This window comes from Ktedonobacter sp. SOSP1-85, assembly GCF_016587415.1.
Taxonomy (GTDB): domain Bacteria; phylum Chloroflexota; class Ktedonobacteria; order Ktedonobacterales; family Ktedonobacteraceae; genus Ktedonobacter.
The window spans coordinates 1-115,343 of the sequence record NZ_BNJI01000002.1; the positions used below are offsets into that span (position 1 = coordinate 1).

A 115,343-nucleotide genomic window follows, 5' to 3' on the forward strand; every position below is an offset into this window, starting at 1 on the left:
TGACCGGCGGGCACCATTTGAGGAATCTCTGCATAATAGCGCCAGGCATTAAGATCAGGAGAAGGGATATCCGGTGTGATGGTGGAACTTTCTTCGGTGATGAGAAAACGACTGGTCATCGCAAGCAAATCTGAGGTATCACTATTGCCTGGGTAGATATAATGAATAGTTCCATCCTTCGCTATAAGTTGTCCCAGGAGGATAGGCGCCCCTTCAGGCTGATTTTTATCAGGCAGTAACCAGGCATAATAGCTCTTCCCATTTTGAGCGGCTGGAATGGATTTGAGATCTAGTTCTAATTTACTGTTGTTTCCCCTGGCCGTATCCTGGTCCATATTTACGCTACTGAGAAAGAAAGCCTGCCCAACAGTGCTATTTGTGCTGGTGGTCGTGGTGGCCTTATGCGGCGTTTGCAGGAGAAAGAACACGCCTGACCCCGCACAATCAAGATACTAATGAATAGGGCCGCGATCACTATACGCATCCTCTGGTGCTTTTGCGCTCCTGGTGCATGTGACGGTAGGGGGGCTACCGGTGGCATCTTTGAAGGAGATGAGAATGTGGGCCTTACTGGTATTGCAACCGTCTGCCCTCCTGGCATCACTTTGAGCAGCTGCTTCGGATTGCTCATCATCATCAGGCACTTGTTGGCCCGGTTTGGAGAGAAGAGTTGCTCCGGAGTCAAGGATATCAGCAGTCGCTATTTTGTCACTGGTTGCGACTCCTGCCAATGGCGGTTCAGAATCTGGCAAATTCAGGGGGCCACTAGTGCCCTCCACCCTTTCTGCTGAGAGCAGATCGACTTTCGCTGCATCTTCATCAACAACCGCATTCAGCTTTTGCTGGCCCAGCATAGCCGCAGGGGGCGAAGTAATTACCGTCGCGGCTTCTTGATCAACTGGTTGTGCATCATTCGTTGATCCTTGCGCTTGATGTGTCGAGGCAAGTGCCAGCCGCACAGCTTCTGGCACTGGGAGATCGAGTGCCTCCGCCACCGCGGCGGTCATAGCAGCAGCGCTGGAGAAACGATCCTGTGGATCTCTGGCGATGCTTTTAAGGAGAACTTCTGATAACGCAGAGGAGAGGTCGGGATTAATGCTGCGTGGATCAGTGGGCTCTTCAAGAACGTGCTGGAGCATAATATGACTCGAACTCCCACCCGAAAAAGGTGGCTGCGAGGTAAACAGTTCATAGAGAACAATGCCCAGAGAATAAAGGTCGGTGCGGTTGCTTATTAATCCATTCTGCACCTGCTCAGGAGAAATATAGAGGGGAGTGCCAAATACCATTCCGGCTACTGTTCGGGAAGGAGCATCCATCACCTTGGCCAGACCAAAATCTGAGAGAATCGGCTCACCCATTGGATTATGCGTCCGATTCTTTTGGTCAAGCAAAATATTCGCCGGTTTAATATCACGGTGGATTGTGCCTTGCCGATGTGCATAATCTAAAGCCAGGCTAATAGGGGTAAAGAGCTGAATAATATCGTTAGCAGAAGGAAAATTCTTCTGCTGTGACGTAGTGCGGATATAATGAGCCAGGGTCTGACCCTGGATATACTCCATAACCATATAGGCTGGTGTATCTTCAGTCTCAGTTGATTCCGATATATGAAAGTCATAGATTTGTACAATGTTTGGGTGACGCAGGGCTGCAACCATCTGCGCTTCCTGAGTAAAACGAGAGATAAAATCCGGGTCTGCATGTAAATTTGCATGCAGTAATTTTATAGCGACATAGCGATGCAATTGAGTATCAAGAGCTTTCCATACCTCTGCCATCCCACCACTTCCCAAAAGCTCCTGCAATTCATATTTCCCAATGCGTCGGGGAATATGGCTCATGAACTGAATCTCCTTTATGCTTTTTCATATCGCTTAGCTCAATTTCACCATCATATACATTTATGCATTTACATATTAACATGGAATAGAGAAAAAGATTACTATGTGTTGTGCTCTTGTTGGCCTCGCCGTTCTTCCAGTTGGCGTTGCAGAAAGGCCAGCTTATCAGGATTCAAAATGCTGTACAATCCCACAATGACATTATCGAGGATATCGAGTGTCAATACCCAGTTGAGCTGTGAAGCGCTCCAGGACAGAAGCGCAGGCGTACCATTCACCTCCTCGATGAAAAGGGTATGGCTTGCTGGCACTTTGCGCATCAATGTGAGGAACAGCCTGGCAACCGTTTCTTAGCCAGAGACGGGAAGCAGACCTGCGTGGACCTTGCCGCCACTGAAGATCTCCTTGGGCTCCTTGACCCTGAAATATTTGTATTTACAAGAAAGTAATCTGATACACAGCATATCCTGGTATTGTGCGTTTAATTATCAACCATAACATTTTCTCTATGTTTTTGAAAGGATTTTATGCCAATGCCTAAAAAATTATTCTTGAGTATGTCATTCTTCGGTCTTGTATGTTTTCTTCTCTTTTTATCTGCTTGCGGGACAGCAGGTCAGGGATACCTGCCTCCTGCTGGTACCCAGACGGGAACAGCAGCTCCTACCACAGCCACTCCTACCACTATGCCGACAACAATGCCAACTCCTACCGTTAGCCAGGGAGATTTTGCGGCATTTGTGAGTCATAGTGGAGGTGCAATAACACAGGTGCAAGAGCAGGAGTATGGTAATAGCACAACCATTCACTCTGCTGTTGATCGCCCGGTTGCCTACATTACCCAGCCATACCTCTCTGTACCTCCTCGGGCAAGAGGACAGGTGTTTATTCAGAACGATTCAGCCAATCCCCAGACGCTCGTAAGCGATACACCAGATGGTTTTGCACCATTCACAATGGCGCCTTACACCACCACGACACTCGTTTTCACTCGCACAGGGAACTTCAGGTCTCATCTACAAGCTTATCCTGATGTAACCCTCACAATCTTTATCAGCATGCCTTATTCCTAAAATGCAAATCCCAACATTAAAACGGCTCTTGTCCACTTTGGATACTGGTGGCGAAGTCAAAAATGATGCTCATGTCAGCTTGAATTCATTGAATCCCAAGCGTGAACCTCGACTTCGCCACCAGTATCCAAAGTGGACAAGAGCCAAGATATGCGGCAGAAACTTGTATTTTTTTAATACTCTCAGGTACACTTCTTCTCGGAGGGACAAACCCACATAGTAGGCAAGAGAAACGGCGTTTGATCAGGGCCTTACTACGGTAAAGAAAAAAATATCTGTGCATCTGGAATGCAACGACGATGCACGTTCAATCGCGATCGAGTGTTCCGTCATGAGCAGGTCACTGAGGCTGCTCCTTGTTTGTCTGATAGACACGTTCTCCCCTGTCCATGCAGGCCTCTCCTCTATGGGAACTTCAGAGCTCTGGTGTACATCTCCTTCAGAGAAAAGAGCATTTTAGGAGGAATACAGCTATTTTTAGAAGTCCATTGCTGTTGCGACGTTTCTCATTACCCAAAATCTGGATCCCACTTTTGATTACTTTCGTCCTTATCGGTTCACTGACCGCTCTCTTCCTTCCTCGGCTCATGGCCAGCATGCAAGTACCATGTAGCAAGGAAAACCTGACAGGAATAGTCCAAACCATTTCCCCGGCATCAGAAACTGGCTCAACAACGATTGGCCTTATCACTCGAGGCAATACTCAAGGCAGGGTTGCTGACAGTTGCAACACATGTTGATTTTTCGTATACTTCAGGTATCGAGGTCAACGCATCGATGGCCCGGCAGCGAATTGTCTCGCGGGGTCAGAACCCAGGAGGAAGCCAGGAGGACGCAGGTGGTCAAAACGCACACGCTCTCGTTCCCCATCCGCGTGCCCGATGGCATGCAAGCTCAGGCCCTGCGGCTCCTCGATGCCAGCCGCCTCGCCATCAACCAGATCATCACCACGCTCTGGCCCCAACTCGATGCCTTTGCTGGCGAGAGGGCTGGTCCTGCCTGGAAGCAGGTCGAGCGCCACCTGCTCACCCGCTCTGGTCACGGCAGCCGGCAAGAGCGCTGCGAGATGGAGCAGGCGGGCCGCATCCTGCGCGCGCAGGCCAGCCGCAAGCGCGTCTTCGAGGCGATCGTGCCCCTGCTCTCCGAGGGCTTGATCATCCCCGCCCAAGGCAAGCGGCCCGCCAGAAAAGATCACCGGCAGATCACCGAGCAGGTCAGCACCCTGCGCGCACAGCTGCAGGATGCCGGGGAGGATGCTGAGGCGTTTGTGGCCATGACCAATCTCATGGCACAGGCCTGCAACTGGTACCTGCACACCGGAGCGTTCCCTCGCACCTATGAAGCCCTTCAACCCGTGCCCGTCCTGTCGGTTGGTCACCTGACCTTTGCCGGAGACGACGGCATGAAGGCCGGTCAGACCTATCGGGCACGCATCGAGCTGGCCCCGGGCTGCGATCTCGAGAGCCGGCAAGAGCGACAACTCGCATCGCTCTCGCTGCGACTGCGCACCCCCGATGACCAGGGGAAATGGAGCTGGGGTGCCTGGAGCCAGGCCATCGCGCTGCCCCCTGCCGTCTGCGCGCTCCTCGCGCAAGGGGCTCTCTCCCAGGCGCCGACCTTGAGAGAGATCCGGGGCGACGATGGCAGCCGTGTGGCCGTGCTCGATCTCACCCTGGAGGTATCGGCCAGGTACGTCTCTCCGCTCGAGCAGGAGACGCGCGTGCTGGGCTGGGACTGGGGGGTGCGCTCGCTGATCACGGTCTCGATCCTGCAACCGCCGGAGGAGGGCGACGAGGAGCGGTATCGGCAGGTGAGCCGTCCACTGTTCCTGGATACGGGCGGCATCGATGGCAGGCAGGCGCGCTTGCGAAGGGAGATTGATCGGCTCAAGGCCTGCCGCGATCGCTACGGGCAGCTCGTCAAGGAGGCCCAGGCCGCCCAGCAGGAGCATGGAGCCCCGCTCCCCGCGCATCTTGCGGGCTGGCAGCAGCGCGTCCGGGAGTACGATGCGCGCATCAGCCAGTGCTGGAAGAGCTACGAGCGGAGAAACCGCGAACTGGCGCACCTGGCCTCCAACCTGTTGATCCTACTGGCGCTGCTCTCCGACTGCCGGCTCATCTGCGGAGAAGACCTCAGGACGCTCAAGACGCAGGGGCGTGGCCGTGGGGTGCGGGGACGCTTCCGCAACTGGCGCAACAATAGCACTGTGCGAGGCGAGCTCTGGCGTGTCCTCAAGTACAAGTGCCACCTGTTGGGCATCCGGGCGCGGCAGGTGGAAGCGCGTGGCACGACCCACACCTGTCCTCGCTGTGGTGAGCCGGCCAGGACGTACGCCTCTGCTGCACCAGAGGACCGGAAGAAGGCCGTGGCGTGGGGGCCGATGCTCTGCTGCTCGAACGCCGAGTGCCTGTGGAACGGGGCGAGGGATTACGCGGCGTCGCTCAACATTGCTCGGCTGGGCATGGCCTTTCTCCTCACCTCTCAGCAAACCCGGCGGTACGAGTCGTACCGCATGACCTCTCCGGAGGTCAACTCCTGCTTGTATAGCGGGCAGGAGGCGACGCTGCTGTTGCCGTCGCAGGGGATCACACCCCGCTCGCCTGAGGGCAAACATGTTTACTATGCCGGATGGTCCTACGCCATCGCACTGCGCACCTCTCAGCCCAGAGGGGTGCTCGCCATCCTTTCGACGTCTCAGCTGAGGAAGGACGTGCTCTCGAGTGCGTGAACATCGCATAGTATCCTGTTTTTGCAACGGTAGATACACTTATCTTCGTGAATTCTTTTGTCCATGTGTATATGCAGCAAGGAACAGCATGTCATACAGCCCAACGAAGGTCATTGAGTGATCTGAAAGTTGGGCAAAAGGTCAAGGTATGGTCCAGCAGTGGCATAACGACTTTGAGTTATCCTGGGCAGCTTCAGGATGTGACTGATGTTGTCATTTTTGAAGGCCGGGCCGCCGCATTCCCCTCGCCTTCAGGCAGGGGTTAGGCGGCCCCTCTCGCTCTATTCTAGCATGGTATGGCATACCATGCTAGAATAGAGCGTATGAGAGAACAACATACGAAGCATGCCACATATAAAATAGCATACCATTTTGTATGGTGTCCCAAGTATCGCAAGACTATTCTGGTGGGGAATATCGCCACGTTTATTGAGGAAGAAATCAGGCGATTATGTGAGGCGAATACTTGGGAGATCGGCGCACTCAATGTACAGGAAGACCACGTTCACCTCTTTTTGAGTGCGCCACCCGCTATTGCGCCCTCTCTCATTGTTAATACCCTCAAAGGGATTACTGCGAGACAAGTCTTTAAGCAGCATCCCGAAGTCAAAAAACAACTGTGGGGTGGGAATTTCTGGTCTCGCAGTTACTACGTTGGCATCGTCGGAGACATGACCGAGGAAACCGTCAAAAAATATATCGAGTTGGGACAAGGGACATGAGAAAAACGTACAAGTACCGTTTAGCTCCCAATAAGACGGTGGAGAACAAACTCCATTGGGTTCTGGCACGTTGTCGAGAACTCTACAATGCGGGTCTTTCCGAGAGGAAGGATGCTTACCGTATGGTGGGCAAATCGATCACCTACTATGATCAACAAAATGTCCTTCCAGAGATCAAGGCAAAGATCAGAGAAGAGTATCAGGATATCGCTGCTCATGTCCTGCAAGATGTGTTAAAACGACTGGACAAGGCATTTCAACGGTTTTTTGATCGCTGTGCCAAAGGCCAGAAACCAGGATACCCGCGTTTTCAGGGTCGTAACCGCTATAACTCGTTTACCTACCCGGACGGCGCTGGCTGGAAATTGGATCAACAAACACGCCCGCCTGATAAGAAGGGCATGGTCAGAGTCAATCTGAAATTGACGAAGATTGGAACAGTGAAACTGCACCTGCATCGAGACATGATAGGCAAAGTCAAAACCTTGACCATCAAGCGCGAGGGAGAGCATTGGTATGCCTGTTTTAGCTGCGAAGTGGACAAGCCGGAAGCCTTGCCTAGCAGCTATGAGGATGTAGGGATAGACCTGGGTGTGACTCACTTTGCCGCCTTGTCCAATGGTGAATTCCTTGAGAACCCGCGCCATTATCGGAGAGCAGAGAACAAGCTCAAGAAGCTACAAGAGTCCTTGTCTCGCAAGAAGCGCGGCAGTCATCGCAGAGCGAAGGCAGTGAAGCGCGTGGCAAAGGCCCATCGTAAGGTCCGCAATCAGCGTGCCGACTTCGCTCACAAAGCCTCAAGAAAGCTCGTCAATCGCTATCAAGTGATCGTGCTTGAGGATCTCACCATGGCCAATCTGGTGAAACAGCCCAAGCCGAAGCAGGACGAAGAGACAGGACAGTATTTGCCTAATGGGGCGGCAGCCAAAGCGGGATTAAACAAATCAATAGCCGACGCTGGTTGGAGTCAATTTGTGGGAATGTGTACGTACAAGGCAGCATGGGCCGGGCGTACTCTCGTACAAGTTGATCCTAAGTACACCAGCCAGATTTGCCCGAATTGCGGGAATGTACGCAAGAAGACGTTAGAAGAGCGGTGGCATTCTTGTACGTGTGGGTGTGAACTGGATCGGGATACGGCCTCAGCGAAGGTCATCCTCGGTATCGGACGAAAACAGCTTTCGGTCGGGACGCGGCCAACGCGGGCAACTGCGTAGAAGCCTCTCCATTCTATGGGGAGGTACGTTCACTAAGCGTCGTCCGGTCCATCTGCATTCAAAGGCCCTGTTGCATTCTTCCTGCGCAGAGGCATCACAAAAAAGCGTGACTCTCTGCTAAACAGTTACACTAGTAACTGTGAGAATGAGACCCTATAGCAGAGTTCATGGAGACTAACAAGATTTTATGGCACGTCACCAGATCGCGATCAAACGCATTTATGAGACACCCGAAAAAGATGACGGCACGCGCGTTTTAGTTGAGCGTCTCTGGCCTCGCGGTTTCACGAAAGAACGCGCTCATATTGATCTCTGGCTCAAGGAGATCGCGCCCAGCAATGATCTTCGCCACTGGTTCAATCACGAGCCAGCCAAATTTGACGAATTCCGACACCGTTATGAAGAGGAGTTAAAAGCGCCAGAGAGGCAGGCCGCCCTCAAACGCCTCAACGACATGGCATTGCAGGGGCCGCTAACGCTCGTGTATTCCGCGCATGATAGCGAGCACAACAACGCTGTTGTGCTACGCGACCTGCTCAACCACTAGGGTCTTATTCCGAAACCCAACGTCACTTGCGTGTCTAGCGCTTTCCCCATTCGGGGACAGGCGCGCTCAGGGTTTTCGGAGAAGAAGTAGATCAAAAGGCTTGAAGAATTAAAATTCTTCGCTTTCCTCTTCTCGTTCTGCAGGTGTGCCGCGCTCGCCCTGCCCGTTGCCCCACTCTGCTTGCTCGATTGAGGCCAGTCCACGCAGAACGAGCGAGCGGGTGAGGGACTGAGCCAGCGAGGAGTCTCGCTCTTCGTAAGCCTGGATCAGGCGAGCGTGATCTTTGAGTGAGCGTTCCATGCGCCCTGGATAGGACAGCGTGTGATGACGCAAGTGAAGCGTGCGCAGGCCAAGGGAACTGAGCATTTGTTGCAGATAGAGGTTGCCGCAGATTTCGGCTTCAGTGGCGCGAAATGAGAGATTGCTCCAGAAATAAGCATCCAGGTCATTGTTTTTGACCGCTTCTTCTAAGCGCGCCTGGTGCTCCCAGAGTGTGTGAATTGCTTCGTCTGAGGCCTGGGTGACGATGAGTTCCGCGACCAGGATGTAGAGATGCGCTCGCACCTGGTAGATTTCGCGCACTTCGCGTAGACTGATGGGCGTCACATAGGGCCGCCGGCGCGGCGGAATCGTTACCAGGCCCTCTTTTTCCAGGAGCATCAAGGCCTCGCGCACCGGTGTACGGCTGGTCTTAAATTGCCTGGAAAGCGCGACCGAGTTCAGGTCGTCACCTGGCCGCAGGCGCCCATCGATGATGGCGAGTCCGACCCACTCAGCGATTGAGCCGACCAGCGAATCGAGGTTTGCCGAACGTTCCAGTGCGTTGGCGAAGATGCTGTGCATTGAGACTTCCACGACTATCCCCCTCTTTGTGTATTCTCTGAGAGAGAATTATATACTATTCTGCCCGGCTTTTATAAGTGTCTACACTTTTCCTTAAAATCGGGTTGACTAGTGCTATTTTAGCATGTTATTATTGATTTGCAAAACAAAGTGTCGACTCTTCTTCGGATGACAATAAGTGGCAAAAATAAAAAGCTTCAGGAAGAGTTGGCTATAGCAAGAAGACAGCGCTTATCAGGAGGAAACCTATGCTTGCTTTGCGTGCCCATTTACCTGGCACTGATCTGGAGTATTATTCGCTCCCAGCTCTCCAGGATCAGGGTCTGGGAGATCCAGGCCGTCTGCCAATGACGGTGAAAATCTTGTTGGAAATGCAGTTGCGTGATGAACACGCGGCGCCTGAGACCATCAGAGGCCTTGCGCAGTGGACAGGAGAGCCGCCCTCGGAGAAGTTTGAAGTTCCTTTCAGGCCCGCTCGCGTGCTTTTACACGATTATACCGGCATACCGGCAGTGGTCGACCTGGCCGCAATGCGCGCAGCTATGGCGCGAGCTGGCAAAGATCCGCGCCGCGTCAATCCGTTTGTGCCGGCCCATTTAGTGATTGATCATAGCGTTCAGGTCAGCCAGTCTGGCTCTCAACGAGCATATCAGGCCAATAGCGAGCGCGAATATGAGCAGAACAGTGAGCGCTTTGCCCTTTTGCGCTGGGCTCAGCAAAACTTTGACAATTTTGCGCTGGTGCCTCCTGGCATGGGTATCTGCCACCAGATTAACCTGGAACACTTGAGTCGCTGTGTTCAGGTCCAGTCGATAGGCGGACGCCAGGTTGTCATTCCTGACACCCTGGTTGGCACAGATTCCCATACGCCAATGGTCAATGGACTCGGCGTCCTGGGCTGGGGCGTGGGTGGTATTGAGGCGGAGGCGTGTATGCTGGGGCAGCCGATGTATCTACCGTTCCCAGTGGTTATCGGGGTACGTTTCTCCAACGCGCTGCCGCCTGGCACGACTGCTACCGACCTGGTGCTGACACTCACCCAGTTGCTGCGCAAGCACGGTGTTGTCAATACCTTCGTTGAGTTTTGTGGAGATGGACTCTCCAGTCTGAGTGTCGCGGACCGGGCCACACTCGCCAATATGTGCCCGGAGTATGGCGCGACCGCCGCCTTTTTCCCGGTTGATGCGCAAACGTTACGTTATTTGGAGACCAGCAATCGCGAGATCGAGCTTATTCAACTAGTTGAGCGCTATTGCAAAGAGCAGGGGCTCTTCCGCGTCGATGGCGCGCCACTGCCCATCTTCAGTGAACTGCTCGAACTCGATCTCGCGACGATCGAGCCGAGCCTGGCGGGGCCAAAGCGCCCTGAGGGTCGTGTGCCGCTCTCCGGAGTGCGGGAAAATTTCTCCGCCGCATTCCCTTCAAAGGAGCAAGAGACGCGCCCTGTTGACCTGGTTTCCGCTGTGCCCACACCAGCCCACTCGGACGAACAGTTGAGTGATGGCTCGGTCGTTATTGCGGCCCTGACCAGTTGCACAAACACCTCAAATCCCTCTGTAATGATCGCCGCGGGCCTGCTGGCAAAGCGCGCTGTTGAGGTTGGCTTGCGCGTTCCTGCTCACGTCAAGACAAGCCTGGCTCCTGGTTCGCGCGTTGTCACCGAGTATCTGCGCGAGGCCGGACTGCTGAGCTATCTGGAAGCGCTCGGCTTCTATCTCGTCGGCTATGGCTGCACCACCTGCATCGGGAACTCTGGTCCGCTGGTCAGCCCGGCGATAGAGGAGCAGGTTCAGCGCGAGCAACTCAATGTGGCCGCGGTGCTTTCGGGCAATCGCAACTTTGAGGCGCGAATCCACCCGTTAGTGAAGGCCGCCTATCTGGCCTCACCTCCACTGGTTGTCGCCTACGCCCTGGCTGGAACGGTGCGCAAGAATCTGACGAGTGAGCCGCTGGGCCACACGGACGCGGGCCAGCCAATTTTCCTCAGCGATCTCTGGCCCTCTTCAGAAGAGGTGGCGCATATTGTGCAGACTGCGCTGCGCAAAGATCAGTTCGCGCAAGAATATGGCCGGATCTACCAGGGAGATGAGCAATGGCAACAGGTACAGGCGCCTGCTGGCTCAACGTATGCCTGGGAGCCAAACTCAACCTATGTCCAGGAGCCGCCCTTTTTCGCAGATCTCACACCTGATCCGTCTCCATTACGTGATATCGAGGGCGCGCGCGTCCTGGTCGCACTCGGCAATGCCGTCACGACCGATCATATTACTCCCGCCGGAAGCATTGCCGCCGAGAGCCCGGCTGGTCATTTTTTACTTGAGCATGGCGTGCGCAAACCGGACTTTAACACCTATGGGACGCGGCGAGGCAACTATGAGATCGTGATGCGCAGCACCTGGGCGAATATTCGCCTACGCAACGAACTGGCTTCCGGCAAAGAGGGCAGTTGGACTACTCATCAGCCGAGCGGGGAGTTGATGACGATCTTTGATGCCGCCATGCGCTATCGGAAAGAGGGTGTACCGCTGATCGCTCTGGCTGGCAAGGAGTACGGAAACGGCTCTTCGCGCGATACTGCCGCGAAGGGACCATCTTTACTGGGGGTCAAAGCGGTCATTGCGGAGAGCTACGAGCGCATCCATCGCTCAAATCTGGTGAGCATGGGAATTCTGCCTTTGCAATATCAGCCGGGCGAGAACCGCCAGTCGCTGGGACTCACAGGGCAGGAAGAGTTTACGATTCGGGGCATCGCAGATGGTCTGGTACCGGGTCGGTTGCTCGAAGTAGAGGCCAGAGATGGTGAGCGCCTGCAACGCTTTACTGTGCTGGCTCGCGTGGACAACGCAGCCGAAATTGAGTACCTGCGCCATGGCGGTGTGCTCCACATGATCTTGCGCCAGTTGCTCGCGCAGGACTAATGATCTTTTAATAATTAACCTGAGAACAGAGACACTCAACATTCTCTGATTAATTATTAAAACTGCATAAGTAGTGTGCAGATGCATTGAGCGAGGCACGACGCTACTAAAGTACGCGTCTACATATCAAGGACGAGATGCTCCGTACCTGGATATGTAGACGCGTACTTTAGTAGCGTCGGTCGGAGCACAAGATCAACCTTTCTGCATACCGCTGTAAGTTATGAGAAACCCGGCTGAACAATATGTTCAGTCGGAAGCAACAACGCGTGTGCCATTTCAAGCACATAGCCCATCCAAGCATTACGATATCATAAGATGATATTGGTCCTCTTCGGTCATTAACGCGCTCAGTTTTGCCGCAGTGTCTTCCTGAGCCAGTGGAGTATAGATAATCATCTGCAAGTCAGGCTGTTCAGGCATAGGGAAAACTGTGGGATGCAAGGCAAGACGGCCAACGAGCGGATGATTAATTTCGTAGAGGCTGCCACAGTCCAGCACAATCTCATGCTCAGGCCACCAGGCGCGAAACTCTGGACTGGCTTGCTGCAACTCCGCAATCAACTCGCTCAACCATTGATCATCGGGGTATTGGTCATACCTGGCATGCAAGGCGGCGAGGCAGCGCCACGCCGCCCTTTCCCAATGAACCTCAAAAATTCGTGACGATGGATGCATGAAATGAAACCAGGGGGCATTGCGCTCTCGGTCAGTTCGACTGGGATAATCCCCAAAGACCCGATTGGCACTTTCATTCCATCCGACGACATTTAAACGTGGATCGAAGAGCCTGGCCGGGTACATGAAGCCATCAAGAATGGTTTGTGCGGCGGCATTGGGCGCATACTTTTGATCCTTCTGTTCACCCAGGAATGGGCCTGGACCTTGCGCCAGGAGAAACAAATGGCGGCGCTCCTCCTCATTGAGTTGCAAAATGGATGCGAGACGTTCCAGCACCTGATCGGAAACCTGAATATTCCGACCTTGCTCAAGCCAGGTATACCAGGAAACACCCACGCCAACCAGTTGAGCAAGCTCTTCTCGTCTGAGGCCAGGCGTTCGTCTCCTCTGAAATGCTGGGAAATCAAACTGTTCTGGATGCAGACGAGCACGACGGCTTTGTAAAAAATCGGCCAGTCCCGCACGACTCTTGATTCTTTCTCTCATAGGTTCCTCATGACCTCTCTGCACGTTCTCCGGAGGCTGTGTCTTTCTAGACATATGATACAACACACTCCTGGTTAATGCAGAGGAAGCGTTCCATACTATCGCCAGACAGACAAAGTGATTGTTCTGACACGCGCTACAAACGATGTTCGGGTCTGAGACGCGCCACGACTTCAGGCCAGGAATGATCCTGATGCCTGTCTGATGTTCCGTTTTCGCTGATAGAATAACACGAATATAGGAACACGTTGAAATTGGATGGAAAGAAGAAAGAAATGAAGCTGGTACGATATTACACCTCTGGAGCACCAGAAGTCTTACAAGTCGAGAATGCGGCTATTCCTCAGCCTGAGGCCGGTCAGGTCCTGGTCAAAGTCGAAGCCATTGATATTGGGTACGTTGATACGCAGATACGCAACGTGGACTCGCCGTGGGGAACACCCACGTTCCCGGTGGCACCAGGCGACTATGTGTACGGCACGGTGGCCCAGGTGGGGCCAGAGGTGGGCGAGGTTCAGGTGGGAGAGCGTATCCTCGGTTTTGCTCCAGTGGGAGCTTATGCCGAATACGCGCTGGTGCCTCTCGCGCTCCGTTTTCAGCCCTTGCCAGAGGCTTCGCTCTCGCCAGAGGAGCTGGTGACCCTCCCCGTTGCGGGCGAGACGGCGTATCATCTTCTGGCGACCTCGGCGCAGTTGCGCCCTGGTGAACGGGTGCTGATTCACGCAGCTGCCGGAGGCATTGGACATTTTGCGGTGCAATTGGCGCGCGCAATGGGGGCAGGGCAGATCATCGCCACCGCCAGTTCCGCGACTAAACTCGACGTGGCGCAGACCCTGGGAGCTGACACGCTGATCAACTACACCGAGCCGGGTTGGGCCGAGCAGGTTATGCAGGCAACCGGAGGGAAAGGCGTTGATGTCATCCTTGATGTCGTGGGCGGTCAGATCCTGCTTGAAAGCCTTCCACTCCTAGCTCCATTTGGCCGTCTCATTGTCTCCGGTGCAGCTAGTGGGCGCATTCCCGCCTTGCCATCGGAGAGCGTCTCCCAGCTCATGATGGGGATGAAACGGATCGAAGGTTTTTCGTCCTTCACCCTCATGCAGCAGCATCCTGATCTCATTGCACAGGGGAGGCAGGCCTTTAGACGCTACGTCGAGCAAGGAAACGTTCGTCCACGTATCATGCGCACCTTCGCGCTTGAAGAAGTTGCGGAAGCGCACCGCTTGCTGGAGTCGCGGGCCTCGTATGGCAAAATCGTGCTTCGTCCCTAAACTAGCGTATGGCATATGGAGCGCAGGGATCTTCTCTTTTTCCCTGCGCCTCTGCTCAGGAAAATGAATATCCGTTTTTACATGTGTATCGTGTCGGGCGCGACAGAAGGAAACCCCTCTTTCCTCTCCATGCCTCAAGACAGGGGTATCCAGAGGTGCAGGTCTGATGTATAATCGCATGAAGTCACTGACGCCTATATGATGAGTGAGTAGAACATGTACCCGGCATCATTTTTTCGTGGGTAGAAAAGGAGGCAAGGAGTGGAGCAGGTTCCTTTAGAAGGCGACAGACACGGCACTGTTTTCGATGTTCCGCCTGAACATATTGTGCAGTCGAGCAGCGGAAAGGGCTGGAATGGGCTTGATATTGCGGAGGTCATCCACCCACTCGATGATTTTGCCTTGCCTGCTCTTCCTCGCCATATCCTTATCCTCAATCTCAGTGCTCCTTCTACTATTCAAGAACGGCTCGCTGGACGTCAAGGACAACTTGGAACCGGCAACCTGGTCATTTTGCCTGCGGGAGCGCCGACCAACTGGCACCTGGAACGCGAGGGAGAGGTACGCCACCTGCATCTGTATCTCTCACCCACCTTCATCCAGGAGATCGCCGCCTCGGCAGACATTTATCCTGATACGGTTGAGTTCATTGGTACCCTCGGCATTTTCGATCCACAGATCGAGTCCATCGCGCTCTCGTTGTTCTCGGAGCTTCGCTCAGATGGTCTGGGTGGGAAGCTCTATGTAGAGTCATTAGCGAACATTCTGGGCATCCACCTGCTCAGACAACACTCGTCAGTAAAGCAGCCCTCCCTCCCAAGATCCGTTGGTCTTGACAAGGTGACGCTCAGACGCGTCAGCATGTACATTGAAGAACATCTCGCCGAGGGTCTCTCGCTTTCAGAAATCGCGGCTGTCGCGTCTCTCAGCCCCTACCACTTCACGCGTCTCTTCAAAGCGTCAACCGGCTTTTCTCCTCATCAGTATGTCATCCAGCGTCGAATTGAGCGAGCCAAACTGTTACTCTCCACAACTAACTGGTCCCTCACCACCGTTGCGCACGCAGTAGGATTTGCGAATGAAAGCCACCTGGCGCTACACTTCAAGCGTCTCACTGGAATCATCCCCAGTTCTTATCGTTAACCGCGCAAGAATATGGGCTCATCTCTCGTTGCTTCGTGTTGGAGTAAGGAGAGAACAGTTCCTTAAAGAGTGCCGCCTGTTAACTGTTAAATAGAAGGAAAGGCAAGAGGTAATGGGGGCTGAATGCAAGAAAGAAGATAAAGCAATTTATACTAATTGACATACAATGATTTGCATGTTACAATACGGGCACCTGTTGCTACGATTTTCTCATCACTTCAGGTCCTAGAGATGAATTTCTCAACCTAAAGTGAATGCAGCGCTTCTTACCGGTCCCGAGAGAAATCTCAATCCGGAACGAATGCAGCGCTTCTTTTAGGTTGTCCTGGAGCGATTGACAGAATTTCAAAGCGACTCCCGCCTCGAGCCTTCGGAAGGAGGTGTAGACACGATGAGTCTGGTCCGTGAGGCGGTGCTGGCGATTTTCACCAGGTGCCGCGAGTGCAAGAGGGGCAACCACTGCCGCCTCTGCTGGTGCTGCCGTCGCTAGCACGCGACCTCCCAGCCAGGTAACATCGATCTAGAGGAAGGAGTTCTCAAGAATGAGTGCGTGACCACACATGGTCACGCACTCATTCTCATTCTAGCCCCATCCGCTTTCTTAACGAGCTAGGATACGCACGAAAATATACAGTAAGAGCGGGGCCCCAGACCGCGACCAACCCAAGCAACCGATGCGATCCAGGAGGATCGCCGAACTCCATCCCCGTAGCACGCGAGAGCACGAAAGCAGCGCGGCTCCTGGCTGCTACCGATAGGGGTAGGAATGCTCTGTGCATTGCTCCTCGCCATAGGCAGGCAATTCCTGATGGAGTGGGAATGACGATCAAGGATGACATACAATACGGGCGGGCACGCACAACCAAGGTCGATCACTTCATCGTGCATGAACGGGATACATCGATTCTCACGCGCTTCACGGCGATCAATCTCAAAGAGCAAGTGTCTATCTTTAAGGTGCGGGGGTGGCAAGAATTTGTGCAAAACATCAAAGAGGTGAGGAGTAGCTTTTAGCTGACTGTGTGCTTGCCATGCTCGTGCGCTCATCATTTGCAAAATTCTTGTCGCACCCTTTTCATCCATCAAAGACGGTGAAATTGCCTCAACCTATTTTTACAAGTAAATGATGCCCTCCGCATGCTCTATATATGCATCATCCTCGCTTTGAACCATTGCCTCTTCCTTTACGGTGACACTCGTTTGATTTTGTGACCGACCACCCCTTCGTCCCCGTTTCCGCTTCCGTCCCTGTCCGGAAGATACATCCTCCTTAGCCTCAATTACTGTAGCACGCTCTGGCAGCTGGAAATGAAGCTGAGACCGCTCGACCAAAACCTGATTCTGATAATATGGGATACTCTGCACAAGCACTACAGGAAAACTACCCGATATCATGAGAATCGAACCTTCGCGCATAGTTCTCATCTCATCGGGTGTCATAAGATCTCTCTTAGTTTCTGCCTTGTTAAAACTCTGGCTATCAGCAAAGAGTATCGCATAGATGCTGATCCCACGTATACTCTTGCTCTGGCTCTTCGTTACAGTAGTTGTCTGCCCGGTCAATTTGCTAAAGTACTCGCACTCTTCCAGACCAGCGCCTGGTAGCAGCAATTTAGTACGTGAGTTGCTAATGATCGTTTCCTTGCCTGCCGGTTCGTACACTTCTTCAAGCTGAGAAAACGCCTGGATTGCCATCAGCAGTGCAACACGCTTACTTCTGAGAGTAGAAATATAGCTCTCGAAGTGAGGTATACGCCCCGCATTGGCAAACTCATCGAGGTAGCATCCGATAGCCCGGGGAAGTTGCCCGTTAGGGCTATGATCGGCACGCCGGATCCAGGTACGCATCATTTGCATTATCAAGGTTGCGGAGAGAGGGCGTAACCGTTCGGCGTCGCCGAACGGGATGGAGAGGTAGAGAGCAATAGACCGGTCACACATGGCGTTAAAGTCAATGTCATTCTCCGCGGTTGCAGCCTGGACCTCTGGTGAGAACAACATAAAAAAGCGATTAGCAATGTCCGTCATGACACTACCTATCAGCTTCCCATTTTTTTCCATATTGGACAGAAATGAAGTTGTTATCTTTCGCGTTGCCTGGTTATCGCTCTTTGTTAGCAGGGCCTTGAGATCTTCAAATGGCATACTAAAAATATCAGCAAGCCGGGAGAACGGTGCATCTGGTTCACAAGTGCGCAAGTGGAGTACGGCTGCTGTGATTAACAGTTCGGCCGCACGATCCCAAAACGGTTCCTTTGACTCACCCGTATTTTGGATCCAACTCATGGCAAAGTCACGGGCATCGTCGAGGTTTGTAATGTAGGCAAGGGGGTTATAGCTATGGCTCCTGGCCGCGTCATTGGGCGCAAAGATCCAGACTTCGTGATGTTTAGCAATGTACCCCGCACTCTTTTTCACAAGCTCTTGCTTGGGATCGATCACAAATAGGCTCCGGTGGCCCGCCTCCCTGAGCAGGCCAGGTAGAATGACACGGCTTGTTTTGCCTGCTCCTGTTGGTGCAACCATCAAAACATGATTCTCCAACACCTCCTCATTCAAAGCGATTGTCTTCCCCTTGTATCGGCCTAACAACAAACTGCTGGGAGCAGGCTCTCCTTCTGCTTGCTCAGGATCATCGAAGTTCTTTTTTGAGGAAAGTAACGGTTGAATGTCGCGGAGTTGCGCGAACTTTGCCGATCCATAAGAATCAGTCGTCTTGTTTCCACGTAGGACTCCCTCGAAGAGTAAAGCCAGAGCAAGTAATATCAATGCTAGCAAGATAATAAACCAGAAGGACCCATCCAAGCCCTCCCCCAATTGTAGCATCGTTTCCATACGCGTCGTACATCCTTTTCTTTCTCGCTTTGATCTGTAGTGAAGTAGTAGGCCGTCGTTTACAATTAATTCAATTTTAACAGAGTATTGACATTCACCTTCTAAATACAGCTATTTTAGCTTATTGACTAGGATTCCGAAACTAGTATAGCAAGAAGTGGGGCCCTAAAGCTATGAAATTCCTCATAGTTTTGGGGTCCCAACATTTTTCCCCAGCACAATCCCCTCTAAGGGCCACCTGGCGCTGTGGTTCAAGCGTCTCACTGGACTCATCCCCAGTCCCTATCATTAACCGCGCAAGAATATGTTGTGCTGACGCAAGAATATGGGCGCATCCCTCGTCGCTTCATATTAGAGTAAGGAGAGAACAAATCCTTCACGAGAACGACCAGGAGGTTGCAGCAAAGAGTGCTGTCTGCTTCCTGGGTATGTGACCACATTGTGGCACTCGTATTTTGCAGAATCTGTACAGGAGACGCGATAAGATATGTCAAGAGAACTCCAGATTCCATCTATCCCTTCAGAGAAAGAGTCGCTTCATGCCCTTGGGTTGACTGCCATCTGCTTCGGGTTCTTCATGGTTATTCTCGATACATCCGTTGTCAATGTGGCCCTTCCGGCTATGCAGCGCGATCTGCATGGCTCGCTTGAGGGATTGCAATGGGTAATCAACGGCTATACTTTGATCTTTGCGAGCTTGCTGCTCAGCGCGGGCACGCTCGGGGATCGACTCGGGCATAAGCGCACATTTCTTACGGGATACGTGCTGTTTACAGGAGCATCGCTCCTCTGTAGCCTTGCTCCCTCGCTCAATATCTTGATAGCGGCGCGGGTACTTCAAGGAGTGGGACCCGCACTCCTGGTTCCAAGTTCTCTCTCTTTGATCACTCACGGCTTTCAAGCCCCTGAGAAACGGGCAAGGGCAGTCGGCTTCTGGGCAGGTAGTTCGGGCATAGGGTTGGCAGGAGGTCCTGTTGTAGGTGGATTGCTTATTGAAACGCTGGGGTGGCGCAGCATCTTTCTACTGAACGTGCCTTTTGGTCTACTCGCGCTCGCTCTCACCGTGCGTTTTGTCAGCGAGACGCCACGTACAACAACGCAGAAACGTGACCTGTGGGGACAGGCATGCGTGATCGTTGCCCTTGCCACGCTGACCTACGCACTTATCGAAGGGCGAAGCCAGGGATGGATTTCTCCTCAGATCGTTGGCATGTTTCTGCTGTGCATAGGAGCGTCTTGCGGCTTCTTGCTCATCGAAACGAGGCACAGTACGCCTATGCTTCCCCTACAATTCTTCTCATCGACAGCCTTTAGTATGCCAATACTGGTAGGATGCATCCTCAACTTTGGTCTGTATGGTATCTTGTTTGTCCTTTCTCTATTCTTTCAGGATATCTATCATTACCCAGCGGCTCTGGCGGGTGTTGCGCTACTGCCAATCACGGTTGCGACAGGAAGCACAGCTCTGATCTCAGGGAGGATCACTGCACGTTTGGGCACGCGCCGACCAATGATCGGAGGGCTGGCAGCAAGCTGTCTTGGCACACTCTTGCTCCTGTTAGGCGAAATTGGCGCTTCCATCCTTTTGCTGACAGCCGGAGAAATCCTCATTGGTCTTGGCTGTGGTATGACGGTCCCTGCCATGACGACGGCTATCCTTAATACTGTTCCCAAGAGTCAAGTGGGTGTCGCTTCAGCACTGCTGAATGCGAGCCGTCAACTGGGTGGTGTGCTTGGCGTTGCGATTTTAGGCTCGATACTCGGTTCGTTAAGTGAGAGGAGCGCATTTCTTGCTGGCATGCATATCGCGCTGCTGCTTGTCGCGTTACTGTTCCTGCTGGGCAGCGTGCTGATCTCAATCACTTAGCTCACGACGAACGAGCAAAAAAGACTTATTCTTTCCACTTTTTTGTTCCCCATGCAGAATAGTAGAGTGTCTGCACTTGCAAAATACAAGTAAATTAATTGAGACGGCTTCGTTCTGGCGGTCTGCATTGCTTATGGTCGTCGCCAGAGTGAGCGCACAGGATAGGTTCTTTTTCGCAGTCCATATGGGGTCGTCATACGTTCATATACATGAACCATGACGCAATCACGAGCGCTCTACCCGGAAAGAAAAAGTAATTTCAGGTGTTGGAAAGGTGGGGAGTGCAGAGGGGCGTCAGCCCTCTGCGTCTAAATCCCCTCCCGCCGTAGGCGGCTTGAAACCTTTTCAATGAAGATTGACAGCGTAATAGTGTACAAAAAGAAAGGTTGCATACCATGCGAAACATTATCAAACCGCGCCAGAAGACCCCTGTTTTTGAAACATGGGGATGAATGGCGCGTTCCTTTTATGAGGTGGATAGGGTGGTGCACATTGTTGCATCTTTACATCTTATATGCTATAATGTAATGCATGAAACAGAAACGCGCGTTCAAGTACCGGGTGTACCCCACAGCACAACAACAGCAGATCCTTGCTCAGACCTTTGGGTGCTGTCGCTTCATCTATAACTGGGCATTGCGCAAGAAAACCGATGCCTATTACAACGAGCAGCGACGCCTCTATTACAAAGATCTGAGCCTCTTGCTGACTGAGCTGAAACAGCAAGAAGAGACCCACTGGTTGAATGAGGTTTCCAGTGTACCCTTGCAGCAAGCTCTTCGTCACCTGGACAAAGCGTTTCTCAATTTCTTTGAAGGGCGTGCCAAATATCCTGCCTTCCACAAGAAACGGAACACACAATCCGCGACCTATACCGCCAATGCCTTCACCTGGCGCAAGGGCTGTCTCACCCTTGCCAAGATGAGTGAGCCTCTCGATATTCGCTGGTCGCGTCCTCTGCCTGATAGGGCAACTCCTTCGAGTGTCACCATCTCCAAAGATGGCGCTGGTCGCTACTTCCTCTCCATCCTGGTGGAAGAAGAGATTGCCCATTTGCCCTCCAATGAGCAGGCGATCGGCGCTGACCTTGGCTTGACGTCCTTTGTCGTCCTCTCGACAGGTGAAGTGGTGGGTAATCCCAGGTTCTTCCACAAGGACGAGAAGACGTTGGCGAAAGCCCAACGCCGCCATGCCAGGAAGAAAAAAGGGTCCAAGAATCGGGACAAGGCGCGTCTGAAGGTGGCGCGCCTTCACGCCCGTATCGCTGATCGTCGCCGTGACTTCTTGCACAAGCTCTCGACCCGTCTGATCCGTGAAAACCAAACGATTTGCGTGGAGAGCTTGCAGGTCAAGAACATGGTCAAGCACCCGACCCTCAGCAAAGCCATCAGCGATGTGGGATGGAGCACGTTCGTGTCCCAACTCGAATACAAAGCCGACTGGTACGGTCGAACCCTGGTCAAGATCGACAAGTGGTATCCCTCCAGTAAGCGCTGTTTCGCGTGTGGCCATCTCCTCGACGCCTTAGCGCTTGATGTCCGTCAGTGGGACTGCCCAGGGTGTGGTGCCCACCATGACCGCGATCTCAACGCGGCAAAGAACATTGTGGCCGTGGGGCTCACGGTCCTCAACGCCTGTGGAGAGTCCGTAAGACCTGGACGAGTGTTGGCTCGTTTGGGCAAGACTCCGCGAAGCAGGAACCCCTCGAGGTGACTCGAGGAATCCCCTGGCTTTAGCCATGGGGAGGATGTCAATATGACCATGTGGGTGACACTTGATGGTTTTGTCGCTGGACCCGATGGGGAAATGAATTGGATGGGTGAGATCAACGATGAGGACAACGGACCATATCAGGACCAATTTGTCTCTGCTGCTGATACGCTCTTGCTAGGACGCACCACGTACGAGAGCTTTGCCGGTTCCTGGCCACATATCCCCAACTCCCCGGATGCTCCAGAGGGTCTGAAAGCATATGCCCGCAAATTGAACGAGATGCGCAAAATTGTCTTTTCCAAAACGCTGGAGAACGCCGAGTGGAACAACTCCGCTGTGCGCCGGGAAATCATCCCTGACGAGATTACGCAACTGAAGCAGGAGCCAGGGCGTAACATCATTATCTACGGGAGCGCCAGCCTGGTTCAGGCCCTCGCCAGTTACAACCTGATCGACCGATATCAGCTTCTTCTCTACCCTATCGCCCTTGGCAAGGGAAAACCCCTCTTCAAGGACTACACAAAGCTGAAACTTGTCAACACCATAACTCGTCCATCTGGCATCGTCGAACTCCACTACCAACCCAACGAGCAGGCAAACGCTCGATAATGAACACACCATATGCTTGAAAACCAGCCAGCAAAACCCTTCCATAATCGAACGGGTATGCTCAGGCAGACGACCTGCGGTCGTCTGCCTGAGCATACCCGTTCCTGTAATAAGGATAGAGGGATATCACTTTTTCTCAGTGGCAAGTATAGATGAAAAATCTGTATTTGCTCTGGTGGGATGGAACTCAATTACCTCATACTTGATAACGTTTGCTTTAAGCAGTGGGTCTTGCGCAATGATAGCCTGGATAGCTTCCTGGCTACTCGCTTTCGCGAGAATGATTCCTCCTGTCCATGGATCCTTGCGGCCAGAAAGCAGAAAATCACCTCGATCAAATGCAGACTGGAGATAATGTGAATGCTCATCAATTAAGAGCTCGACCTCAGCCAATGGGCGAGTATAGATCAGGTTCAAGATATAATAATGCGTTGTGCTTTGCATCACTTGTTCTTCCTCCTCTATCAAAGTATTCACCACACGAAGGTGCACATTACTACACAACAACTTCAAAGACTACATCCAGGACTACCGGGGTTCGAACGGGCAAGCTGTAAACCCCAGAGACCAGCCGAGTATGCCCCTGTTCCTTCCCAAAGATCTGTGCAAACAGATCTGAGGCACCGTCTGCAACTGCTGCATGCTGCGTAAATGCCTCGGTCGTCGCCAGAGCAATTCCTACTCGTACTACTTTCTGAATACGATCCACATCGCCCAGGAAATGACTCGCCGCTGCCAGAGCATTCAATGCTGCATATCTGGCCGCTTCTTGCCCCTGTTCCACCGTCAGATCAGCCCCCAAACGGCCTGTGAACAGGAGCTTGCCATCGACAAAGGGTAGGATGCCACTGGTAAAAAGCAGGGCCCCAACCAATGATGTTTCCACATAGTTCCCAAGTGGTGTCGGAGGCGTTGGAAGCTGGATGCCAAGCACATCCAGCCTCTCACTATGCTTTCGCGGACCGTTTCGATCACCATTTGCCTGCATGTGCTCCTCCATCCACATGAATGATCTCACCAGTGACAAAGGTTGCTGCGTTTAAGTACATGATCGCATCAACAATCTCAGATGCCTGACCCATACGTGCAATTGGATGCATACGGCTGAGGAACCCATGATCATCATTTTTGTGCAGAGGGGTTGCAATGTTGCCTGGCGCAACAGCATTGACGCGAATACCTTCACTTGCATACTCAATGGCCAGTGCTTTGGTCACCGCGTTTAATCCACCTTTGATTAAAAGAGCAATGGATGCCGAAACACCTGCAACAGGCTGATCTGCTAGCGTGGTGGTAATGTTTACAATATGCCCAACATGTTGTTTTCGCATCTGCTCCACGGCATACTGTGTCACAAAGAAGAAGCCTAGCAGGTTTGTCTTGACCAGGCGATCAATATCCTCAATGGTATAGTCAGTAAAGGGCTTCGCGATAAAGATCCCGGCGTTATTCACGAGCAGATCCACCCCGCCAAACCGTTGAACGGCTGTTTCTACCACTTTTTTTGCGGTTTCCTGATCGGCAATATCCCCGTCAATGAGGGCAAGGTGATCAGAAGCGGTCAGCGTTCCCGCACGGGTAATAGTGCGCGAGTTGGCGACGACCTGATATCCCTGAGCAAGTAAGGTCTTCGTAAGTTCAAGCCCAATCCCCGATGAAGCTCCAGTCACAAGAGCAGTTTTTTTCTCAGACACTGTAGTTTCCTTCTTTCAAGCTATATCGCGATGGCTGTCCATGGAAAGCGGTATGTCTTACTCACACCTGTTTCCATAGATCCATGGAGAGAGATCATGTACAGAGAAAGGAGCTAGCCGGGCCTTTCAAATGGCTCCTCTACACCTTTCTCTTACTCTAAGAGTACCTCAGAGGGAATGTACAATCGCCTATGTTCTTGCGCAGTTTGAATAGAATCTTGCGCCGTACACGCAGGAATATTTATTGAGATACTCACCTCCCCATGCTCACAATCACGATGTCGACTCCCGCTTACAGCTCCTGGGATAGTCTCGTCTTTTGAAGATAGGAGAAGAAACGATAAAAGATCTACTTAAACCGCTTGTTTTTTGAATTAAAGTATATTTTTGAAAAGGGTATATATAGTTTCGATGGCATCATTTAACTCAAATTTAGCATGAACTTTATATATACTTAATATCAAATTAACGCAAGAGGTTTATTCTAAGGAAGCTTGCTAATCAAGAAAGTGGCTATTATCCTAATAGAAGGAGTATCTGTGGTAAGTTGAAACAATCCTCTATACAACACCTGGATGTAGATGCCCCGTTACAAGCAGAGAAGCTACCTGCGAAATCTGAGCAACCGGGGGGAAAAAGAATAAATGTTCAGGTATATAGAAATCTGGGCGGGCGGGTACGCGAATTTAGCCTGGGATTGCTCTTCCTGGCTCCTGTACTTGCGGTATTCGCCATTTTTACATATTTCCCCTTCTTCCGTGCCATCTGGCTCAGTCTCAACATCACCAATGAGCTGGGTGATCCTGTAAAGTTCGTCGGCTTGCGCTACTATCAACAAATCCTGAATTTTAGCAACCCGGAAAATGATTACCTGAACAGCCTGTTGATAAGCTTTGAGTACGCATTGCTTGTAGTCTCACTACAAATCGTCTGTGGGCTGGGTCTTGCCTCGTTAGCGATGGCGAAGGTGCGCGGCATTGGCGTCTTCCGTTTGATATTTACCGTCAGTATTGCTATTTCGCTAGCAAGCTCCAGCGTCATCTGGGCGCTGATCTTTGATCCAACGACGAACATCACTACCTGGTTGGTCAACTTATTGAACTTGCCACAGCCGGGATTACTTAATAATGCCTCAACTGCGCTCATCTCCATAGCCGTGATGTCGGTTTGGTCGGGTCTGGGCTTCAATTTTGTTATCACGCTCGCTGGTATGCAGGCTATACCTGAGGACCTCTACGAGAGCGCCTCTCTGGACGGCGCGGGTCGCTGGAAGCGTTTCCTCCACATCACGCTGCCAATGTTAACGCCTATCCTGCTCTTTCTGTTGATTATTAACACCCTTTCGTGCTTTCAAGCATTTACACAGTTCAATGTATTGGTGAATGGACCAGGACCGGAAAGCTCTACCGATGTCTTTGTCTATGCGATCTATCAATCGTTCTGGGCTGATCATCGCTATGGCTTCGCGTCGGCAATGTCAATTATTCTGTTCATCATTTTGCTCATTCTTAGTGCGATGCAATTTCTCTTCCTGGGCAGGAGGGTACATTACCGATGAGTGCCGTTGTCAATACAATGCCCCAGGGAAAGATCAGTATTGGGAAACACCTGGGGACAATCGTCACCTATATCTTATTGGTACTGGTTTCGCTGATTATTCTCTTCCCCTTGCTTTTCGCGTTCTCTATCGCATTGCAGGGGCAGACTCTGACGCCACAACTCCTTCCGGATCTGGCCCAACTTGACTGGGGAGTCTTTGTGCGGGTTCTGGCTCAGCAGCCGGATTTGCCACGCTGGATTCTCAATTCTTTTGTTGTCTCGTTTCTGGTCACCGTCGGCATATTGGTGACATCATCGCTGGCCGCTTACGCGTTTGCGTTCCTCAATTTCTGGGGTAAACCGATCTTCTTTGCTATTGTCATGGGCACAATGATGATCCCCTTTGAAGCGACGCTGGTGCCGAATTTCCTGTTGATCTTACACCTGAACTGGACAGATAGTTATCAGGGACTGGTTCTGCCATTTCTTGCGGGAGGCTTTGGCATTTTCCTGCTACGCCAGTACTTCATGACCATTCCGCCCGAACTGCAAGAGGCGGCGAAGTTAGACGGATGCGGCCACTTCCGCTTCCTTTGGAGTTTCCTGCTTCCGCTGGCGCGCCCAGCCCTGGCGACGTTGGGTCTCTATACCTTTATTACGACCTGGAACCAGTTTTACTGGCCCCTTCTTGTCACTAACGAGTCGACGTGGCGTACTACGCAGATTGGTATTGCAATCTTTCACTCTAGTGAAGTTAATTTTCTGAACACCCAGATGGCGGCTACGCTCATCGTTGTGATTCCAACGCTTCTACCTTTAATATTTGGCCATCGTCAACTCGTGCGCGGGTTAACAGCTGGCATTATTAAATAACAATTGAAGTCCTGTGTAGATGCTAATACTTTTATTGGAGGATCATATTTCCCATGCGTTACGCAAAACAAATCATATTGGTGCTCCTCGCAACCATCCTGCTGGTTGGTTGTGGTGGGGGTAACACAAGCACTGCCAATACCGCGTCCACACCCGCCGCGCCCCCGGCGACCCCGGCGGTTAAACTCGATCCACAGAAACCAGGAACGCTCAAAATTTCCTTCTGGTATGGTCTGAGTGGCGTGAACGGTGACGTTCTGCGCACACTGATCAACAAATACAATGAGAGCCAGAATAAATACTATATTGATGGCATCTTCCAGTCATCCTATGATGACACCCTCAGCAAGTTCAATGCCTCGTTGAGCGGAAACCAGCTTCCCAATGTCGTGCAGGTCTATGATATCGGCACCCAGCGCATGATCGATACCAAGCAAATTATTCCAGTGCAGGATCTGATCAACCGTGATCATCTGCAGAGCGTCGTTAATGACCTGGAGCCAGCGATCCGCAACTACTACACCATTAACGGGACACTCTACTCCATGCCTTTCAACTCCTCGACGATGGTGATGTACTATGATAAGAACGTCTTCAAAGCAGCAGGCCTGGACCCCAATCAGAAACTCTGGAGCTATGATCAGGTGATTGCTGCCGCGAAGAAGCTAACTCAGAAGGACTCCAGCGGCAAGGTCACTCGTGCAGGCATTAGCTTCTATGACTATAGCTGGTTCTTTGAGCAGGCATTGGCCTCAAGCAACCAGTTCCTGGCGACCCCCAACAATGGTCGTTCGGGTCGCGCGACGCAGTACAGCTTCAACAACGATGCCGGCGTCAAATGGCTGGAGTTCGAGAAACAGTTGATTTCTGACGGTTCAGCAAAATACTTTGGTGCGAGCGGCTCAAGCTCTTCCTCGTCAGCCTTCCTCAAAGGCCAGTCCGCGATGACCTTTGAGTCTGTCGCTTCAATGCGCAACTTCGTCAATACGGCGGCAAAAAACGGTAATAAGCTGGATATCGGCGTCGCTTATATCCCTCGCCCGACCCTCCCTGCCCAGGGCCGCACCGCCATCGGTGGCGCTTCTCTCTGGATCACGAACAAGGGTACAAAAGAACAGCAGGAAGGAGCCTGGGACTTCACCAAGTTCCTGTCTCAGCCAGACACTCAGGCGTACTGGTCCTCCAACACTGGCTACATCCCGACCCGTCTCTCCGCCTATAATCAGCAGACGATGAAGGATACCCTGGCAAAGTACCCTCAGTTCCAGGTAGGTCTTGACCAGATTCGCTCCAGCCAGACTAACTACTACAATGCTGGCGCGGCTACCGGAAACATGCTTACGATGCGTAACAATGTTCAGACCGCAATGGATGCCTATCTCACTGGTCAAACCAGTAGTGCTAAGTCTGCATTGGATAGTGCCGTTCAGAAGTCGAATGACTCACTACAAGAGTACAACGACGCCAACCAGTAAATAAAAGCCAGAAAAGTGCATAACCATGGGGTCCATTTTCTGGGCCCCATTGGCAGTAAGTCTGGCTCACTACTATCATGGAAGCGCCGCCTTCATATAACTTGCATATGAAGGCGGCGCTTTGATCTGAACAGGCTATTGGCGGATTCAGGTGGATACTTTTTTAGCAGGGCTGGACCTTTGAGAGAACGACGTTCCAGACCTGCTGGTCGAAGTAGAAGCCCTTGGCAGAGGGCCCATCACTAGAGGGCGTTGTCTCGTTGACCAGGCGGCTCTGGGCAAGATAGTAGCCTTCATAGCCATGCTGTAGCTTGTAGAGGAGATCGCCAGAGCCGACGCTCTCCAACCGTATATCCTGCGTCTGGGTTGTGCCACAACCCCAGGCATTCAAGAGGGTGATATCCGTGCGCGAAGAGATGCTGTTCATCCAGCCCTCGTAGGCGTAAAGGGCATCACTGCGCGCGCCACCGGAGTCGGTCGAGTTAAACTCATGCTCCATGCCCTGCTGGCCCTGGTAGGGGCTGGTGGTGTTATCGGCGATATACGCATTGCCACCTGCACCCGTGCTGGTCACCGTATCCTGGTAGGTGAAGATAGCCAGCTGGTCAAAGATACCGGCGGGATTGGAGAGTGGAATGTTGTTGTAGGTAAAGGCGGTACGCACGCCCGAACCAGTACCACTACAATTGTCGCTGCCACCGCTCATGAAGGGCGTCTGGGCATTGGCCCAGGCAGCCTGGATGTTGGTAAAGCCAGCGGACTGCAACTGCTGATTAAAGCTGGTGTAGTCAAACGAGGTGAAGAAGGTATTTAGTGTACTGGGACCAAAGTAGAGGCTGGCCGCAATCATGATATTGAGATAGCCCTCGCGATAGTTCGGGTTGTAGGACTTGTTGAACTTACATTGATTCCCTTCAAGGTAGTAGTCAATGTCCTGGTTGAAGTTGTTGGTGTCGTTGAAATCGAAGTTGGCCGCGATAGCCAGCGCCTGCATCAGCAAATTGACCTTCGCCTGCTGAGTGGAGGATAACTGGTTCCAGACCGCTGGCTCATTACGCGCAAGCAGCAGTCCCTGCGCGGTATCATTATGGCCCCAGCCCTCCAGCCCACCATTGGCATCAGGCTCGTTGCCGCCCGCGACTAACTGGCCGATAGAGGCCACCAGGCGACTAGCTACCGAGGTACCATTCGTCGCGGTAGCATTGGGATTATACCAGTTCACCAGGGCCAGGAAGTAGAAGGCCTTCGCGTTATAAACCGCCGTTGGCGAGTCGCCAGGCCTGCCACTATTGGCCGTCGTAGGCGCCGGGAAGGCCAGGAGAGGCGTGGCTACCGCGGCATCGATCTGGCTCTGGTCGAAGCTCGTGGGTGGAGGCGTGGGCGTTGGGGTAGGTGTCGTAGTCTGGGTTGGTGTGGGCGTTGTCGTTTGGGTCTGGGTCGGTGTCGGTGTGGGCGTCGCAGAAGAGCCGGTCGGCTCGACTCCCCAGACTAGAATGCCGTTCTGGTAGAGCGTGACGTTCTGCCAGTCAGTAAAGGTTGTGAATGAGGCGTTGAACGAGTAGTCGTTGGTCTGGGTAAAGTTGCTGAAGTCGGCCTTACTGGCGCGAATCTTGATCTTGCCTGTGTTGGCGTTGGCATTCAGTGTACCAGATGTAAAGCCGACCTGGATGTAGTAATCGGCCGTCGCTACGGGTTGGGATACCGCTACCGCCGTCCCCGTCACGTTGCTACAACCAACGGCTGCATAATCACAGAACACCGAGATGGCCTGATTGGTATCGCGTGTAAACCAGTAGCGCATGGTAAGCCCACTGAGCGCGACGCTACTGCTTCCAGTATTGACAATTTGCAGCCCCGCCTGAAGCTTATTCGTCGTCGTGCTGGTGTTATCTGGTATGTACTGCACCTTCAGCGGAGAAGATGCGGCATGACTGGTCTTTGGCAACTGTGACAAAATGCCCATCATAATGACCAGGAGACAGACCGCTCCCAATCCAAGATAACGAGAGATGCGTTCCATAGAATCCCTTCTTTTGTTAGCACAAACACACAACCGAAAAGAGACATTCAAACAGCTGTTAGTGGATAAGCCTCACCTCCTTTCAGACCTGCCGCCAGAGGTCGCGCAGGTAGGGCAACGCCTGGGGCAGGGCGACCTCTGGCTCTTCAATCTCGGGATGCCACTTCTTCTCCCATTCCAGCGAGAGATAGCCATCATAGCCCCCTTGCTTGAGGAGAGTACATATCGTGCGCAGCGGCATATCACCCTCGTTGAGCAGGCAATATGTCCAGGCTCCCGGCTTGCCATTAAGCAAACGGCTATCCTTGAGATGGACATAGGCGATCTCATCTCCGAGTAGCGCCAGGCTCTGTGCGGGAGTCTCGCCCGCGCGATAGGTGTGATGGGCATCCCATAAAACCTTGACCGTGGGCAGGGCCACGGCCCGGGTGAGGTTTAGAACATCTTCGCTTTTGGTCCAGGCATCGTGAGTTTCTAGTAGGACGGTAACATCGCGCTCAGCTCCATAGGCGCCAAGCGTGTGTAGCACCTGGGCAGTGGGCGCAAGCATATCGGCGCGCGTCGTACCTGTAGGGAGAGCGCCGCCAAAGACGCGCAGAAAGGGCGCGCCCAGTTCAGCGGCCATATCGAGCATACGCTGACCGGCCTCGATCACCGCCGCCCGCTCCTCAGGTGTGCCTTGCGTCACCCGACACGAGCTATCCAGGCAGGCAATCTCGATCCCATAGGCGCTGGAGGCCTGGCGCAGGCGACGCCGTACCACGAGCGAGGCATCGGGCTCAAGCGTCTCGCCATCCGCCAGGCGCCATTCAATGGCCTGGTAGCCATAGCGTGCAGCCGCCTCAGCGGCCTCCTCAATCGTCCAGCCTGGACAGGCAAGGGAAGAATATGCAAGTTTCATATTTATCTATCTCCTGGCTCGATGGGAATAAGTATCTCTGGAAGTCGGTCGGACCTGACCAGCAGCGTAGTCGCTTCCTTAGCCAGCACGGTAATACTGGCGCGCCCATTGGCGAGCTCAATCACGCTGCTTCCACCGGCGATCCCCAGGCAGGCGAGCAACCTTCCAGCACCACTTAGTTCGAAGGAGACACGCCGGCGATCCTCGATAAAAGGATGCCCATCCGCGTCTACAAGCTGGATGGTGACCTGTTGCCCCTCCTCGCCACCACCCGTCTTTACTGGCTGAATCTGCCACTGAAAGGCGGATCCGGGACCCGTTGCGGCCTCGTGATACTCCACGTTAATCGTATGCTCTACGCGCTGTCCATCGGCAGCGAGGCCCACGGCGCGCAGCTCGTTTGCTCCCAGGCGCAGAGGGACATGCCAGACCAGGCCCGCGGCGGGAAAGGCGGTGCCGTCACGCCACCGCTCGCCACAATCCCGACCATTCACAAAGAGCGTGACCTGGGGGCAGTTGGAATAGATGCGCACACGCTGCAACGCGTCGCGCTGGCCTGTACGTATGCTCCATGTTGGCGCTTCAATAAAGCACATGGGCGTGGTCGCCAGGTAGCTCTGGAAGAGGTAGTAGAGCGCTTTGGGTCGACCGGCCCGGTCCAGCAGTCCCTTCTGGTTGACATAGGGGATGGGATTCTCGGGCCGCAGCGGCGTGCCAAAGTCCTTAAACGCCCACTGCGCGTTGCCTACAAGGCGCGGGGTACGGAGCTGGACTTGCAGGTGCCACTCCATCAGGTCGAGGATATAGCTCTCGCTCCAGTCGCTATCGCGGCTACCACGCGCTGGACCACCTACACCGGTCGCGATGCCTGGCCGCTCGGCGTGGTCGCTCTCCTGATTGATTTCCGCGCTGATATGTTCGCCAGCACTATAGCGGCCGTAATGACTATCGCCACCCCACTCGATATGCAGCATGCGCGGATAGCGCGCCAGGGCCTCATTGAGCGCCACCTCATAGTCTTCATAGCGCCCACGATACCAGCCGGACCAGATCGAGGGCGAATAGACATCCACGATGCTCGCCCCTGGCTCAAAGCGCCGCAGGGCGGTCAGGCGTTGAGGATCGCGGGCATGGGCAAAGTCGTGCAGGGTCTGCAAAAAGGCACAGACCTTCTCATCGCTGGAATCTGGATGCTCGCTCTCCCAATCCAGTTCGTTGCCCAGGCCCCACATGACGATGGAGGGGTGGTTATAGTGCTGCTCAATCATCTCCTCAAGCATCGCCTGAGTCTGAGCGCGGAAGTGTTCGCCGCCAATACCACCCCGGCACCAGGGCAGCTCATCCCAGACCAGCAAGCCCAATTCGTCACAGGCTTCCAGTACCGCCCGCGCCTGCGGATAGTGTCCCAGGCGCACGAAGTTAAAGCCCGCCTCCTTGATCAATCGTAACTCCTGGCGCGACAGGGTATCAGGGACGGCGCTGGCATAGCCCGCCCAATCCTCATGCCGGTGCGTACCATGCAGCCTGAGCGGCTCCCCGTTCAGGAGAAAGGGACCGCTCTCGGGAAAGTCGAAGAAGCGCAAGCCAATCCGCTCCGTAACCACGTCCCAGGCCTCCTCACCATCCAGCAGCGTCACCTCTACGGTATAGAGGACAGGTTGAGCTGGGGACCAGAGCTGCGGCTGTACAATGCGATGAGCAGGCAGTTCAAAGCCTGCTTCCGTAACACTCCTCTCGATGGTACTGAGCAGTTCGCCCTGGGGTGAGAGGAGCCGGGCGCTTAAGCGCAGCGCTCGCGGAGGCGGTGCATCCAGCTCGCCACGGATAGTGAGCGTGGCTGACTCCACACTCACCTCCGTCTCACAGCGCAGGCTCGCCAGGCGGCGCAAGCCGGTGGTATAGCACCAGGCGTTGCGCGTCAGACCGCCATAGAGGAAGAAGTCCGACATGTCAGAGGGAATGAGATCGGGATCGGGAAGGTTATCCACGCGCAGCGCCAGCGTCAGTGACTCTCCCGGCATGCTCTCTTGCGGCTGCCTGGGAAGCTCCACCGTAAAAGCCGTATAGCCCCCGGCATGCTCTCCCAGGCACACGCCATCGCACCAGGTACTGGTGTGCTGCGAGGCGGCCTCAAACTCCACCCAGAGGCGCTGTCCAGCGGCAGGCGGCTCAAACTCGCGCACATACCAGCCCACCTCGCGGGTATAGTGGTGCTCTTCCTCTAGCGCCATGGCGTCCAGAGCGTTCCAGCTATGAGGCAGCGTGACCCCGCTCCAGGTCTGCCCCTCAGCTCGCATCACGTCCGAGGGCGGAAGATCCCCCAGGTGAAAACGCCACGCTTCATTTATACATCTAGCAGCTTGATGGCGCATACGCCTATCTTTCTTTCTAGCAATTACTCTCTAAATCACTCTTTCACCGCGCCAGAGAGGCCACGTACAAAGTATCCCTGGAAGGCCAGGAAGACCAGCAGCACAGGCACAAATGAGATGACGGTACCAGCGGCAAAGCCGGTCCAGTCGAACGAGTTCTCGCCCTGGAAGGCGAACATTCCCACTGCAAGGTTGCGCAGATCCGGCGCGCTCAAGGTATAGATCAGCGGGATATTGAAATCGTTCCATGTGGCGATAAAGTTGAAAATTACCACCGTTGCGATCACCGGGCGCGCCAGCGGGAAGACAAGGCGGAAGAGCCGCACAAAGCCCGCGCCATCGACCTTTGCCGCGTCGAACAACTCTTCAGGAATGGCCTTGAAGAAGTTAACGAAGAGCAGCACATAGAGGGCGCCCGTGGCTCCAGAGAAGGCTAGGATTACCCCGGACTGGGTATTGAGCAGGCCCAGCAACTCCACCACCAGGAATTGCGGCAGGACAATCGAGGCCAGCGGCACAAAGAGCGTGGCGACAATTAGCGCATAGAGCAGGTTGCGTCCAGGGAAACGATAGCGCGCCAGGACATAGCCACAGAGCGCCGATTTGAACAGCTCAATCACCGTAGAGGCGGTAGAGTAGAGCAACGTATTGAAGAAGTACTGACCAAAGCCAGCCGTCACCCAGGCACGCTGGAAATTAGAGAAATCCCACTGGTTGGGCCACAGGCTGACACCTGAAGCAAACAGGCCGCTCTGCGTCTTAAACGCACCCGCGATCGCCCAGAGAAAGGGGTAGACCCAGAAAAAGCCCACCAGCAATAGCAGGGTAACCGTAATCAGGTTATAGCGGAGGAAGCGGCCTCCACTCCGTTGTGAGAGCAATTTCATGCGCGGCCTCCAGCAAGCTGGCGCGTGGTCTGCGTGTTATCACGCCCCAGCCACCACTGAATAATAACAAAGATCGCCGCCAGCAGGATAAACAGGACGGCCGTCGCCGAGGCATAGCCATAGCGGAAAGGCAGGTTCTGGAAGGCCGCCTCGTAGATATAATAGGAGAGTACGTAGCTGCTGGTACCAGGGCCGCCGCTGGTCATGGTCACGACAATGCCAAAGACATGCAGCGAATTAACGAGACCGAGCAGCGTAATCACAATCGCCATGGGCGCGATAGTGGGCAGCGTAATATGCACAAATTGCTGCCACGCGTTAGCCCGGTCGATCTGTGCGGACTCATAGAGCTCCTCCGGCACATTTTGTAACGCGGCCATCCAGTAGAGCATATATTGACCAAAAATCTGCCAGACGGAGATCAGAATAACGGTCCATAAGGCCGTGTTCCCATTTCCCAGCAGGTCGATAGGCTGCTTGATCAGCCCGGTCCCTAGCAGAAAGCTATCCAACGCCCCATTGGAGGGATTAAGCAGGAAGGTAAATATCTGTCCGGCAAGCGCAACAGGCAGAATGATCGGCACAAAGAAGAGCGTGCGGAAAAAGCGTTTAAACCAGAGCCACTTGCGTGTCAGGATAATGGCAAGAAAGAGCGAAAGTGGGAGCTTAATGGCAGTATTGGCCAGAGCAAAGAGCAGGGTATTCCAGAAAGACTGCCAGAACAAGGGATCATGCCAGAGTTCCAGGTAATTGCTCAGGCCGACAAAGTTTTGCGCGGAGAGAGCATCAATGCCATTCCAATCAAAGAACGAGTAGACTACGGTAGCCAGCAGCGGCCAGAGCGTAAAGGCGCCAAAGAACAGGAGAAATGGCAGTAGAAAAAGGAAGATCCAGAAGCCCGTTGTACCCTTGCCACGAACACGCGTCTGAACACGTTTTCCTCCACCTGCCGAGGCGGATGCAGCAAGTGAGCGAGAGGATTCTATAACTTTACCCATTGTGTACCTTCTCTTCAGATCGCGAGTAGGCGATGCTAACAACGTTGCGGTGATTTGGTCTTGCCTGCGGTTGCTCGGGCAATCACCCGAGCAGCCGCAGGTAGGACCCTGCTACAGGCTAGTACCCGCCTGTGTAATTCTCGTTATAGTTCCAATTGGAGAACGCGAAGCAGGACTGCGAGACTTTCAGGCCCGAGGCCGCCTCCTGCTGCAACGTATCGAGGAAGGTCTTCTGGCGCTGCGCCACCAGTTGATCGGCGCCTGGCTTCAGCGGCGTATTCTTGACAATGGCGTCAACCATGGTCTGCCATTCGCCGTTGGGCTTGGTCCCTGCGGCCTTGGAATAGGCCTGCGACTTCGCCAGGTCGGGGCATTTGAGCAGCGGCTCAGGATAGTTCACACGCAGGCCGCTGGCTGCAATCTGCTCCATGGTCTTCATGGCCGGATCGGTGATCAGCGATTTATTATCCGCGAAGGCCAGGGTGCCAAAGCCATCCTTCAGATAGTTCTTGGCGAAAAAGCCAGTCGGGTCAGTCATCCACTGGAGAAACTGCCAGGCCTGGTTGGCATGCTGCGTCTGACTGCTGACCCAGTAGACATTCTGCGTATTCAAGATCGCCTCGGCACCGCGAGGACCATTGTCAGGAGAAGGAGGCGCCGCGATACCATACTGGCTCTCGGAGAAACCAAGCTGCGTTAAGGTGCTGGGCAGCCAGGTACCATCAAAGTAAATGGCCACCTGCCCACTGGCTAGCTGCTGGCGCGAGAAGGTCTTGTCGTTCACACCAGGAGCCACTAGCCCCTTCTGGTAGAGGCTCTGAATAAAGCTGAAGGCCTGAAGCAACTGTGGATTGTTAAGATCGAAGGTCCCGGTTTTGTAGTCAAAGAACTGGTCGGTCATGATTGAACCAGCTATGGGATACCACATGCGCTGGAAATCGGTCCCCTTGAGCGATACACCCAGGCAATATTTCCCGGTCTTGGCTTTAATTGCCTGACAGGCAGAGGTAAACTGACTCCAGGTTGTGGGCGGATTGGCGGGATCGAGGCCGGCCTGCTGAAAGAGCGACTTATTGTAGAACATAAAGCCCGGACCCCAGATCACGTTGTCGGTGAAGGGAAAGCCGTAGACCTGGCCGTTGTGCTTGTTGATCCCTTCCTGGAACATGTCAGAGGACCAGCGGCTCAAGAAACTCTGATCTGGATTACCCGTGGGATCGAGCTGGCGAATCCACCCCTGCTTGAGCAGGAAAGACATGGAGAGCTCGGGAGAAAGCTGCGACTTGTAGAAGAAAATATCTGGAGCCTGGTGGCTCTGGAACGAGAGCGGCAACGATTGCAGGTACTGGGCCTGCGCCGTCGATTGCCACTGAATGGTCACGTCGGGATGCAGTCGATGATACTCGGCAGCAACCGCTTCATGAAACGCTTTCTGTTCAGGAGAGTAATCGGCGATCTTTAAGACAGTAGTTGCTTGAGCATTGCTCCCGCCACAGGCGGTAAGTAGCATACTCAGCAACATCAGGGTAACAAATGCCAGACGGCGCCATTGACGCATATGAAGAACCCTTCCTGTTGAACTGAACCAAACGACGCTGTAGATGGATACTTGCGTATGAGTACCAAACACGATCAGTTTGCTGAACGAAATAAAACGACATTGTACATGGGTTACGTTGCGTTGGGCAGAGCTATGGAGTTGCCATCAGCGAGAGCCGTTCCCGCGTGATCGCATAGCGCAGTGGTTCTCCCGCAACAAAGTGTTGCAATTCCTCCATCATCACCTGGCCCAGGCGGCGACGCTCTGAGCCAAGCGAACCAGAAATATGTGGCGTGAGCGTAACGTTGGGTAGTGTGTAGAGCGGAGAGTCCGGCTGCGGCGGCTCTGGATCGGTCACATCCAGAATCGCATGCAGGTCACTTCTCTGCTCGAGCACCGCGATCAACTCTTCATGCCGCACCAATCCTCCACGCGATGTATTGATAAACGTAGATCCTTTCCGCATAGAGGAGAGGTGAGTACCACGTATCAGGCCTGTGGTTTCGGACAGCAGTGGCGTGTGCAGAGACACGACCTGAGCCTCACGGAAGAGCTCCTCCAGAGAACAGAGGGAGACATTTAGCTCAGCTGCCTCAGCAGGAGAAACATAGGGATCATACACGAGCACATGCAGGTGAAATGGGCGCAAGAACTCGCGGACCTGTCGCCCAACCATGCCCAGAGAGATAATCCCCACCGTGGCCCCATACACGCCAGGTACCCCATCGCGTGGAGGGAAACGCTGCTGCTGGCGTGCCTGCCCGGCTAGGCGCCACCCATGTTTGAGTGAGAAGAGAATCGCGCTAAGTGTGTATTCCGCCACCGGGATAGCATTTACCTCCTGGGCGCTCGTTACAAGGATGCCACGCTTCCACAGGGCATCAGTGACAAAGCCGCGAATGGAGCCCGCGCCATAGAAAACGGCCCGCAGGCAAGGGGCATGCGCCAGAAAGGCTTCGTCTATGAGGGGCGCTCCCCAGCCAGAGAGAATTACCTCCACCTCGCGCAAGAGCTCGGGATGGGCGAGTATCTCCTCAGCCGTCTGGGGCGGCGCAACCACATCGATCATTTCGTCAATCGCTTTGCGCACCTCAGGCCCATATATCTCTTCGTATGCGCTAGAGTGTAAGATAAATATGCCTTTGAGACGCGGCATAGAGAAGAATCCTTTCGCTGAAATACATCACAGGAGGCAAACTGATAAAAGTAAGTATGAGATACTGTAGAGTAACGGGATAACCTCTCCTTTGATCTAGTGTGCTGCAACTTTGCAACACAAAGCAATCTATGACTTCAAGTATACCGAGGGACTTCGCACCTTTTCAAGCCATTACGTTGCGAAAACGTTGCGAAATTTCCTGTTTCTTTCCTCGATTTAACCACAATTCATTTCCTTAGTACGCATTTCAGGCGGATTTAGCGTAAAATCCAGAAACACTATTGCACATAATTTCACAATAGCGTAAGCTATATACACATACATAAATCTGATTTGGAAATTCCTCAAACTCTAAGATCTTATGCCGAAACCCAACGTCACTCACGTGCCTGGCGCTTCCCCCATTCGGGGGCAAGCGGTGGCACGGCAAGCGCGCTCAGATTTTCGGATAAGTAGTAAAGAGAGGACATATGAAGAACAACGCTTCCCCTCACCTCCTGGCAATGCGTCGTGTCTCACAACGGGCTATTGCCAAACATGCGGGTGTCTCTCCCAGTACCGTCTCTCGGGTGCTCAATAACGTGGAAGGCATTAGTGAGGAGCTTCGAGACCATGTCTTAAAAAGTGCGGCGGAGCTTGGACACCAGGACACGGCAACGCCCGGCAAGTTGCAGCAACTACATCTTTTTACACCGTCCTACGCTACGATGAAAGCCCCTCACACATTCCACGTCAATATCCTGGACGGTGTCGCGGCGGAGTGCCGTCAGCATGGCATTTTACTGAACTATTCCGTGGTTGAGCAGAGCGCAGCCGATAGAGCCAGTATACTGGCCCAGGCCCGAGGACGTCCAGAGGTTGGCATCTTACTGGTGAGTATTGATGATCGTGAGCTCATTGAGGAGCTCCTTAACCTTAAAACATCAGTGGTTCTAATTAATGCCGAGCAGCGCGACCTGGCGGTTGATACATTTCTTCCCAACAATTTCATCGGAGGTCTCCAGGCCACACGCCACCTGCTCCAGCATGGACATCGATGCATCCTACACATGACCGAGCCTGAGAGTAAGCGGAGGAGCACCTTGCAACGCCGCCTGGCTGGCTATCGTGCAGCCCTGGAGGAGGCCCATATTCCCTATGATCCCGCTTTCCTGCTTGAAAGCCAACTCAAGGTAGATGACGCGCACCACATGATGCAAACCTGGCTCTCCAGGCTGCATCCTCCCTTCAGCGCAGTCTTCTGTGCCAATGACGCGAGCGCGATTGGTGTCATGCGTGCTCTACAAGAGGCCGGGAAGCGTATACCCGAAGATATCTCTGTGATTGGTTATGATGATGTTCCCGCGGCCTCACTTCTGATCCCCGCGCTTACCACCCTGCACGCCAACAGCGAGGAGATGGGGAGACTGGCTGTACAGCGCATGATCTACCGCGCCCTTCAACCCGAGGCCGCTCCCATCCGCGTCGAAATAACCAGTCAACTCATCATTCGTCAATCAGTGAGCACCTGCACACCAGCGGTCCCATCTCAGCCTGATTAAGACCGCCGCAGGCCTATATTTTACTCAGGGGATATAAATGCAGCATCTTACCCGTTCATTCTTTGCAGTAGAACACGTAGGTGCTCATGGGTTTCCACCGTTTTCGGATGCTGTTGCCCCAGAACCTGCTTTTGGATGTCCAGCACACGTTGGTACAAAGACACAGCCTCGACGTTGTTCCCCTGAGTTTCCCTAAGGGTTGCCAGGTCGCGCAACATTTCTGCTGTATCAGGATGATCTAACCCCAGCGTTTGTTCTCGGATGTGTAAGACTCGTTGATACAACAGCTCGGCCTGCTCATATTTCTTCCGCTCACGATAGATGTTGGCTAATCCGTGGAGCGGGTGAGCAATGCCAGCAGAGTTTGGCCCCAGCGTTTGCTCAAAGATGCGCAGAGCTTGCTGGTACATCATCTCTGCTTGTGTATATTTCCCTTGCTCTACATAAAGACTGGCCAGGTTATTGAGTGGGCCAGTAGTATCGGGATGGTTTGCTCCCAGCGCTTGCTCTCGGATGTGCAAGGCTCGTTGAAAAAACAGTTCGGCCTGCTCATACTTCTTCTGCTCAAAATAGAGGACAGCCAGATTGTTGAGGGCACGAGCGATATCCGGATGTTCCATTCCCAATACTTGTTCCCGGATGCGCAGCGCTCGCTGGTAGAGCGTTTCTGCTTGCTCATACTCTCCCTGTTCGTGATAGATAAGGGCCAGATTGCTAAGAGCACGGGCGGTGTCGGGATGCTCCGGCCCCAGCGCTTGCTCTCGGATGTGTAAGGCTCGCTGATACAACGGCATCGCCTGCTCAAACTTCCCCTGATCATAAAAGAGCATGGCCAGATTGTTGAGTGAGCGAGCTACATCGGGATGCTCCGGCCCCAGCGCTTGCTCTTGGATACGAAAGGCTCGCTGATTCAGCAATTCCGCTTGCTCATATTCCCCCCACTCGCGATAGAGTAGGGCCAATCCGTTGAGCGAGTTAGCTACATCAGGATGCTCCGGCCCCAACGCTTGCTCTCGGATGTGTAAGGCTTGTTGGTATAACGGCTCGGCCTGCTTATACTTTCCCTGTACTTGATAGAGGTTGGCCAGGCTATTGAGTATGGCGGCTATTTCAAGACTATCTGGTTCTAATATCTGTTTGTAGATATTCAATGCCTGCTGATACGATGGCTCGGCCTGCTCATAGAGCGCATACATCTGTAAATAGATTGCTGTACGATAGAGAAGCGCTGCTGCCTCCGCGAAGGTGAACGCGTAGTCCTGGATCAACCCGCTGCATACCTGCGCCTGAGACAGATAACGTCGACAAAGGGGCCAGGTATCAATCTCAATGCGTTCTGGAAACACAGTATTAGTCGCTCGTACTACTTGCTCTCCCCATTGGCGCTGAGCATCCACCGCCATGGCATCCTTGAGGACAACTTGTACCAAACGATGAATACGCAACATTTGTGTCTCGGAATTGCGTTGTATGAGGGAGAACTTGCGTAGCTCCTCGATGGCTTCGTTTAACCGAAAAGCATTGGTCGCGATCCCCTGTAATGTCGAGCCGAATTGCGCCCCTCCTCCACTGATCAATTCCTCCGAGATGGTATCTGATTCCAGAAAGGCACAGAGACACAATAGGTCTGCAGCCCCGGGATTAGCCTGCTCAACTTTCAGAAAGTTGAGAGACCATGTTGTTGCTACTGGTTCAGGATGGTCGGTTGGAATGTGCCCCCGGCGTTGCAGAAGTTCCTTTCGATGTGTTCGGTAGAGTTCCAGATAGGTCGAAAGATTACATCCTACTTCTTCAATGTATGCTCCTGCTTGATCCAGTGCGAGCGGGAGAAAATCCATTTCCGTGACAATAGTTTCTGCCGCAGCGAGTGTTTCTTCCTCAACCTGATCGAGTAACATATCGGGAGGCACAATTTTGGCACGGCGTAACAAAAATAGTGTACCTTCTGCCATCCCCATAGTTGCAACGTCGATCCGTTGTGCCAGTGCCCCCAATGCTTGTGCACGGGTGGTGAGCAGCATATGTCCAGAACGTTTCGTCGGTACAAAATCAGACACAATCGTAATGTCATCCGCATTATCCAGAATCAGCAGCCATTCCTGATGAGAGGCAAACCACTGTTTGATGGCTGTAACAACTTTCTTCTGATCCTGTTCGTTTCGCTCAGGTAACTGCAATTGGTCCACAATGGTCACAATGTCAGCGAACAGGCTCTCCCGTGTCGCTGCGCTTACCCAGAAGATGTAGCGATAGTCCTGACGATACTGATAGGCATATTCGAGCGCGATCTGGGTCTTGCCGATGCCTCCGAGTCCACTGATGGCCCAGGACTGCGTAAGGGCCGTGGTATGTTCTCGATTGAGTAGCTCATGCAGGTGATGCAAGATCTCCTCACGACCAGTAAAGAAGGGGTTACGCGGATATGGCACACCCCAGAGGGATTTGAGGGGTATCGGTGCCTCATGGTCTCCAAAAAACTCTTTGGGATGGAGATTAAAGAAACGACTGAGTTGTAGCCGGACAGACGCCTGGGGAAGGGCCTGGTCTTGCTCCCAGCGAGCGATACTGCGGGGAGAGACGCCCAGCGCTTCCGCCAAAGCTTCCTGAGAGAGATGACGCTGTATCCGTTCCTGACGCAAACGTGCACCAAATTGCATGATATCTTCCTGCCCTTTCTCAGAGAGGGGGTTCTCTCGACACATCATAGTAAGATCTTATTCCGAAACCCAACGTCACTCGCGTGCCTAGCGCTTCCCCCATTCGGGGACACGCGCGCTCAGGTTTTCGGATAAGTAGTAAGAACAGTATAAAGGAAATAAATCGGCTGTGTAAAGCATTTGAAGCAAAGTGTCAGGGTAATGGCAGGTCAATGGCATGGTCAAATCTCGTTTCTTCTGATACTGTTGGAAGGCGCAAAGCTGCCGTGGCAAGAAAAGCGAAGGAAGAAAGGAGGTGTATTGATGGCAAAAATGCCAATTCAGACAACTAAAAGTAGCAAGCGCTCTCTGAACAAGTCCTTGTGGTTGTTTCTGGTTCTTCTCATCGTTGTGGCTATCCCAGGATATATTTTGTCGGCGCGTCAATTTGTAGAGAAGCATACTGCTATCACACAGAATCACCAGGACCTACACATTACTACAACACGCGGGGAAGCTCTCTCCATTGTTATCGATCTCGGGTTTTCAGGTTCAGCCGACGGATCGTGGGCGAGTCCCACAGGCGTGAGGTTGATACTGGCTGGATTAAGCACCCCCTTGCAGATTGTTGGATCAAGCCAGCCCGACTGGGGCGATACATATACCATCAGCAATCAACCTAAAAAGGTCGAAGTGCGAGGAGTTGTGACTCTTCCCACATCGCTAAGTGGCCCCATGGATCGTCAGCTTTCCGGGCGGATTACGGGGACTATCCTCACAAATGGCCCCATTGGAAATAGTTCGGAGGATCTCACTATTCCTGTCCAGATCCACCTGCTGCCACAGGAAAGCTATTTCTGGTCTGGTGGACGCGCGCTCTGGTACGGGTTTACCGCTCTCACCTATTTGCTGCTGATTGGATGGCTTGTCACTAATCTCTGGGTTTGGCGACATTCCCGGCGACAGAAAAGCAAACAGACAGAAGCAAAATTAGACAAGGGGAATAGAAACCTCTTAGTCGCCATGGTAGTTGTTCCTGTCCTTGTCGCCGGCCTGGTTATCTTTGGAACCATTGAAGGGGACCCACAGCTTCCCACTGATGGTTTTCCAGAAATCAGTACTAGTATCTGGATTTTCCTGGCCCTCCTGGCACTCTCGCTCTTTCTGCAAGGGATCGCGTCACTTTATAAAGGAAAAAACGCGCCTGCCAAATAATCCATGTATTTATAATTGAGATTACACCCCGGAAGGAGGATCACCGCTATCCATGTTTTATACGCTGATTCGAGGACTCATCAACTTAATTAATGGTACACCGCAAAGGCTACTATTACACTGTATCGTAGCATTCGCGCTGGGCACGAGTTGTGGTGTTGTCGGCTTGGGACCATCCGGCTTTCTCAATCCTCTCTCGATCATCTTTTATGGCTATGCGCTGTTGGTAGTAATTGGCGCGGCATTTAAGTATGTAGCGTGGCGGCAGCAGGGGCTGATGGATCCGCTCCCGAATAACCAGGTTTTGCTGCAATTAGACCATATTCTGAGCGTAGAGACACGCGACCGCGCATTGCTGGGAGCACGCGAAACAACCACCCAGTACACGAGCCAACCCGTCTTGTTCAGCCCGCCTCTCAGTGGGAACCGAGTGGTGCTGGTAAAATGTGCGGTTTGTCAGCAGGAGGTCAAATTTAGGGTAGACAGCGTGGAAGAGCGCAAGAAGAGACGGCTGCGTGCGACCCTTATATCGAGTATTGGCTTCCTCTTCTTCCTGGGTCTGGAAATCCTACTCAGTGACGCCTTTCAGCCCTCTCCTATTCCCGATTGGATAGGATGGATACGCCTCATCTCCCTGATCGCGCTGATTGGGTTTGCTTGCAGTTATGCCTATCTTGTGAACTATACAGGGGTGGTGTATATAGTTACTGGGCGCGGGCATCGGGCCCGGCATCCGAAGAAGGCAGAAATGGCCAATTCTCGCCAGAATCTGCATCTAACCCCTCAGGGATAAGTTATAAATCTGGTGACAAAAGCGCCACAATAACGTTCAAATACAACAGGGCTCCCACTTGTGGCGCATTTCCCAATTTACCAGCAGAATTACTAATCGGCATACCTTCTACATCTTCTCCGGTGGCAAGTCGCGATAGGCTCCCCGCTGCTCTGGCGGCAACAGGGTAGCGATATGCAGCATCATTTCCTGTGTGATACTGCGTAACCCCTCTTTACGCGTCAGTCCTGCGGGCAGAACGGGAACAAAGGGCTCACCAAACTGAACAGAGACATGAGGGCGCCACCCACCTCCAGGGCGGAGAATACGTCGTGAGCCATTCAACGCCACGGGGAGAACTGTCGCTCCGGTACGCACGACAAGCATCGCAACCCCCGTGTGGGCCTGAAGCATCTGCTCCTGGCGGGCAACAGTCCCCTCAGGAAAGATGAGCAAGGGTCGTTGCTCCTGTAAGTAGGCAAGCGCCTGTTCCAGAGCCGCGCGATCGCTCTCGCCACGATGCACAGGAATTTGCCCGGTACAGCGCACCAGCCAGCCCACAATGGGCCAGGAAAAAATCTCTTTCTTGGCAAAGAACCAGGTACGGCGAGGGAGAAGACCCGCTACCAGGATGGGATCGAACCAGCTCAGATGATTAGAGACGAGCAAAAGGGGGCCAGTCACGGACACATGCTCCGAACCACGCACCGAGACACGGCAGACCAGCAATATCAACAACCGAGCCACTGGACGCAACAGAGTGTAAATGATGCTGCCTGGCCGGCTACTTCCATATGTTGCGGCCTTTTTCATACACGTACCCACAGGGCCTTCGGCAAAATGGTGACATTGAAGCTGCTCGCGGACATAGTTTCGCCATCCATCTGCATATGCACAGGCTCGCGACTCTCAATCTGTACGGTTCTAGCACGGTAGAAGGTTACTTCTGGCAAATCGCTGTGTTCACCTTTCTGGACGCTTGGTAACAAGCGCAGGGCACGCAACAAGGGAGTGTAACGAATGGTACAGATATCGAAGCGGCCATCTGTATGATCGGCTTGAGGATTGATACGAAAGCCGGCACCATAGGTTGGCCCCGTGGTAATCGCCATAAGGATAAAGCGCTGTTCCTGCTCGCGCCTCTCTCCATTATCATCCAGACTGAACTTTAGCCAGGGACAACGGTGGTAGCCGAACAGCAACTGGCGCAGGGTTGAGGTGTAATAGAGAGGCATACCAGCCAGGCGCAAATATTTTTTCAGGCTCCCTGCTGCCACAGCGATATCAGCATCAAGCCCCACGCTAAACGAATTGGCGAAATAGTGTTCATTTACCCGGCCAGCATCCACATCAATCAATCTACCACTGAAAGCGCGCTCGACAGCGGCTTGAGGATCATGAGGCAAGTGGAGGGTATTCCAGGCGAAATCACAGCCTGAACCTGCTGGCACAATGCCCAGCGGAACACGCTGGCTCACGCTCAACAGGCCATTGACGACTTCATTTACCGAGCCATCCCCGCCAACAATAATCACGGGACGCTTCTGCATAGCAGCCTGCCGGGCACGCTCCCGCGCTTCTCCTGGTGCGTTTGTTTCGATATATTCGGCCTTTTCCTGTTCCGCGCGGCTGCGTACAAGTGCACGATAGAGGTCTACTTTGCCATGTCGAGCGGCAGGATTCAGGATGACAAGAGGTTGAGCAGACTCCATAAATGTCTCCTTCAGTGGTGGATCTTAGGCAAGATTGTACCATACCCCGAAGACCTCTACAATTCCTGAAGGGATGATGTCGACGAAACGGCGTGAGAACACTCAAGTTAGAAATCTAGAGGTCAGCCCCAAACAACCTCAACTCTTGAGCCTCAGGAGAGAACTTGATCATACGCTCAAAGCGCAGACCCAGCTTTTCAAGAAGTTTGGCTGATCGCAGATTGTCAGGAGAGGTTATAGCCACAATCCGTTTAAGGCCCAAAACCTGTTTCCCATATTGCATGACAGCCGAGGCCGATTCATAGGCATATCCCTTACCCCCAAATCCTGGAAGAAAGGCAAAGCCAATATCCACATCCTCTAATGCATCTCTTTTTATCAGGCCACAGATCCCGATCGGAACATTCCCCTCCTTTAACACCGTCAGGTATAGACCAAAGCCCAGGCGGCCATACATTTCAACTGGCCCTTGCAATATATAGTTATGTGCCTCTTCAAGCGTCCTTACCCCAAAATCACCGATGAATTGCAGCCACGATGGGTCATTTAAAAGCTCAAGAATAAAATTCGCATCTTCCGTTGAGAGACGACGGTGTATCAGCCGAGGAGTGTCAAGGAGCGCATGTACTAAAGACGTAGTTTGCGCGGATAGAGGAAAATGGCCTTGTTGTTCCATAAATTAATTGTCCTTAAATAAGATATGGCGCCTCAATGGGAGTCACGCTTATCTGGTAGTATATCATTTATATGAACGATTTCTTGTTCCTTTATATACGCTTCATACGCGCCACTTACTCGCTCATGCTGGGTGCGATAATAAAGCAGCGCTTCTGGGCTGGCAAGTGTTATTCTTGTCTCATCGGCTAGTTGCCCCCCGAGAGCGTCCCTTTCGGCCACGTCAGCACATACTTATCGCCAAAATACTTTGTGATATAACACTTATCGCTGTGCTCAAGCAAGAAAACCTCGACCAGCACCCCCTGGTAAATAAAGGCTCGCTTGTGATGAAAGCGCTTGCCCACAACAGGTTCAATCTCTCCCTGCTGGCTCGTCCACCCATCCAGCCGCTGAAAATCTGACGCGACATACAACAAATCAATATCACGATGCGCTCGTGGCGCACACAACTGCCAGACCTCCTCGGCCCAGCCGCCAAAGAGCCAGGTCCGTAAGCCCGCCCCCTCCAACTGCCGCATCAAAGCACACACAAACGGCAAAGTGTTATTCGGCGGATACATCCGATCATTCATGCTCAATACCTCTCGCTCCAGGGTAACACCTCCCAGCAATCCTTATAGGCGAACCCGCTCCACTCGACACCAACAAAACGCTCACGATCTTGGGGAAAGGGCAAAAACTCTTTGAGTACAGGATGGGGAATGAGCGCCATCTCAAAAGACCAGAACTTGCTGCTCGGACCACGTTTTTTAAGTGCCTCTGCCTGCTCCACATCCTGCGCCTCATTAGTGACATACATGCCAAACTCAGGAAAGGTGATGGTAAACTCGCGCAAGATTTGCCAACACAGTCGTCCCGCATTCCGGGAAAAAACGATATCACCTTTTAGCTGCATTGGCTCAGTTGGAAAAAGCAAAGACAGCTCTACCAGGTGATCGTACTCCCCCGGTTTTTCTGGTGCAGCATCAAAGGAAAAATGCACCCGCGCCTGGTACACTTGATCTCCTGACTTTGTAGTAACGGGAGATTCTGGCTCAAGGAACGCGTAAGGGAAGTCTGGATCAAACGAAGAGGGCCACTTGGCGCTCAATAGCCACTTTTCCACGGCATCATCCAGAACACCCATCCTTCCCAGTGTCTGCGCCACCTTCCCAGTGACAGATGAAAAAGAATGCTCATCACAACGCACCAGCGTTTGCAGAGATGTAAGTTCTGGCACTTCTTTCCTCTCTAATCAGTAACTGTTATCACCAGTTACTCAGCGCCATCGCTATTATTCAATGTTACTGTCTATTATGCACATGATCAGTCACACTCAACAAACACCTTTCTCATTCAAGCAAGGGGCGGATTGACTCTCAAGCCGCTTGAGGGTGTATCCTTTGATCAAAGGGCTGGACGGCAGCAAATTCCCTTGCCTTATGAAGAGAGGAAAGGTGGCGATCATGAAGCCCCCTGCTGGGAGCCCTCAAGGCTAGAAAACGGCCTGTTGGCGAATGAGAGAATCGGATCGTCAGTTTTGTTCTCTCGATCACGCCCCAACAAGGGGCATCGTGTGCAGGCTTTCCCCAAATCGTATCTGGGGAAATGGATGCTGTGTGGAGCAAAGGAGGCAAGCATGCTCAAAATCGGGGAATTCTCCAAATTCGTGCAGGTTCCCGTTCCCACCTTGCGCTATTATGATCAAGTCGGTCTGCTCAAACCAGTTGAGGTCGATGAAGTGACTGGCTATCGCTATTACTCTGCCAGTCAAGTTACTCACTTGAATCGCATCCTGGCGCTCAAGAGCCTTGGCTTCGAGCTTGCGCAAATTGGGGTGATGTTGATGGAAGGAGTCACGGCAGAGCAGATGCGTGGCATGCTGCGTTTACGACACGCCCAGCTCAGACAACAGCTCGATGAACTGCAAAGCCGCCTTGTCGAGGTGGAGGGACGTTTGCAACAGATCGAACAGGAGGAAACAGTATCTCCCTATGATGTCATCCTCAAGCATGTCGAATCGCAACTCGTCGCCTCCGTTCGGGCAACGCTTCCCACCCACGACGCAATCCGTTCGCTGTATGGAGAAGTGTACACCGCGCTTGAGGGGCGCGAGACCTGTATCGGGTACCCTTTCGTCATCTGGTACGACGAAGAGTACAAAGACCAGGACATTGATGGGGCTGCTGCGGTGACGTTGCGCCAGCGGATTCCAGAGAGCGGACGGGTGTGCGTCCACGAGGTACCTGCTGCTCTGATGGCAACCACGGTTCAGCAGGGGAATAAGACAACGCACCTGGAAGCCCAGCAGGCCATCCTCACCTGGGTCGAGACTAATGGCTACCAGATCGTCGGGCCAGCACGAGAAATCTTCTTGCATACCACCCTTCCCATCCCTCACGACGAGGCGTCCTCCGTGATGGAACTGCAATTCCCGGTGGAAAAGGCCGTTCCCTCGCACGACTTGCTCCACAGCAAGCAGCGCTCCCGCAGACATCCAGGTAGTCATGAGAAGGAGTAATGAATATGTCTCTCACACTGACACAGCGGCTTGGCCTGCCGAGCATGCGTGGGCAGGGGGCGCTTGTGGTAGCCACCTTGATCGACGCGCTCGGGACCGGGCTGTACCTACCCTTCTCGCTGTTGTATTTTCAGCGGGTGGCTGGTTTGGCTCTCCCGGTCATTGGGGGAGGACTCTCCCTTGCGACGGCTCTGATCTTACCGATGATCCCGTTCATGGGCGTTCTGGTTGATCGCTTTGGGGCCAGGCCTATGGTGGTGGTTGCTCAGGTACTCCAGGCACTAGGGTTCCTGGGCTATCTCTTCGTCCACTCTCTTGTCGTGCTGGGCGTTTCGGCCTTGCTCGTGATGGCCGGGGCACGCCTCTTCTACGTGTCCTTCAGTGTCCTGATCGCTCAAATCGCCAGTCCAGACGAGCGTGACCGCTGGTATGGCTTGAGCGGGGCGACACAGAATCTCGGCATTGGGATGGGTAGCCTCGTGGCTGGCTTCATCGTGGCATGGGGTGGGACCAACGGCTATCAAACACTCATTGTGGCCAATGTCCTGAGCTTCGGATTAGCGGCGCTTCTGCTGTTGTGGCGCACAGCGCCCGAACCCGTTCGCCCTGCGCGTGAGGCTTCCGCCTCTCTGGGCTCCCGTGCAGTTCTCGCCAACCGTCCCTTTCTCGTGCTTATAGCATGCAACGTTCTGTTTACCCTGGCCCTATCTCTGCTGTCTACTGGCTTGCCTCTCTACGTCACGGAGACCTTGAATCTCTCGACGGTGATGCTGGGGATCTTGTCTGCCTTTGGTGCTGGACTGTTGATCGGAACCCAGACCCTGGTAATGCGACTTCTCGAACCGTATCGCCGCACGCGCGCTCTGGCACTTGCCAGCCTGCTTCGTGCTCTGGGATATGCCTTGTTAGCATTAGCTCTGCTTCTTCCTCACGTTCTCCTTGTTCCCTATTTGTTTGGCGTGGTAGCGCTCAACACTCTGGCTTCTCTGATCACTGCTCCGACGGTGATCGCGCTGGCAGCAGCGAGCAGTCCTGCTCATCTGCAAGGGCGCTATCTAGCCATCTATCAGTTCTCCTGGGGGATCGCCTCGGCCCTCGCTCCCACCATGTTTACGCTGCTCTACGCCCTCGGCCCCGCCTGGCCCTGGGTCGCCCTCATCGGGCCGACGCTGATCGCTGGCTTCGTCATGGTCCGGCTTGAGTTGTACTTGCCAGGACAGGCAGTGTACGTCCGACCGAAAGAAGTTGCAAGAAACAAACGCTTTTGAAACTCCAGCATACGCTCTCCAGTTCATTCATCAGAACTATCTGCGATGGGGTGCAGCAAGTTTTTTTGCGTCGAACTCATCAGGATAATGGAGGGATGATAGAGGGACCCCCAAGATAGGGGTCCCCCCGTTTGGGATGTTTGGTAAAACCGCTGGCAACACAATCCAGCGCACGTATACTTCTTCCGGTGGATGTGGGCAAACGTTTCATGAGATTATACTATCTCTACGCGCCTGGAGCCTACCCAGGCACAACTTCTTCCTATCAGGAGTGTACCCATGAAACAGTTCTCTCTCGGACAAACCAGCATGGATGTCAGTGCCTTCTGCCTGGGCTGTATGTTCTTTGGCACATTGACTACCCAGGAAATGGCCTATCAACTGGCAGACCGCTATTTTGAGGCTGGAGGACGCTTTTTCGATACCGCGAACAATTATGCCTTCTGGATCGACGGTGCGACTGGTGATGAAGGCGAAACGATCCTGGGGCGCTGGCTCAAGAGTCGTAAGAACCGTGACCAGATCATTCTGGCAAGCAAAGTCGGAGCCCGGCCTACCCGGCCTGGCGGAGGTTTCGAAAGTTGGGAAGGACTTTCTGCTCGCGCCATTGAGCGAGCCGTCGAAGGTAGTTTAACGCGCCTGGGGACTGACTACCTCGATCTCTATTACGCTCACATCGATGATCGGCAGGCCCCTTTGGAGGAAACGCTCGCCGCCTTTGACCGTCTCGTCACTGCCGGAAAAGTTCGTGCCATTGGCTGTAGCAATCTGATGGCCTGGCGCATTGAGCAGGCCCGCAGCATCAGCCACCAGCATGGCTGGGCCGCGTATTGTTGTGTGCAACAGCGCTATAGCTACCTACAGCCCAGAGCGGGAGCGACCTTTGGGGTCCAGATCGCAGCCTCCCAGGAATTGCTGGATTACTGCCAGGAGCATGAGGATTTTTCGCTGCTTGCCTACTCCCCACTCCTCTCTGGCGCATACACTCGCCAGGATGTCGCTTTGATACCACAATATCACTCAAGTGAAACTGAGGCCCGTCTGGGCGCACTGGCAACCGTGGCAGCCGAAACCGGTGCCACGCCTAATCAGGTCGTCTTAGCCTGGCTTCTCCAAAGTAAGCCCGCTGTCATCCCCGTGATTGCCGCCAGCAATACGGCACAACTGGACGAGAACCTCGGGGCATTGCACGTTCATCTGACAGAAGAACACATGCGCAGATTGAATAGCCCTGATTTGTAGGCCTGGCACTGCGTGAGCACATGTCCTTTTCTCGTTGTTTTCTTTCTTTCCATAGGGATAGGCGCTTGTTTCATGGGAACCTGGGTGAGAGCGGCAGAGAACCATTGCTCCCATCCTCTTCGGCATCACTGTGCCCTCTTGCTTCACTTATGTTTCAGGAGTGAAGCAAGAGGCGACCTGTTTGTGACACAAGAAAAATCTTTCGCAATGATCAAGGGTTCCTTGTTCGCAAAAGTCGTTCTAAGTCTTCGCTAACCACGAATCGTTCAAGCTCCGGTTGATCATCGCGCCACGCTTGACCCGCTTGATGGATAGCCCATATCACCGTCCACTGGTGAGCTCGAAGAACATTTTCACCATTGCGTCTAGCTATGGCTTCTGCTCGTTTCAACATGTTGCCTGCTGGTAGATGACAGGCTGCAAATACTCCAATATCAGAGCAGGGATCACCAATCATGGGTATAGGGTCTATGGCAACGTATGTTGACCCTTTCAGCAGTAAATTTTTGTCGAGGAAGTCTCCATGAAGGAGGACTTTCTTGCCAGCAGAATTACACAAATGCTCAAACAGCCTATAAGCTGCTGGCAAACGATCTAGCGCTGGCTTTCCCCTGTTAGGCTCACCCCGAGATTCTTGCTCATAATACGCATCAATTTTAACTTGTTGCTCAAAAAGCTCGTAATTATCTTCAATTGATACAAATTTTTCTTTGGGAGCTGGGATTGCATGAATAGATTTTAGGATATTGGCCGCTACAGTAACCGCAAAGGATTCATTTTCTGAAGAAAGGTGTGTTGCAGGATGCACGCGCTCTAATAGTAGTGCGGCATTATCTAAATCTGTATCTACAACTCCTATGGTTACGCTGGTATCAGCCCAGGCCGTTAATGCCAGCGCTTCCATTTCAGCCTCTTTACGAGTAGACATCAATTTGAGTACAACAGGACTATCATCCGCCATGGTACAATCAAAGACTTCAGACCGGAAGCCACCAGCTAACTTCGGGCCAAGCGTTAGCTGCCATTTCTTTTCGCACTGTCTTAGGCGTGCTGTTATGGCTCTATTCATTACTTCTATGCCTCTATTCATTACTTCATGATTGTAACGATAGATAGGATCTCTCGGTCTTTCTCCCATACGCATTAAGTGAAGAGTTTTCGATTGTGTCGGAAAGCCTTTTGAGCGCCATGTGGCAGCCCTGCCGTTCATGCATGAGCGCAAGGAAAATGCTTGTAAATCTCCATTCTGGGACGCAACCGCACAATCTACCTTTGGTACCTACTGAACGGCTGCGACCTGGAGCAGTAGCCGCGTACGCTAGTAGCAGGTTACTTACGCTGATTAAACTCCACTATGGCATCGGCAGCGGCGTGGTAGCCACCGCCCTCGCGCAGAGCGCGCTGCATGCGCTTGGTGTTGACACGGAAGCTAGAGTCGCTGGCGATGCGATTCACTGTTTGCTTGAGAACATCAGCATGCAGTTCGCCTGTGTCCAGCGAAAGGCCCAGGCCCAGCGCCTCGACGCGGCGCGCGGTGATCGCCTCCTCGGAGGTCTGAGGTACTACGATAAGCGGCACACCATAATACAGCGACTCCATGATGCTACCCAGCTCGCCATGCGTAATAAAGATGTCGGTATACTGCAAGACCTCCAACTGCGGCACAAAGGGATAGACCATAAAGTTGCCGGGAATCTCTTTCAGTTGTGCGCGGTTGATGCGCTGGCCAATGGCCTGCACGACCTGCCATGCGCTCCCACCAAAGGCCTCAAAACAGGTGTTGAAAAAGTCAACGCGGTTATTAAAGACTGTTCCCAGGGAAATATAGAGCGCAGGCTGGCTATTGATGCGCTCCAGGGGAAACTCCGAGGTCGTGAGCCGCGAGACAATGGAGGGTCCGACAAAGCGAAAGCGCTCATCGAAGGTCTCGCCCGCTGGCTGGAAGGCCTTGGGAATAGAAATAACGTTTAGCGCTTCCGCTTGGGCATACAACTCCTGTAAGGGAAACCCATTCACGCTATAGACGCGGCAGAGCGCCTCAAAATCCTTGTTCGCCTGCTCGAAAGGGTGGGGATGAATCGATTCCGCGGCCCCCTCCCACAGCTCGCTCGCGAACTGAAAATGTTCGTTGAAGACATAGCCAGGCCGGAACTGGATCGCTGGTACACCCAGCATTTGAGCCAGCACATAGCCCCAGAGGCTGGCCGGGTCATAAATCACGCAGTCCGGCTTCTCCATACGCACTACATCGCGCAGTTGCGAGAGGACATAGCGGCTCTCCTCCACTAAACGCGCGGGCGTGCTTGAGGAATAGGGGCCCCTCGGCGCGCTCGGCGAGCTGAAGCCAAACATCGTCGATCTATAGGGCTGTAAGCGCGCGCCGGTAGCCTCCACCGCGCGCCGGAAATCCTCGGTTAAGCAGTACACCACCTGCTCTCCCCGCACAACTAGCTCCTGCACCACCGCCAGCGTGGGATTGACCTGTCCATAGCGTGGCACGTTACAAAAAAGAAACTTAGCCATATATCCTTGCTCACCCTTTTCCAAATTTTTTGTTTATTGCGCACAGATACCCGGCGCACCTGTTTCAACGAGGCTATGAAGAGACCTTCCGGCTGTTGGGATAATAGGGATGAGTATCGATGCCCCACGAGATAATATGTGTGGGCGTGATACGAATAAACTCGGCATCCACATTCTCATTCTGCAAGATCTCTTTTCCACCTTGCTGGATGGCTTCAGCACGCCCACGGATCTCTATGCCACGTGGCTGCCAGGGCGGCAAGACATCATCGATAACAAAGGCTGCGCGCCCTTGACGGCCCGCGTCGCGGAACTTCTTGCTCTTACCCATATTGTAACCACCCACGTCGATGGTATCCAACTCGCTATTATAGCGGAAGCCTACTGGCACCACGTGCGGATTACCCTTGGCATCCACCGTCGCCAGCCGCCCCAGCTTCTGCTCCTGCATATATGTGATCTCAGTCTCAGTGAAATGGCTCATAGCTCGCGCCTCCTTATTAATTATATCAAGGATTTTCGTGCGTGCTCAATCATAACTTCAGCTTCTAAGAAATGATGTCAAAGATTGACATGTACTGGCATTTATAGTACAATACAGTAAAATAAATGTGAAAGAGGTGCTAGAGGTGCAACTCGTCGAGCGGCATATCATCTGCAAAGGTGATTCTCGGTATACTGCCATAGATGCAGCCTCCTTCGCATCCAAAAACCTCTATAACCTCGCGAACTATCACATGCGCCAATCCTTCATCCATATGGGAAAGTACCTGAGCTCTGCCGATGTCTATCATCTGGTGAAGGACACTGATGCTTACAAAGCCTTACCGCGTAAAGTGAGCAATGATGTCCTTCGACTTCTTGAAAAGAACTGGAAGGCATTTCGTAAAGGGCTTGCAGCATGGTTTGAAGACCCCTCCAAGTTTGAAGATCGTCCCAAGGTGCCTAAATACAAAGACAAGCAAAAAGGGCGGAATATCCTCATATACGATATCCAAGCCATCTCGAAAAAAGCCCTCAAGAAGCGAGGAATGATTGCTCCATCCCTCCTAGGAATCGAGATACCTACGAAGCAGACTCACATCAAACAAGCCCGTATCATCCCTCGCAGCGGGTTCTATGTGGTAGAAGTGGTCTATGAGCAAGAACCCAAACAGGCAGCAGGAGATCCCTTGCTCGTCGCTGGTATCGACATTGGATTGAACAACTTAGCAACGCTAACATCAAACAAAGCAGGCTTTACGCCTTGGCTGGTTAACGGGCGTCCGCTTAAGCACATCAACCAATGGTATAACAAAGAACGTGCAAGGTTGCAGAGCCATCTCAGTAAGCACAAGCGTCATACCTCCGCTCGTTTAGAACGCCTTACCAATAAGCGCACACGCAAAATTGATCATTACTTGCACACCCACAGCCATCGCATCATCGAGCATCTGAGGGAGGAAGGCATAGGAACAGTGGTGATCGGGAAGAACGACGGCTGGAAGCAAGAAATCAACATAGGGAATCGCAACAATCAACAGTTTGTGCAAATTCCCTTTGCTCGCTTCATTGAGATGCTCACCTACAAAGCCGAGCTGGTCGGGATACGCATCGTTCTGCAAGAGGAAAGCTACACCAGCAAATGCAGCTTTCTTGATCTTGAGCCAATTTGCCATCATGAGCACTACCTGGGCAAACGCATCAAACGTGGCTTGTTTCGTACCAGTACTGGCAGGCGTATCAATGCCGATGTCAACGGCAGTTTGAACATTATTCGAAAAGCAATCCCTGAATCCTTCGAGCAAGGGATCGAGGGCGTGGCAGTCCGTCCAGTGGGACCCCCACATACTGAGCAATGCTTGTCATTGTTTAGATGAACTGTAAGACACAATAGCAACTCTTCCCCAGTCGCCTGGCTTCTTTATGAATATACGCCTGTAGACCGGGTATATATGCTACAAGCATATACATCTTCTTCCCCATATGGCCTGTCTTTGCTATGCTTTGCATAGAGACATAGAAATGAAAGAGGAGTGAACATATGAAGATAGCGGCCCTCTATGATATTCATGGAAACCTGCCCGCTCTAGAGGCGGTCCTCAATGAGCTTGAGGAGATAGAGCCCGACCTGGTGGTGCTGGGCGGCGATATTGTTTCGGGTCCCTTCCCGCGTCAGACGCTGGAACGCCTGCAACAGCTCGATCTGCGCATGCGCGCCATTCGTGGTAATGGAGACCGCGAGGCCGTCCTGGCCTTCGACGGCCTTCCCCTGCCCTCACACATGTCAGAAGAGGCTCAGGCGGCAACCAACTGGGTTGGGCGACAACTGGAGCAGATTCAGCGCGATTACCTGGCCAGCCTACCCGAGAGCCTGACCCTCCCTCTCGAAGAACAGGGCGAAATTTTCTTCTGCCATGCCACGCCCCACAACGACGAGGATATGTTCACTCCCCTGACGCCCCAGGAGCGTCTCGACACGCTCTTCGCCAATACCGCTCACCCCATCGTCATTTGCGGCCATACCCACATACAATTCGAGCGCCAGACAGGCAACACGCGCATCATTAATGCAGGTAGTGTGGGCATGCCCTACGCCGAGCGCCCAGGCGCATACTGGCTGCTTCTCACCCCCGAAGGCCACGAGTTCCGCCGGACAGAATACGACCTGGAGGCCGCCGCCCAACTAGTACGCGAGAGCGGCTATCCCCAGGCCCAGGACTTCGCCAACGAAAACATTCTCAAAATACCCACAGCTACAGAAGCAGCCGAATTCTTTGAGCAACTGGCTACAAATCGCTAGAGTTCCTGACCGACGCTGCTAAATGGTGAATTCACAACATCTGTAGGGTCCATGCTGGCATGGACTGCCGAGGCCCGCAGGCCGATATCCCGCCGTTGCGGAGGTCGCTTCGCTCGCAGTCCATGCCAGCATGGACCCTACATCTACAAATTACATAAATCTACCATTTAGCAGCGTCGTCCCACACGCAGCTTAGCGTTCCTGCTCGGTTGGACGGATCAGGATCTCATTGACGTTGACGCGCTCTGGTTGGGTCACCACGTAGACGATGGCGTTGGCAATGTCTTCGCTCTCCAAGGGGGTGATGCCTTGCAACCATTCGGCCTGCTTTTTCTTAGCCTCTTCATCGGTAATATGCTCGGTCAACTCGGTCGCGACCGCGCCAGGCTCGATGACGGAGACGCGAATATGGTCTTTATAGACTTCCTGCCGTAGCGCCTCTGAAAGCGCCACAACGCCCCACTTGGTGACATTATAGACGCCGCTCCCCGCACGCGCCGTACGGCCCGCCACCGAAGAGATATTGATAATATGCCCGCTCTTCTGCTCCTTCATGATTGGTAGCACACTATGCGTCGTGTAGAGCAAACCCATAATATTGACATCTACCATGCGCCGCCAGTCCTCGGTATTCGCACCATCGATCATGCCCAGCAGCATCAGGCCAGCGTTATTGACCAGGATATCGATGCGCCCCAGTTTCCCCTTCACATGGTTGACCACGTTCTGCACCTGTTTCTCGTCGGCCACATCCGCCACCACGGGCACCGCCGTGCCATCCTGCTCATGAATGCGCTTGACCAGCTCCTGCAAACGGTCGGCCCGACGCGCCACTACCGCTACCTGCGCCCCCTCAGCCGCCAGTGCCAGCGCCGTCGCCTCTCCAATTCCAGACGATGCGCCCGTAATCAACGCAACCTTACCCTCTAAGCGCTTTGCCATCTCTCTTGTTCCCCTTCGCTAACATTAATTCAGGCAGAAAATATGGTTGCGCCGTAGCACGCAACCATGCATCCTTCAGCTATATCACGTATCATTCTTGGCGAAGGGAGACGTCTACCCTGGCTCTCTTCCACAAAGAAACAGATATGAAAGCTTCATGGATTTTACATACGGCAGACATGGTCTGTTAATGGTATACTGAAGATGCTTTTGTTGCACAACAACCTTAAACTTCAGATATAGATTTATACATGAAATACAAACTAAGCTTCTATTTGTGACGAGAAGCGCTAAAATAATGGAGATAACACTATGGGCCTCATAAGCGATGCCTTTATTGCGACTAAAACTGAGCTAGAAGAGACACAATTCATGAGTCAGGGCAATCCGGGCCAGTTCTTTCCAACCATACAGGGCAAGAATATCGACCCTCTCATGCTGGCTCAGTTGGAACTCATCGTGACGAATCTGGAAAAGAATAGCCTACCAGCTATCTTGTCCAGCCTTGATGAGCGCATGCTCGGCGAGGCCGAATCCACCGAGCAATGGATCTACCAGTTCCCCGATCCCCTGGTTGACAGATTAGCTACGCTACAAGACACTGAGATCAGCCGCTATGGAGCGCAGTGGGGAGCGACCAAGGAATGGCAAAGCAAGAAAGGCCTGCCCCCTACCGAGGCGGCCACACAATTTCTCCAACTGCTCTGCCAGCTCGCCGTCCGCGCCCACGCCGAGACAAAAAACATGTATATGTGGATCAGCCTCTGATATGCGCATTGACATTACACACATACACTCAACCACATCCATTCCGCTCATTGATTTCGCCACTGCTTACGGCACTGGGCGTATTAGCCATCTCCAAATAAATTTCTTGTGTTATGATAAAGCTAATCAATATGCAAGAAAGCGAACTACAAAAAGACTTATGCTAACCTATGATACTTTGCTCTTCGATCTCGATGGCACGCTGACCGATCCCAAGCCAGGCATTACGAAGTCCGTGCAATACGCCCTGGCACACTTTAACATAGATGTTCCTGATCTTGATATACTCGCCCCCTTTATTGGCCCGCCCCTGGCCGAGTCTTTCCACCATTACTATGGCTTTACGTCGGAGCAGGCCCAACAGGCCATTGCTTACTACCGCGAGTATTTCGCTGAAACTGGACTATACGAAAACTCGGTCTACCCCGGCATTCATGCTCTGCTCGCCGATCTGCGTGTCAGCCATAAGCGCTTGCTGGTCGCGACCTCCAAGCCTACGGTTTTCGCCGAGCGCATTCTGGCCCATTTCGATCTAGCACACTATTTTGAGCTTATCGCAGGCAGCGAACTGGATGGCACGCGCATTGCCAAGGCCGAGGTCATTGCTTACGCTCTAGCATCGCTTCCAGCTCCAGCTTACCAGAATGCGATCATGATTGGTGACCGCAAACACGACATCATCGGCGCCCAGAAAAATGGCCTTCCCTCCATCGCCGTCACCTATGGCTATGGCTCCTACGAGGAACTCCAGGACCAGCAACCTACACACCTGGTAGACAGCGTAAGCAACCTTGCCACATTGCTTGGGCACGAAATGAAAGCGGAGAGTTCCTCCGTTTAGCCGCCATTCCACATTTGATAAGAGATGCCAGCCAGGTTATAAATTTGGCTGGCACTATACTATTTCGCTCCCAATCCACCGCACACCTATAGTATTTAAAATTTTTCCCTCTTTTCTGCTTGCGCCTCCGGACAGAAGGTGTTATAGTATTTAACATTCTCTTAACAATCCATTAATATTCTCTTAACATTAAAGGTTTGATTTTCACGCCCAAGCTGCCGGTTGCCGGGTTATACACAAAGTCGGAATCTCTCGATTGAGAGCTACCAGCGAGAAAGGAAACCCACTAGCAGAAGAGGTAGAGGCATTTCCCGACAAGGATGAGAGGAGGCCCCTTTATGCATTTGCCAACATCGCCCACCACAGTGGTGAGTTTTCTAATTGCAGGCGTCCTGCTGCTCCTCTATGGAGTACAGCAAATTTCTGATATCTTTCAGAAGACAATGAGCGCCCGTTTGCGTAGCGCCCTGGCGACATTGTCACGTCGCCCCTGGATGGCGCTACTGCTCGGACTGATCACCACTGCGATTACACAGAGTTCTAGCGCCACATCCAGCCTGCTTGTTGGTCTCGTCAATACGCAATTTATTACCCTGACGACGGCTTTTTTTATGTTGCTGGGAGCCAACATTGGCTCTACCCTGGTTGTCCAGTTGCTAGCCTTACATATTACGGATCACGCCCTGGAAATCCTGGGCCTGGGCACCGCCATAGCATTCTTCACCCGCCGTTCTAAGCTACATCCGCTTGGGAAGGCTTTTTTTGCCTTTGGCTTGATCACGGTTGGATTAGCGGCACTCGAAGCTGGGAGCCGTCCCGTCGCGGCCAGTCCTCTCACGGCAGATGTGCTACAAGCTATGGTCAACGCTCCTATTGTTCTGGCTCTTATTGGCGCCATCCTCTCAATCGCCTTTACCTCAAGCGCAGCCTCTATCGGCCTGGTCATCGTTCTGGCAGGCAATGGAGCGCTACCGCCTATCGCAGCCCTGGCAATCATGCTGGGTACAAACGTTGGCAATACCTTTACAGCACTTTTATCTGCCCTGAGTGGCTCATCACGCGTCGGGCGTCGCCTGGCCTACCTGCATACCGGGACCAAACTCATAGGTGTGACCGTGGCGTTCCTCCTGCTTCAGCCGCTAGCTCAGTTACTCTCCCATCTGGGGAATGGTGGGACGCAGGTCGCAATCGCGCATATGGGGCTGAATATCGCCCTGGCACTGGTCTTCGCTCCCCTGGCAACACCACTGGTACGCCTGGTAACGGCCCTGGTACCCGATCAGGAGAGTCAGAGCGTAGATGGACCACGCCATCTTGATCCAGAAGCCCTGGCAACACCAGCCGTTGCCCTCGGCCAGGCTATGCGCGAGATTGTGCGCATGACTGACCTGGTCACAGTTATGCTTAAACGTGGTATTCTGGCCTTTGATGAAGAAAGTGATAACGTTCCCAGGCATATCGACCAGCTTGATGACCAGCTCGATGATTTAGAAGAAGCTGTGAAAAGCTACCTGACCCGGCTTGATGAAGAACAGATGACAGAGCAACAGTCGCGGCGTGAACTAGCTCTACTATATATTGTAACAGATCTAGAGGCGATTGGCGATATTATTGATAAACAGATCGTCCGGCTCGCACAACGCAAACAGCATGAACAGGTCGTCTTCTCAGAGGAGGGCTGGCAGGATCTTATTACCTATTATCAGGAAGTGCAGCTCGCGGTACAGCAGGTGCTGGCAGCGCTGGCGTCGCAAGATCCAACCCTTGCCACGGAATGCCTCACTCGCAAAGCAATTCTCGCCCAAACCAAGCGCACACTCCACCTGCGTCATGTACGCCGCCTGCAACAGAGGGTCGCGCCTAGCCTCTCTTCCAGCGCCATTCACCTCGACCTGCTCAACGCCATGAGCCGCGTGCTATCCCACGCCTTTAATATCGCGACCATCGTTCAAGGCGAGATGTAGAGCAGCATCCCAGATCCTCACTTTTATTTCGCGCCACATAGCCGGAGAATGCTTATTGCACTCTCCGACTTTCTCATCTTGAATAGAGCACAGCATAGATATATGCCATAATACAGTGTGAGTTCGGTGAAGATAGAGCATTAGCGTGCTCCGACAAACCACTATTGCAGAATGCGATGGTGCATCTCTTCAGGGAGGGCGAGATGAAATTAACTCAGCATCCCGAGTATCAGCGGGTCTATATAGCCAATGAGGAAGCCTTTCACCGCTGTCAAAATGCCATGGCGCAATGGCAAGAACGAAATGATGCTATTTCAGTGCCAGCCTATGGGCTTACCTGGACCTACGAATCAGCACGGGAGTTTGTGCGCGAGCTCTCCGCCTTATTTCAAGAGTATAACCATATCCTCTGGAACGGCTTCCATTACTGCCGTCAGTGCGGTGGGCAATGCTGCGTCGCGGATGCCTCGAACGTCCAGCCTTTTGATCTAATCGCGATAACGCTCCTCGACCAGTCTGCACCTGTGCTTGCAGAAAACATTAGTGCCAGCCAGCGCCAATGCATCTATCTCGTCAACCGGCGATGTTCCTGGCCCGCTGAGTGGCGAACCATCAAATGCTGGTCCTTTTACTGCCTGGGTCCTGGTCCCTGGCGGCCCGGAGCCTCGATCAGCGAGTTACGCGGCGAGATTACACGTGAACTCCAACAACTCGTCCGCACGCGCCTCCCTTTGCCTCTTCAGCATTACGAAAACATTCAGGGATTTGCGCTGGCGGACGCCCTCGACGATCCTATCGTCTTCTCTGAGGCCATCCACAATGCCCTCTTTGAGATTTTTGTTGATCCTCTCAACGAAGTATATCCCATCATTGATCTCCAATTGGGAAATAACAGTAGTAACACTCCTCCTGAACCGAGAGGCACACTCACAACAAGCCTGTTACTAGATGACCAGGTTGCCACCTTCATCGCAGAGGCGGTCGAGGAAGCCTGCGAGACACCTCCGGTGGTGCCGGCAGAGCTTACCATCTCAGTTGAGCAACTCTTGCAAGACCTGGAGGCCCTGCAATGGATCATCGAGGGCCATCCCTCCCATGAATCCCAACTGCTCCATGAGCTGTACCTCCACTACGCCAACGCGCCAGCTCCCGCGCCTGGCGATCCCCCCAGCATCTGGTATCGCATGTGTGACTATTTGAGCAAGCTGTAAGTAAAAGTGCGCGCGATGGCGTAGCGCCCATCGAGCGGCCAACTCAGATGGCGTACGAGAAACGAGAGGTCGAAGCTGGTACATTTTTGCGCATAAGAAGATAAATTGGTCTACTGACACCCAATATTGCCCAAAAATAATTCCTGAATGGCATATACATGGAGGCAAGGTGTCAGCGCGCAAACTCATGCCGAAACGTTTGGCGCTCGCTTATCGTGCAGCCTGCGTGAGTAACTCTCACCTGGCTGCTACTCAACGATAGAAAGCCATGAACAACAACACGGAAAGGATAGAACAAGATGCAAGAGCCGCAAAGCACCTCTACACAAAACGATGTATACAATGTAGTTAGCGTGCTATACCACTCCTTACGGGAAGCACAGACCTGTGAGTGCTACAAGCAAGACGCCCAGAGCCAGGGGCAGCAAGAGATTGCTCAATTCTTTAATGATGAGCAGCAGGCTGCCAATAGACACGCCGAACAGGCCAAAAATTTGCTCAGCCAGATAAGAGGTGATCGCTAGCTCGAATTTAGGGTAAGAGATGACGGCGTGGGTGGCGGGTACGTACCCGCCACCCACGCCCTTATCATTTCTCATCAAATCTTTGAAAATCTGCTTATTCGGCAACCACCAGAGACATTACACTACGATCAGTGCTAAACTGCCATGCCAATGTGCCGTCGGCCTTGTAGCCATACACCCTGGTTCCCAATGGCTGCTTGGAATCGAAGGCGTTGCAATCGGCGACGTAAACCAGGCCATTAGCCGCGACTGGATTGAGCGCGAGACCCAGGGTGATCGGCTTCTGCCATTTGATCGTCCCGGTGCTGGCATCCAAAGCGGTCGTCGTATGCCCATTACCATCCGTGCCTCCATAGGTTGGCGCGTAGACGACACCATTGACGACCACAGGCGCACTCTCTACCGCGCCAGCCACGGAGGTCTCCCAGTTTCTCTGCCCATTCTGGAGATTGTAGGAGTAGACCGTCCCCAGGAATACATTCAAACCGCTTGAGCTATGCCGCAGGATACCCAGGTACACAGCCTTCTTATCCAGAGCGATATCAAAGACCTGACCAGGGATGTCTTGAGTATGCCATAGCTGCTTGCCACTCAGCGTATCGTATGCCTCGATGTCTGAATGGCTGCCACCCACCTCGCTCGTGTAGTCAAAGGAGGCATAGACAACGCCATTCACGACATATGGGCGCGTCACATAGAACTGCTCATGTGATACTTCCTGCTTCCAAACGACGGTACCATCCGTTGCTTTGGTAACATACAGACCGTGATCGGTGCCCAGGTAGAGTTTGCCCGCGTTCCATGTCATAGAAGTAATAGCCATCTGGAAAGAGTAGCTGCGCTTCTCAACGCCTGTGCTCGCGCTAAAAACGTGGATATCGGTTTTAGGAGAGGCTTTATCAGCATAGGCAACCGTATCGACGTAGAGCAGGCCATCGCCGACCGCCATATCTGTTACTCTCCCCTGGTCTATACTCTTGTTCCAGAAGATCGAGCCATCCTGGGCATTGAGCGCAATGACGCCCTGTTGCCCATCTGTACTAATGCTCAGAGAATTACCAACCAGCGCGAAGAGGGTATTTCCGCTCAGTATGATACGATTGATGCCGATACCGACCATATCCCGCGAAGGCTTTTTAAATGTTACAGTATAACTCCAGATCGCCTTTCCCGTCTTAGGGTCGAGTTTGGTCACACCGCCATCACCGCCAATATACACGCCAAAAGGCGTTTTCACCTGGAGGTTGGGCACATTCGTAATGTGTGCATTCCCTGAAGAGGCTGGGCCATTGTGTTGCCCGCGGGCAACATTCAGAAGGGCGACCAGGCTCCCCACCAAAAGCGCCGCGAAGAGCACCGCAGCGATCAGGCCAAAGCGGCGCATAAACGTCGAAGATGATTTGGCTTTATCTCGTTGAGTATGCTGTCCTTGCATATATCGAAACCTTTCAGATTCTAATGGTTTGTTGTTGTGAGAAATTCTCTTTGTCCAGGGATTTTTCCTAAAGCCTGTGTCTGTACCCAGGTCCAGGCGCTCCCACACTCGTTCCAGCGAGCGCAGATCGCTCCTGTAGAGGCTTTGTAGATCATGTACAGTGCGCGTCTCTTCATTGGGATGGCTCCCAGTTTGCAGTAACGCATCGATCTGCTCATCTACAATCCCCGGGTTAAAGTACTCTTTATCGTCCATCATGTGTCTCCTCACCATCCATGTTGTAGATTCCCCGCAAACTGTTGAGCGCGCGGGAGAGCATGACACGCACCGCCGCCTCGCTCTTATTGACCAATGTTGCGATTTCAGGGCTACGCAGGCCGTGGGCGAAGCGTAAGCGCACCACTTCCTGCTGCACCTCTGAAAGCGAGAGCAAACGCTCGCGTACCTGGGCATGCGCCTCATTGCGTAAAGCGATAAACTCTGGCGCATCCATCTCATCCTCCAGCAGATCCTCTACCACATCCTCCAGATTCGTGTGAGTGCGATGTTTGGCGCGCCGATGATAATCCATCACCTTGTTGTGCGCCACACTCCAGAGCCAGCCTTTTCGCTTATATTCATTCAACTGACCAAGCACTTTGCTCTCTAGCGCGACTGTAAACACCTCTAATAAGATATCTTCCGCATCCTCCTGAGAAAGTACTTGCCGACGTATATACATCATTATGGCCGGCGCATAACGTGTATATAATTCGGCCACCAGGGTCTTATGGTCCGGGTTTGTTTGCTGCTTAAACAACTGCATCCATGTCCTCAGCAATTTTTCTAGTTTTGAGATCTCATTTGTTCCGTCGCATGAGCAATGAAAAGTGTTACGCCAAAAATAAAAAGAGGCCACATACACTGTTATTACCGTTATGGCATGTGACCTCTCAAAGAAGGAAGTGTTTTCAGGCTACCGCGCCTCCAGGTACCACTTCAAGCGTTGAAGAATGCGTTCGTTCTCCTTACGAATGGCGCGTACAAGAACCGGCTGCAAAAGGGTCACCAGACCCTTAGTACGCAACTTTAGCTCCCTGACAACCTGAGTACCGCCCTCCTTTGGCTGAAGCGTATAGCGTACATGTATATCGAGCACACCCGTGCGCGCCGCCTGATGAAAAGCAATACGTGAATGTGGCTCAAGCGCTGTGACCTCGCCCTGCATCTCCGAAGAGGGACCCTTATCCACATAGGCCGTGCCTACCTGTACCGGGCCATCAGTCGTAATAGTAGTCTCCCTAAACAGGTTCGACGCCGGTAGCCAGGACTTATAGCCGCGCAGGTCGGCAAGCACCTTGTACACTGTCTCCGGTGGGCGTTGAATGAATATGGTGAAGCGCAATTTAGCCATAATTTTTTTGTTACTCCTTCATTCTTTTCCCTTACATTATCATGCCAAAGAGAAAGTCTTGTAAAGTTCACTAATCTGCTTACTATGTAAGCTTTCGCGCCTTTGGCACCCATAGGTTTAAAAGTATATAGGTAGAGGCGTACTACTGGCTGGCGATCGCCAGCCAGTAGTACGCCTCTCCATACGCCTTATGTAAGACGATATTATTGTTGATCAATTGCTTACCAGCAAAAGACGAAAAGGCAAGAGAGCGCTGCCCTGTGGTCAGTGCAAGCCCCCTCTTGTCCATAAGAAGCAGCTAGTTTTTATCCTGCTGCCATTGTCGACTGATAGGCAGGATGTGCCAATCGGTCTCGAAGATACGCTCATGTAACTCCATCTCGACGATAGCGGCCAGGATAGTGCGTTGGCGCTCAGCGTCCTCAGCGTTGAGAATCTGTAAGGGCCAGTTGCCGCCACTAGAGCCAGAGAGATGTGGATGCAGAAAGCCGCGCCCATAGTGCGCCTTGATGATTATAGGTCGCAGTGGAGCGCGAGGGCCACGCATGACCTGGGCCGTCCGCTGTTTCGGCCAGGTCAGCTCAAAGCGTGTCTCCAGGCCACCCTGACCATCATTCTTTGGTCCAATAACACGCACCTGGCCTGTACCATCTAGAAATAGACAGTTGGCCTCCTCCAGGATCGACTGTACCACTGGAGTTAATAGCTCGACGGCCTTACGATAGATCTCTTCTTTCTCCGCACGACTTACCTGGCCTTCATAGGTTCCGGTACTGAGGTCGCGCAGGTGGCGCAGCAGGTCCTCTCGCCGTACGACCTCACTCATACTAACACCTCCTGAATGCAAACTTATCTGCGCGCAACTCCCTGATCCTGTTCGCGTGGCAACTGGAACCAGGTCTCGTTGCACACATTGAGTTCCTCTTCATCCAGTATCAGCTCGACGCCTTTTAGGCTATCGGTGAGTTGCTCAGGCCTGCTTGCCCCCAGTATGGCGCTGGTAATTCCAGGCTGCTGAAGCACCCAGGCCAGGGCAACATGGGTAAGGCTCTTATTACGTGGCGTGAAGAAATCATGGAGTTGTTCGACAGCCTCGAACATAGCCTCCTTCCAATAGCGACGCTGATAGAGCTGACCACTACCTCTAAGACTGAAGCGTGTCCCTTGCTGCACCTCTGGGGTTTGCCGGTAACGACCCGTCAGGACACCAGCGGCGAGGGGATTGTAAACGATGACGCCCAGGCCATGCGCGCGACAGAGAGGCAGAATCTCGTCTTCAATCATGCGAAACAGCATGTTATAACGCGGCTGATCGCTCACAAAGCTGGACAAACCATGCATTTTGCTGGTCCAGAGCGCATCTGCCAATTGCCAGGCAGGGAAATTTGAACAGCCAATATAGCGTACCTTACCCTCACGTACAAGCTGATCCAGGGCGCTCAGCGTCTCCTCTATGGGCGTCTGGGGATCGGGCCAATGCACCTGGTAGAGATCGAGATAGTCAGTTTGCAGACGATGCAGGCTGGCCTCGAAGGCTGCCAGGATATGCTTACGGCTCAGGCCCGACTGATTTGGCCCCTCGCCCATCGGGCCGCCGCACTTCGTCGCCAACACAATACGCTCGCGCGCCTTACGTACCCGCAGCCAGTTTCCCACAATCTCCTCGGTACGTCCCTGCAAGCCGGCCTCGGTATCAGGATAAATATTGGCTGTATCAAAGAAGTTGACGCCCGCCCTCTCCGCAATATCCATCATCTGAAAGGCCACCTCCTGGTTCGCCTGGTGGCCAAAGGTCATTGTCCCTAGCGCGACCTCGCTCACCTGCAAACCAGTATTACCCAGCCGTTTGAGCTTCATACATGCCCTCCTGCACAAAGTTGAAATAGATGGTGCTCCTTACACGTTACCACACAAACCATTACACAGGAATACAGTTGGCGGGCTAGAAGCAAAAATAAAGAGCGTGAGAGAACGCCATATTGGTCAAAAGCGCTCTCCCACGCTCTTAAACTTCATTTACTCAGCGATTGCAATCTCTTCTTGTGGTGAGGATGGTTTCTCGTCGAGACGGATGTGGTGCAGGTTGATCAGGGCGTAGAGGCCGCCCAGGATGATAAGAATGGCTGAGACGCTGAAGATGGTATCGATGGTGCCAAAGGTGACGCCAAATGCAGTTGCATGGAAACCCAGGAGCAGGTTACTGGCCAGAAAACCCGCCAGAACGGTTGAGAGCAGCGAGGCCAGGGTCAGAGACGGAGTAAGCACGGCAACGACCCGGCCCAGCAGTTCTCTCGGCGCGGCATGCAATAAGAGAGGAAACATGGCGGCATTCAAAGCGGCAATTGGAATGCCAACAAAGCTAATCACAATGAACGCGGGTACGAAGCTATTCATGCGCGAGTACAACAACATTAGCAAACCAGCCAAGACCAGGCAACCCCAATAGGTACGCACAACGCCCAGGCGCTGAGTGAAGAAGGCAGAGAGCAGCGCGCCCAGAATTGAACCCACACCAAGGCCCATGCCAATAACTCCATATAGGTTGGGATCGGTATGGAGATTTTGCGTGACAAAGAAGACATCGAGGGCATTCAAGGCTCCTGTACCAAGGGTAACAATGATGATGCTGATACTAAATTTCACGTGGAAGACTATCAAAAATAAATTTTCTCTCCATAAGGCTTTGGCTGGTTCTTACTATTTCCAGGTTATGCGCAAGACACAATCAGCCTGCTTACTTAGGTTGGCTCATGCAAAAAGAGCATTGAAACCGATCATTGAAGATATAGCGAATCCTTGACAATCACTGAGAATCATGGTACACTTTTCCTATGAAACTCAGTGATTACGCAAAACAACAAGGGGTCCGCTATGAGACGGCCTGGCGCTGGTTCCGAGACGGCAAGATTCAGGGTCGACGCGTGGGAGCGCACACTATCCTGATCGATGAACCTGCAAGATCCGCCAGCCCGGTGAAAGCTGTGACGGTGGTGTACACCCGCGTCTCCTCAGCCGAGAACAAGGCGAACCTGGACAGTCAGGCGGAGCGGCTCGTGGCGTACTGTGCGGCTCGTGGCTATCAGGTGAGCAAGGTGGTCAAAGAAATTGGTTCGGGGGTCAACGACAATCGGCCCAAGTTTCTGGCGCTCCTGGCTGATCCCAACGTCGGGCGGATTGTCATTGAACACAAAGACCGGGGGACGCGCTTTGGCTTTCGCTATATTGAGACGCTCCTCACCGCTTGCGGGCGGGAAATCGAGGTGGTCAATCAGGCCGAAAATGAGACCGAAGATCTGCTCACCGACCTGACGAGCATCATTTATAGCTTCTGTGCCAGACGCTATGGGCAGCGTCGAGCGAAACGAAAGACCGAGCGCATTGTCCAGGAATTGGAGGCGCAAGATGCACCTGGTTGAAAAGCATGTGATTGCGCAGACCGATCCGCGCTTTGCCTGCGTGGATGCAGCCTGTTTTGCCTCCAAGAATCTCTACAATGCCGCCCTCTATGAGTTGCGTCAAACGTTCTTTTTGACCAACACCAGCCTCTCCTATCCTGCGCTGGATAAGCGGATGCAAGAGCACGAAGCATACCGGGCGTTGCCTGCCAAAGTCGCGCAACAGGTGCTCAAGCAGGTCAGCACCGCCTGGTCGAGTTTCTGGGCGGCGCTTCTGGTGTATCGAGAGATCCCGGCAAAGTTCGTGGGGCGTCCTCAACTCCCAAAGTACTTGCCCAAGGCGAAGGGGCGTAACCTGCTCGTCTATACCATGCAAGCGGTGAGCCGAGGCAAACGGACCCTGGATCGGGGGATCATCCAGCCCTCGCAACTGGGCATCCAGGTGAAAACCCGGCAAGACCCCAAAGCCATCGCGCAGGTGCGCATGGTTCCCAAAGTGGGCTATGTCGTGGTCGCGCGTCATCTCTGAACACGAACCCACCGTCACGGCGGTTGATCCTGATCTGCTCGCCGGACTCGATCCGGGTATGGATAATCTGGCCACGCTAACTTCAAACAAACCAGGCTTTGTACCGGTGATTGTTAACGGGCGCGGCATCAAGTCCTGTAACCAGTATTATAACAAACAACGAGCAGTGCTCCAGAAATCCCTCGGACATCTTGGCCGAAGTCGGCGCGTGGAACAGTTGACGACTCGACGCAACCGGCGGATCGAGCACGACCTGCATACGGCCAGCCGCTTCCTGATTGATCTTTTGGTCGCCGAGGGGATCGGGACGTTGATCATCGGCAAGAATCCGTTGCAAAAACAAGCGATCCGCTTAGGGAAGCGCACCAATCAGCACTTTGTGCAGATCCCGCATGCGCGCTTCATTCAGATGCTGCAGTATAAAGCGGAATTGGTCGGCGTTCGCGTGATCCTCACCGAAGAGTCGTACACGAGCAAAGCCAGCTTGCTTGATCTCGACCCCCTGCCCGTGTATCGCAAAGGCGAGCAGGTGGCCTACCAGTTTAGCGGCAAGCGCATCGAGCGGGGACTGTATCGAGCAGCCGATGGGCGAGTCATCCATGCTGATGTCAATGGCGCAGGGAATATTATCCGCAAAGTAGCTCCTGGAGCTTTCGAGCGCAAGGGAGTAGAGGATGGGGAGTGCAGGGTCCATCTGCCGGTAGTCCATCCGGTGAGGAAGTCATTCCCTCACAAACCCGCTCGCGAGAAAATCCTGGCTCCTGTCAGGATTCGCTAGTCGCGACGGAACTATAACTGGCCTTCAATATAAAAACAATCCAGTAGACTGAGGACTTGTAGAGATGGCTTCTAGAGGCACCCTATGCGCTTTTTCCATTTTAACGTCCACTGGTGAATAAGAGAGAGTTCCTTCTGTGTGAGCTTTGTTGCCAGGTCTCTCTCCATCACAACACTAGCCCAGGCGTAAAAGAGATTCATGTCTCCTAAGGCTCCTCTCTTTTGTTCATAGCCCCTACGCCAGCCAGCTTCAAAGATCCTCAGCACGAGCAATTCTAAAATAGATCGTCTTCCAAGACTAGCATAACGAAGGATAGAGACTGTGCGGGCCGCATCAGCGCGAGGGTCGCCAGAGAGAGCATTCCTCCAATCAAGCACTGCAGTTATCTTGTTTCCGTCAGTCAGCACATTGAGAGGGTGATAATCCAGGTGAAGCAGCGTAAGAGCTTGCTGCTTCGCTCGGTGCAGGCACTCTTGCAGTGGCTTCTCGTCCGGGCCAGACCATTTGATCCACGCCTCGGGTTGCTGGCAGAGCACTTCAGGTGCAGCAAGGGTATGAATAGTGGCCTGCATCTGACCAAACAGCAACCCCTGAGACCAGGCTCGCCAGGGATGCGCAAGCAGTTCCTCAGCAATAGGCCTTCCTGGGAGCCAGGATAAAAGAAGTGCAGGATAATCGTGCCATTTCCCCATTGCATGAACCTGCGGCACAGGCAAACTTGCCGCCAGTGCGGCCTGCATTACCACTTGCTCGCGTTGGCAGTCATCATCCTCTCCCTTCTGGAAAACACGTAAGGCGTAGACCGTTCCAGCTTTTTCAACACGCCAGATAGCAGTATCTGTTCCTCCATGCACAGGGGCTACGGCAGTAACATCAAGCAAACCAAGTGTTTCAAGAATAGCATGTGGATCAAGGTGTTCATGTGACATACCCCGTTATTGCTCCTCAAATATCTTTGTTGGACATCTTTATCTCAACGGTTATTTTACCTCTTGCTTGCTGCATGTGAAAAGAGCATTTTAGAAGAGGCCTGGGGTTGCTATTGGAGCAAGTGGCTATATCCATGATGAGAGCGACGATCATTATCATGTGTCGCCATCAAGCTTCACGCGATTTTATTCGCTGCAACTCGCCTTTGTTGCCCTTCATGAGCGCAAACGAGGAAAGAGGAGCAGGGCATTCTCGCGCTCGACCAGGTGGATCTCCTGGCGGTCGAAGCCATCGTAGTTGCGCAGTTCTTTGATGTCGCGGGCGATGGCGTCGACTGGAACGAAGGGATAGTCACTGCCATAGAGAATGTGAGAGGGGTCGGCCAGGGCCTGGAGCGAGGGGAGCGAGTAGGGCGAGATTGACATGGCGACATCATAATAGAAACGCTTGAGCAGGGCTAGCATATGCTCGGGAGTACGATCACTGAGCTTGGCAAGCATTGCACCAGTCATCAGGCGCTTGGCCAGAAAGGGGACTGTACCTCCTGCGTGGGAGAGAATCAGGCGCAGCATGGGATAGCGCTCCATGGTGCCGCTGTATAATAGATTCGCGACCGCGCGCGTGGTATCGAAGGGGAATTCGTAGAGTGGCGCAGGAAGCCCGAAATGCGGCTGATCCTTGGATGGAGGAGTGGAGGGATGGATAAAGACTGGGATTCGTCTGCGGTTCAGCTCGGCGAAGAGTGGGTCAAAGATTGGAGAGCCAAGATAGGTTCCGCGATAGTTGGTGAGCAAGCCAATACCATCTAGCTTGAGCGTATCGAGCGCGTACTCTATCTCTTTGAGCGCTGCATCAGTGTCGGGCAAGGGAAGAATGGCGAAGGCGCCCAGGCGTGTGTGATGGCTCTGCACTAGCTCAGCCAGGAATGTATTGGCGCGGTGCGCCAGGGCCTGAGCTTTGACCTTCTCCCCAAAGTAGATGCCTGGCTCCGAGATCGAGACAATGGCAGCTGCAATGCCCTGCTGGTCCAGCATGGTGATCATGTCGTCGATATTCCAGTTGGGGAAGGACACACCCGGCACCGCCTCAGTAATACCCTCCTGGCGCAAAACCTCGACATAAAAGGGCGGAATAACATGATGATGCACATCTATACGATAGGGTATAAGCTCTGTGCTGCTCATAAGGCGCCACTCCTCAAGGCCCTTCTCCACACACTACGGGCCACGCTGAAAATGCTTATGCTGCCAATAATAGATTGACCAGCTTACACAAATAAACTGTACGCTTGAGTTGGTCTCTCTGACAGCATACTCTTCTCAGCCAAGAAGGAGATGAATACCAGATATTGACAAAGTGTGCAAAAGTGAGCTAAAATCATTACATGTACTCAGTTGCACAGTTTGCCAAGCAAATAGGTGTCAGTGTAAAAACCTTGCAGCGCTGGGATCGGGAAGGCCGCCTCAAAGCGAAACGAACCATTTCCGGGCGTCGCTACTATGATGAGGCCGATCTGGCTACGGCGCTTAACCTTCCTCAACGGCCAGCCATACGCCGAACGGTGGCCTATTGCCGGGTGTCAAGCCCCGCTCAACGACCGGATTTACACAACCAACGGGCCGCCTTAGAAAGCTACGCAGCCTCCAAGTCACTGGTGGTGGATGAGTGGATCATGGAAATCGGGGGCGGCCTCAATTTTGAGCGCAAGCGGTTTCTTCGGCTCGTCGATGCCATTATCGAAGGGCAGGTTTCGCGCCTGCTCATTGCCCATGAGGATCGGCTGGCTCGCTGTGGCTTTGCCCTGATCAAGCATCTGTGCGAGACTCATCACACGGAATTGGTTGTGATGAACACGGAGACACTTTCGCCCGAACAAGAGGTCGTGCAGGACTTGATGAGTATTGTCCACGATTTTAGTTCACGCTTGTACGGTCTCAGGAATTACCGCAAAGCCTTAGAGAAAGCGCTCAAGGATGAAAACCGCGCACAAAATACGGATCAACCCGACGCCTGAACAGGTGGAGTATCTCAAACGTGCCTGTGGTACGAGAAGGTTCATGTACAACTGGGGGAGAGAACAGTGGGAGAAACAGTATCAAGCGTACAAAGTGGAACGAGAAACGGTCCCCGAGGCCGAGCGCACGCTCACGTCCCCCAACGCGATGTCCCTGAAAAAGCAGTTCAACAAGATCCGGGAGCAGGAGTATCCGTGGACCTACGACGTGACGAAATGTGTGGTGGAAGGAGCTTTTGATGACCTGAAGAAAGCCTACGATAACTTCTTCGCAGGCCGAGCCGAGTATCCCAGGTACAAGAAAAAAGGAAAATCGCACGAATCCTTTTACCTTTCCAATGACAAATTCACCCTCGGCAGTCATTGGATGTCAATCCCAGGACTTGGCCGCTTCCTTCTGGATCAGCGCAAGATCGGGAAAGGACGAGGGAAACTGCTTCGCAAACTTGGGACCGTCAATCTCGCCGAAAAGCTGCGCTTTGTGGAGGAGGGAAAAGCGCCACAGCCGACGAAGAAGCGCAACCAGCGCAAGCAGGTCATCTGTGAGTCGGCCAAAATGTTGGGGGCAACGGTCTCCTGTGAAGCAGGTCATTGGTATGTGAGTATTCAGGTCGAGATCAAGAAACAGCGCTCTCCCACTCCCACGGCTGTCGTGGGGGTGGATGTAGGCATCAAGCAGGCTGCTGTGGTTTCCGATGGGCGACGACTTGAGAACCAAAAGCCGCTCGAACACCATCTGGGGAAGCTCGGCAAGCTGCAACGAACCCTTGCACGGAAGCAGAAAACGAAAGACCCGGAGACGGGCCGAACCGTTTTCGGCAAAAATTATGAGAAACAACGGGTGAAGGTGGCCCGCGAGCACCAGAAGATCGCCAATATTCGCCGGGATGTCCAGCACAAGTTTACCAGCGAACTGGCACGGACCGCTGGAGTGATCGGCATCGAAGACCTCCATCTGTTGGGGATGATGGCCAATCGCAAACTGGCGAGAGCTGTGGCTGATGCGGCGATGGGACAACTCTTGCAGTTCCTCAAGACCAAGGTCGCCACCGCAGGAGGAGACGTGTTCATTGCCTCGCGCTGGTTTCCTTCCACCAAACGGTGTTCGTGTTGTGGGCATGTCAAAAAGCGCATGCCACTCAAACATCGTACCTATCAATGCCTGATTTGTAAACGCATCCTGGACCGCGACCTGAATGCCGCGTTGAATCTCGCGTGGTTCGCCACCGACATGCTTCGCCAGCTTCACGCCTAAAGCTGGCCGTCCTGGGTAGTGGCTACGACCGATGACGTAAAAGCGCCTGTGGAGTCAATGTGAGACCGAAACGGGAGGGCTGATCCAAAGGTTCCCGTGCGCTGGCAACTGACGATGAAGCAGGAACAACTGACCGCTTAAGGGTGGGTTCGCTCACCTTTGAGTATGAGAAAGGTAGCAGAATGACTGCAAGTATAACATAGAATATTGCAAATTTCTGTTATAGAGCGTACAGCGGTGCGTTCGGCTTCGTGGTAGAATGCGCATGCTGGAATATTTTCGTGCTCTAGAGAGGGAGAATGCTGATGCCTGCGATCTATCATGCATGTCCAGTGGAGATGCAGGAGAACATGTTATATCCGCTGAATGGGCTTAAAGCGCTTTATCCAGAGCTTTATCAGCGCGAGATCGCTAAGTACCGGGATCATCCCAGTCGCTATGATTTGCCGCAACTCTTTGTGCCTAAGCTGAATTGTCGCTGGAGCGATGTGGTTTTCTGCTCACCGATCCATCCCTATCTTATCTATAAGGAGCTCCAGGCCCGAGGATTCACGCTCTCGCCGGACAAGACCTTCTTCCAAATACCTATTGAGGCCATTCGCGGTCTGCCTACCGCCATATATTATGATTCAAATGCTCATGGAGTTGCTGAGGCGCTACCCGAGGAGGCGGTAGCATGGCTCAAGCCTGAGAGCTACCAGGAACTAGAGCGGGTTCCGGAGGAGACGCTGGCGTGGTACGACCATTTGAAAAGCGTGGGGAGAAATGGGGCATACTTTGTGGGTGTGCCACATGTTCTGGTAAAGGGAGCTATTTCGATAAAAGAAGCAAGGATTGTGCGTTGGAGCGAGAAGATTTAAGGAGAAGAAGATATGACCAGTACGAAGCAAGGCTACTCGGGCTTCGCTGATGTGAATGGCATACGTATTTATTATGAGGTTGCGGGCAAGGTACAGTTTTAGAATGGCAACAAAAAAAGGGTTCGCAGCATCATTCTTCCACTGCGAACCCTTTTTCGTTCTGATGTCACCTGCCAAAGAAGTATTCCCTCAATTTTGCTGAGCCACGCTGGCCTGCTCCTGCTCCCCGTGCCGCTCGCCCTCTTGCTCGTGCTCAGGTCCGATCACAGACCGATCACTCACACCACAAGGACTCACCACACATGCGAAGAAACACTTGGGAAACAAGCCGTACGATCATTAGTACTGCTCCGCTCCACCTGTTACCAGGCGTCCACGCGCAGCCTATCCACCAGGTCTTCTTCCTGGGATCTTGACTCTTCCAAGAGAGTGGGAAAAGTTATCTTCGGGTCGGCTTCGCGCTTAGATGCTTTCAGCGCTTATCCCTTCTTGACGTAGCTACCCAGCTCTGGAGGAGGCCCCCCAACTGGCGCACTAGCGGTCAAGCCATCTCGGTCCTCTCGTACTGAAGATGACTCCCCTCACTTTTCCGACGCCCACGACGGATAGAGACCGAACTGTCTCGCGACGTTCTGAACCCAGCTCGCGTGCCGCTTTCATGGGCGAACAGCCCAACCCTTGGGACCTACTCCAGCCCCAGGATGCGACGAGCCGACATCGAGGTGCCAAACCTTGCCGTCGATGTGAACTCTTGGGCAAGATAAGCCTGTTATCCCCGGGGTAGCTTTTATCCGTTGAGCCACACTCCTTCCACACGGGAATGTGGGATCACTAAGCCCGACTTTCGTCCCTGCTCGGCTTGTCTGCCTTACAGTCAAGCTCCCTTGTGCCTTTACACTCTACAGAGGGTGATGTCCATCCACCCTGAGGGAACCTTTGGGCGCCTCCGTTACTCTTTGGGAGGCGACCGCCCCAGTCAAACTACCCATCTGGCCCTGTTCACGTCCCGGATCACGGTGACGTGTGAGACACAAACCATGGTGAGAGTGGTATTTCACTGCTGCCTCCCTCACCCCCACAAGGATGAGTTCTTAAGCTCCCACCTATGCTACGCACACCATACTTCGTTTCCAGGCCAAACTGTAGTAAAGCTCCACGGGGTCTTTTTGTCCTGTCGTGGGTAACCCGTATCTTCACGGGTACTTCAATTTCGCCGAGTCCTCTGTCGAGACAGCGCTCAAGTCGTTACTCCTTTCGTGCGGGTCGGAACTTACCCGACAAGGAATTTCGCTACCTTAGGACCGTTATAGTTACGGCCGCCGTTCACCGGGGCTTAGATTCGTGGCTACGCACACCACTCCTCGTAACCTTCCGGCACTGGGCAGGAGTCAGCCCCTATACTTCCGCTTTCGCGTTCGCAGAGACCTGTGTTTTTGGTAAACAGTCGCTTGAGCCGATTTCTTGCAACCTTCTCACCACCGCTCCGAAGAGCGACAGCTACGCAGGCACCCCTTCTTCCAAAGGTACGGGGTTAATTTGCCGAGTTCCTTAACAGAGGGTCGCTCGATCACCTGGGGAGATTTCCCCCTGCCTACCAGTGTCGGTTTGCGGTACGGGCGGAACAATTTCTGGCGAGAGGCTTTTCTTGACGGCCTGGGGACCAATGACTTCCGCACCCTCGCGGGCGCTCGGCCTCAGTGTTACGCATAATGCAACCGGGATTTTCCTCGGTCACGCGCTTCAACAGAGGCACCGATCCTGTCCATTCGATCGGCTCACCTTCCCTACCGCGTCCCCCCATTGCTCATAACGAAATGTTCCGGTGCAGGATTCTCTGACCTGCTTTCCATCGCCTACGGCATGACGCCCTCGGCTTAGGGCCCGACTCACCCTGGGACGATTGACGTTGCCCAGGAACCCTCAGGCATTCGGTGTGTCTGGTTCTCGCAGACATTGCGCTACTCATTCCGGCATTCTCACTTCTCTTACCTCCACCAGTCCTTGCGGTCTGGCTTCTCAGGCGTCGAGAACGCTCCCCTACCAATACAGCGAAAAGCTGTATTCCACGGCTTCGGTACGATGCTTAAGCCTCGATACGTTGTCGGTGCCATTGCACTCGACCAGTGAGCTATTACGCACTCTTTAAATGATGGCTGCTTCTAAGCCAACATCCTGGCTGTTTGGGCGCATTGACCCCCTTTGACACTGAGCATCGATTTGGAGACCTTAGCCGATGGTCTGGGCTGTTTCCCTTTTGACGACGAAGCTTAGCCCCCGCCGTCTCACTCGCGATAAACACGTAGTGGCATTCGGAGTTTGAGTAGGGTTGGTAACCCGCACAGGGCCCCTAGCCTATCCAGTGCTCTACCTCCACCACGCTCTTGGTCGCGGCTGTACCTCAATACATTTCGGGGAGAACCAGCTATCTCCGTGTTCGATTAGCATTTCACCCCTACCCACAAGTCATCCCCCAGTTTTGCAACACTGGTGGGTTCGAGCCTCGACGGACTGTTACATCCGCTTCACTCTGCTCATGGGTAGCTCACACGGTTTCGGGTCGCATCGCCGCTACATACACGCCTGTTTGAGACTCGGTTGCCCTCTGGCTCCCCAGCTTTAGCGCTGGTTAACCTGCAACGTGCGATGCACTCGCCGGATCATTCTACAAAAGGCACGCCATCAGCCCTTAGTCTCTCATGAGACAGTGGCCTCTGACTGCTTGTGAGTACGTGGTTTCAGGGACTCTTTCATCCCCCTCTCGGGGTACTTTTCACCTTTCCCTCACGGTACTTGTTCGCTATCGGTCGCTGAAGTTCTTTAGCCTTGGAGGGTGGTCCCCCCAGCTTCCCACAAGATTGCACGTGTCTCGTGGTACTCAGGATCCTCCCCACACCCTTCTCCTCGTCCTCTACGGGACTCTCACCCCCTCTGGTGGCACGTTCCAATGCCTTCGAGTAAGGAAAAGTGTGCTGATGGAAGTCCTACAACCCCGCCTATTCCAAGGAATAGATGGTTTGGGCTCTTCCCGGTTCGCTCGCCACTACTACGGGAATCTCGGTTGATTTCTCTTACGCAGGCTACTGAGATGTTTCAGTTCACCCACGATCCTCCATATCGCCTATGTGTTCAGCGATAGGTCTCCAGACATGACTCTGGAGGGGTTGCCCCATTCGGACTCTCAGGGCTCATCGCTTGGATGCAGCTCCCCCTGAATGTTTCGCCGGTCTCCGCGTCCTTCATCGGTCTTCAGCGCCAAGGCATCCACCTCGTACTCTGTTTCGCTTGTTCTGCCTTGTCTGCTTCTTCTTGTTGGTTAGTTACCCTTGTTGTATGGGATCTCGGTCTTCTTTCTTCACTGTCACGAGCGTGACATGACTCACGTCACGGTTGGGCATTCGCATGCCAACGTGCTCGCTCAGCAAAATTGAAGGATACTTCTTTGGTTGTTCAGGTACAATGCGGGCTTCGGATCTGGAAAAAACCAGCGGCCGAACCGCTCAAGAGTGGAAGCAGGGTAGCAACGGACAGGTCGTTCCTGTTCGACCTGAGAGTGCAGTATCACGAGGATACTGATGACTCCCTAGAAAGGAGGTGATCCAGCCGCACCTTCCGGTACAGCTACCTTGTTACGACTTCACCCCAATCACCGACCCCACCCTCGACGCCTGCCTCTCCGAAGAGTTAGCCTGGCGGCTTCAGGTGTTGCCGACTTTCGTGGTGTGACGGGCGGTGTGTACAAGACCCGGGAACGTATTCACCGTAGTGTGCTGACCTACGGTTACTAGCAACTCCACCTTCATGCAGGCGAGTTTCAGCCTGCAATCTGAACTGAGACCAGGTTTTTGAGCTTGGCTCCCCCTCGCGGGTTGGCATCCCTTTGTTTCTGGCCATTGTAGCGTGTGTGTCGCCCAAGTCGTAAGGGCCGTGCTGACTTGACGTCATCCCCGCCTTCCTCCCGTGAGGGCAGTTCCGCCTAGAAGATGTAATAGGCAGTAGGGGTTGCGCTCGTTGCGGGACTTAACCCAACATCTCACGACACGAGCTGACGACAGCCATGCAGCACCTGTGCAAACGCCCCGAAGGGACAGCGCATTACCGCTGGTGCATCTGCATGTCAAGACTTGGTAAGGTTCTTCGCGTTGCATCGAATTAAACCACACGCTCCGCTGCTTGTGCGGGTCCCCGTCAATTCCTTTGAGTTTTAATCTTGCGACCGTACTCCCCAGGCGGACCACTTATTGCGTTTGCGACGGCACGGAAGGGGTCGATACCTCCCACACCTAGTGGTCATCGTTTACGGCTAGGACTACCAGGGTATCTAATCCTGTTCGCTCCCCTAGCTTTCGCACCTGAGCGTCAGATGCTTCCCAGGACACTGCCTTCGCCATTGGTGTTCCTCCGGATCTCTACGCATTTCACCACTCCACCCGGAATTCCGTGTCCCTCTGAAGCCCTCAAGTCTCGCCGTTTCCGAAGACCTTTCCCAGTTGAGCCGGGAACTGTCACTCCAGACGTACGAAACCGCCTGCGTGCGCTTTACGCCCAGTAACTCCGGACAACGCTCGCCCCCTACGTATTACCGCGGCTGCTGGCACGTAGTTAGCCGGGGCTTATTCCTTGGGTACCGTCCGTTCTCGTCCCCAAGAAAAGCAGTTTACACTCCGAAAAGCGTCCTCCTGCACGCGGCGTTGCTCGTTCAGGGTTGCCCCCATTGACGAAAATTCCTCACTGCTGCCCCCCGTAGGAGTCTGGGCCGTTCTCAATCCCAGTGTGGCTGACCATCCTCTCAGACCAGCTACCGATCGTGGCCTTGGTGAGCTCTTACCTCACCAACAAGCTAATCGGCCACAGGCCCATCCCAAGGCGCCCTTACGAGCTTTGTTCCCGGAGGAACATATGCGGTATTGTCGGCGATTTCTCGCCGGTATTCCTCACCTCGGGGCAGGTACCCATGTGTTACTCACCCGTCCGCCACTCCCTCTCTTGCGAGAGGGCGTTCGACTTGCATGTGTTAGGCACGCCGCCAGCGTTTATCCTGAGCCAGGATCAAACTCGCCATTCAAGTGATGAATGTATCTCACAGATACCAACAGGCATCTGTAATGATCATGTAGTTTGCGTCCAGGCTAGAAGCACGTTGTCGTTACTTCATTGCTTTGTTCGCAGAATTGACAGGAACGGTGTTCTTCGCGATTGAAAGATGCTCAATCAACGAAGTTCCGTTGTACTTCTGCATTCCACTCTTCAGTTGTTCAGGGTGCTCTGGTTCGTTCTTCTTTTGCGTGATGAACCGCAACCCGGCAAGCCCATGAGCTTGCGCTTGTGTGTCGCTCCGGCGTTCGCGGTGTTCGTGTTCGCCGTTGACTGTGTCAGTATCGCATACTCTTTGCGCTTTGTCAAGTACTTTTCTGACTTCTTTTTGCGATCGCGGAAAACTCGTTTTCAGTCGTGCAAAATCTGGTCAGGAACCCTCTCTGCATCCTGTCAGAGACAGCACAAAGTCACGTCCACTCTTCTCTGGAGAGAACGTGTCATGCAGCGGGGGAAGTACCCGTGGCGAGCCACCTTAGCGTGGCGCCTGGGCATCTGCGATCCTGCGCTTCAAAAGCGAGGTACAGACGCCGGGTAAATCGGACAGGAGCACCGATCAGGCCGGTGATTGTCGCTGTTTACCGTGTGTTTGGAGTGAGGGCATTATCCCACAGCCTTCCGACACTGTCAAGCTGTGCAAATAGACCCACCCATATGGGTAATGCCCCCAGCCCAGTAGCCGCTACTTGCGTACGCGGCTACTGGGCTGGGGGCGTTAGTCCATGCAAGCATGGACCCTACATGGGGTTTGTTCGCGTGCCATCATCAATGCATGCCACTCTTTTCAAAAAGGGATAGCTTGTTCCTCTTTCACGGTGACAAACCAGTCATTGAGCAGTGAGTTATGGTGGGCAATAATTTGAGGAGCTGTAAGTTCGCCTCTTTGCCAGGTACTATGGCCGTCTTTGACCAGGGTGACATCATAATCCCGGCTACAAGCCTCCCGGCAAATTGTGTCAACACATAGTTCCGTTTGAATGCCAGTGATAACGAGCTTTTGGATCTGGTGGTTGACCAGATACTCTTCAAGTGAAGTCTGATAAAAAGAGGAGGACATATGCTTCTGGATAATGGCGTCTTGTGAATAAGGCGCAAGAGCGGGATGGATCTGCCAGCCTGCGCTCCCCACTTCCATAGGATGTCCCTGGCGCTGACTACCATGCTGGATGTAGATAATGGGTATCTGGGCTGAGCGCGCCCTCGCGATGAGGCGCACAATCGTTGTAAGCAGTTGTTCACCCTGATACACCGGGTTCTCAGGCGAGAACATGTTGACCTGGACATCAACAATGATAAGCGCGGTATCAGTAATTTCCATAAAGCATCCTTCCATAGATATTTAAAGCATACATATCATAATTTCGAAAATACGACAACGTTAGATGAAGTACGTATGCTGATAGCATTGTAACCTTGCAAACATATGCTATCAGCATGCATTTGCTCTTTTCACTCAGAAAGAATCTCGTGTATCATTTTGTTCAGTGCATTCCGGGGAAGGAAAAAGAAAAACATGAGAATTCTTATTTTTGGCGGGACTGGTTTTCTGGGTCGCCATCTTGTTCAGGCAGCGTTAGAGCGCCAGCATACAGTAACACTCTTTAATCGTGGACTCTCGCATCCCGAATTGTTTCCGCAGGTGGAGCAGATCCATGGTGACCGCGAGAGCGATCTCCAGTTGCTTCATGGGCGCATCTGGGATGCAGTGATTGATTCCAACGGACAAATTCCGCGCCAGGTACACGAAAGTGCTAGCTTGTTAGCAGAGAGCACTGACCATTATACCTTTATCTCTACTACTTCGGTCTACGCAGACTTTAGCGTTGCGCCAATCAATGAGCTCTCACCACTCTCAAAACTCGAAGACACCGCCATTGAGACCCAAACACGGGAGACTTACGGAGCACGTAAAGCACTCTGTGAGCACTATGCGGAGCAGGCGCTACCCAACCGCGTGCTGGTTATTCGCCCAGGCCTCATCGTGGGACCACATGACCCCACTGATCGCTTTATCTACTGGCCTCATCGTATCGCTCAAGGTGGCCAGGTTTTAGCACCCGGTAATCCAGAGCAGCCAGTTCAGTTTATCGATGTGCGTGACCTGGCGGCGTGGTGCATTGCTATGGCCGAAGCGCGCCAAACTGGTATTTATAACGCGAAGGGACCTGGTAGTCCATTAACGATGCGTCAACTCTTGGAATGTTGCCGCCAGGTGAGTGGCGGCAACGCACAATTTGAGTGGGTAGATGAGCAGTTTCTCCTGGAGCAAGAGGTCACGCCCTATCTTCAATTACCCCTCTGGGTACCCAGTGAGATGGTCGGCTTTGCACGGGTTGATTGTAGCAAGGCAATTGCTGCGGGCCTGCGCTTTCATCCGCTTACCGAAACAATCCAGGATACTCTTGATTGGGACGCTACCCGCCCAGCAAACAACGTATTGCATGCTGGCCTCGCGCCTGAACGTGAGCAACAGCTTTTACGTGCCTGGCACTTGAAATTGAAGGAATAGTGAGTTATGGAGCGGCTGTGGGGTCGGGTTCGTATTTGACTGTGGCCTCGCCGGTCAGGACCCTGGCTCCATCCTGGTTGATGCAGTCAGTTTGGAGGAAGACCAGGCCTTTGTCAGCACGGACTTTGGTGACCTCGACGCTCACGGTTATGGTATCGCCGATGTAGACGGGGGCGGAGAACTTCAGGGTTTGCCCCAGGTAGATGCTGCCTGGTCCCGGCAGTTCAGTACCGATAAGCGCGGAGATCATGGAGCCTGTGAGGAAGCCGTGCGCGATGCGGCGACCAAAGCGCGATTGGGCGGCGTAGGCCTCATTTAAGTGAACGGGATTCGTGTCGCCACTCACCTCGGCGAAGCGCACAATGTCCTGGTCAGTAATGGTGCGGGTGCGGGTGACCCTGGCTCCGACGGATGGCAGGTTGGGCTCAAGCTCTGCGGTCATATACAGATCTCCTTATGAAAATAAGCTAGTACGGTTTGGTTGCGTTTTTTATTTCGGAGTGTCTTTGTGGGCTGGCTGGGCCAGGCCTTGCTCGATAAAGCTCATGAGGGGTTCGAAGACTTCGGGTGGTAGGTCATGGATCTGGGCAGACTCCTCCTGGCTATCCGCAGGCCAGATGAGATAGCGCAGGGCGACGAAATGACCTATTCCCATCAGGGCATATGCCAGGGGTTCGGGTTCCATGTCTCTTACCGTTCCCTCAGACATAGCCGAGCGGAGACCGCGAATGTAGCCCTGGCTGATGCCCTGGTAATACTCCTGCGCGGCCTCAGGGGCTACACGCTCCGCCTCCTGGACGATGCGATAGAGACCCCGGTGCGAGGCGACAAAGCTAAAGAAGGCCTTAAAGCCACGCCTTTCCGTCTCCAGGCGACCTGAGGAACCAGCCGTGGCCTGGCGCAGTGCTCCACGCAATTGCTGGCTAAGGTCACGCACCAGCTCGGCGAAGATGTCACGTTTAGTTGGGAAATAAATATAGAACGTGCCCTGCGCCACCTTCGCACGCCGCGTGATCTCTGAGACACTGGCCTCGTAGTAACCTATTTCGCCAAAGACTTCCTCGGCTACATCCAGGATACGGCGACGCGTGGCCTCGCCCCTGGCGGTGAGTGGGGTGTTTCCTTTGGCCTGCTTCTCCGCGCCTTCCTCCGGCTGCGAAGTCGTTGAGGTGTGTTCTTGCATCTATCCAACTCCCCTTTATGATCTAGAACTCGTCACTGTCCATAATCGCATATTCATTATCGGCTGTCTATTTTTTATTTGCCCGCTTGACTTTCCTGGAGATGGTTGAGTACCATATATGAAAGGTGACTCAACTGTCATATTATAACACAAGGGGGTAATGGCGTGAGCCTGGAACAGAATGCGTCACAGGAGCAGAGCGGCTTCAGAGCGATAGAGGGCGAGGATGGAGGGCTGGCGGCGCCGATTGGGCTGGTGGCATTCGCGACCTATTTACCGGAGCAGGTACAGGATGCGGCCTATATTGCTGAACAGAGTGGGATTCCCGAGGAGATCGTGCGCGGGAAGCTTGGGATTGAGCAGAAGCGGCGGGCGAGCTATGAAGATCAGACCTCGGTTATGGCGGTAAGGGCGGCGCAGAGGGTGTTGGAACTGGCGGAGCTTGAGCCGGGAGAGATTGACCTAGTGCTCTACTCGGGAAGCATGCACAAGGATTTCTATGTCTGGTCGGCGGCAAATCGCATTCAGCACCTGCTGGGGGCCAAAAACGCCTACGCCTTTGAGTTGGCGGCTCTCTGCACAACAAATGTGCTGGCGCTCAAGGTCGCGCGCGACTTGATGCGTTCGGATACGCGGCTGCGCACGGTCTTGATCTGTGGTGGGCATCGGACGGCGGACCTGATTGATTTTCGCGAGGCCTCCAGTCGCTTCCTCTTCAATCTCTCAGATGGAGGGAGCGCGATGCTGCTGAAGCGCGATTACGCGCTGAACCAGGTGCTGGGCTCGGCCTTTATCACGGATGGCTCGCTGGCAGAGGATGTGATTATTCCTGCGGGCGGGACGAGGCACCCAACCTCGCGCGAGACATTGGAGCAGGGACTGCATACCTTTCATGTTCCAGATACTGAGCACCTGCGCCAGGGGCTGGACCTTATTTCAGAACAGCGTTTTGTGCAGGTGGTAAGCGACGCTGTAGAGCGCAGTGGGTACCACGTGGAGGATATTGATCTGCTCGCGATCAATCACATGAAGCCCTCGATGCATCGCCGCATCCTCTCCATGCTTCATCTCAGTGAAGAGCAGTCAATCTATCTCTCGGATTATGGCCATATTGGCGCGCCCGACCAGGTTTTGGCCCTGGAACTGGCACAACAACGCGATATGCTTCGCCCAGGGCAACTGGTCGTCCTGGCAAGCGCGGGCCTGGGCTTTACCTGGGGCGCGACGGCGTTGCGTTGGGGCTAACCTGAGCACAGAAAGTAGGTGGCACAACGCTGCTAAAGCACGCGTTTACATATAATAGCGCGACACGCCTCGTAACATAATATGTAAACCGTACTTTAGCAGCGTCAATCACACTCTTTCATTCTGGTTGTGTTTCAATCGATTTTCATGCATACTTGTTAGCAGAGAACGCAGAGAGGCGATGTGCAACATGACATTCATCAACGTTGGCGAATGGCTTGAGCGCCGTGAACAACTGACGCCAGACAAAGTTGGTCTGGTAGATGGCGAGACGACCTCCAAACATAGGCAACTGACATATCGTATGCTCAACCAGCGCGCACGCGCCCTGGCGGCTGTGTTTCAGGAAGAATACGCCGTGCAGCAGGGCGAACGCGTAGCGATCCTGGCGCAGAACGCGCCAGAATACCTGGATGCCTTTTTCGCGTGCGCCCTCATCGGCGCGATCCTCGTTCCCCTAAACGTACGCCTGACAATTAACGAACTGACAACGATCCTCATAGACTGCGAGCCACGCTTGCTGCTACATGACGCGACCTTTCAGCAGCAGTCCCAGACTATCGCGACAGTCCTGGGACAGCAGAACTCACACACACCCCAGTTACGCGCACTCGCAAGCTTTCCCGGTGCTGATGCCCAACTCGCGGAGCGTGCCAGGCCCTTCCAGAGCCAGGATGGTGAGGAGATAGCCCTGATTCTCTATACCTCGGGGACCACGGGTACACCCAAGGGGGCCATGCTCTCGCACCGCATGCTGACCTGGAACGCGATCAACACGCAGATTAGCTGGGGCGTACGTGAGAACGACATTACGCCAACCTTCGCCCCCTTCTTTCACGCGGGCGGTCTGAACGTGCTAACCACGCCACTTTACCACTGCGGCGGCACGGTCGTGCTCCTGCGCAACTCAACGCCTGAAGCCATTCTGGAAACCATTGAGCGGGAGCGCTGCACGATTGTCTTTGCCGTGCCGACCGTCTTCCAGATGATGCAACATCACAAGGCCTTCGCCACAAGTGATCTCTCTTCGCTCCGCTTCTGCGTCACGGGTGGCTCCTCGTGTCCACTCCCAGTGATTGAGGGCTATGCCGCGCGGGGCCTGGTTTTTCGCCAGGGCTATGGCCTGACAGAGGTCGGTGTCAATTGCTTTAGCCTGGCACCCAAGGATGCTCTGCGCAAGGCGGGCTCGGTAGGGCAGCCTGTTTTTCACTCACGAGCACGCATCGTGGATGAAGAGGGACACGATGTTCCCACGGGGCGCGAGGGCGAACTGCTACTGGCGGGTCCTCATGTCTGCTCAGGCTATTGGCGGCGTTCCGAGGCCACGGCGGAGGCGCGTTTAGGCGAGTGGTGGCGCACCGGAGACCTCGTACGCCGGGACGAGGAGGGCTATTACTACATCGTGGGGCGCAAGAAGGATATGCTTATCTCGGGCGGCGAAAACGTGTATTTAGCCGAGGTCGAACAGGTCCTGGCGCGGCATCCCGCTATCTACGAGGTCGCGGTCATTCCCCGACCAGATCTCAAGTGGGGCGAGGTTGGCCTGGCCGTGATCGTACCCCGCGAGCAGGCGGAGCTTACGCCAGAAGAGATCATAGCCTACTGCGCCGACAAACTGGCACGCTATAAGATTCCGCGCACATTTATGTTTACTGATGCTTTACCACGCAACGCCATGGGCAAGGTCATGAAGGCACAGTTGCGTACACAATTCGTAACGGAGGGATAACCACATGACGACATCGCTTTTGCTGGACGGAATTAGCCAGCACACGCTTCAAACAAGTCGGCTCACAACGGCATACTTGGCCACAGGGCAGGGGACGACGCCCGTGGTCCTGGTGCATGGTAACTGTTCATCCTCACTCTTCTTTCAGGACTTCATGCTGGCCCTGGCGGCCACCGGAAGCTACACAGTCTACGCGCCAGATATGCGCGGCTATGGTGAGAGCGAGACGCTACCCGTCGACGCCACGCGTGGAGTACGCGACTACTCCGATGACCTCGCCGCCTTTGTCCAGGCGCTCAACCTGCCGCCCTTCCATCTCCTGGGCTGGTCGCTGGGCGGAAATATCATCATGCAGTACGCCATCGACTACCCAGGCACGGCGCGCACGCTCCTACTGGAGTCCAGCGGCTCGCCCTATGGCTTTGGAGGCACTAAAGATGCTGCAGGCACGCCAACCTGGCTGGATAGTGCGGGCAGCGGCGGAGGGACCGTCAACGCCGATTTCGTCAAGAGCCTGCAGAGTGGCGATCGTGGCAACGGCCCCACCTCGCCGCGCTCGACGATGAACGCCTTCTATTTTAAGCCACCCTTCCAGGTGCCACCCGAGCGCGAGGAGATCTATGTAAGCGCGATCCTCTCAACGAAAGTCACGCCCGTCAACTATCCCGGCGACACGCTCCCCTCCGAGAACTGGCCCGGCCTCGCCCCCGGCAAACTGGGTGTCAACAACGCCCTGGCGCCCAAATACCTGAATCAGAGCGCCCTGGTCGATATCGCAGACAAACCGCCTATCCTCTGGTTTCATGGCGCGGATGACCAGATCGTCTCCGATACCTCAATGTTTGATATCGGCTTTCTGGGACAACTGGGCGTGATTCCTGGCTGGCCCGGCGCGCAGGTCTATCCGCCCCAGCCAATGAAGACGCAGATCCGCACACTGCTAGAGAGCTACCAGGCCAACGGCGGCAGCTACCAGGAGCACGTACTACCCGAGTGCGGCCACTCGCCCCACATCGAGAAGCAAGACGAGGTACTCAAGTTCTGTACTGAGTTTATGGATGCGCATTAATGCTAAGTAGCCGCGTACGCCAGTAGCGGGCCGTAATAACCCGCTACTGGCGTACGCGGCTACTTCAGGTTGGGGAGAAGTGTTTTGGTTTCCAGGCGGCGTAGCGTCAGGGATATACCAATACTCTACTTCTAAACGCCAACTATTCGAGAACGGGATCTTTTTACCAGGAACTGTCGGCCACTATGGAGAAACCATTGGATAAGGAGTTAGTAGAACTGCTGTTCGGATTCTGATAGTTCCAGACGACATTCCCACTTTGATCGACTGCCCAGACATGTTTTGCGGTAGCGACGAAAAGCTGCTTGCCACCTAACATGATGTTGCCTGTGCTCCAGTCATCTAAAGTAGTGCTCCATCGCCTGATCTGACCATCGCTGGCGTCATAAACCTGGATGATCGTTTTCTGGTGCAATAGCGGTATACTCTTGACCTTTCCTTGCACAATCTGGGTAGCTGTGCCTACCGGAGTGGTCTGGGTAGAGCAGACATGTAAAGCGCCGTTGGCAACCATGTAAGAAGCAGAACAAGAAAAAGACTCAGTCGTATTCAATGTAAATGAGTGACACCATACCTGCTGTCCATCCTCTACGCGCCAGGAGCAGATTTGCTGCCCATTGTTATGGTATTCAAGGAGGAAAAGTTTGCCCTGATCAATCTGGATCTGATCGATTCCATTCGAACTGACCGGAGTGGTCCAGCGAGGTTGTCCATTTTGCACGTTCAAAGCAGTAATGACTTTCTCATCTTTGTGCATACCCTTGAGGTCTTGCCGAATGGTGGAAGCCATCGCAAAAAGATACACGCTTGTATCGTCAGCTATGACAGAGAATGCTTCCCCACCAGGATATGCCCAAAGCTGTGTGCCATCGCTACCGCGCAACGCGCGTAACTGGTTGCTATTCACGCTATTAAAGCCAGTTGCCAGGTACACAATACCATTGTGAGTAGCGAGCAAGGTTGCGTCTCCGCTCTGATATGTGCGCTGCCAGGCGATTGAGCCATCTGTGGGGCGCAGGGCAACCAGGCGGTTGACAAATGGCAGATTGCCGCCGGATCCTGCACCGATATAGAGCATCTTACCATCAGATAGGAGCTTATAGTTCTCCTGTGGGCTATTCGCATTAAAAAGGTTTGCGTGCCAGAGCAATTTGCCATTGGTAGCTTGTAGCGCGTAGACCTGGCTCTTATACAGCACGTAAACACTTTGCTCCTGTACAATCAGATTCTTGCCATTGCTTTGCCCTTCCGCAACCTTTGGCACCACAAAATCCCAGACCTGCTTGCCGTTATCAGAGCGTAAGCCATATATATGGGGACTAGTGGTGGGGGGCTGGGCCATTTCTCCGGCCATAGCAACGACGATACCATGAAGCGGTTGCCCGCTCACTGATGTAGCTGTGGACGTATGTCCTGCCTGCCCTGTCTGCACACGTGTATTGATGAATAGCGCACCCACGCCGAGCAGGACGCAGGCTACCAGAAGGGCTGCGAATAATTGTAGCCCGTGACCGCGTTTGCGCTTTGGCGGTTGGAGATGATTTTGTGTTCTGGGAGGCGGTAATGTTGCTTGTTCTTCCATGAGTGTTCCCTTATTGCCATACTGAATATGCTGTAAGAATGTTGCTTGCTGATCCCGTGCCAGGTAACCATTCTGGTCGAGTGTGAGGACACTATGTAAGGCTCGTCGCGCTTCCAGTTCAGAGACGGTGGTGCCGTCGATTGCTTGATAGACGGCATCTACTTCCTCCAGCAACGCGCTTAAGGCAGAATCATGGCTTGCTTCATTTAAGATGGCAACCAGGGTATCGAGATCGCCCTGCTCCAGTGCGCTGATATAGCGATAGAGAGCTGGAAAACGTTGCCCAGATGGTTTGCAGTGCTCAGACATTGCGATCCCCCTTTTGTCTTTTCTCCTGCTGTTCCTGCCACGCGACGCGCAGGCGGCTCAGGGTGCGGTGTAGGCGCACACGGGCTGCGCCTGGCGTGGTGCCCAGTTCTTGTGCCAGGGATGTATGCTGGTGACCTTCTAGTACAGCCAGGCGCAAGATATGCTGATCCTCCGGCGAGACCAGCGCAAGTAGGGCAGCGGCCTGCTCGTCGGCCTCGACAATCTGAGATGGGTCAGTCGTCACTGAGGGCATCAGATAATCGAGTACGGCATTTTCATCAGGCAGATTAGGGTGGCGGCGAGCGAGATTGCTCAGTAATTCTTCGCGCTGGAAACGTTTGGCCTGTACCACTTTCCGACGCTTCATAATGTTCACGGCAATGCCCAGAAGCCACGCCCTTGGCGGTGCCTGCAGATCAAAGCGTTCAGCAGAAGCCAGAGCCTCGGCGACACACTCCTGGAAAATTTCTAACGCGACCTCCTGAACCTCCGCTCCCACTGCCAAACCCATGCGCAAGACATAGCCCCGCAACGTTCCAAGTAACGAGGCCGTGTTTTCCTGAAGGTAATCGCGCAGGAGCTTCTGAGCGCCGGCAGGAGTTTCTACCTGGTCTATTGGGCCGGTCTTTTGCCTTGCAAAGTGTCCTAAGTTCAAAGACCTGCCTCCTCTCAATTAATGTAAAATAGATTTGCTGCTTGTTATTTCAACGAAGGGAGGCAATGTGTTACGGAGCAGAGAAATATGGACTTTTGGGTTACGAGTGGACCAAATTTGATAGCGCATCGAAGAAGGATTTCAGGTGATTTGGGAGGCGATACATATACCATGCCCAGGTTGCTCATACAATATGGCAGCAGAAGAAGTCGAATACCTTTATCAACTCGTTCGTGCACACATCTCACCTGAGCGTAAGGTGAGATGTGCGTGGATCATCTTGCAATCGCACATTTCCTCATAGAAGGAAATGTTTGTGCTACTCCGGTAGGTGGGCGATGGCTTCGATTTCGAGCAGGAATTCCTCGCGGGCCAGCCTGCGAACCTCGACCAGGGTCATGGCGGGCGGGTTCTGGGTATTGATGTAGCGGTCGCGTACTTCGCGGAGAGTGAGAATTTGAGACATGTCCACAACGTACATGTTCAGTTTGACGACGCTGGTGAAGTCGGCATCAACGGCAGCAAGCGCGGCCTTAAGGTTTTCAAAGACCTGCTGCGCCTGGGCATGAAAGTCATTCAGGCCCACGATCTCGCCGGATGGGTTAAGGGCAATCTGGCCCGAAATAAAGACAGTCCTTCCACGCGTGACCTCGACAATCTGGGTGTAGCCTGGCGTCGGCGGGAGCGTTGAGGGTTGAATGAAGCGAATGTTTGTGGGCTGGTTATCCACGGTTTTTCCTTTCTGCCTTGGTTTGTTGCGCGAACTATATTATTCCTGACAGGTATTGACAGGTTTCAATGATATATTAAACAACGTAGCAAGCGAGAGAAAGTCCAAGTTAGCTTGGACCTTACAATTTTCTAGTTGCACCGTTTGTACAAGGAGAAGAACGGAATGTCTGTAAATAGCAAGTCAGGGAGTGATATGGGCAATAAGAGCAGCGTACGCATCGAGGCATGGGGAGAGGGTGACCTGCCGCTGCTGAAGAAGACGCTGGGTGACCCGGCGATGACGAGACATCTCGGTGGCCCCGAGAGTGATGAGCAGTTGGTCAAGCGCCAGACCCTCTTCGAGCGGCTCGCGGAGGAGGGCAAGGGCCGAATGTTCAAGATTATTCACGTGGACACGGGCGAGGCGGTCGGCTCGGTTGGTTACTGGGATAGCACTCATAATGGCAAAGAGATCTATGAGACCGGGTGGTTTGTGATCCCTGCTTTCCAGGGAATGGGCATCGCGAGCATGGCAACTACTCTAGCCATCGCCATGGCGAGATCGGACGGCAAGCACCGCTTTCTGCACGCCTTCCCCTCTGTGGAAAACCCGCCATCGAACGCGGTCTGCCGCAAGCTGGGCTTTACCCTGGTCGAGGAATGTGAGTTTGAGTACCCAAAGGGCCACTTCATGCGCTGCAATGATTGGCGATTAGATCTCTTGGGGTAACAATGATAAGGGCGGGAATTTGAGAGGCAAAGTCTTGCAATTTCTGTTCAGAGGAGGTATATTGCTTGCATGAGCAAACAATATACCTCCTCTGAACCGTCAGAGGAACAGCACAAGACGAGAGAACGCATCATCGCCGCAGCCTCTAAGGTGCTGGCAGAGAAGGGATATGATGCGACAACGCTGAGGGAAATCTCACGCGAAGCCCAGGCTGGACCAGGACTGGTGCATTATTACTTCGGTGGCAAGGATGCATTGCTCGTTGAGGTACTGCAAGCTGCTGGTCAGCAATTCCATCAAAGAATGGAGCACCTTATCCAACAGGTCCCTGCAGATCAGTCTCTCGAAACGTTTTTGACGCAACTCTCTGAACGGGTCGGGCAGGAAGCTGAGGTGTATCGCCTGCGCTACGAATCATTCTCGCTTGGCTTACACAACCCCGTCATTGCACCTGCGGTGCGAGAACGGCTTGCACAGCGACGGGAGGAAATTGGCTCAGTCATGGCAAAGGTAATGGAGAACACGGAGAGAACAGAAGGTATAAAGGGGCCATCGGTCGATCCAAAGATCCTGGCGGCTCTTCTGCTCTCTCTTTTCGATGGATTGGCATTGCAAAAGATTCTCGACCCGACGTTCGATCTTGATGCTTCGTATCAATTACTCGAGCGCATGTTGCGTTGTTTGTTCTCTGGTCATGAATGATAACCCTTTCGCGAAGAAGAAGCGTTTTTTGTTCCATCAGGAGTATGCTTCTCCCGTGTCGCATGAGAGACCTCATCACGATGACGGCTTTGACCAATTCGCCAGGTTCTGGAAATGTTTTTGCACTGTTGCTTGCTTGAGCAAGTCGTAAAGCGAGAAAGGATTTTTATGGATGTTGTAATACTGAAGGCGGGAGAAGGGCGCAAGCTTTCTCTCGGCCCTATTCAGATGGTGGTGCAAGAGGATGGAACACATACGCGAGGAACGCTGGGGGTTGCTGAATTTGAAGTACCTCCTCATGCTCCCACACCACCACCACATATTCATCATGCACATGAAGAGGTCTTTTATGTCCTCGAAGGTGAATTGGAGTTTCTGACAGGTACGGAGAGAGTGCGGGCTTGTCAGGGCACGTTTGTGATGGTGCCGATAGGAGCCGTGCATACATTTAGCAACCCGACTGATAAGACGGCACGTTTTCTCAACACGTTTACGCCTCCGCTGTATGTTAGCTACTTTGAAGAAATGAGCAAACCCATGCAGGCAGATGTTGCTCCTACGCCGCAACAACTGGCCGCATTGATGGCACGCTACGACACCGAGGTTGTTTCTTAACCGTTTTTTGAAATAAATTGCTTGCTTGAGCAATTCACTAATCATGGCGATATTGCAGATAAAAACAATAATTATGATATCCTGAAAGGACGAATTACATGAGCACTGTACCATCTTTCACAACACGAAGAGAGTCTTTCGCTGATGGCTTGACCGTGCGCTTTGATGAGCGAGAGAACAGCGGTCGTCCCATTCTCATCTTGCATGGTGGTGGTGGCCCGCAGACCGTACTAAGCATTGCTGCAGGGCTGTCCAAGGCGCACGTCCTGATGCCAACTCACCCTGGCTTTGCAGGTGAGCCACGTCCTGAGTGGTTCAATAGCATTGATGATCTCGCCTTTGCCTATCTTGAACTGCTGGAACGGCTCAACCTGCGTGATGTCCTGGTCATTGGGTCCTCGGTAGGTGGCTGGATCGCGTCTACGATGGCCTTGCGCGATACCACGCAACTGATAAGCGGTCTCGTTCTAGTCAATGGCGTGGGTATTCAGGTTGATGGGCATCCAGTTCCTGATGTATCCACTTTGACTCCCGATAAGCTAGCGGCCCTCAGCTTCCACAATCCAGCAGCCTTCCGTATCGACCCGTCGACCATAACACCTGAGCAGATTGCAGCCAGGAAAGCGAATACGGAGACGCTCTATGTGTATGATAGCGAGAGGCTGGGCGGTGATCCAAAGCTACAGCGTCGCCTCAGGCATGTGAAAATCCCCGTTCTCGTTGCCTGGGGAGAGAGTGATCGCGTGGCAGACCTTGAATATGGTCATGTCTATGCCCAATCGTTCCCCAACGCTCGCTTCGAACCGATCCCCGAAGCTGGCCACCTGCCGCAGATCGAGCAGCCTGGACGCCTGCTCAACCTCGTGCGGAAGTTCGCGATCAGCATCAGGACGACGCCGCAGACCACAGGATCGTTCGAGGAACTTTAACCCGCACGGCGAAAAGGAGGAAAGCAGTGTGTTCTGAGGAGCAACCGAACTGTTGTTCCTCAGAATGGGCGGGAAATTTCCGCAAAGGGGATCTGTATAGTATGAAGTGTAAGCAGAGATAATAGCAACGACATCTTGAGGCAAGTAAGGAGTTCGCATGCCCATATTTATCCCAGGAGTTGAGTTGAGCCGTCGCTTCTATGAGGAGATCGTGCGACCCTTGCTCGTAGAGGTTTATCCCGAGCTGGCGTATGCCGCCGCCCTGATTGGGCCGGGGAGTGAGGTGCTGGGTTTTGATAGCGAGATGTCTATGGATCACGATTGGGGGCCGCGCCTCCTTCTCTTTGTACGCGAGGAAGATGCCGGGCTGAGCGAAGCCATTGACGATATGCTAAGCCAGCGGCTGCCAGCCACCTTTGCGGGTTTCCCGGTCGCGTTACCGCTGGATGCCAGCGGATCGCCCCTGCGTGGCATGAAGCGCCCCCTGGCAGGCCCAATTCAGCACCGCGTGCTCACGATGACGCTACGCGATTTTGGACGTGTTCAGCTTGGTTATGATCTCGCGCAACCCTTGCAGGCCGCCGACTGGCTAACTTTTCCGGCGCACTCCCTGGGAGAAATCGTCGCTGGAGCGGTGTATCACGATGACATAGGCGAGCTTACCGCCCTGCGCGAGCAGTTTGCCTGGTATCCTCACGATGTGTGGCTCTATCTCCTGGCCTGCGGTTGGCAGCGTATTGGACAGGAGGAGCACCTGATGCCCCGCGCCGGATTTATGGGTGACGAGCTGGGTTCGGCGCTCATCGCCTCGCGCCTCGTCCGCGATGTGATGAACCTGTGCTTCTTGATGGAGAGGCAGTACGCCCCCTATGCCAAGTGGTTTGGCACAGGCTTTCAACGGCTGCGCTGTGCCGGAGAGATCTACCCTCTGCTCTGGCGGGCGCAACAGGCCGCGAGCTGGCAGGAACGCATGGACGCCCTCGCCGACGCCTATGAGGTCCTGGCACGCATGCAGAACGCGCTCGGTGTAAGCAAGATCCTGCCCGAAGTCGCCTCCAGCTTCTATGATCGCCCCTTCCGGGTCATCCACGGCGAGCTATTCGCCCAGGCACTACGAGAAGAGATTACCGAGCCCGATGTGCAGCGTATCGCCGGGCGACGCTTGATAGGAAGCCTGAGCCAGTGGAGCGATAGCACAGATATCGAAGGTATAGAACACGAGCGGTTACTAAGGCTCTATGAATAGAGGGTGAATACAAAGGGATGACGCTACTAAAGTACGCGTCTACATATGCGCGTAATATGTAGACGCGTACTTTAGTAGCGTCGTCCTATATCTATGCCGCTCTAGTGGGCGGTCCAGCCGCAGTCGATGGTCTGGGCGCTACCGGTGATGCCGCTGGCGGCGTCGCTACAGAGGAAGAGAGCGAGCTGGGCGACCTCGCTGGGTTCGAGCAGGCGTTTGATCGCGCCCTCAGCGGCCATGACCTTCTCGACGACCTCCTCTTCGGGGATGTTGTGGATGCGGGCCTGGTCGGCGATCTGCTTCTCGACGAGGGGCGTGCGCACATAGGAGGGACAGATGGCGTTGCAAGTCACACCATGCTCAGCCGCCTCCAGGGCGGTGACGCGCGTCAGGCCCAGAAGGCCGTGCTTGGCGCTTACATAGGCAGACTTGTATGCAGAAGCCCTGAGCGAATGCACGGAGCCAATATTGAGGATACGGCCCCATTTGTGCTCATACATGGAGGGCAGCACGGCCTTGGTGAGGAGGAAGGGCGAGGTGAGCATGATATCGATGATCAGGCGCCACTTCTCCTCCGAGAACTCGGTGATGGGCGAGACATGCTGAATGCCCGCGTTATTGACCAGGATATCGATGTGCTCCTCGGTCTTCAAAATCTCGTCGACGAGGCGCTCAATCTCGATGCCCTTCGACATATCAGCGGCCAGGAAACGAGCGCCGGAAATTTCCGCGGCTGCGGCCTCGCCACGCTCTATATCAATATCAGTCAATGTAACACGCGCGCCCTGTTCGGCGAACGCACGGGCAATTGCCAGGCCGATCCCTGATGCGGCACCGGTAACCAGGGCAACCTTTCCTTCTAAGCCTGTCATAGCATGATTCTCCTTTGAAAATTAATGTGTAGGGTCCCAGCTGGCTTGGACTCCGAGGCCCACAGGCCGCCGCGTCCTCGAATGGGGAATACCCAACCGCTGGGGCGTCGCTTCGCTCGGGAGTCCATGCTAGCATGGACCCTACAATCTATTTAGCCTCCAAGATAGAGTTGCTGGATGGCGGCACTGGAGACTAGTTCTCGCGTTGTGCCTTCCATGGCGATGGTCCCTCCGCGAAGGACGTAGGCCTTGCAGGCGATACGCAGGGCGCGGCGAGCGTTCTGCTCTACCAGTATGATAGTCAATCCTTCGTCGACATTCAAGCGGGCGATGACGTCGAAGACGGTATCCACGACGACTGGGGCCAGACCAAGCGAAGGCTCGTCGAGCAGGAGCACACGCGGATGGGCCATGAGAGCACGTCCGATGGCGACCATCTGACCCTCGCCGCCACTGAGGCTGGCGGCATAGGCATGCAGGCGCTCTTTCAGGCGCGGAAAGTACTTGAGCACGCGCTCCAGGGTCTCCTCGCGCTCCTGGCGCGATGCACGTGTGAAGGCTCCCATCAAAAGATTCTCGTACACGGTAAGCGAGGGGAAGAGCTCACGTCCCTCGGGAACAAGGGCCAGGCCTTTTTTCACACGTCGCTCAGGACTCCAGCTTTCGATCTGCTGTCCCTGCAATGTAATTGACCCCTGGCGCGTCTTGATCAGCCCAGTGAGCGCACGCATGAGCGTGGTCTTGCCCGCGCCATTGGCGCCGAGGATGGTCACAATCTCGCGCTCGGGAACCACGAAAGAGACGTCATGTAGGACATCCACCGCGCCATAGCCAGCGCTTACATGCTCTACTTTTAACACGTTGAATCCTCCCTTCGCGCCTCTTGCTCCTCAGAGATACTGGTTGCTTCATGCACAGCGCTGCGCACAACTTCTGGCTCCTCAAGCGCCTCGCGGCCCAGGTAGGCCTCCAGCACGGCAGGATCGGAGAGGACTGTGCGCGCCGCGCCCTCAGCCAGCTTGCGCCCATAATCAAGAACGCAGACGCGATCAGCCACGGCCTGCACCAGGCTCATGTTATGCTCGATCAGGAGCAGGGTAGTGCCAAGCTCTTTGCGCCAGGTACGCAGATTTTGCGCCATGGCCTCAACATCCTGATGCGTGATGCCTGCGGCTGGCTCGTCGAGCAAGACCAGGCGTGGACGGAGCACCAGCGCCCGCGCTACCCCTACAAGCTTCTGAATGCCATGTGGAAGAACGCTTACCCTGGTGTCGGCGTATTCCTCCAGCCCGAGCAGAATCAGAGTATCACGAGCACGCGTACGGGCCTTGCGATCCTCACGCGGAGCGCGACCAAAGGGCAGTATTCCCTCAAAAAGACCAGAGCGCATGGCGGAGTGCTGCGCGACCAGCAAGTTCTCCAGAACCGTCATGCTGGCGAAGAGTTGTAGCTGCTGAAAGGTGCGTCCGATGCCCAGGCGGATGCGGCGGTCTCGTCCCAGCGGCAAGAGCGAGGTGCCCGCGAAGGTGATCGAGCCAGCCACGGGGCGGACAAAGCCGCTGATACAATTCAGCACGGTCGTCTTGCCCGCGCCATTGGGTCCGACCAGGGCATAGATCTCTCCCTGCTCGACCGTTAGCGAAAACTCGGAGAGGGCGAGCAGGCCGCCAAAGCGCACGCTCAGGTCGCGAATCTCCAGTAGAGGCGTGTTCTGCGCAGTCGTCATGCCTGCCCTCCTCTCGTATCACGTTTCCCCTGGAAACGCTCTACCAGGCCGCTCAAGCCGTGGGGGAAGAAGATCAGGGCCAGTAGCAGGAGCAAGCCGTAGATGCCCGTCGTCAAGGTCGCAACCTGGATCTGCATACTGCCCATGACCAGGGGATTGGGCAACTGGCCCAGGAGCAGGGGTAGGAAGCCCACGAAGAGCGCGCCCAGTACCGAACCAACAATCGAGCCCAGACCGCCTACTACAATCATCGCCAGGAAGGCAATCGTCTGATCAGAACTGGACATCGAAGAACTGGCGGTCGTGGCCCAGGTGGCATAGAGTGCGCCCGCCAGCCCGGTCAGTACGGCGCTCACGACAAAGGCCAGGAGTTTATAGCGCGTGATATTAACGCCAAAGGCCTCGGCGGCGGCCTCGTCGTCGCGAATGGCGATCCAGGCCCGCCCCACCCGCGAGCGCAACAGGTAGAAACTCAGGAAGAGCAGTAGCGCAACCACGGCCATAATCAGGAAATAGAGTGCGCGGTCATCGCTTAGCCAGAGAGGGATCGTATTGAGATCGTAGTTCTGGCGGCCCGCGGCCTTGTCCCATAGATCGAGGAGTGAGCCTGTGATTAGCACCAGTCCCAGGGTCGCCACGGCGAGGTGCGCACCCGAGATACGCAGTGCGGGCCCCCCAATGATTACCCCCAGAATAGCCGACGCGGCCATGGCTATAAGAATTCCCAGCCAGAAGGGCCAGTTGAGATCGTTCGTCGTCCAAGCCAGCATGTAGGCGCCAACACCAAAGAAGGCCGCGTTACCCAGCGAGGGCTGGGCGGCATAGCCTGTCAGCACATTCTGGGCCAGGGCCGCAATGACGAAGATACCAATCAGACTCACGCGATGCAGCTCAAAGTTGGCACTGCCGCCGAAGAGCCCATCATAGAGTGTGGGGAGCAGCAGGAGAATTAGCAAGAGACAGGCGCTGGCTATCCAGCCGCGCATGCGCCCCGAGAAGCGCCCGGCTGTCTCTGTCGGGACGGGTGAGAGCACGGGAGACCGACCCTCAGCACGCTTTTTCATTGCCATAGCAAAATCTTCCTTGATTGGAACGGCTATACCCTGCGCAACAATGCGCGCCCAAGTAGCCCTTGAGGCCGTAGCAAGAGAACCAGCACAAAAGCCACGAAAATGAGCATCTCAACGATACTCCGGTCGCCAATATTCAGCGCGCCCAGCGTGTGGCCCGCGAGCAGTAGCGTTAGCAGGTTATCGACGACGCCCACCAGGATACCACCCAGCAGGGCGCCCGGCAGGCTTTCCAGGCCTCCCAGGACCGCGCCCACAAAGGCCAGCAACAGGATGGGGTCCATAAAACGTACCTCGATCAACTGCTGGCGGCTGGCCAGTAATATGCCAGCCAGGGCCGCGATAAGCGCCGCGAGCGACCAGACCAACAAGAAGATCAGGCCCACGGGGATGCCCATCAGGCGCGCCGTAGGGAGATTATCTGAGGTCGCGCGCATAGCAATGCCCAGGCTGGTGCGGGTAAGAAAGAGGTTTAGCGCGAGCACGAGCACAACAGTTACCCCCACCACAAGCAGATCGATGAGCGAGAGGTAGAGGCCACCCGGATGGAGTGCCAGGCCCTCGAAAGGCGTAGAGAAGCGCACCGGAGAGGTAAGCTGAGGCCAGATAAGCTGCGCCACGGTCTCCAGCACCAGGGCCAGGGCCAGCGTCGCGATGGCCTTGGTAAAAATGGGAGCGCGCAACACAGGACGGGCAAAACCTCGCTCCAGAAGCGCGCCAAAGAGCAGCGAGCCGAATAGGGTCAGCAGGGCCGCCAGCCAGAAGTTCAGGTGCGCCAGTGACATAAGCGCATACATAAAGCAGGTGCAGAACGAGGCGATGGCTCCATAGGCGAAGTTGAGCACGCCCGTTGTGCGATAAATAAGCACGATGCCCAGGGCCAGCAGACCATACAGACAGCCCGTGACCAGCCCGGAGATGAGAACCTGGACCAACGCAAGCATGGATGGTGTTCTCCTTTTACGGTAATCTCAAATCAATCCCTTTATACCCACTTCATCCCTTGACACAATTATCATTTATCTGTTATATGATACATGACTCAAGTGTCATGTTTATAGTAATGTATCTTTTTCTCTGGCTGACGTCAAGTGTATTGAGGCGCATCCCACAAAGAGTGTGGGGGAGATCAAAGAGGAGGAACCAGGCGACATGGGCAAATTATTTTTAAAAAGAGCATCATACCTGGGTAGGCGCAGATGGCATGCCACTCTGGGGCTGGCGAGCATGCTTCTATTGATTTTGTCCGCGTGCGGCGGTAGTAGCGCGGCGGCAGGTGATAGCAGCAACGTTCCCGGAGTGACGAACGACACGATTACGATTGGCGGAGTACTCGATACCACGGGCGCTATTAAGGTCATCTGTCAACCTATTTTGCAGGGCGACCAGCTCTATTTCGACAAGATCAATAAGGCTGGCGGCATCAATGGGCGCAAGATCAAGTTCGTGCAGGTCAGCGATAACGGCGACACGACAAAAACACGCGATGCGGTACGCCAACTGGTTGAGCAGGACAATGTCTTTGGCGTCTTCCAGGTCTGCGGCTCAGGTGCCGCCAATGTCGCCTCGGCCTATCTTGGCCCCAAGGGCATTCCCATGGTGGACCCGGTTGGCGGCGGTTCCAAGTTTACCGATGCTCAGGGCAAGACGCTGCCCTGGATGTGGATGACGCAACCCAACTACGGCGACGAGGGTCATGTCCTGGGCTACTACCTCACCAAGACGCTTAAGGCCCAGAAGGTGGCCCTGCTCTACGAAGATGATGTGCTGGGTCTACAACAGAAGACAACCCTGGGCGAATCCTTGCAGAAGTATGGTGGTCAGCTCGTGGCCTCCACCGGCTACAAGGCGACCGACACCGACTTCTCAGCGGCGATCCAGACCCTGAAGTCCGCCAACCCTGATATCATCGTACTAAACGGCCTGCCAGGGCCTACCGCCAAGTTTGTTGCCGCCGCCGCGCAGCAGGGCTACCGCCCACCCCTGGGCTATCTCGCCAACTATCCCATGGCCGATAACTCCTGGGCGAAGGTGCTGGGCAAGGCGGGTGAAGGCATCTACGTCAGCGGGTACACCAGCACAAACACCCCGATTGGGCAGGAATACTTGCAGGCCACCAGCGGGGATAGTGTCTTCAGCGCCTACAAGTTCTACGGCTACATCAACGCCAAGATCTTTGTAGACGCGCTACAAAAGGCCGGCAAAGACCTGACCCGCGATAGCCTGCGCAAGGCACTCGATAGCCAGTTCAGCGGCTATGACACCGGCTTTGGTCCCTCGCTGACCTGGAGCGCCGATCACCACAGCGGCGTCAGTGACTTTATGTTCTTGCAGATCAAGAATGGCCAGCTCGCGCCCGTCAGCGACTTCATCAAGGCCTCCTCCATCTGGCCCTGATCGCTCATACAACCATCGTCTGACGGTCCTGGATTAAGGGAGGGTAGGAGTTGCGGATTGTACATCCGCAACTCCTACCCTCCCTTTTTGCCTGATAGAATGGTCATAAGGCAACAAGATTTCCGCTTTTTCCATGTGGAGGGAGAAGAGATTAGCACAACCCGAGAAAATCCCGTGTAGGGGTCATAATAGAAAGAGGAAATTCAATGGGAAAGATCGTTGCGACAGAGTATGTAACCCTGGATGGCGTCATGGAGGCGCCCAATGAGTGGTCCTTCCAGTTCTGGAGTGATGAGGCAGCGAAGTTTAAGCTCGATGAATTATTTGCCAGCGACGCGCTACTCCTGGGCCGTGTGACCTACGAGGGTTTCGCCGCAGCATGGCCCACCATGAAGGATGATGCAGGCTTCGCCGACCGCATGAACAGCCTCCCCAAGTATGTTATCTCCACAACCCTCAAGGAGGCCACCTGGAATAATTCAACCGTGATCAGCGAGAACATTGCCGAAGAGGTAGCCAAAATCAAAGAGCAGACGAGCCAGGACATCCTGCTCTCAGGCAGCGCCGACCTTGTCAACGCGCTCGCGCACCATAACCTCATTGATGAGTACCGGATCATGCTCTACCCTGTCGTAGTGGGCAAAGGTAAGCGCCTCTTCCAGGAGGGTATCGACAAGAAGACGCTGCGCCTGGGTGAGGTCAAGACGTTTAGCTCCGGTGTCACAATTCTCTCCTACTATCCCGCCTAAAAGAGAGTACCATAGCAGCAATACGACATACAAAAAGGTCCGGGCATTTGCCTAAGGCCTCTTTTTGTATGTCGTAGGATTTTGTTTATTTGTTCAGGGTGGCAATGGCATAGCCAGGAGAGCCAACTGATACACCCCAGTCCAGGCCAGTAACAGTTCTAGAGGTATCGCGAGCGCAGTCTGGCACGTTCAAAGCGGGGTCAGGGAGAGTTATCCATTCAAGGATTCGATGGATCGAGCTACCATCGCCATACTGGCATTCGCCAAACGCTTGATAATACAGGTGTGCTCGCGCCGGGGAGGGTGCGCTAACAAAGATGTGCGAGCCAGAGAGCCGTAAGGATAACCTCCGCTCAGCAGGTATCTGCGGGCTGACGTTAAGTGCCAGGGTGGGAGTATGATGGATAAAGGCATCGTTTGTGCTTACAATATCCCCACTTCTACTAGCTAACGATGCGCTCGCCTGGAGCGTTACAGCGCCGCTCGCGGTCATGGGCAGAAAATAATGGGCCGTCACAGTCTGATGAGGCTGAACCGTGACCTCACCAAAGGCACCACAGCCATGAGTAACGCCATTTTGTTCATGGGGAAGCTGAAAGTGTGGCTCGCCACCACCTTTTATAGAAAGTTTTAGAGCTGCCTTACAGAACAATGTGGAGTTGATGTCACCCATGAATGTGACAGGTTGTGAGTTCTCATTAGTGAGGGACACATCGACAGGTAGTAATTCACTTAAGAAGATCGGTTCATTGGGGACATGTAAAGCTAGCTCGACCCCATTTGACCTGATGCTCGCGACGCGCTCCTGCGCGGGTGAGGCCGCCACAACCGTGGCGGATGTGGCAAAGATGCTTAATAGAACAAGCCAGAAGAGGATCTTTTTCGGTAAATAGAATTTTCCAATGTGCATATGAGTTCCTTCTCTTCTCTATACGCTTCAGAATATGCTTCAGAAATTACGCCTGGCGGCCAGCATAGAATACTCAAGGCATATATAAATCTTTTGATAATGTATAGATTATACATTATATATCAGTGCAAAATGCACAAAGTTGGCTCAAACGCGGAGAAAGAGTGTACGACACTTCCACCTGATGCATATTGGACGCCGAGGATAGGCTTCTTGATTGACATACATTGCTATAATTTAAATATCTGGATGCGTTATTACCATTCTCACCCCCGCTATAGCCGCTATACACTTCTACATTATTGCCCGCTAGCTTAGTGCCACGAAAGGAACTTATATTTTATGGAATTTTCCGATGTCGTACGCAAACGCCGCATGGTACGCCACTTTACCTCTGAGCCAGTCGCGCCCGAAACTGTTGAGCGCCTGCTGGCCCTGGCTCAACGTGCTCCCAGCGCGGGCTTTACTCAGGGGCAGTCCTTTATCGTCGTGACGCGCGAGGAGATGAAGAATGCCATCGCCGAGTTGTGCGACGAGCAGGAATATGTCTCCTCTGGCTTCCATTCTTTTATTTCCGAGGCACCCGTGCTGGTCATTCCTTGCACGAGCGAGGCGGCCTATCATAGTCGTTACCAGGAGAACGACAAGGTCGACGAGGATGGCGCGGAGATCGCCTGGCCCGTCCCCTACTGGCATAAGGGACTCTCAATTGCGCCATCTCCCTCCGCTTCCTGAGCCTCCTCGTCCTCCTCGTGGAGAATCTCAAGATACTTCATAATGCTCTTTGGGTTGACCGTCACATCAAAACGCCGCTCACTGCCGTGCTTATAGACGAGCACCTGCACACCCATAAACCGCAAGCAGTCACGCTTCCTCTGGTACGATGCATCGGGATTCGCATCACCAGAGAGCACAAAGTCCCTGGCCCACTCCCGAAACGTTTTGTAGTCCTGCATCACACGATCCTGGGACGCCTGCATGGTCCTGATCTCGTCCAGCTCTTCCTGCAACTTCTCCATCACTTTTGTCTGGGTGTTTAAGTCCTCAAGAACGATGGCGCGTGTGCCAGGAGCCAGCCTGGGATTCCTGAGATCATTGCGGTATTGATCGAGAAGAAGCTTCTGGTCCTCTATCGCTTGGAGAGTAGACTTGACAGCAGAATTAAGCCCACCACGGCTCAGCAACTTCGACAGGCGCTTCTCCACATCCTGCATGTCGTGTAGCTTCTTACAGACGTAAGCCCACACAGCAGCATCCAGGGTACTGGCAAGCATCTCCACACCAGGGCACTTGACGCCAGGACGGTTGTGGCTATTGCAGCGATAGCGTGCTTTTTCTTCGCGCCGATGGTCGTGGTAAACCGTCATAGCGTTGCCACAGATACCGCAGTAGACGAAGCCAGCTCGCAGGAGTGCAGTCACCTCGTGCTTATTATTGCGGCTCGCCTCCTGCACCATGACATCGTTCACCTCTGTAATCTTTGCTGCCAACTCATCAGAGATCATGCGCTCCACAGTGCCCTCCGGCAAAGGTAGCTGCTGCTCCAGTGGTACTCTCTTGCGAACGGCCACCCATCGGTCCTCTCGGAACTCTTTAGTATTCTCAAACTTATAGGCATAGGCGATGCCACGGTAGAGTGTCTGCGAGCGCTCGATGACGGTGCGTACTGTGCGGGAACTCCAGTCTGATTTGCCATTGGGGCTTGGAATCTTGTTGTCTACGAGGTACTTGGTGATAGCAAGGATACCATGCCGAGCTGCACGCATCTCAAGGATCTTGCGCACGATCTTTGCTTCTGGCTCATAAATAACAAGCTTGTTCTTCTTCACAGGATCATCGAAACGATAGCCAAAGGGTGGCTTGTACCCGCCCAGATAGCGCTTCTGCTCGGTCACACGTGCGCGCTTCCCTAGCTGCACACGTGTAACAATCGTCTCACGTTCCTTCTGTGCAAAGCTCATCTTCAGCGTTATCATGGCCTCGGCCAGTGTGGGATCTTCGGGTAGCGTTTCCTTCGCACGGCTCCCTCAGAGAGGGGTAACGAGCCTATCCAGAATCCCTGCATCCTTCCCACATGCTGATTCCGCGTGGTCAGTAGCACATGACCAGTACTGCCAGCAGGCAAGAGAGGCCACACCAGGGGCAGATCATCAGCGTTATCGACAATAAGGAGCCAATCCTCATGGGTCGCTAACCAGTGCCGTACAGCTGCAACAATCAGCTCTTCCTCTTGCTCTACACGCTGAGGTAACTGTAAATGCTGTGCAATAGAGAGAAAGTCAGCGGTGAGTGTTGACAGTGATGCTGCATTCACCCAAAGCACAAAGCGGTAGTCCTCCCTGTGCCGGTAGGCATACTCCACGACAATCTGCGTCTTGCCAATGCCTCCTAGGCCACTGATGGCCTGTCCCTGGGTGAGTACTGCTGCTCGGTCAGTAAGAAAGCTATTGTACAACTGCTGAAGAATTTGCTCACGCCCTGTAAAAAGGGGGTTACGACGATAAGGAACCATCCACACGTGCTCTGGCAGCTCAGAGGAAATAGGCGCTTGATAATAATGAACACTGGGATTGCCGTATATTGAGGTGGCATTAAAATCCCCAGAAATCTCTTGCTTCACTGAAGGCTGGTGTTCGTCCACCATTTATGCGTCCTTTGGAAAGTGAACATTCACACTGGGATCGCCATACATCGAGATAGCATTGTAACTACCGCTGATTATCTGTTGGATAGAAGGATTTCCCCGGGCCTGCTCTCCAAGGATCTTTTGTACACGCTCGGCCAGCTGGCATAATTCTGCATTCTGATCGATATGCGCTTCAGTAATTTCCTCTACCAGTGTTGCCTGCCGTCCCTGGGATGTGGGTTTGGCTTCCACAGCCTCGATGGCATCCACAACGGGATGTTTGTGTCCAAAGCGCTGGGTAATCCTGGTTTTCAAGGCGGTATATGCATCAAGAAGGGCTGTCTTGCCTACTTCGGTCAGGCCTGTTGTTGCAACTACTGTGCTGGTCGCAATCAAGGCAGTTGATACTGGGTCCATCTTCCTCACCTGCTTCCATACTGGTTTGGACGCTGCTTTCAGAGAGACGTCCTCTTGCCTACTATAGAGACGATAAAACCAACTTCAAGTGGAAAGATAAATTCATATGTTTAGACGTTACAGATACATTGATATAAATCATATCACTTTGAGCTTAAATACTAAGTATTCGTGCAGAATCACCCTTGTAAAGAACCTATACCCAATGAATCGACAGGGTTTCAGGCCACTCAAAGCATTTGCATATCTAGACAGAGACATCCCTGTCTGTTATCCTAAGGTTCTCATTTGAAGCCTCATCAACAGCTCATGTTCTGTATCTTCACCTCCATGATAAAAGGAAGGAACCATCACATCAATGGACCTGTCACCAACCTTCTTTGAACTCCAGTTCCTCTTTGCCGAGTCTATTGTTCGGGTAAGCCACCTTAACTTTGAGGAGGCCTTGCTCGACTTCACCAATCTGTATATGCAGTTTCCAATCGATCGATCATTTGACCCGACTCATCCAGTCTGGCAAGCTTATCTCACAGGCCTACGCCAGGCGCCGGAGAGAGCCATGTGGACCTACACCTTTTATCAACACAAGAGAGAGCTCCATTCGCCATACCCTTATGGATGCTTTCATTACAGTTATCTTCCTGAAGAGAACACGATCCGCTATCACTTTGCGAACGCAGATATGTCCGGTTCTGGACCACTCAGCAAGGAAAGGATGCCAGTTCGGTTGCAGGAACTCAAAATGATGTTTGCCAAGATCAAAAAACAGTACGGCGATATTCCCACCGTTCGAGGCAACTCATGGCTCTACAATATCGATGCCTACAGGCGGTTGTTCCCGGTCCAGTATACCCAGGCTATGAAGGTGGTAGATGGTGAGTTCCAGTACATGTCTCTGTGGGGACAATTCTTGCAGCGTGATGGTCGAGTTCATAGACATCTTGCCGACGCTTTCCTCTCTTGTCTGCAAAAGTCTAAGACCATCGAAGGCCTCGCGAGCTGTTTTCCCTATCAGGTGCTCTCCCCTCAAAGTCCCATTGCTTTGTTTTATGAGTTCTATGAGGTCTAAGCGTCGCGGTGAGGAGCGTAATCTGATGGTCAAGGAGCAGCGACGCACAGCAAAAGAGCAAGTGGCGTTCTTGATGCAAGAAGGGTCTTCTTGGAAAGAAGCAACTGCCACTGTAGGAATCCCAGTGAGTCGATCCACCGCGTATCGTTGGCTTCATGCGTGGCGTGCCTGTGGAGAAACCGCTTTTCAAGATGGTAGACACGGACATCTTGCCAAACTCCGTGAACCAGTGAGGACGTTTCTCGAAATGCTGTTGACACCTGCTCCAGAAACACCTAGCAGAGAGGCGCAAGCGGCCTTGCAAAAACAATTTGGGATCTCAGTCAGCATTGGGCACCTCAATCATGTGCGTCGACAACTGGGCTTGAGTAGCCGGGCTGCTCGGAGCAAAAACAAACGTTTTGCTTCCAGCCCATCTCAAGAAGCCCACTGGCAAGAGGGAGCTGGAGGGCTCCTTTTACTCGCCTCAGCACAGCAAACGGGCTTGTTAACCATACTAGAAGAAGCTCTCTCTGGTTTAGCTTCACGAAAACCATCACGATTAGCCAGCCTTTCCAGTTCCTCGCGCTTCCGGCTTTCACTCACCTTGTTGTTTCTTGGGGCTGTGGGTTTGCATCGGACCTGGGACTTGCGCAGCTACACGGGCGATGCCCTCGCTTTACTTACTGGACGTCCGCGTGCCTATGGCTATTTTCACACGGAGCGATTCCTCGCAGAAGTTGCCGAGTCCAATGGTGCCGAGATGCTAACAAATGCGCTGGCGAGATGGACAACTGGCCTGTGGTATCCTTCCACTCAGTCTGGCCCATGTACAAACCCATCAGCCTGCTTTTACGTGGACGGGCATCGCAAGCCGGTCTACACAGATATGCTCATTCCTCGTGGGCTAGTAGGGCGGTTGAGCGCTATCTTGGGATGCCGAGCGCTCGTGTTGCTGCATGATGCTCGTGGTCATCCTCTGCTGGCAACTACCCATCGTGGAGATCACCACTTGACGCTTGGGTTGCCAGCTATTGTGAAGCGTTATGAGCAGGAAACCGGTCCTGGTGCTGTTCAGCAAATCGTTGTAGATCGTGAGGGGATGGCAGTTGAATTTCTTGCCCTACTAGGAAGTGAAGGGCGAAGCATCATCTCTGTCCTGCGAGCCGATCAATATGCTGGACTCGACTCATTTACTGATGTTGGAGACTTTGTCCCGCTGCGTGTCTCAAAACAGGGAAAGATTCTGCGTGAGGTGGCACCTGCATCCATTACCCTTCCTTTACCAGAACAGAAAGGGCAATCTCTCCAGCTTCGTGTCGCTCTGATCCGCAATTTATGCCATCAGGTTCCACTACCTCCTACAGAAGACGAACGGGAATATCCTAAGCGCTGGGATGCGGACTTGAACTGGGAGGATCGCAGGTGGTGGGATGAGGGATGGCAGGCTACACCAGCCTCTCGGCCAGCCACCACTCCGAAACTTATCCCCATTGTGACAACCGCTTCAACCGTTGATGCTGTAGAACTGGCTCAAATGTACATAGAGCGCTGGCCGTTGCAAGAAAACATCATCCGTGATTTCTTGCTCCCGTTAGGATTGGACACGAATCATGGCTACAGCAAAAAGCCTGTAGAGAATTCTGAGGTGGTAAAGAAACGAATAACCCTGGAAAAACGGCTGGCGAATGTCCAGAGGTGGGCAGAAGGAGCACGTAAGCGCTCCCACAATGCGAGCAAGCTGTACCGAAAACGCTGCAAGCTTACCAAGGAGCAGGCAACAGAACTCTACCGCGCGCTCAATGATCATCAGATCGAGTTAGAGCAGCAGGGAATGGAGCACTGGCTCCTGCGGAAAACCATGAAAGAGCAAAAGGCTCTCGCCGATGCTGAGATTGAGAAGTACCAGCAGCGACAATGGAAAGCCTATCATACGAGCAATCAGGAGTTTGCGAAGTGTGAGAAGTACTGCCGCGAACAACGTGAAATCTTACGTGCATTAGAAGATCTAACGGTCAGTAAGCGAACGATGTATGAGTTGGATAATCGGAAGGATCAGGTAATGACCGTCTTTAAGGTTGCTCTCACGAACCTGGTCATGTGGACGCGAGATCACTATTTCCCAACTTCCTTTGCTCAAGCGACTTGGAAACGACTCGCCCCCTTTTTCCACCTTCCAGGATTGATTGTCCAGAGTGATGAGACGGTGACGATTGCATTTTGCTCCTTCAATGATCGACAGTACAACCGTGATCTTACTCTTCTCTGTGAGCGGGTGAATGCTGCATGTCCGCATTTGCCAGATGGTCGCCGTCTGCATTTTTTCGCTGAAAATGTTCCTCGTCCCATTCTAAATATGCAAAAACAGTGCGTGGCCTGAAACCCTGATATATTGATTTGCAAAAGCTCTTGAAGATCGATCCACCTTTATTTATTATGGTGAGTTTTCTTGGAGTAAAAGGCTACAGAATCTATCATCCGAAATTTGGCGAAAGGAGACAACCAGCTAGTAACGAATTTGATAGAGTGAATCTCCTTCTTCCCGAAGTTATGATAGAGAATTTCGATGATGACCTAGCTAAAGCAATGCGACCAATTTTTGACGCAGTTTGGAATGCTGCAGGATACTCGTGTTCACCCAACTATGATATCTCTGGCAAATTCACTTTAGGTTCGTAAACTGCTATGTAGATGGCATGCTTCGATGTTTTATCGGGGTCCCGATATGTTTTCCCCTCTCAATACCGCTAAGGGCAGGTACATCTGGTGATGATCTCTACACGCGTTCCGGTAAGCTTGAGATTCAGATGGTAATTTGGGCCAAGAGTGATCAGGTTTCATCACAAAGCATGATCAATCGGTGCGAAGGGTGAGCAGCTCATCAATTGACTAAGGGAGAAACCGCTTCAGCAGCAGATCGTTCTCTATCGTTTCTGTAAATTCAGTTTTCGTTTTGCTGCCTTTGCGCGTTCTCTACATGCAAAGAGTTGAGCCATATCCGGCGAGGCTGCCCGTTTGGGGTCCCGTTACGGGCTGAAAGATCCGGTTTTCTGTCTACAATTCAAGCAATTGCTGCCAGTGAATTTACAAAAATGAAAATGACGAACGGACTTTTGAAGCCATTTTATCGAATAGAGATAGTAGTAAATTGGGTCAAACTCATGCGGCTTTTTGGGTGAAACCAAGGAAATCGGCATGAAACTAAGGAATTGACCATTAGAACTTGGTAAAACTGCTCCAGAAGCAGATTGTTGGACTCCATTTTTGTCAATTCGGATAGTCAGCACCACAAGTATCTCGTGCTTTACCTGTATCAGCCCATGCATGAAAGGAGTCTGAAGGTTCGACATTTGGCACACATGCTTTCTCTTTCGGCTAGAAAAGACGGGAATTCCCCGATCACCAGACCTGTGAATTTACAGACAATGAGTGCCATGAGCCGCCTCCAGAGCCATAGTTCAACTTGCATTGTGGATGATTCCTGGGTTTCGCGCTGATTTCCTCGGTTTCACCCAAAAATCGGTCGGAGTTTCATCCAATTTACTAGATAGATGAGTTGCTCACCCTTCGCACCAAAATCCCACCCTTCGCGCTGAAAAGAAAAGTGCTCACTCTTCGTGCCATTTACCATCAGATGCTCCAGACCTGGTCTTTTTGATAGACCAACTCAAGGTGAGGAAGGGCTAAGATCCTGGTAAAAATGTGCATTAGAGCACTTTAGTTCTAACTTTTGCCGGCTATGTATCCTCTTAACGTCTAAATCCTCGCAAGACTAGACAGTTTGTAGCGGCCTTACGGCACATATGGCATTCCAAACTGGATAGGTGATAACGTTCGTTATCACCATCCAAGCTCTTAGCGTGGTTTTCCGTACGGTTAATACTTGACCCCCATGGGCACCTCTGAAGCACTCTAAACGAAAACTGTGCCGCACTTATCTACTTTGCGGCTCCAAGGCGTCTTCCTTAACGCAGGGCCTGACAGGCCGGACCCCACGATCATGCTATCCTGCTCGGCCAGGAGAAAATAGCTCGGCCGGTCCTTCTCGCTTTCCTTGCGCAACCAGAAAATGTGGATACAGAAGAGGTGGATGCACAACAACCACCTTACCATTCGCGTACCATCTGCTCAAGCTGCTCACGTACCCCTTCTGGGCGTAGCCAACCATAGCCCGCATCTTGCAACTGGCGAATAAGCCCCTGAAAATCTTCCTCATTCCAGGCCGGAAGGCTCTGGCGCATCAGGATGCGTGGGATCTTCCACGTTGCAGGCTGGCAAGCACGTGGAAGTCTGCCAGTATGTGGTGTGTGCTGAGCCAGAAAAACCTCCAGATACGGGCGAACACGTTCATCCCAGTCAGCCAGCTCACAGGCTTCAAGCGACCAATCCAGTGCCCATAAACGCGCACTGTGGTCGGAACTCCCTGAGGCGAGAAAACATCCATCAGCACTCAGACTCACCGAACGTATCCAGTCAGTATGGCCCTGGAAGATATGCAGGCAGTGGCCGGTACTCACTTCCCACAGGCGTAGCGTGCTATCTCTGCTACCAGAGGCGAGCCAGCGTCCATCAGTGCTCAGGCTCACGGACGTCACTGGAGCAATATGCCCCTGAAACGTCTGCACACAGCGGCCGGTGCTGGTCTCGCGCACATATATGGTTCTATCTCCACAGATGTAGACGAGCCAACGCCCATCAGCGCTCAAACGCACCAATCTCACCGCGTCAGTATGGCCCTGAAACGTCTGCACACAGCGGCTGGTATGAGTCTCCCACAACCGTACTTTATCCTTATCATCAAGAGTGGAGGCGAGCAGGCTTCCATCGGCACTCAGGCTCACTGACACCGAACGAAGGAGCCCATAGAAAGTACGCACACAACGGCCGGTGCTGGTCTTCCACAACCGTAGCATCCCAGAACTTACCGAGGCAAGCCAACGGCCATCAGCACTCAGGCTCACTGAATCCTCCACACCAATATGGTCCTGAATGATATGGAGGCAGCGACCGGTGCTGGTCTCCCACAGGCGTAGCGTGCTATCTCTGCTACCAGAGGCGAGTAGGCTTCCATCGGCACTCAGACTCACCGAACTCACTGTAGCAGTATGGCCCTGAAACGTCTGCACACAGCGGCTGGTGCTAGTCTCCCACAGTCGTACCATCCTATCCTCATCACCGGAGGCGAGCAGGTTTCCATCGGCACTCAGACCAATTATTCCGAGAGATTGATCAAAGACGCTGGCAGGCCAGCCTGTACGCAATGTCACTCGGGCACAGACACGTGAGAGTGTCTTCCACGCCTCTAAACTCTGCGGGTGGTGCTCCCACCCAGGTACCGTTCGGAGTTGATGTAAGAGACCTAATGCATCAGCAACGTGGTTTTCTCGATAAGCTTGCTCAGCTTGTTTGATCTGACCCATGGCATATTGCTCAGTCCGCATCACGGCGGCATGGGAGTGGATGCGTGATGGAGAGAGAGCATACCTGAAACCAGAGTTATGGCACTTCCACAGGGAAATCTTCCCCTCGTTGCTCTCGGAGGCAAGCCATTGGCCATCAGCACTCAAGCTTACTGTACTTGTTGGACAATTCTGAAACGTACGCACACAGCGGCCGGTGCTGGTCTCCCACAAGCGTACCGTCTTATCGTGACTACCGGAGGCGATCCAATGGCCATCGGCGCTCAGACTCACCGAGATCACAGACTCCGTATGCCCCTGAAATATACGCACACAGCGGCCGGTGCTGGTCTCCCACAGTCGTATCGTGCTATCGTGACTGCCAGAGGCAAGCAGGCTTCCATCAGCGCTCAGGCTCACTGATGACACCAGACAAGCAAGGACATGCAGGCAGCGACCAGTACTCACGTCCCACAGTCGTATCGTGCTATCGTGACTGCCGGAGGCAAGCAGGCTTCCATCAGCACCCAGGCTCACAGACATCACAGCCTCAGTATGCCCCTGGAAGGTACGATACGGCCAGTGACGTTCATGAACGTTCACATCCCACACATAGACGTTCGAATCGTGTCCTCCAGAGGCGAGCCAGCGAGCATCAGTGCTCAGACTCACAGAAATAGCTGATCCAGTATGTCCCCGAAAGAGACGCCGGCAGTGACCAGTGCTAGTCTCCCACAGGCGTACCGTCCTATCGCTACTGCTGGAGGCAAGCAGGCTTCCATCGGCGCTCAGGCTCACTGACGTCACAGCGCCAGTATGGCGGTTCTGGGCGAACTGGCGGTGGCGGCGGGTGCTCACTTCCCAAAACAGGGCCGTCTTATACCCACTACTGGAGGCAGCGAGGAAACGTCCATCAGCACTCAGGCTTACGCATCCTTCTATAAAGCCGTCAGCCACCTGGAAAAAGCCGCCGGGCACCTGGAAGATAGACGGTTTGAGACGATGGTCGTGAGCTGCCGCCTGTGCCTGCTGGTAGAGTTTTTGCGCCTCTTCCTCACTAGCCACCATGTTTGAGGCCTTTTTGAGCAATGGCAGTGCTTTGCCCGGCATCCCCTGTTCCAGATGAACCTGTGCCAGCAGATACGATGCTCGTCCAGGGGAGGTGTGGGCTGCTTTTGCCATCTCAAGTTGATGAAGCAGCATGTCATCCGTTATGGCACCTTGTCGCCAGAGCACCACTCCTCGATTATACGTCGTTTCCAGATGATGCGGATTGACGTGTAGTGCTTGTTCCCAGACCTGTATCGCCTCCTGAACCTTGTTCAGGTCATAAAGCGAGAGTGCACGATTGTTGAGGGTATCGGCCAGCATCGTCGCCGGTTGTGGCATCTCTCGCGCATACGTTTGCCCGATCTGATGGGCATAGATTTCCTGCAAAGCTTCCACAACCTCTTGCATCGTGGCAGGGCGATCCCCTGGTCGAAGTTGGAAACAGTGGCGCAAGAGGACAACCAGTTTGGCGGGCACAGCAGGGAGATGCGGCTCTACTGGATCACGGCGGAGATACTCAGCAAGCGCTTCACCCGCTGCTGGCCCGGCGAGCCATGTCACTCCTCCGGCAAACATATGCAAGATTGACGCAGCCCAACTCCAGATATCGGTTTTGTGACTCAATGCCTGTTGTGCCGCCTGTTCGGGCGAGCAATAGGCCGGGGTCATCCCTTGCCAGCTGACCAGGATGCTTTGCTGGCCTCTGTCCGGATCGCCTGCCATCGCGCGTGCCCTAGCCAGGCCGAAATCGGTCACTTTGGGCATCCCTTCAGGGGTCATCATCACATTGGCGGGCTTGATATCCTGGTGGACCAATCCTTGCTCGTGGGCAGCGTGCAACCCCCAGGCAAACTGGATGGCGATGTCAAGCATGCGCTCCAGGGCTTGCTGAGGCCCTTCTTCATACAGACGCCGACTGCGGATCCAGTCCGCCAGATTGCCTCCTGGCACATATTCAGCGAAGATTACTGGTAGTTCATCCATGGTGCGCACATAATAGCAACTGACAATATGCGGATGCAGCGCCAGGTTAACCCAGGTCTCCGCCTCGCGGATAAAGTTTTCTTTGCCTCCCACCCTGGCGAAGATGGCTGGCTGGGGACGTTTGACA

The 115,343-nt window shown here is 53.5% G+C and carries 100 protein-coding genes and 2 rRNA genes (1 of these 102 running past the window's edge); 48 read left to right on the plus strand and 54 right to left on the minus strand.

The genetic code is table 11. The features are described 5' to 3' along the window. The 3 genes from KTE_RS28260 to KTE_RS28270 all read right to left on the minus strand — a co-directional run. A partial coding sequence (locus KTE_RS28260; RefSeq protein WP_201387306.1) for a hypothetical protein occupies nucleotides 1-428 on the minus strand: 428 nt, incomplete at its 3' end. Between the two features lie 24 nt (nucleotides 429-452). Further along, nucleotides 453-1,844, minus strand: a complete 1,392-nt coding sequence (locus KTE_RS28265) for a serine/threonine-protein kinase (RefSeq protein WP_201387308.1) — start codon at nucleotides 1,842-1,844, stop codon at nucleotides 453-455. 101 nt (nucleotides 1,845-1,945) lie between these two features. Continuing rightward, nucleotides 1,946-2,164, minus strand: a complete 219-nt coding sequence (locus KTE_RS28270; RefSeq protein WP_201387309.1) for a hypothetical protein — start codon at nucleotides 2,162-2,164, stop codon at nucleotides 1,946-1,948. A 213-nt stretch (nucleotides 2,165-2,377) separates the two neighbouring features. On the opposite strand from KTE_RS28270, the gene KTE_RS28275 reads away from it, so the two are divergent. Next, on the plus strand, nucleotides 2,378-2,917 hold the full coding sequence (locus KTE_RS28275) for a hypothetical protein (protein ID WP_201387311.1): 540 nt from the start codon (nucleotides 2,378-2,380) through the stop codon (nucleotides 2,915-2,917). 766 nt (nucleotides 2,918-3,683) lie between these two features. Here the strand turns inward: KTE_RS28275 and KTE_RS47945 are convergent. Next, entirely contained in the window at nucleotides 3,684-4,982 is a 1,299-nt protein-coding gene (locus KTE_RS47945) for a hypothetical protein (protein WP_236600708.1), read from the minus strand. A 102-nt stretch (nucleotides 4,983-5,084) separates the two neighbouring features. Here KTE_RS47945 and KTE_RS47950 point away from each other — a divergent pair, with 102 nt between their 5' ends. The 5 genes from KTE_RS47950 (at nucleotide 5,085) to KTE_RS28300 (ending at nucleotide 8,131) form a co-directional block, all read left to right on the plus strand. Continuing rightward, nucleotides 5,085-5,645: a transposase gene (locus KTE_RS47950; RefSeq protein WP_236600709.1), complete on the plus strand. Its 561-nt coding sequence runs from the start codon at nucleotides 5,085-5,087 to the stop codon at nucleotides 5,643-5,645. A gap of 71 nt (nucleotides 5,646-5,716) precedes the next feature. Continuing rightward, nucleotides 5,717-5,911, plus strand: a complete 195-nt coding sequence (locus KTE_RS49840) for a DUF3221 domain-containing protein (RefSeq protein ID WP_374226848.1) — start codon at nucleotides 5,717-5,719, stop codon at nucleotides 5,909-5,911. Nucleotides 5,912-5,968: 57 nt separating this feature from the next. Then, on the plus strand, nucleotides 5,969-6,367 hold the full coding sequence (gene tnpA, locus KTE_RS28290) for an IS200/IS605 family transposase (RefSeq protein ID WP_201387317.1): 399 nt from the start codon (nucleotides 5,969-5,971) through the stop codon (nucleotides 6,365-6,367). Then, nucleotides 6,364-7,584: a transposase gene (locus KTE_RS28295; RefSeq protein ID WP_236600710.1), complete on the plus strand. Its 1,221-nt coding sequence runs from the start codon at nucleotides 6,364-6,366 to the stop codon at nucleotides 7,582-7,584. The genes tnpA and KTE_RS28295 overlap by 4 nt, the downstream gene beginning before the upstream one ends. Nucleotides 7,585-7,771: 187 nt before the next feature. Further along, nucleotides 7,772-8,131: a DUF488 domain-containing protein gene (locus KTE_RS28300; protein ID WP_201387319.1), complete on the plus strand. Its 360-nt coding sequence runs from the start codon at nucleotides 7,772-7,774 to the stop codon at nucleotides 8,129-8,131. A gap of 108 nt (nucleotides 8,132-8,239) precedes the next feature. On the opposite strand, the gene KTE_RS28305 is transcribed toward KTE_RS28300, so the two are convergent. Further along, nucleotides 8,240-8,986, minus strand: a complete 747-nt coding sequence (locus KTE_RS28305; protein ID WP_236600711.1) for a GntR family transcriptional regulator — start codon at nucleotides 8,984-8,986, stop codon at nucleotides 8,240-8,242. 236 nt (nucleotides 8,987-9,222) lie between these two features. Between KTE_RS28305 and acnA the strand changes: the two genes are divergently transcribed. Further along, a complete protein-coding gene (gene acnA / locus KTE_RS28310) occupies nucleotides 9,223-11,892 on the plus strand; it encodes an aconitate hydratase AcnA (RefSeq protein WP_201387321.1) in 2,670 nt (889 codons plus the stop codon). Nucleotides 11,893-12,195: 303 nt separating this feature from the next. Here acnA and KTE_RS28315 read toward each other — a convergent pair whose 3' ends face one another. Continuing rightward, nucleotides 12,196-13,059, minus strand: a complete 864-nt coding sequence (locus KTE_RS28315) for a helix-turn-helix transcriptional regulator (RefSeq protein ID WP_236600712.1) — start codon at nucleotides 13,057-13,059, stop codon at nucleotides 12,196-12,198. 275 nt (nucleotides 13,060-13,334) lie between these two features. Here KTE_RS28315 and KTE_RS28320 point away from each other — a divergent pair, with 275 nt between their 5' ends. The 3 genes from KTE_RS28320 (at nucleotide 13,335) to KTE_RS28330 (ending at nucleotide 16,487) form a co-directional block, all read left to right on the plus strand. Beyond that, nucleotides 13,335-14,330 carry an NADPH:quinone oxidoreductase family protein gene (locus KTE_RS28320; protein WP_201387325.1) on the plus strand — a complete coding sequence of 332 codons (996 nt, stop codon included), beginning with the start codon at nucleotides 13,335-13,337 and terminating at the stop codon, nucleotides 14,328-14,330. Nucleotides 14,331-14,591: 261 nt separating this feature from the next. Further along, nucleotides 14,592-15,473, plus strand: a complete 882-nt coding sequence (locus tag KTE_RS28325) for an AraC family transcriptional regulator (protein ID WP_201387327.1) — start codon at nucleotides 14,592-14,594, stop codon at nucleotides 15,471-15,473. An 819-nt stretch (nucleotides 15,474-16,292) separates the two neighbouring features. Continuing rightward, nucleotides 16,293-16,487: a hypothetical protein gene (locus KTE_RS28330; RefSeq protein WP_201387329.1), complete on the plus strand. Its 195-nt coding sequence runs from the start codon at nucleotides 16,293-16,295 to the stop codon at nucleotides 16,485-16,487. A 99-nt stretch (nucleotides 16,488-16,586) separates the two neighbouring features. On the opposite strand, the gene KTE_RS28335 is transcribed toward KTE_RS28330, so the two are convergent. After that, a complete protein-coding gene (locus tag KTE_RS28335; protein WP_201387330.1) occupies nucleotides 16,587-18,308 on the minus strand; it encodes a type IV secretory system conjugative DNA transfer family protein in 1,722 nt (573 codons plus the stop codon). A 487-nt stretch (nucleotides 18,309-18,795) separates the two neighbouring features. On the opposite strand from KTE_RS28335, the gene KTE_RS28340 reads away from it, so the two are divergent. The 3 genes from KTE_RS28340 to KTE_RS28350 all read left to right on the plus strand — a co-directional run bounded on the left by KTE_RS28340 (nucleotide 18,796) and on the right by KTE_RS28350 (nucleotide 22,497). Then, the gene (locus tag KTE_RS28340; protein ID WP_201387332.1) at nucleotides 18,796-20,175 is read left to right on the plus strand and encodes an MFS transporter; all 1,380 of its coding nucleotides are present in this window, start codon (nucleotides 18,796-18,798) and stop codon (nucleotides 20,173-20,175) included. A gap of 531 nt (nucleotides 20,176-20,706) precedes the next feature. Then, a complete protein-coding gene (locus tag KTE_RS28345) occupies nucleotides 20,707-21,888 on the plus strand; it encodes an RNA-guided endonuclease TnpB family protein (protein WP_201387334.1) in 1,182 nt (393 codons plus the stop codon). Between the two features lie 42 nt (nucleotides 21,889-21,930). Continuing rightward, entirely contained in the window at nucleotides 21,931-22,497 is a 567-nt protein-coding gene (locus KTE_RS28350; protein ID WP_201387336.1) for a dihydrofolate reductase family protein, read from the plus strand. 126 nt (nucleotides 22,498-22,623) lie between these two features. On the opposite strand, the gene KTE_RS28355 is transcribed toward KTE_RS28350, so the two are convergent. Genes KTE_RS28355 through KTE_RS28365 form a run of 3 tightly spaced genes read right to left on the minus strand, consistent with a single transcriptional unit; the run spans nucleotide 22,624 to nucleotide 24,191 of the window. Then, nucleotides 22,624-22,977: a YciI family protein gene (locus tag KTE_RS28355; protein WP_201387338.1), complete on the minus strand. Its 354-nt coding sequence runs from the start codon at nucleotides 22,975-22,977 to the stop codon at nucleotides 22,624-22,626. 16 nt (nucleotides 22,978-22,993) lie between these two features. Beyond that, nucleotides 22,994-23,485, minus strand: coding sequence for a RidA family protein (locus KTE_RS28360; RefSeq protein ID WP_201387340.1), 492 nt, complete (start codon nucleotides 23,483-23,485; stop codon nucleotides 22,994-22,996). Further along, a complete protein-coding gene (locus tag KTE_RS28365; RefSeq protein ID WP_201387342.1) occupies nucleotides 23,469-24,191 on the minus strand; it encodes an SDR family NAD(P)-dependent oxidoreductase in 723 nt (240 codons plus the stop codon). Before KTE_RS28365 ends, KTE_RS28360 begins: the two co-directional genes overlap by 17 nt. 547 nt (nucleotides 24,192-24,738) lie before the next feature. Between KTE_RS28365 and KTE_RS28370 the strand changes: the two genes are divergently transcribed. The 3 genes from KTE_RS28370 to KTE_RS28380 are packed head-to-tail and all read left to right on the plus strand — an operon-like array spanning nucleotide 24,739 to nucleotide 28,078. Continuing rightward, nucleotides 24,739-25,749, plus strand: a complete 1,011-nt coding sequence (locus tag KTE_RS28370) for a carbohydrate ABC transporter permease (protein WP_201387344.1) — start codon at nucleotides 24,739-24,741, stop codon at nucleotides 25,747-25,749. Continuing rightward, the gene (locus KTE_RS28375) at nucleotides 25,746-26,603 is read left to right on the plus strand and encodes a carbohydrate ABC transporter permease (protein WP_201387346.1); all 858 of its coding nucleotides are present in this window, start codon (nucleotides 25,746-25,748) and stop codon (nucleotides 26,601-26,603) included. Before KTE_RS28370 ends, KTE_RS28375 begins: the two co-directional genes overlap by 4 nt. Before the next feature lie 53 nt (nucleotides 26,604-26,656). Beyond that, nucleotides 26,657-28,078: an ABC transporter substrate-binding protein gene (locus KTE_RS28380; RefSeq protein ID WP_201387348.1), complete on the plus strand. Its 1,422-nt coding sequence runs from the start codon at nucleotides 26,657-26,659 to the stop codon at nucleotides 28,076-28,078. Between the two features lie 163 nt (nucleotides 28,079-28,241). Here the strand turns inward: KTE_RS28380 and KTE_RS28385 are convergent, their stop codons facing one another. The 7 genes from KTE_RS28385 to KTE_RS28415 all read right to left on the minus strand — a co-directional run bounded on the left by KTE_RS28385 (nucleotide 28,242) and on the right by KTE_RS28415 (nucleotide 37,952). Then, nucleotides 28,242-30,098: a cellulose binding domain-containing protein gene (locus KTE_RS28385; RefSeq protein WP_201387350.1), complete on the minus strand. Its 1,857-nt coding sequence runs from the start codon at nucleotides 30,096-30,098 to the stop codon at nucleotides 28,242-28,244. Nucleotides 30,099-30,180: 82 nt separating this feature from the next. Then, on the minus strand, nucleotides 30,181-30,999 hold the full coding sequence (locus KTE_RS28390) for a sugar phosphate isomerase/epimerase (RefSeq protein ID WP_201387352.1): 819 nt from the start codon (nucleotides 30,997-30,999) through the stop codon (nucleotides 30,181-30,183). 2 nt (nucleotides 31,000-31,001) lie between these two features. Next, nucleotides 31,002-33,371, minus strand: coding sequence for a glycoside hydrolase family 2 TIM barrel-domain containing protein (locus tag KTE_RS28395; RefSeq protein WP_201387354.1), 2,370 nt, complete (start codon nucleotides 33,369-33,371; stop codon nucleotides 31,002-31,004). Nucleotides 33,372-33,406: 35 nt separating this feature from the next. After that, entirely contained in the window at nucleotides 33,407-34,258 is an 852-nt protein-coding gene (locus KTE_RS28400; protein ID WP_201387356.1) for a carbohydrate ABC transporter permease, read from the minus strand. Further along, nucleotides 34,255-35,256 carry a carbohydrate ABC transporter permease gene (locus tag KTE_RS28405; protein ID WP_201387358.1) on the minus strand — a complete coding sequence of 334 codons (1,002 nt, stop codon included), beginning with the start codon at nucleotides 35,254-35,256 and terminating at the stop codon, nucleotides 34,255-34,257. Before KTE_RS28405 ends, KTE_RS28400 begins: the two co-directional genes overlap by 4 nt. 118 nt (nucleotides 35,257-35,374) lie before the next feature. Then, nucleotides 35,375-36,814 (minus strand): ABC transporter substrate-binding protein, encoded by a 1,440-nt coding sequence (locus tag KTE_RS28410; protein WP_201387368.1) that lies wholly within the window; start codon nucleotides 36,812-36,814, stop codon nucleotides 35,375-35,377. Nucleotides 36,815-36,947: 133 nt separating this feature from the next. Beyond that, a complete protein-coding gene (locus tag KTE_RS28415) occupies nucleotides 36,948-37,952 on the minus strand; it encodes a hydroxyacid dehydrogenase (RefSeq protein ID WP_201387370.1) in 1,005 nt (334 codons plus the stop codon). 473 nt (nucleotides 37,953-38,425) lie between these two features. Between KTE_RS28415 and KTE_RS28420 the strand changes: the two genes are divergently transcribed. Next, nucleotides 38,426-39,496 (plus strand): LacI family DNA-binding transcriptional regulator, encoded by a 1,071-nt coding sequence (locus KTE_RS28420; RefSeq protein WP_201387372.1) that lies wholly within the window; start codon nucleotides 38,426-38,428, stop codon nucleotides 39,494-39,496. Between the two features lie 47 nt (nucleotides 39,497-39,543). Here KTE_RS28420 and fxsT read toward each other — a convergent pair whose 3' ends face one another. Beyond that, nucleotides 39,544-42,153, minus strand: a complete 2,610-nt coding sequence (gene fxsT / locus KTE_RS28425) for an FxSxx-COOH system tetratricopeptide repeat protein (protein ID WP_201387374.1) — start codon at nucleotides 42,151-42,153, stop codon at nucleotides 39,544-39,546. A gap of 303 nt (nucleotides 42,154-42,456) precedes the next feature. On the opposite strand from fxsT, the gene KTE_RS28430 reads away from it, so the two are divergent. Next, nucleotides 42,457-43,347: a hypothetical protein gene (locus KTE_RS28430; protein WP_201387376.1), complete on the plus strand. Its 891-nt coding sequence runs from the start codon at nucleotides 42,457-42,459 to the stop codon at nucleotides 43,345-43,347. Between the two features lie 52 nt (nucleotides 43,348-43,399). Further along, nucleotides 43,400-44,140 (plus strand): hypothetical protein, encoded by a 741-nt coding sequence (locus KTE_RS28435; RefSeq protein ID WP_201387378.1) that lies wholly within the window; start codon nucleotides 43,400-43,402, stop codon nucleotides 44,138-44,140. 108 nt (nucleotides 44,141-44,248) lie between these two features. Here KTE_RS28435 and KTE_RS28440 read toward each other — a convergent pair whose 3' ends face one another. From KTE_RS28440 to KTE_RS28460, 5 genes are all read right to left on the minus strand, one after another. Further along, complete coding sequence (locus tag KTE_RS28440) at nucleotides 44,249-44,932, minus strand: 1-acyl-sn-glycerol-3-phosphate acyltransferase (protein ID WP_201387380.1); 684 nt, start codon at nucleotides 44,930-44,932, stop codon at nucleotides 44,249-44,251. Beyond that, nucleotides 44,929-45,831, minus strand: a complete 903-nt coding sequence (locus KTE_RS28445; RefSeq protein ID WP_201387382.1) for a diacylglycerol kinase family protein — start codon at nucleotides 45,829-45,831, stop codon at nucleotides 44,929-44,931. The genes KTE_RS28440 and KTE_RS28445 overlap by 4 nt, the downstream gene beginning before the upstream one ends. Before the next feature lie 115 nt (nucleotides 45,832-45,946). Beyond that, on the minus strand, nucleotides 45,947-46,507 hold the full coding sequence (locus KTE_RS28450; protein ID WP_201387383.1) for a GNAT family N-acetyltransferase: 561 nt from the start codon (nucleotides 46,505-46,507) through the stop codon (nucleotides 45,947-45,949). Nucleotides 46,508-46,694: 187 nt separating this feature from the next. Further along, nucleotides 46,695-47,081: a nucleotidyltransferase domain-containing protein gene (locus KTE_RS28455; protein WP_201387386.1), complete on the minus strand. Its 387-nt coding sequence runs from the start codon at nucleotides 47,079-47,081 to the stop codon at nucleotides 46,695-46,697. A 2-nt stretch (nucleotides 47,082-47,083) separates the two neighbouring features. Beyond that, the gene (locus KTE_RS28460) at nucleotides 47,084-47,728 is read right to left on the minus strand and encodes a hypothetical protein (protein WP_201387388.1); all 645 of its coding nucleotides are present in this window, start codon (nucleotides 47,726-47,728) and stop codon (nucleotides 47,084-47,086) included. 399 nt (nucleotides 47,729-48,127) lie between these two features. Between KTE_RS28460 and KTE_RS28465 the strand changes: the two genes are divergently transcribed. The 3 genes from KTE_RS28465 (at nucleotide 48,128) to KTE_RS28475 (ending at nucleotide 51,519) form a co-directional block, all read left to right on the plus strand. Continuing rightward, nucleotides 48,128-49,009: a MerR family transcriptional regulator gene (locus KTE_RS28465; RefSeq protein WP_201387390.1), complete on the plus strand. Its 882-nt coding sequence runs from the start codon at nucleotides 48,128-48,130 to the stop codon at nucleotides 49,007-49,009. A 5-nt stretch (nucleotides 49,010-49,014) separates the two neighbouring features. After that, nucleotides 49,015-50,277, plus strand: a complete 1,263-nt coding sequence (locus tag KTE_RS28470; RefSeq protein WP_201387392.1) for an MFS transporter — start codon at nucleotides 49,015-49,017, stop codon at nucleotides 50,275-50,277. 279 nt (nucleotides 50,278-50,556) lie between these two features. Further along, nucleotides 50,557-51,519 (plus strand): aldo/keto reductase, encoded by a 963-nt coding sequence (locus KTE_RS28475; protein ID WP_201387394.1) that lies wholly within the window; start codon nucleotides 50,557-50,559, stop codon nucleotides 51,517-51,519. Nucleotides 51,520-51,730: 211 nt separating this feature from the next. Here KTE_RS28475 and KTE_RS28480 read toward each other — a convergent pair whose 3' ends face one another. The 3 genes from KTE_RS28480 to KTE_RS28490 form a co-directional block, all read right to left on the minus strand. Next, nucleotides 51,731-52,663 carry an aminoglycoside phosphotransferase family protein gene (locus KTE_RS28480; protein ID WP_201387395.1) on the minus strand — a complete coding sequence of 311 codons (933 nt, stop codon included), beginning with the start codon at nucleotides 52,661-52,663 and terminating at the stop codon, nucleotides 51,731-51,733. A gap of 185 nt (nucleotides 52,664-52,848) precedes the next feature. Next, nucleotides 52,849-54,042 carry a macrolide family glycosyltransferase gene (locus KTE_RS28485; protein ID WP_201387398.1) on the minus strand — a complete coding sequence of 398 codons (1,194 nt, stop codon included), beginning with the start codon at nucleotides 54,040-54,042 and terminating at the stop codon, nucleotides 52,849-52,851. A 73-nt stretch (nucleotides 54,043-54,115) separates the two neighbouring features. Then, nucleotides 54,116-54,526 (minus strand): PPOX class F420-dependent oxidoreductase, encoded by a 411-nt coding sequence (locus KTE_RS28490; RefSeq protein ID WP_201387400.1) that lies wholly within the window; start codon nucleotides 54,524-54,526, stop codon nucleotides 54,116-54,118. Between the two features lie 145 nt (nucleotides 54,527-54,671). Between KTE_RS28490 and KTE_RS28495 the strand changes: the two genes are divergently transcribed. Together KTE_RS28495 and KTE_RS28500 are read left to right on the plus strand one after the other, a co-directional pair. Continuing rightward, on the plus strand, nucleotides 54,672-55,901 hold the full coding sequence (locus tag KTE_RS28495) for an RNA-guided endonuclease TnpB family protein (RefSeq protein WP_201387402.1): 1,230 nt from the start codon (nucleotides 54,672-54,674) through the stop codon (nucleotides 55,899-55,901). 164 nt (nucleotides 55,902-56,065) lie between these two features. Further along, complete coding sequence (locus KTE_RS28500) at nucleotides 56,066-56,824, plus strand: metallophosphoesterase (RefSeq protein WP_201387404.1); 759 nt, start codon at nucleotides 56,066-56,068, stop codon at nucleotides 56,822-56,824. Nucleotides 56,825-57,016: 192 nt separating this feature from the next. Here the strand turns inward: KTE_RS28500 and KTE_RS28505 are convergent, their stop codons facing one another. Beyond that, complete coding sequence (locus tag KTE_RS28505) at nucleotides 57,017-57,766, minus strand: SDR family NAD(P)-dependent oxidoreductase (RefSeq protein WP_201387406.1); 750 nt, start codon at nucleotides 57,764-57,766, stop codon at nucleotides 57,017-57,019. A 312-nt stretch (nucleotides 57,767-58,078) separates the two neighbouring features. Here KTE_RS28505 and KTE_RS28510 point away from each other — a divergent pair, with 312 nt between their 5' ends. The 4 genes from KTE_RS28510 to KTE_RS28525 all read left to right on the plus strand — a co-directional run bounded on the left by KTE_RS28510 (nucleotide 58,079) and on the right by KTE_RS28525 (nucleotide 62,550). Next, nucleotides 58,079-58,534: a hypothetical protein gene (locus KTE_RS28510; protein ID WP_201387407.1), complete on the plus strand. Its 456-nt coding sequence runs from the start codon at nucleotides 58,079-58,081 to the stop codon at nucleotides 58,532-58,534. A 160-nt stretch (nucleotides 58,535-58,694) separates the two neighbouring features. Continuing rightward, a complete protein-coding gene (locus tag KTE_RS28515) occupies nucleotides 58,695-59,375 on the plus strand; it encodes an HAD family hydrolase (protein WP_201387409.1) in 681 nt (226 codons plus the stop codon). Between the two features lie 338 nt (nucleotides 59,376-59,713). Beyond that, on the plus strand, nucleotides 59,714-61,339 hold the full coding sequence (locus KTE_RS28520; RefSeq protein ID WP_201387411.1) for a Na/Pi cotransporter family protein: 1,626 nt from the start codon (nucleotides 59,714-59,716) through the stop codon (nucleotides 61,337-61,339). A 203-nt stretch (nucleotides 61,340-61,542) separates the two neighbouring features. After that, nucleotides 61,543-62,550 (plus strand): hypothetical protein, encoded by a 1,008-nt coding sequence (locus tag KTE_RS28525; protein ID WP_201387412.1) that lies wholly within the window; start codon nucleotides 61,543-61,545, stop codon nucleotides 62,548-62,550. A 368-nt stretch (nucleotides 62,551-62,918) separates the two neighbouring features. Here the strand turns inward: KTE_RS28525 and KTE_RS28530 are convergent, their stop codons facing one another. The 7 genes from KTE_RS28530 to KTE_RS28565 form a co-directional block, all read right to left on the minus strand. Then, the gene (locus tag KTE_RS28530; RefSeq protein WP_201387414.1) at nucleotides 62,919-63,152 is read right to left on the minus strand and encodes a hypothetical protein; all 234 of its coding nucleotides are present in this window, start codon (nucleotides 63,150-63,152) and stop codon (nucleotides 62,919-62,921) included. A gap of 16 nt (nucleotides 63,153-63,168) precedes the next feature. Continuing rightward, nucleotides 63,169-64,767, minus strand: coding sequence for a PQQ-binding-like beta-propeller repeat protein (locus KTE_RS28535; protein WP_201387416.1), 1,599 nt, complete (start codon nucleotides 64,765-64,767; stop codon nucleotides 63,169-63,171). Further along, the gene (locus tag KTE_RS28540) at nucleotides 64,754-65,314 is read right to left on the minus strand and encodes an RNA polymerase sigma factor (RefSeq protein ID WP_201387418.1); all 561 of its coding nucleotides are present in this window, start codon (nucleotides 65,312-65,314) and stop codon (nucleotides 64,754-64,756) included. The genes KTE_RS28535 and KTE_RS28540 overlap by 14 nt, the downstream gene beginning before the upstream one ends. Nucleotides 65,315-65,464: 150 nt before the next feature. Further along, the gene (locus tag KTE_RS28545; protein WP_201387420.1) at nucleotides 65,465-65,902 is read right to left on the minus strand and encodes an SRPBCC family protein; all 438 of its coding nucleotides are present in this window, start codon (nucleotides 65,900-65,902) and stop codon (nucleotides 65,465-65,467) included. A 298-nt stretch (nucleotides 65,903-66,200) separates the two neighbouring features. Continuing rightward, nucleotides 66,201-66,728 carry a hypothetical protein gene (locus KTE_RS28555; RefSeq protein ID WP_201387424.1) on the minus strand — a complete coding sequence of 176 codons (528 nt, stop codon included), beginning with the start codon at nucleotides 66,726-66,728 and terminating at the stop codon, nucleotides 66,201-66,203. A gap of 23 nt (nucleotides 66,729-66,751) precedes the next feature. Beyond that, nucleotides 66,752-67,759 (minus strand): aldo/keto reductase, encoded by a 1,008-nt coding sequence (locus tag KTE_RS28560; protein WP_201387425.1) that lies wholly within the window; start codon nucleotides 67,757-67,759, stop codon nucleotides 66,752-66,754. Between the two features lie 159 nt (nucleotides 67,760-67,918). Next, on the minus strand, nucleotides 67,919-68,560 hold the full coding sequence (locus KTE_RS28565; RefSeq protein ID WP_201387427.1) for an MFS transporter: 642 nt from the start codon (nucleotides 68,558-68,560) through the stop codon (nucleotides 67,919-67,921). 173 nt (nucleotides 68,561-68,733) lie between these two features. Between KTE_RS28565 and KTE_RS28570 the strand changes: the two genes are divergently transcribed. From KTE_RS28570 to KTE_RS47960, 3 genes are read left to right on the plus strand one after another with little or no spacing between them, the layout of a single operon-like run. Continuing rightward, nucleotides 68,734-69,318, plus strand: coding sequence for an IS607 family transposase (locus tag KTE_RS28570; RefSeq protein ID WP_201387429.1), 585 nt, complete (start codon nucleotides 68,734-68,736; stop codon nucleotides 69,316-69,318). Further along, nucleotides 69,305-69,826, plus strand: coding sequence for a hypothetical protein (locus KTE_RS47955; RefSeq protein WP_236600713.1), 522 nt, complete (start codon nucleotides 69,305-69,307; stop codon nucleotides 69,824-69,826). Before KTE_RS28570 ends, KTE_RS47955 begins: the two co-directional genes overlap by 14 nt. Further along, nucleotides 69,801-70,604 carry a transposase gene (locus KTE_RS47960; protein ID WP_236600714.1) on the plus strand — a complete coding sequence of 268 codons (804 nt, stop codon included), beginning with the start codon at nucleotides 69,801-69,803 and terminating at the stop codon, nucleotides 70,602-70,604. Before KTE_RS47955 ends, KTE_RS47960 begins: the two co-directional genes overlap by 26 nt. 71 nt (nucleotides 70,605-70,675) lie before the next feature. Here the strand turns inward: KTE_RS47960 and KTE_RS28580 are convergent, their stop codons facing one another. After that, the gene (locus KTE_RS28580) at nucleotides 70,676-71,533 is read right to left on the minus strand and encodes a phosphotransferase family protein (protein ID WP_201387431.1); all 858 of its coding nucleotides are present in this window, start codon (nucleotides 71,531-71,533) and stop codon (nucleotides 70,676-70,678) included. A 216-nt stretch (nucleotides 71,534-71,749) separates the two neighbouring features. Then, nucleotides 71,750-72,718 (minus strand): amidohydrolase family protein, encoded by a 969-nt coding sequence (locus tag KTE_RS28585; RefSeq protein ID WP_201387433.1) that lies wholly within the window; start codon nucleotides 72,716-72,718, stop codon nucleotides 71,750-71,752. A 200-nt stretch (nucleotides 72,719-72,918) separates the two neighbouring features. Here KTE_RS28585 and KTE_RS28590 point away from each other — a divergent pair, with 200 nt between their 5' ends. From KTE_RS28590 to KTE_RS28600, 3 genes are all read left to right on the plus strand, one after another. Further along, nucleotides 72,919-73,548: an IS607 family transposase gene (locus KTE_RS28590; RefSeq protein ID WP_201387435.1), complete on the plus strand. Its 630-nt coding sequence runs from the start codon at nucleotides 72,919-72,921 to the stop codon at nucleotides 73,546-73,548. Beyond that, entirely contained in the window at nucleotides 73,508-74,803 is a 1,296-nt protein-coding gene (locus tag KTE_RS28595; protein ID WP_201387438.1) for an RNA-guided endonuclease TnpB family protein, read from the plus strand. The genes KTE_RS28590 and KTE_RS28595 overlap by 41 nt, the downstream gene beginning before the upstream one ends. A 305-nt stretch (nucleotides 74,804-75,108) precedes the next feature. After that, nucleotides 75,109-75,663 (plus strand): hypothetical protein, encoded by a 555-nt coding sequence (locus KTE_RS28600; protein WP_201387440.1) that lies wholly within the window; start codon nucleotides 75,109-75,111, stop codon nucleotides 75,661-75,663. 319 nt (nucleotides 75,664-75,982) lie between these two features. Here KTE_RS28600 and KTE_RS28605 read toward each other — a convergent pair. From KTE_RS28605 to KTE_RS28615, 3 genes are all read right to left on the minus strand, one after another. Then, a 23S ribosomal RNA gene (locus KTE_RS28605) occupies nucleotides 75,983-78,951 on the minus strand. 296 nt (nucleotides 78,952-79,247) lie between these two features. Next, nucleotides 79,248-80,725: ribosomal RNA gene (locus KTE_RS28610) — 16S ribosomal RNA — on the minus strand. Together the 16S and 23S rRNA genes form the textbook arrangement of a ribosomal RNA operon. 813 nt (nucleotides 80,726-81,538) lie before the next feature. After that, nucleotides 81,539-82,072, minus strand: a complete 534-nt coding sequence (locus KTE_RS28615) for a cysteine hydrolase family protein (protein WP_201387442.1) — start codon at nucleotides 82,070-82,072, stop codon at nucleotides 81,539-81,541. Between the two features lie 195 nt (nucleotides 82,073-82,267). On the opposite strand from KTE_RS28615, the gene KTE_RS28620 reads away from it, so the two are divergent. Then, complete coding sequence (locus KTE_RS28620) at nucleotides 82,268-83,263, plus strand: NAD-dependent epimerase/dehydratase family protein (RefSeq protein WP_201387444.1); 996 nt, start codon at nucleotides 82,268-82,270, stop codon at nucleotides 83,261-83,263. Nucleotides 83,264-83,267: 4 nt separating this feature from the next. On the opposite strand, the gene KTE_RS28625 is transcribed toward KTE_RS28620, so the two are convergent. Both KTE_RS28625 and KTE_RS28630 read right to left on the minus strand, forming a co-directional pair. Continuing rightward, nucleotides 83,268-83,705, minus strand: coding sequence for a MaoC family dehydratase (locus tag KTE_RS28625; protein ID WP_201387446.1), 438 nt, complete (start codon nucleotides 83,703-83,705; stop codon nucleotides 83,268-83,270). Between the two features lie 48 nt (nucleotides 83,706-83,753). Continuing rightward, nucleotides 83,754-84,446 (minus strand): TetR/AcrR family transcriptional regulator, encoded by a 693-nt coding sequence (locus KTE_RS28630; protein ID WP_201387448.1) that lies wholly within the window; start codon nucleotides 84,444-84,446, stop codon nucleotides 83,754-83,756. 165 nt (nucleotides 84,447-84,611) lie between these two features. Between KTE_RS28630 and KTE_RS28635 the strand changes: the two genes are divergently transcribed. The 3 genes from KTE_RS28635 (at nucleotide 84,612) to KTE_RS28645 (ending at nucleotide 88,489) form a co-directional block, all read left to right on the plus strand. Continuing rightward, nucleotides 84,612-85,691, plus strand: coding sequence for a 3-oxoacyl-ACP synthase (locus tag KTE_RS28635; RefSeq protein ID WP_201387450.1), 1,080 nt, complete (start codon nucleotides 84,612-84,614; stop codon nucleotides 85,689-85,691). A gap of 190 nt (nucleotides 85,692-85,881) precedes the next feature. After that, nucleotides 85,882-87,420 carry a long-chain fatty acid--CoA ligase gene (locus KTE_RS28640; protein ID WP_201387452.1) on the plus strand — a complete coding sequence of 513 codons (1,539 nt, stop codon included), beginning with the start codon at nucleotides 85,882-85,884 and terminating at the stop codon, nucleotides 87,418-87,420. 4 nt (nucleotides 87,421-87,424) lie between these two features. Further along, entirely contained in the window at nucleotides 87,425-88,489 is a 1,065-nt protein-coding gene (locus tag KTE_RS28645; RefSeq protein ID WP_201387454.1) for an alpha/beta fold hydrolase, read from the plus strand. 163 nt (nucleotides 88,490-88,652) lie between these two features. Here the strand turns inward: KTE_RS28645 and KTE_RS28650 are convergent, their stop codons facing one another. From KTE_RS28650 to KTE_RS28660, 3 genes are all read right to left on the minus strand, one after another. Continuing rightward, nucleotides 88,653-90,380 (minus strand): PQQ-binding-like beta-propeller repeat protein, encoded by a 1,728-nt coding sequence (locus KTE_RS28650; RefSeq protein ID WP_201387456.1) that lies wholly within the window; start codon nucleotides 90,378-90,380, stop codon nucleotides 88,653-88,655. Continuing rightward, the gene (locus KTE_RS28655; protein ID WP_201387458.1) at nucleotides 90,373-91,035 is read right to left on the minus strand and encodes an RNA polymerase sigma factor; all 663 of its coding nucleotides are present in this window, start codon (nucleotides 91,033-91,035) and stop codon (nucleotides 90,373-90,375) included. The genes KTE_RS28650 and KTE_RS28655 overlap by 8 nt, the downstream gene beginning before the upstream one ends. A gap of 319 nt (nucleotides 91,036-91,354) precedes the next feature. Further along, on the minus strand, nucleotides 91,355-91,765 hold the full coding sequence (locus KTE_RS28660) for a RidA family protein (protein ID WP_201387461.1): 411 nt from the start codon (nucleotides 91,763-91,765) through the stop codon (nucleotides 91,355-91,357). Nucleotides 91,766-91,930: 165 nt separating this feature from the next. Between KTE_RS28660 and KTE_RS28665 the strand changes: the two genes are divergently transcribed. The 5 genes from KTE_RS28665 (at nucleotide 91,931) to KTE_RS28685 (ending at nucleotide 95,968) form a co-directional block, all read left to right on the plus strand. Then, nucleotides 91,931-92,476 carry a GNAT family N-acetyltransferase gene (locus tag KTE_RS28665; protein ID WP_201387462.1) on the plus strand — a complete coding sequence of 182 codons (546 nt, stop codon included), beginning with the start codon at nucleotides 91,931-91,933 and terminating at the stop codon, nucleotides 92,474-92,476. Between the two features lie 69 nt (nucleotides 92,477-92,545). Continuing rightward, on the plus strand, nucleotides 92,546-93,178 hold the full coding sequence (locus tag KTE_RS28670) for a TetR/AcrR family transcriptional regulator (RefSeq protein ID WP_201387464.1): 633 nt from the start codon (nucleotides 92,546-92,548) through the stop codon (nucleotides 93,176-93,178). Nucleotides 93,179-93,346: 168 nt separating this feature from the next. Then, nucleotides 93,347-93,793 carry a cupin domain-containing protein gene (locus KTE_RS28675; protein WP_201387466.1) on the plus strand — a complete coding sequence of 149 codons (447 nt, stop codon included), beginning with the start codon at nucleotides 93,347-93,349 and terminating at the stop codon, nucleotides 93,791-93,793. A 98-nt stretch (nucleotides 93,794-93,891) separates the two neighbouring features. Continuing rightward, entirely contained in the window at nucleotides 93,892-94,722 is an 831-nt protein-coding gene (locus tag KTE_RS28680; protein ID WP_201387468.1) for an alpha/beta fold hydrolase, read from the plus strand. Nucleotides 94,723-94,879: 157 nt separating this feature from the next. Beyond that, nucleotides 94,880-95,968, plus strand: a complete 1,089-nt coding sequence (locus tag KTE_RS28685; protein ID WP_201387471.1) for a DUF4037 domain-containing protein — start codon at nucleotides 94,880-94,882, stop codon at nucleotides 95,966-95,968. Between the two features lie 101 nt (nucleotides 95,969-96,069). Here KTE_RS28685 and KTE_RS28690 read toward each other — a convergent pair whose 3' ends face one another. From KTE_RS28690 to KTE_RS28710, 5 genes are all read right to left on the minus strand, one after another. Then, nucleotides 96,070-96,840, minus strand: a complete 771-nt coding sequence (locus tag KTE_RS28690) for a 3-hydroxybutyrate dehydrogenase (protein ID WP_201387473.1) — start codon at nucleotides 96,838-96,840, stop codon at nucleotides 96,070-96,072. A gap of 152 nt (nucleotides 96,841-96,992) precedes the next feature. Beyond that, nucleotides 96,993-97,700 carry an ABC transporter ATP-binding protein gene (locus KTE_RS28695; RefSeq protein ID WP_201387474.1) on the minus strand — a complete coding sequence of 236 codons (708 nt, stop codon included), beginning with the start codon at nucleotides 97,698-97,700 and terminating at the stop codon, nucleotides 96,993-96,995. After that, nucleotides 97,694-98,566, minus strand: a complete 873-nt coding sequence (locus KTE_RS28700; RefSeq protein ID WP_201387476.1) for an ABC transporter ATP-binding protein — start codon at nucleotides 98,564-98,566, stop codon at nucleotides 97,694-97,696. The genes KTE_RS28695 and KTE_RS28700 overlap by 7 nt, the downstream gene beginning before the upstream one ends. Beyond that, the gene (locus tag KTE_RS28705) at nucleotides 98,563-99,636 is read right to left on the minus strand and encodes a branched-chain amino acid ABC transporter permease (protein ID WP_201387478.1); all 1,074 of its coding nucleotides are present in this window, start codon (nucleotides 99,634-99,636) and stop codon (nucleotides 98,563-98,565) included. The genes KTE_RS28700 and KTE_RS28705 overlap by 4 nt, the downstream gene beginning before the upstream one ends. Before the next feature lie 26 nt (nucleotides 99,637-99,662). Further along, nucleotides 99,663-100,580, minus strand: a complete 918-nt coding sequence (locus KTE_RS28710) for a branched-chain amino acid ABC transporter permease (protein WP_201379672.1) — start codon at nucleotides 100,578-100,580, stop codon at nucleotides 99,663-99,665. Between the two features lie 208 nt (nucleotides 100,581-100,788). Here KTE_RS28710 and KTE_RS28715 point away from each other — a divergent pair, with 208 nt between their 5' ends. Next, nucleotides 100,789-102,033, plus strand: coding sequence for an ABC transporter substrate-binding protein (locus KTE_RS28715; RefSeq protein WP_201387480.1), 1,245 nt, complete (start codon nucleotides 100,789-100,791; stop codon nucleotides 102,031-102,033). A 206-nt stretch (nucleotides 102,034-102,239) separates the two neighbouring features. Then, nucleotides 102,240-102,782, plus strand: a complete 543-nt coding sequence (locus tag KTE_RS28720; RefSeq protein ID WP_201387482.1) for a dihydrofolate reductase family protein — start codon at nucleotides 102,240-102,242, stop codon at nucleotides 102,780-102,782. Between the two features lie 85 nt (nucleotides 102,783-102,867). On the opposite strand, the gene KTE_RS28725 is transcribed toward KTE_RS28720, so the two are convergent. After that, nucleotides 102,868-103,692, minus strand: coding sequence for a hypothetical protein (locus tag KTE_RS28725; RefSeq protein ID WP_201387484.1), 825 nt, complete (start codon nucleotides 103,690-103,692; stop codon nucleotides 102,868-102,870). A 342-nt stretch (nucleotides 103,693-104,034) separates the two neighbouring features. Here KTE_RS28725 and KTE_RS28730 point away from each other — a divergent pair, with 342 nt between their 5' ends. Continuing rightward, the gene (locus tag KTE_RS28730; RefSeq protein WP_201387486.1) at nucleotides 104,035-104,427 is read left to right on the plus strand and encodes a nitroreductase family protein; all 393 of its coding nucleotides are present in this window, start codon (nucleotides 104,035-104,037) and stop codon (nucleotides 104,425-104,427) included. Here the strand turns inward: KTE_RS28730 and KTE_RS28735 are convergent. From KTE_RS28735 to KTE_RS28745, 3 genes are read right to left on the minus strand one after another with little or no spacing between them, the layout of a single operon-like run. Next, a complete protein-coding gene (locus KTE_RS28735; RefSeq protein ID WP_201387488.1) occupies nucleotides 104,379-105,653 on the minus strand; it encodes a recombinase family protein in 1,275 nt (424 codons plus the stop codon). The genes KTE_RS28730 and KTE_RS28735 overlap by 49 nt on opposite strands. An 11-nt stretch (nucleotides 105,654-105,664) precedes the next feature. Continuing rightward, nucleotides 105,665-106,336 carry an AAA family ATPase gene (locus KTE_RS28740; protein ID WP_201387490.1) on the minus strand — a complete coding sequence of 224 codons (672 nt, stop codon included), beginning with the start codon at nucleotides 106,334-106,336 and terminating at the stop codon, nucleotides 105,665-105,667. Next, nucleotides 106,337-106,735, minus strand: a complete 399-nt coding sequence (locus tag KTE_RS28745) for a hypothetical protein (protein ID WP_201387492.1) — start codon at nucleotides 106,733-106,735, stop codon at nucleotides 106,337-106,339. A gap of 358 nt (nucleotides 106,736-107,093) precedes the next feature. Here KTE_RS28745 and KTE_RS28750 point away from each other — a divergent pair, with 358 nt between their 5' ends. After that, nucleotides 107,094-107,804 (plus strand): hypothetical protein, encoded by a 711-nt coding sequence (locus KTE_RS28750; RefSeq protein ID WP_201387494.1) that lies wholly within the window; start codon nucleotides 107,094-107,096, stop codon nucleotides 107,802-107,804. A gap of 124 nt (nucleotides 107,805-107,928) precedes the next feature. Beyond that, the gene (locus tag KTE_RS47965; protein WP_236600715.1) at nucleotides 107,929-110,163 is read left to right on the plus strand and encodes a hypothetical protein; all 2,235 of its coding nucleotides are present in this window, start codon (nucleotides 107,929-107,931) and stop codon (nucleotides 110,161-110,163) included. Nucleotides 110,164-111,889: 1,726 nt separating this feature from the next. On the opposite strand, the gene KTE_RS28760 is transcribed toward KTE_RS47965, so the two are convergent. Next, nucleotides 111,890-115,343 carry the 3' portion of a protein kinase gene (locus KTE_RS28760; protein ID WP_201387496.1) on the minus strand. Its footprint extends 128 nt past the window's final position, so the window shows 3,454 of its 3,582 coding nt (coding positions 129-3,582); its start codon lies off the right edge, out of view; it ends in the stop codon at nucleotides 111,890-111,892.

Coding starts and splice junctions, on each gene's coding strand:
- KTE_RS28265 (WP_201387308.1), bottom strand. CDS start 1,844: ATGAGCCATATTCCCCGACGCATTGGGAAATATGAATTGCAGGAGCTT.
- KTE_RS28270 (WP_201387309.1), bottom strand. CDS start 2,164: ATGCGCAAAGTGCCAGCAAGCCATACCCTTTTCATCGAGGAGGTGAAT.
- KTE_RS28275 (WP_201387311.1), top strand. CDS start 2,378: ATGCCTAAAAAATTATTCTTGAGTATGTCATTCTTCGGTCTTGTATGT.
- KTE_RS49840 (WP_374226848.1), top strand. CDS start 5,717: ATGCAGCAAGGAACAGCATGTCATACAGCCCAACGAAGGTCATTGAGT.
- tnpA (WP_201387317.1), top strand. CDS start 5,969: ATGAGAGAACAACATACGAAGCATGCCACATATAAAATAGCATACCAT.
- KTE_RS28295 (WP_236600710.1), top strand. CDS start 6,364: ATGAGAAAAACGTACAAGTACCGTTTAGCTCCCAATAAGACGGTGGAG.
- KTE_RS28300 (WP_201387319.1), top strand. CDS start 7,772: ATGGCACGTCACCAGATCGCGATCAAACGCATTTATGAGACACCCGAA.
- acnA (WP_201387321.1), top strand. CDS start 9,223: ATGCTTGCTTTGCGTGCCCATTTACCTGGCACTGATCTGGAGTATTAT.
- KTE_RS28315 (WP_236600712.1), bottom strand. CDS start 13,059: ATGAGAGAAAGAATCAAGAGTCGTGCGGGACTGGCCGATTTTTTACAA.
- KTE_RS28320 (WP_201387325.1), top strand. CDS start 13,335: ATGAAGCTGGTACGATATTACACCTCTGGAGCACCAGAAGTCTTACAA.
- KTE_RS28330 (WP_201387329.1), top strand. CDS start 16,293: ATGACGATCAAGGATGACATACAATACGGGCGGGCACGCACAACCAAG.
- KTE_RS28335 (WP_201387330.1), bottom strand. CDS start 18,308: ATGGAAACGATGCTACAATTGGGGGAGGGCTTGGATGGGTCCTTCTGG.
- KTE_RS28340 (WP_201387332.1), top strand. CDS start 18,796: ATGTCAAGAGAACTCCAGATTCCATCTATCCCTTCAGAGAAAGAGTCG.
- KTE_RS28345 (WP_201387334.1), top strand. CDS start 20,707: ATGAAACAGAAACGCGCGTTCAAGTACCGGGTGTACCCCACAGCACAA.
- KTE_RS28350 (WP_201387336.1), top strand. CDS start 21,931: ATGACCATGTGGGTGACACTTGATGGTTTTGTCGCTGGACCCGATGGG.
- KTE_RS28360 (WP_201387340.1), bottom strand. CDS start 23,485: ATGCAGGCAAATGGTGATCGAAACGGTCCGCGAAAGCATAGTGAGAGG.
- KTE_RS28375 (WP_201387346.1), top strand. CDS start 25,746: ATGAGTGCCGTTGTCAATACAATGCCCCAGGGAAAGATCAGTATTGGG.
- KTE_RS28380 (WP_201387348.1), top strand. CDS start 26,657: ATGCGTTACGCAAAACAAATCATATTGGTGCTCCTCGCAACCATCCTG.
- KTE_RS28385 (WP_201387350.1), bottom strand. CDS start 30,098: ATGGAACGCATCTCTCGTTATCTTGGATTGGGAGCGGTCTGTCTCCTG.
- KTE_RS28390 (WP_201387352.1), bottom strand. CDS start 30,999: ATGAAACTTGCATATTCTTCCCTTGCCTGTCCAGGCTGGACGATTGAG.
- KTE_RS28395 (WP_201387354.1), bottom strand. CDS start 33,371: ATGCGCCATCAAGCTGCTAGATGTATAAATGAAGCGTGGCGTTTTCAC.
- KTE_RS28400 (WP_201387356.1), bottom strand. CDS start 34,258: ATGAAATTGCTCTCACAACGGAGTGGAGGCCGCTTCCTCCGCTATAAC.
- KTE_RS28405 (WP_201387358.1), bottom strand. CDS start 35,256: ATGGGTAAAGTTATAGAATCCTCTCGCTCACTTGCTGCATCCGCCTCG.
- KTE_RS28410 (WP_201387368.1), bottom strand. CDS start 36,814: ATGCGTCAATGGCGCCGTCTGGCATTTGTTACCCTGATGTTGCTGAGT.
- KTE_RS28415 (WP_201387370.1), bottom strand. CDS start 37,952: ATGCCGCGTCTCAAAGGCATATTTATCTTACACTCTAGCGCATACGAA.
- KTE_RS28420 (WP_201387372.1), top strand. CDS start 38,426: ATGAAGAACAACGCTTCCCCTCACCTCCTGGCAATGCGTCGTGTCTCA.
- fxsT (WP_201387374.1), bottom strand. CDS start 42,153: ATGCAATTTGGTGCACGTTTGCGTCAGGAACGGATACAGCGTCATCTC.
- KTE_RS28430 (WP_201387376.1), top strand. CDS start 42,457: ATGGCAAAAATGCCAATTCAGACAACTAAAAGTAGCAAGCGCTCTCTG.
- KTE_RS28435 (WP_201387378.1), top strand. CDS start 43,400: ATGTTTTATACGCTGATTCGAGGACTCATCAACTTAATTAATGGTACA.
- KTE_RS28440 (WP_201387380.1), bottom strand. CDS start 44,932: ATGAAAAAGGCCGCAACATATGGAAGTAGCCGGCCAGGCAGCATCATT.
- KTE_RS28445 (WP_201387382.1), bottom strand. CDS start 45,831: ATGGAGTCTGCTCAACCTCTTGTCATCCTGAATCCTGCCGCTCGACAT.
- KTE_RS28450 (WP_201387383.1), bottom strand. CDS start 46,507: ATGGAACAACAAGGCCATTTTCCTCTATCCGCGCAAACTACGTCTTTA.
- KTE_RS28455 (WP_201387386.1), bottom strand. CDS start 47,081: ATGAATGATCGGATGTATCCGCCGAATAACACTTTGCCGTTTGTGTGT.
- KTE_RS28465 (WP_201387390.1), top strand. CDS start 48,128: ATGCTCAAAATCGGGGAATTCTCCAAATTCGTGCAGGTTCCCGTTCCC.
- KTE_RS28470 (WP_201387392.1), top strand. CDS start 49,015: ATGTCTCTCACACTGACACAGCGGCTTGGCCTGCCGAGCATGCGTGGG.
- KTE_RS28475 (WP_201387394.1), top strand. CDS start 50,557: ATGAAACAGTTCTCTCTCGGACAAACCAGCATGGATGTCAGTGCCTTC.
- KTE_RS28480 (WP_201387395.1), bottom strand. CDS start 52,663: ATGCGTATGGGAGAAAGACCGAGAGATCCTATCTATCGTTACAATCAT.
- KTE_RS28485 (WP_201387398.1), bottom strand. CDS start 54,042: ATGGCTAAGTTTCTTTTTTGTAACGTGCCACGCTATGGACAGGTCAAT.
- KTE_RS28490 (WP_201387400.1), bottom strand. CDS start 54,526: ATGAGCCATTTCACTGAGACTGAGATCACATATATGCAGGAGCAGAAG.
- KTE_RS28500 (WP_201387404.1), top strand. CDS start 56,066: ATGAAGATAGCGGCCCTCTATGATATTCATGGAAACCTGCCCGCTCTA.
- KTE_RS28505 (WP_201387406.1), bottom strand. CDS start 57,766: ATGGCAAAGCGCTTAGAGGGTAAGGTTGCGTTGATTACGGGCGCATCG.
- KTE_RS28510 (WP_201387407.1), top strand. CDS start 58,079: ATGGGCCTCATAAGCGATGCCTTTATTGCGACTAAAACTGAGCTAGAA.
- KTE_RS28515 (WP_201387409.1), top strand. CDS start 58,695: ATGCTAACCTATGATACTTTGCTCTTCGATCTCGATGGCACGCTGACC.
- KTE_RS28520 (WP_201387411.1), top strand. CDS start 59,714: ATGCATTTGCCAACATCGCCCACCACAGTGGTGAGTTTTCTAATTGCA.
- KTE_RS28525 (WP_201387412.1), top strand. CDS start 61,543: ATGAAATTAACTCAGCATCCCGAGTATCAGCGGGTCTATATAGCCAAT.
- KTE_RS28535 (WP_201387416.1), bottom strand. CDS start 64,767: ATGATGGACGATAAAGAGTACTTTAACCCGGGGATTGTAGATGAGCAG.
- KTE_RS28540 (WP_201387418.1), bottom strand. CDS start 65,314: ATGCAGTTGTTTAAGCAGCAAACAAACCCGGACCATAAGACCCTGGTG.
- KTE_RS28545 (WP_201387420.1), bottom strand. CDS start 65,902: ATGGCTAAATTGCGCTTCACCATATTCATTCAACGCCCACCGGAGACA.
- KTE_RS28555 (WP_201387424.1), bottom strand. CDS start 66,728: ATGAGTGAGGTCGTACGGCGAGAGGACCTGCTGCGCCACCTGCGCGAC.
- KTE_RS28560 (WP_201387425.1), bottom strand. CDS start 67,759: ATGAAGCTCAAACGGCTGGGTAATACTGGTTTGCAGGTGAGCGAGGTC.
- KTE_RS28570 (WP_201387429.1), top strand. CDS start 68,734: ATGAAACTCAGTGATTACGCAAAACAACAAGGGGTCCGCTATGAGACG.
- KTE_RS47955 (WP_236600713.1), top strand. CDS start 69,305: ATGCACCTGGTTGAAAAGCATGTGATTGCGCAGACCGATCCGCGCTTT.
- KTE_RS47960 (WP_236600714.1), top strand. CDS start 69,801: ATGTCGTGGTCGCGCGTCATCTCTGAACACGAACCCACCGTCACGGCG.
- KTE_RS28580 (WP_201387431.1), bottom strand. CDS start 71,533: ATGTCACATGAACACCTTGATCCACATGCTATTCTTGAAACACTTGGT.
- KTE_RS28585 (WP_201387433.1), bottom strand. CDS start 72,718: ATGAGCAGCACAGAGCTTATACCCTATCGTATAGATGTGCATCATCAT.
- KTE_RS28590 (WP_201387435.1), top strand. CDS start 72,919: ATGTACTCAGTTGCACAGTTTGCCAAGCAAATAGGTGTCAGTGTAAAA.
- KTE_RS28595 (WP_201387438.1), top strand. CDS start 73,508: ATGAAAACCGCGCACAAAATACGGATCAACCCGACGCCTGAACAGGTG.
- KTE_RS28600 (WP_201387440.1), top strand. CDS start 75,109: ATGCCTGCGATCTATCATGCATGTCCAGTGGAGATGCAGGAGAACATG.
- KTE_RS28615 (WP_201387442.1), bottom strand. CDS start 82,072: ATGGAAATTACTGATACCGCGCTTATCATTGTTGATGTCCAGGTCAAC.
- KTE_RS28620 (WP_201387444.1), top strand. CDS start 82,268: ATGAGAATTCTTATTTTTGGCGGGACTGGTTTTCTGGGTCGCCATCTT.
- KTE_RS28625 (WP_201387446.1), bottom strand. CDS start 83,705: ATGACCGCAGAGCTTGAGCCCAACCTGCCATCCGTCGGAGCCAGGGTC.
- KTE_RS28630 (WP_201387448.1), bottom strand. CDS start 84,446: ATGCAAGAACACACCTCAACGACTTCGCAGCCGGAGGAAGGCGCGGAG.
- KTE_RS28640 (WP_201387452.1), top strand. CDS start 85,882: ATGACATTCATCAACGTTGGCGAATGGCTTGAGCGCCGTGAACAACTG.
- KTE_RS28645 (WP_201387454.1), top strand. CDS start 87,425: ATGACGACATCGCTTTTGCTGGACGGAATTAGCCAGCACACGCTTCAA.
- KTE_RS28650 (WP_201387456.1), bottom strand. CDS start 90,380: ATGTCTGAGCACTGCAAACCATCTGGGCAACGTTTTCCAGCTCTCTAT.
- KTE_RS28665 (WP_201387462.1), top strand. CDS start 91,931: ATGTCTGTAAATAGCAAGTCAGGGAGTGATATGGGCAATAAGAGCAGC.
- KTE_RS28670 (WP_201387464.1), top strand. CDS start 92,546: ATGAGCAAACAATATACCTCCTCTGAACCGTCAGAGGAACAGCACAAG.
- KTE_RS28675 (WP_201387466.1), top strand. CDS start 93,347: ATGGATGTTGTAATACTGAAGGCGGGAGAAGGGCGCAAGCTTTCTCTC.
- KTE_RS28680 (WP_201387468.1), top strand. CDS start 93,892: ATGAGCACTGTACCATCTTTCACAACACGAAGAGAGTCTTTCGCTGAT.
- KTE_RS28685 (WP_201387471.1), top strand. CDS start 94,880: ATGCCCATATTTATCCCAGGAGTTGAGTTGAGCCGTCGCTTCTATGAG.
- KTE_RS28690 (WP_201387473.1), bottom strand. CDS start 96,840: ATGACAGGCTTAGAAGGAAAGGTTGCCCTGGTTACCGGTGCCGCATCA.
- KTE_RS28700 (WP_201387476.1), bottom strand. CDS start 98,566: ATGACGACTGCGCAGAACACGCCTCTACTGGAGATTCGCGACCTGAGC.
- KTE_RS28705 (WP_201387478.1), bottom strand. CDS start 99,636: ATGGCAATGAAAAAGCGTGCTGAGGGTCGGTCTCCCGTGCTCTCACCC.
- KTE_RS28710 (WP_201379672.1), bottom strand. CDS start 100,580: ATGCTTGCGTTGGTCCAGGTTCTCATCTCCGGGCTGGTCACGGGCTGT.
- KTE_RS28715 (WP_201387480.1), top strand. CDS start 100,789: ATGGGCAAATTATTTTTAAAAAGAGCATCATACCTGGGTAGGCGCAGA.
- KTE_RS28720 (WP_201387482.1), top strand. CDS start 102,240: ATGGGAAAGATCGTTGCGACAGAGTATGTAACCCTGGATGGCGTCATG.
- KTE_RS28725 (WP_201387484.1), bottom strand. CDS start 103,692: ATGCACATTGGAAAATTCTATTTACCGAAAAAGATCCTCTTCTGGCTT.
- KTE_RS28730 (WP_201387486.1), top strand. CDS start 104,035: ATGGAATTTTCCGATGTCGTACGCAAACGCCGCATGGTACGCCACTTT.
- KTE_RS28735 (WP_201387488.1), bottom strand. CDS start 105,653: ATGAGCTTTGCACAGAAGGAACGTGAGACGATTGTTACACGTGTGCAG.
- KTE_RS28740 (WP_201387490.1), bottom strand. CDS start 106,336: ATGGTGGACGAACACCAGCCTTCAGTGAAGCAAGAGATTTCTGGGGAT.
- KTE_RS28745 (WP_201387492.1), bottom strand. CDS start 106,735: ATGGACCCAGTATCAACTGCCTTGATTGCGACCAGCACAGTAGTTGCA.
- KTE_RS28750 (WP_201387494.1), top strand. CDS start 107,094: ATGGACCTGTCACCAACCTTCTTTGAACTCCAGTTCCTCTTTGCCGAG.